The sequence below is a fragment of the Wolbachia sp. wLmal genome, assembly GCF_049435495.1.
Lineage (GTDB): Bacteria > Pseudomonadota > Alphaproteobacteria > Rickettsiales > Anaplasmataceae > Wolbachia > Wolbachia pipientis.
The window spans coordinates 922,747-1,038,089 of record NZ_CP185405.1; the positions used below are offsets into that span (position 1 = coordinate 922,747).

Here is a 115,343-nt window from a genome sequence, read left to right on the forward strand (position 1 = left end):
AACACTTTTTGAGCAAAACCTGTGCTTGGTCTGATTAATTCAACTGTACAACCAAGTTCTATTAAGCGTGAAACTATACTGATTTTTACGCCAAAATCAACGATTACAACCCTATATTTTGCATTAAGGTCTCTTTTAAAATTACTATGCAAGCTAACTTTATTGGTTATTTCTATCCCATTTACAGGTTTGTATTTCTTCAATTCATCCAACACATGCGTCTCGCTTGACGGGTATATCATTCCATTTTGAGATCCATGTTCTCTCAAATGTCTCGTTAAAGCTCTAGTATCAATTCCTGATATCCCAATCACGTTATTTTCCTCTAACCAATCATTTAAACTGATACATGAAGAAGGGTGGGACATAGAAGAAAGTTCACGCATAACCACACCACTTGCAAAAATTTTCTTTCCTTCATTATCTTTATGGTTTATTCCAACGTTACCAATATGAGGAAAAGTGAACGTTATAATTTGATCGGCAAAAGAAGGATCAGTTATAGCATGCTGATACCCGGTCATACCAGTGGTAAAACAGACCTCACCTATGCACTTGCCTTTTTTACCTATTGATTTTCCCCAAAAGCATTTACCATCTTGTAAAATTAAAACTGCGTCCTGCACTTCATTATCTATTTAATTGATTCAAAACAGTATACAAGAATTTCAAATAATACGTAACTCTTTCTAAAATTCCCAACCTAACCACGAGGCGGCGAAGAACAATATGAAAAAATTTTTAATGTGCCCTTTCATAAAATATGTTGACTATCTCCGTATTTTATGTTAGATACAACTTAGTATTAGAAAATAGAGGGGTTATTATGTTTACAAGTGAGATCCAACCTAAAAACAAGTTACTAATTGCAGGAGCTGGCTTACTATTCTTTGCAGTGATGTTACCATCATTTTTTCTCTTAGCAAAAATAGCCATAGGATTAGCCATGATCGCAGTTGCAACAATCGCGGTAAAAATTTCCTCAAAAACAATATCAAATGCTCTTGAAAAAGAAAAAGCAGGTCAAAATCAGGCAGCACAACAAACAACAAAAAGTAGAATTATAAACCTAGCTATTGGATTAACATCTATACTTGTGGGAGGATTATCACTATTCATTATAGCACAAACTGGCTTGATTGCAGCATGTGCAGCTATAACTGCTTTAGCTCTACACGAATATGTTAAAAATGAAGAAATAGGAAAAGATATAAACAATAAATTCGATGAGGTAGCTGACAGTATAACTGATTTTATTGTTAGCAGTGTTGAAAAACTTATTCCAACAAAGCCGCCAGGTATAACAGCCTAAACTATCTCCGTTTAGGGTATAAGTGTTGAAAGTACCACAAGTAGCATCATACAAGGGGCGTGACGGTTCCTCTTCTCTGTGTGTCTTTAATATCACTATTTTGATATTTATAAAGACTTGTTCTTAACATATAAGGGGCATCGCAAATATTGAAGCAAAAGTGGTCAGTGCTTACTATACGAATATTGTGATTTGAATCCACTAGGGAGGATATCATCGCAGTGCCCAGACACTGGGATCCAGGAATTTTGATTAGAGATTAAATTGGTGAGTATAAAAGTAGCTAATCCTACGTTAAAATACAACGTTTTTAATGGGACTGCGTAAAAGGGCTGGATTCCAGTGTCAAGCACTGGAATGACACCTTTGTGTTTGAGGCAAAACCTGCTATAACATTTCTTCGTAAACAAACGTTCGTACAGTTATGTATCAGCTACTTTCATGGCACCATTTGTTGTAAACTCACATTTCTCTATGATTATCTTTATTTGCCGCTTTCCCGAACGGATGCTCTACAGTTATTTCCTCATTAATAGAGCGAGGTGCACCGGAACCAGGTACAACGATATTCTCGTGCGATTGCATATTCTTCTTTTCCTCACATGGTGTTTGCTTAATGAAATGTGCTGCTAAAACTTCATGTAAAGCTTTACCTTTTATAAGCACAGCCTCGTTTTGCTTAGCTAACTCTAAAATTTTCTTTGGTTCAACATCTTTACCGTCAATAGTTGATTTTTTAATACTAACTTGACCTAAATTTATATTTAGAACAACAGTACAGTTAAGGTCTTTTCCAGATTCATCTTTTGCACCCCAACTAATTTCGATGTCACATATTGCAAATTTTGTAAAGGAGTAGTTCCTCTGTTGTTTCTCATTCTTCTCAATTGTTACTATTCTTTCACCATTGCTGTATATTTTTGCTCTTTTTACCTCACTTTTCTCTTCTTCCATTCTTTTAGTTTCTTCAGTGAAAAGACGACTGGTTTCTAAACTTTGTTCAGGTTTAGTAATGTTGATATTAAGATGGTCATAATGATTAAGAAGACGGTTTGCATATGGACATGGCACATAACACCCATCAAAGAAAATTGCACTACCAGTTTTTAGAAATTCTTGTCCATCGCTCATTCCTTCACCAATTCGAATAAGATATCTACCCAACCTCTTTTTAAAATTTTCTTTTAACTCCTCCTGATCTTTAGAAGTAAGCTTCTTATCCAATATACCCATTATTTCTTTTCGCTTACCCAATACCACATAATTGAAAAGGAAAATATCATCCTCTCGATAATAATTTGCTATCTTGTCAAATGGATCTGCCGGCCAACCGTTATTATAATTTACGAAATCAGAAGAATCTTCACACTTATTATCCTTAAAATCAAAATTCAATCTTTCAAAATCTGATAATACTTTTTCTGCCCTATCTTCAAAAGACCGAAGTCCATCTTGAAGTTCTTTTCCATAACTCATTCCTTTGTCAATTTGAAGAACATATTGACCATATTTCTTTCTAAACTCCTCCTGTTCTTCGAGGAGAGGAAGATTCCTATCTAATATATCGATTATTTCTTTCCGCTTATTCAATATTACATAGTTAAAAAGGGCACTCTCCCCCTTCTTTTCATAATCGTCTGCTATTTTGTCAAAACACTTATTATCCTTAAACTCCAATTCCTCAAAATCTGAGAGCACACTTTGTACCTGAGTCTCATCGAATTGAAGATTTGCTTGAGGAGATAGAAGAGTCAACTTTTCTTCACTTTCCTCGGTACTCGAATTTTTGTACAAACCATTAAATAGATTTATAATACTAGAAAACATTTCACACCTCTATTGTTATAAGCAAACTTGATTATATCTTAATGCTAAATGTTGTAAAGCTAAAATTAGAAACTAAAAAAGCTAACATAAGTTCTGCATTGTTTGCAGCTTTATCAGCCTATTAGGCAGAATTATTAAAGAATTAGTTGAATAGGTATTATGATTCAATTTAACTCCATCCACAAGTTCTCCGCTTGTTACTCCAGTTGCAATGAACACTGATTCACCTCTTGCCATATCTTTTACGGCGTAGACTTTTTCTGGGTCATCAATATTTAAATTTTTTGCTCTTTCTCTTAACTGATCCGTATCAAGTACTAATCTTCCCTCCATCTGTCCGTCGATAGAGCTTAGCGCTGCAGCCGCAAGCACTCCCTCTGGTGCTCCTCCTATACCGATATACATATCATGATTGCCATTTACTAGTGAAACTATGGCCGCAACATCACCATCATCTATTAGTTTAATTTTTGATCCTAATTTCCTGATTTTCTCTATTAATTCACCATGCCTTTCACGTTTAAGTACAGTTACCACGAGATCATTCACTTTGCACTTTTTTGCCTTGGCTAAATTGTCTAGATTCTTTTCAATGCTATTTTTTAGTGAGACTACACCCTCTGGAAGATTTTTTCCTACCGCTATTTTTTCCATATAAACATCAGGTGCATGTAAAAAATTACCTTTTTTCGTTGCAGCAAGAACAGACATTGCCCCTGGTTTGTAATGAGCACAAATCGTAGTGCCCTCAAGTGGGTCAACGGCAATGTCGATTTCAGGACCATTTCCAGTGCCAACCTTCTCGCCAATATATAGCATCGGCGCTTCATCTCTCTCACCTTCACCAATTACGATAGTACCATTTATTTCCATTGAATTTAATACTGTACGCATTGCATCAACTGCAACCTGATCAGCCCTTTTTTCATCACCAAAGCCTGCCAATTTATACGCAGCAAGTGCTGCAGCTTCGGTCACTTTAACTAATTTATAGGCTAAATCTTCCATCATTTACTTTAAGAACTATATTCAATATGTATCATGATATATCATGCTGCTTGAAACTGCAATATGTCTTGACTGATTATTAGGGAGTTGATATGATATAAGCATTATAGTAGTGGGATTATAGTGATGATAATGTTAGAAATTTCTATCTAGATATAGATAGAATTACAGGACGTGATAACACAGTTACTAGTTTGGAAGAACTAAAAAAGAGGTTAAGGAAAGAAGTTAATTTTCAAGATGAATGTGAAGGAGGCAATTCATCAGGGAACCTACTTCTAAAACATGCAACCGAAAATAACAACCCACGCGTTAAGGATTTTCTCCTCCAAAATGGGTGTGAACCCCTTCAACAAGAGCAAATAACCGCAGCAATAAACAAGGAAGAAGAGGCACCTAATGTGGAAGAGAATAGAGCAGACAGTAATGAAGTAGATTCTAGTAACTTCATAAACCCTGGTATGACTGCTGAAGTACTTTATGAGCAACTAATACAAGGGAAAGAAACAAATCTGGCAATTTTTGACTCGTTTGCAAATGCTGTAAGAGAGTCCAATATTACCGGCGATCGTGGCATATTTCTAGATGTTGTAAAATTGTTTACAGATTTAGATGCTGTAATCCATCTTACAGATACTGCTTCCAGAACTATATTGGGCATAGCTACAATAACAAAACAAGCTGACGTTGTTAAGGTACTTTTGGATAGTGGCAAATTTTATGAAGAAGAAAAATTTAACGCTCTGTGTCTTGCTATTACTCAGGATAATGCCCAAGAAGCTGAGCTAATTTTGGGTTACGTGAGTCCTGCAAGCAGGAAAGAGGCTTTACAAGTGGCCATACAGGTAGGTAAAACTGAAATTGTTAATGCGTTCTTGAATAGAGGTAAGCTTAATGAAGAAAATAGAGCAGAACCCAGCAGCAGTAATGGAAACATTGGTAGTAGACCTGTAGCAACAGTGCCTCCAGTTAGTACTAATGTTGATAATCGCAATCACGACAATGAAATACCTGTAGTAACAGAGACTAACCAAACTACCACGCCAAATAGTGATAATGTTAATGGCCAATCAAATCATAATAACAAAAATAAAACGCCTGTAATACCAGAGGCTAAGCAAACTGCCACACCAAATAATGATAATAAAGCTAACGGCTTTGTAGATGCTCAATTTTCTGTGCCAAATGAAAAAGAAGCTAAATATAAAAAAAGCAAGGAAAATTTTTACACCTCATTAACAAAAGATGTTGTTGGAGTTGTTATCACAGGATTATTCATTACTGCTGCTGTGATGGTTCCATTTGTAACTGGTGCAGTGATTTGTGGTGTTATAGCTGCTTTGGTTGCAATAGCTACCGGGTTGCATGTAAAAATTCTACATTACCAAGTTATAGGGAGATGAGAGAGAATGAAGTTGAACGTGTGACAGGATGTCATCCCAGTGCCCAGACACTGGGATCCAGAAGGTCATAATAAAAACTAGATTCCAGCGTCACGCGCTGGAATGACACCCTCTGGTGGGCTCAAACCATATGAGTAGCCAACACTGCCACTATACTTACCTAGCAAATTTAGATCTAACACTAGACTGTGCTGCCACTAACTTTGCAATCGGTACTCTATAGGGTGAGCATGAAACATAATCTACCCCTGATTCGATGAGAAACTCTATAGATTTTGGATCTGCTCCATGCTCTCCACATATACCCAGTTTTATTTCTTTTCGGGTTTTTTTGCCTCTTTCAATGGCTATCTTGATTAACTCCCCTACCCCTTCGATGTCCAGCACTTCAAATGGATCATTGTCAAATATGTTGCTTTCCTTATAAGAATCGAGGAAATTAACTGAATCATCTCTTGAAAGTCCCATGGTTGTTTGCGTTAAATCATTAGTGCCAAAACTAAAAAACTCTGCATGTTTTGCTAACTTATCAGCAATCAGTGCTGCTCTTGGTAGTTCTATCATCGTTCCAATTGAGTACGCCTTGTCTGATGTCATTCCAGCGCGTGACGCTGGAATCTGCATCTGGATCCTAGCTGAGATGACAGAGGATTCTTTCTTTGCTAGCTCGCATATCAGAACAAACTCTTTCTCACTCATGATAAGAGGAATCATGATTTCAGGTTCCACTTCTATCTTCTTTTCTTTCTTTAATTCACTTGCAGCACTAAGTATTGCCCTAATCTGCATGCTATATATTTCAGGATGAGAAATAGCAAGTCTACAACCTCGATGGCCAAGCATTGGGTTCTTTTCTGATAACTGTGCTATTTTATTTTTTACTGACTCAACTGACTTACTAAGTGATTTGGCAATTTTTTCTATAGTAGACTGATCATTGGGTAAAAATTCATGCAAAGGTGGATCAAGCAACCGTATAGTGACTTCCCTGCCCTCCATAATAGAAAATATTTCTTTGAAATCAGACTTTTGCATTTCTTCTAGTTTAATGAGCGCATTTGCCCTTTCATTTTCATCGTCAGCTATTATCAATTTTTGAATGAATTCGATTCTATCACTAGCGAAAAACATATGTTCTGTGCGACATAAGCCTATACCTTCTGCACCGAATTCTTTTGCAATTTTTGCATCTTTTGGAGTATCAGCGTTCGCTCTCACTTTGATCGTTTTGATTTCATCTATCCAGTTGATTATCGTTTTGAATTCTTGCGATAATTCAGGCGAAATTGTAGGAAGAATGCCAAGCATAACCTCCCCTGTTCCTCCGTTGATGGTAATTGGTTCACCTTTATTTACTTTTGTATCCCCTACAGAAAAGAAAATTCCATCTTTATCGATATAAAGTCCACTTACACTGCAAATGCATGGCTTACCCATTCCACGGGTTACAACAGCAGCATGCGAGGTCATCCCTCCCCGTGCTGTTACTATGCCGCTTGCAGCATTCATTCCATTAATATCTTCAGGACTCGTTTCTGACCTTACTAAAATCACTTTTTTACCCTGCTCTGCAGCTTTTTCAGCATCACTTGCACTAAACACTACATATCCAGAAGCAACACCTGGAGAAGCAGGTAGCCCCTTCCCTATTACTTTTTGGTCACTCTCAACGTCAAGAACTGGATGCAATAAATTGTCAAAGGTTTTTGGATCAATTCTCAATACTCCTTCTTCTTTTGTAATCGTTCCTTCGTTTACCATATCAACTATTATGCGAATAGCAGCTTCAGCCGTGCGCTTGCCAGACCTAGTCTGCAAAATCCATAATTTACCGTCCTGTACAGTAAATTCGATATCCTGCATGTCTTTATAGTGCCTTTCAAGTTTTTCACATACCACACATAATTCTCGGTAGACACTTGGCAGCAACTTCTCCATGGTGTTTTTTTGCTCTCCGTCAATTGGCATAGGAGTATAAACACCAGAAACCACATCCTCACCCTGAGCATTAATCAGAAATTCACCAAAGTATTTTTTTTCTCCAGTTGAAGGATTTCGTGTAAATATCACACCAGTTGCAGAATTATCATTTAAATTACCAAAAACCATTGCTTGCACGTTGACCGCTGTTCCAAGGTTTTCAGGAATATTATGTATTCTTCTATAGGAAACAGCCCTATCATTTTTCCAAGAGGCAAATACTGCATTAACTGAGTTTAACAATTGCTCTTCAACGTTCTGCGGGAAATGTTTTCCTGTTTTTTCATGTACTATCCTTTTGAAATTGTTAACAATTTCTTTTAAAACATCAACATCAAGATCAGCTAAGCTTTTTGCTCCACTCTTTTGCTGCTTATTATCAATAACATCTTGAAATAGGTGATGATCAAGCTGTAGTACAACATTGGAGTACATCATGATGAAACGGCAGTAGCTATCGTAAGCAAAACGTTCGCCACTTTTTTTTGCAAGCCCAACAACGGTTTCATCATTTAGGCCAACATTTAAAATAGTATCAAGCATGCCCGGCATTGAACTAACACTACCAGAGCGTATTGAAACTAATAAGGGGTTATTTAAATCCCCAAACTTACAACCGATGTCATTTTCGAGCATCGCCATGTAGTTTTTGATTTCACTACATATGTCATTCCAGTGCGTGACCACATTTTTTTCTGGATCCGAGTAGTCAGCTACTTGGATGACAGAAGATCTATTGTCTTGATAATAGACTTTGCAAGCAGAGGTGGAAATTGTGAAACCAGGTGGAACAGGAATGCCAACATTGCACATTTCTGCTAAATTTGCCCCCTTTCCTCCCAGCAGATTTTTCATTTCTGCATTGCCTTCGCACTTGTTCTGGCTGAAGTAATGTATTAATTTTTCTCCCATCATTTTCTCCGGATTTTCACTGATAAACACATTGTACATATAGTTCCAATAAACCTGTGAAGACTTGAAACCTTAGGATAATAAATTTTACAAAATTTGGCAACAACGTCCCTTACAACAACATCAGTAAAGTTAACAAAAAAGACGACAAATTATTGAATTATTATTAATAAGAATATATAATATAAAGATACATTTAAAAATTTTTACTATGGCTCTTTCAAAATTTCTCGATCCTCGCAATGATTTGTGTTTCAAAAAAATCTTTGGCACTGAAAAAAAAATAAGAATATTCTTATCCATTTTTTAAACGATATTTTAGGATGTACTGAAGTCAACACTATACAAGAAGTAGAATTCTTAAGCACTATTCAAGATGCTGAAATTGCCTCTGATAAGCAAAGTATAGTTGATGTTCTTTGCAGGGATTCTAGTGGGAACAGGTATATAATTGAGATGGTGCGACCTGAAAGTCTTCGGTCATATTGTTTAAAAGGAGAGGAATTCATTCAGAAAGAAACTGAAAGGATTCTAAAACTTATTAAACCAGATGTTTTGCCATCTGAGTCTACGCATCAGTGCGAATCGGGCAACCGGTTGGTGCCAAGCGATGCGGACAATGAACCTCCTCTTGAAAAAGAAGATGCTCAATCGTGAGAGGAGCATAAACTACAAGCATCATGTGGTTGGAGAGCTAGGCTAGTGGTATGGTGAACGTAAGTGAAACTTCAAAGTATCGTAATTATGAAGGAGCTAAAGATGCTGATAAGCTCTAACCAAAAAGGTAATGTGACATTTCTCATTTCTAGATGTACGCAAATCACCGGTATAGAGAAGTCACCTAACCCACTGTTGTATGACAGAAGGAACAGGGTAAGCCTGTATTTTCGCCTACATGGCAAGCAAACCGCAAGGAATGCTGACGGAAGTGCAGGTAAAGGAGAATGGAGAAAGCGAATGCCATTTTGTAACGAAATGGATAGAATTTGTAACATTAATTCGCGTGAAAACGAGCAGACTTCCGTTTGGTCCCTCGTGACAAGAAACTTTGTTAACCACTTAAGGTAGGAAAGCAGATGATTACAAGTAAACCTGTAAGTGCATCTACCGAAAGCTTTGAAGCATGGAAGCAGTTGCCATGGAAGAAATGCCAGAAAGTTATTGTGAGGCTACAAAGACGTATTGTTAAGGCTGTCCAAGAAGGAAGATGGGGTAAGGTAAAAACTTTACAACATCTTCTCACACGCTCTTTTAGCGGAAAAGCTTTGGCTGTTAAGAGAGTAACTGAAAACCAAGGAAAAAACACAGCGGGTGTAGATCGTCAACTATGGTCAACTTGCAATGCTAAATTTCAAGGAATAAAGCAGTTAAAGCAAAGAGGATATAAACCTTCTCCGCTAAAACGGATTTATATCAGTAAATCTAATGGCAAAAGAAGACCTCTTGGAATACCATCGATAAAAGATAGAGCCATGCAAGCATTATATCTGTTTGCTCTGGAACCGATAGCTGAAACAATCAGTGATCGTCACTCCTATGGCTTTAGGCCTAAAAGATCCTGTGCAGATGCTACAGTAGCTTGTCATTTGTTACTGGCAAGTCGTAATCAACTACAATGGATACTTGAAGGTGATATCAAAGGATGCTTTGACAACATTAATCATGAATGGCTTATGAAGCATATTCCTATGGAGAAGAAAATTCTGCATAGTTGGTTAAAAGCTGGCTTCCTAGAATCGAAACTCTGTATCCCACAACTGCAGGTACCCCGCAAGGTGGTATAATTTCTCCAATACTAGCCAATTTAGCCTTAAACGGACTTGAAAAGTTATTGGAAAGTCGATTTGGTAAACTCGGCAGTAGAAGAAGAAACAAAATCAGAAGTGGAGTGAACGTAATCAGATACGCAGACGACTTTATTATTTCAGGTTTCACACATGAAGTACTGGAAAATGAAGTTAAGCCTTTAGTATCATCTTTTCTTCATGAGCGAGGTTTAATTCTTTCAGAAGAAAAGACAAAGATTACATCTATCACAACAGGGTTTGACTTTCTTGGTTGTAATGTACGTAGATATAATAAGAAGTTAATTATTAAACCTTCGAAAGAAAGTATTAAAAGACTTCTTAATAAAGCACGTACATTGATAAAAGCAAATATAGCGAACACTCAGGCTATAGTAATTAAGTCACTCAACTCTCTACTGAGAGGATGGGGAAATTACTATCACCATGTGTGTGCTAAAAAAGCGTTTAGAAAGGTCGACAATGAAATTTGGCATAGTTTATGGAAATGGGCAAAGAAAAGACATCCTCGTAAAGGATTACGTTGGATAAAGAATCGTTACTTCAAAGTAATGGGTCAACGCCGATGGGTCTTTGCTGCACCCATATGCAAGAACAAACCAAAAGAGATACGGTATTTAAGACTGCTTAAGCTGATTGATATACCTATCAGACGACATGTTAAAATCAGAGCGGATGCAAATCCCCTTGACTTAAAATGGAAAAAGTATTTTGATGAGAGAGTGAAACGAACAAGAATGTTAGCAAGCTCTTTCTCAAGAGAAGGTTCTCTACTGTTGGTGTCACCATTAAGAATGATGTTTCCTGAGGAATCATGAAGGACAAGCCGGTTCTAGAAAAGAAGAACTTAGATAAGGGGCTCAAGCGTAGTGTGGGGAAACCTGCACGCTGCGTTTCTAAGGGAGGGGGTAGTAGTAATACTGCTCCCTTACCTGACCAGTTTACTAAGACTAAAGGCTTCGAAAAACGTGCTCAATATTATGCTGCCAAAGCCTACTCAAGTCAAGCTGATCAAGGTGATGATTATCATAACCTCAAAGAAATTATCTTTATTGCTGTTGCTGATTGTATTATTTTTCCAGATAAGGCTGAGTACAAATCTAATCATGTCATCTTAGATCAAAATAGCTTTGAACATGACTTAAAGGATTTTTACTTTGTATTCATAGAACTACCTAAATTTACAAAGACAAAAGAAGACCAATTGGAGAGTATAGTTGAAAAATGGTGTTACTTTTTTCGATATGCAGCAGAAACAAACGAAGAAGACCTAGATAAAATAGTTGGTAGTGACGTAATAATAAAACGAGCTTATGAAGAACTAAATAAATTCAACTGGTCAAAGAAAGAATTTATTGCCTACGAACAGGAAATAAAACGTATTCGTGATGAACGGGCTGTTCTTGAACAAAAACTTGATGATGCTAAAAAGGAAGGAAAAATTGAAGTTGCAAAAACAATGCTGGCTAATAATGTTGATGTCACCACTATTGTTAAGTTTACTGGCCTCTCCATGAGTGAGATTGAAGAATTAAGTGTGAACGGTACAGAGTAATTTCAAAGTGCATTTGCAGTTGGAACGGATACATTTAATGAGAGTCCCATTTCACGGTGTTCAAATCTACTCCTTCTTGTACCATCTCCCAAAGTGGGCTCATTTCTCTCAGTCGGCCAACATTTTTAGCAACAAGATCTGCTGCATACAAAACTTCTTCTCTAGTTGTAAATCGGCCTAGGCCAAATCTAATTGATGAATGCTCAAGGTCATGGCCATTATTTAGCGACCGTACTACATAGGAAGGTTCAAGAGACGCAGACGTGCACGCAGAACCAGAACTTACTGCTAAATCCTTGATTGCCATGATGAGAGACTCACCCTCAACATAGGGAAAGCTCAAGTTTAGGTTGCCAGGAATTCTATTTTCATAATCACCATTTAAAACGATATCAGGAAACGCTTCTTTTATCTTGTTATACAAAATATCCCTTAATTCTTCCACTCTAGTTGTTTCTTTTTTCATTTCTTCTCTAGCAATACGTGCCGCTTCACCAAAACCAACTGCAAGAGGTGTTGGAACTGTTCCAGAACGCATGCCTCTTTCCTGTCCACCACCACTAATTAGTGGTATCAGCCTAACACGAGGATTCTTTCTACGTACATATAATGCGCCTATTCCCATAGGTCCATAAATTTTGTGGCTAGAGAGACTCATAAGATCAATGCACATCTCATTAACATCAATTGGAACTTTTCCAAAGCTTTGAGCTGCATCTGTGTGGAAAAATATATTATGCTTTCTACATATTACACCAATTTCTTTGACAGGCTGAATTACTCCGATTTCATTATTTACCATCATCACTGAAACCAGGATTGTTTGATCAGTAATTGCTTCCTCAAGCTTTGATAAATCTATAATTCCGTTTTGCTTAACAGGCAAATATGTAACTTTAAAGCCTTCATTTTCCAGATGCCGACAAGAATCCAGAACACACTTATGCTCCGTGCAGACAGTGATTATATGATTTCCTTTATTTTTATAAAAGTGAGCAACGCCCTTGATTGCTGTATTATTTGACTCAGTTGCACCTGAGGTAAAGATAATTTCTTTGCTATCTGCGTTCACCAGATCAGCGATGTGTTTCCTTGCTTTTTCCACTGCTTCTTCAGCAGTCCAACCAAATGAATGGCTGCGAGAGTGTGCATTGCTGAACTCACCAAAGTAAGGTATCATCACCTCTAAAACACGGGGATCTACTTTAGTAGTAGATTGATAATCAAGAAATATTGGTAATTTTATTTTAGCATCGTGTATTTTTTTACTTTCAACATTCATAAAGCTACCACGGAGACAAAATTTACAATTATTTTATAGCATTAAAACTTAATTTTTTCAAGATATAATCTTGCATCAAGTACAAAAGTGTCATCCAAGTAGCTGACACATAACTGTACGAACATTTATTTGCGAAAGCAGTGTGTTAAATGTTATAGCCAGTTTTGCCTCAAACACAAAGGCAGTGCCCAGACACTGGGATGACACCCTATTGGTGGCAATTGCTTCCAAATCATAATGTTTGTACAGCTGTGCGCCGTGCGCTGGAATCCGTTTTAGCCCTTATCTATATCTCAGTTCCACCAACAGTTATTGCGTCGACTTTGAGTGTCGGCTGACCAACTCCAACGGGCACATTTTGTCCATCTTTCGAGCATGTGCCAACACCAGGATCTAACTTTAAGTCATTACCAACCATAGATACTTTTTTCAACACTGTTGGACCGTCACCAATTAGTGTTGCTCCTTTTACTGGCTGTGTAATTTTGCCATTTTCTATTAGGTAAGCTTCCGAAGATGAAAAAACAAATTTTCCTGACGTTATATCAACCTGCCCACCACCGAAATTTACTGCATATAGACCTTTCTTTACGCTAGATATTATTTCCTTCGGTGTATACTTTCCGGGCAACATATAGGTGTTTGTCATGCGCGGCATAATAACTTCTTTATAACTTTCTCTTCTACCATTACCAGTTGGGCTTACACCCATGAGTTTAGCGTTCATATGATCCTGCATGTATCCTTTTAGGATCCCATCCTCTATCAATATATTATAACTGGGTGGAGTGCCTTCATCGTCTACGCTGATAGAGCCGCGCAAATTGGGCAGAGTTCCGTCATCAACTACTGTGATGTCACTAGCTGCTACTTGTTTACCTACAGAATTTGAAAATGCTGAGACTTTTTTGCGATTGAAGTCGCCCTCAAGTCCATGACCCACGGCTTCGTGTAACAATATTCCTGGCCAGCCTGGACCTAAAACGACTGTCATTTCTCCGGCTGGAGTTGGAATTGCTTCAAGATTTACCAGTGCTTGTTCTAACGCTTGGTTTGCAACTTCTTTCCACTTTTTCTCAGAAATAAACTTACTATAAGAGTCCCTTCCACCATGCCCTGCAGAACCTCTTTCGGTACGGCCATCTTTTTCTACAATGACTAGCACATTAAAACGTACCAGAGGCCTGATATCGCTTAATCTGTGATCACCCTTTATTATTTGTACAACTTGCCATTCTCCACTTAGAGTTATTTTTACTTGCTTCACGCAGTTATTTTTGGACCTTAAATACTCATTAACCTCATTGAGTAGCTTAATCTTTGAATTCAGATCCATTTCATTTATAGGGTTAATCCTCGAATATAGGCTTTTTGTCTCTTCGTTTAAATTTATTGAATTTGTCTTGTTTAAAGACACTGAGCTTTTTACCATAGAAGCAGCATTACTAATTTCTTTTTCGCTGATCTCAGAAGAACAAACGAAAGATGTACTATCTTCACAAAAAGACCTTAAACCAAATCCCCTTCTAGTATTCAAGTCCATGTGTTTTAATATGTTATCCTCAAAAACCAGGGACTCCGACTGGCAAAATTCTAGAAACAGCTCACCACCATCGCTATTGCTCAAAGCGTTATTGACTATTTTATATACGTTATTAATATTAACATTGTTTTGAGCAAAAAATATTTGATCTAGATTTGGCATTACCTTTGAACTAAAAATTGTTTAAGTATATTATTTAACTTTAATATAGTAAATTATAAAAAGCCCGGGTGGCGGAATTGGTAGACGCGCTAGCTTCAGGTGCTAGTAACTTTTTAAGTTGTGGAAGTTCAAGTCTTCTCTCGGGCACTCTTAGCTTCCATATTGCTTATTGAATTAATTAATGTTATAATATAACATATTAGGTAATATTTATGCTATGTATGGTGAAAAAGATAAGTTAGCCTACAGAAAGAAGGTACGAACTTACTCGAAACGCTTAGTTACTACACTATCTACTATCTCTTTCATTGGATACATAGCGGCATTGGTCTTGAATATTCCTGTCTTAAGTCTGTATTTTAGTATTGCCGGCACTATATTCAGTGCACTTTTGTTTGCTTTAAATATATGGTCACTAAATGATCATTCCCGACAACAGAATCTTAATAAGAAATCTGGCATAAAAAACACTCCAGGACAAAAAAAGTTAACAAAGATCTATCTTGATATAGCATCCAGTGCTTCATTTCTAATAGGAGGTATTGCATCTATGTCGCTTTTTGAGTCTTCTGTTATTTATTTTGTTTCTACGCCTTTTTTTATTCTAGGCTGTGTTATTATGGCAGCTAATATCGTTCAAACTATGATTAGTGAACCACAGACAAAAAACGTCCTTGAGAATCTCTCTTCAAATACTGCAAGAGTACAAGCTTAAGTATTAACTTATTTAACTTATACAGGAATATTAGCTATATAATTCCACTGAAGGAAGCCATTCAAAAGAGTTCGATGTAATTAGCGTCAAAAAAGTGTAAGCAGAAATTGCGGGCTTATTGGGGTAGGAGCGCTTAGTACTCCTACTTCCACATCAATTACTTGAATAATTGCTCAAGCTATCAAAATAAAAGTTTTTATTCAGTAATTTGTGTATAAAGGGTACTATTTTACTAGTAGTGAAATAAATCAGAATGAAGTCTATTTTATTAACGAGGCCTTTATTGGACTCGTTCAATACAAGAAATATATTGAGAAAGTATGGATACAAAGTTTTTATAGAACCAGTATTCACAATAAAGTACTTAAATCCTGATATATCTGCGTACGAATTTGACGTTGTGATATCTACAAGTAAAAACAGTGTAAAGGCTCTTAGTCAAATATGCAAAGAGGATGACTTTCCGATTATTACAGTTGGTAATTCAACCATGCAGGCTGCAAAAAATTTGGGATTTTCTGATATAATCTCAGCAGACAGCAACGTTGATGGTCTGATATCATTCATAAAAGCTCATTATTCAAACGCAATAAAGTTCTTGTATATAAGGGGACAAGAAGTATCATGTGACCTAAAAAAGAGATTATCTGAAGAAGATTTTAACGTAAGAGAAGTTGTACTCTATAAAACAATTATAAAAAGGAATCTAACTAATAGGTGTAAAAATTTACTATTGGATGGTAAAATTGATAGTGTTGCTTTTTTTTCCTCACAGACAGCAAGGATATTTTGTTCATTGGTTCTAAAAAGTGGGCTATCTCATGTGATGAATAATACAGTTGCATATACCATGAGTAAAAACATTGCTGATAGTTTAAAGTTAATCAAGTGGAAAAAAGTTATAACATCGAGGTTGCCTACTGGGGAGAGTTTAATTGATATAATTAATAAGGATTGCTGATGCTAAAGATTGCAACTTGGAATGTAAACTCCATACGTAAAAGAGTTAACCAACTTTGTAGTTTTATAGTTGATAGTCAGATAGATATAGTTTTGCTGCAAGAGATAAAATGTATGGAAGAGCAATTTCCTTATGCGGAGATAGAAAAGTTAGGATATGAATATGCTATCTATGGACAAGTTGCAAGAAATGGCGTTTGTGTTTTATCTAAATATCCGATACTGGAGAAGTTTAAAATTGACATTGTGGAAAGTCATCAAGAAGCACGTTATGTAGAGTGCGTGATAAAGTATACCAATAGTAAGATAAGGGTAGGAAGTGTATACGTGCCAAACGGTCAAAGCCCGGACTCTCACGCATTTGAATATAAACTCAAGTTTTTTGATAACCTATATGAAAGGATGAGCACTTTGTTGAAGAATGAAGAGTTAACTATTATAGCTGGCGATTATAATGTTGCACTGGATGAAATTGATGTTTTTGATTCAAATTTATTGAATGGCCAAGTGTGCTTTCATATAAAAGAACGTGAGAAGTTAAGAGCAGTCTTGAATCTTGGGTTTAAAGACGCGTTTAGAGTATCTCACCCAGATTTGCAACAATTCACTTGGTGGCATTATCAAGGCAATTCACTCAGAAACAACCAAGGAATGCGAATAGATTATATGCTATTATCGCCACAAGCTGTAGATAAATTGGAAACATGCTACATAGATGATAGATTGCGTAAGCTAGAAAATCCGTCTGACCATACTCCTGTTGTATGTGCTATAGAATAATAGTAGACCTCTTACACAACTCACTTTTTGGCAAACTTAGGTAGTCCCTGCTTGTTTGTTGCTTGTGTTTTCTTCCCTTCGTTTGTTTTCCTTTCTTGTCCAAGGTTGATCTTGCTGTTTGCTTTCTTCGTTTTCCCTGTTGTTTTCCTGGGAAATTTGCTCAGGAACAGGTTGTTGTTCACTCTTTTCTTTTCCTTGGGAAATTTGTTCAGAAACAGAGGTGCCTTTCTCAGCTCCTTTGACTGGAGTTTTTAAAATTGTATTGATACCATCGCAAATTTTTTTATTCAATTTTGCTCTCTTTTCTGTATCACCTTTATCTTGTGAGCTAGGGCCATACAAAGTACCTTTTTTGTTATTTGAAAAAAGAACTCCCACTCCTCCTTTTATGGCGAATATTGCACCAATAGCAGCAACAACTACTCCGAGTGTAGTAGGACCAAAAATTAACATTGGAATAGTGGAAAGAAGGACAGGAAAAAAGATCTTGCTTAAGAACGTTGTTACCATCTCTTCATCACTAAGTGGTGGTTCATCTTCCTCTTTTTTGTCTTTACCTAAGAATGGTATTTTTTCTTTCACCCCATCCATAAAGGAGCCAGAAATATTTTTCGGGTCTATTTTGATCCCTCCAATTAGCAGCAGCGGCATTTCCAATACGAACTTTATGGATGAATCTTTAGCTTCTGTACCGCGTATATCAGCTACACAGTCATCTACTACTTCTTTTATTTTACCATTCTTGAGATTCTCCTCATTAGCTAATTTTTTCTCTCTAATTTTCTCAAATACGGAAAGTAAAAACTGAGAAAAATTCTCTTCACTGAGTGATTTTATATCTTCTGGATTGACATTGTTGAATATCTTTCCACTATTCTCAAATACAAAAGTAAAAATTTTCTTTTCATTTTCATCCTGTAATCGAGGTAACCGTTCCTTTAATGACTTCAGATCACTCTGTAATTTTTGTTTTTCTTTCAATTTCTGTTCCTTCTTTTCTATTTCCTGTTTCGTTTGCTCTTCTAGTTTTTCTGGATTTTTAAAAATATCTAGGAAAGTACGATAGATTAACTGATGTTTCTCTTTTTCAAATTTAAAAACTTTCTCATCTTTGTTAGTTACCTGAGTAGGTAACTTTGGAGGTTTTGAACTTTTTACTTGTGGGCCTATCATAGCTGACCTATTTGCATTTGCTATGTTCTGTTCTAACATATTTTTCGTATTAGTTCAAATGATTTATACTCCTAGAATTCACGATGTTTAAGTCATAATTAAGGGAATTTAGACCCCAGTTGTCGCCAACTTTTATTTCTACTTCAAGTGGTACAGAAATTTCTATTGCATTTTCCATTATATCTTTCATAGGTTTTGCTGTTTCTTGTACCTTTTCGTCCTCTACTTCAACCAGTAGTTCATCGTGAACCTGGAGGATTATTTTACCTACTTTCAATTGGTCAAAAAGCTGAATTGTCGCACGTTTTATTATATCAGCAGCGGTTCCTTGCAGTGGTGCGTTTATTGCTGCCCTTTCTGCAAATTGTCTTATATAAGGAATTGTATTGTTTATGTCTCTTACAAAGCATCTCCTGCCAAACAAAGTTTCTACATAACCATGCAATCTTGCGATAGACACTGCTTTTTCCATATAGGCCTTTATTTCTGGGTAACAGGAAAAATAGTAATTAATGTATTCAGCAGCTTCCGCAATGGTAATTCCAAGCCGCTTTGCAAGACCAAATGGGCTAATGCCATATATAATTCCAAAATTGATGGATTTTGCTTTGCGTCTTAATTGCTCATCTATTTCTTGCACTCCAAAAACTTGCCTAGCGGTGATCTCATGAATATCTTGTCCGTTTGCAAAAGCTTCTTTAAATGCTGCAACGTTTGCAACGTGTGCCAGGAGTCTTAACTCTATTTGTGAATAGTCAGCAGAAATTATCTTATGCCCTTTTGGCGCAATAAATGCTTGTCTGATAAGATTTCCCTCTTCGCTTCTGATAGGAATATTCTGTAAATTAGGATTGCTGGAGCTCAGCCTTCCAGTTGCAGTTGCAGTCGTTGAAAAGCTTGTGTGTATTCTACCATCAAGTGGATCAACTTGCTTTATTAATGCATCAGTGTAGGTGCCTTTTAATTTACTTAAATGTCGCCAATTTAAGATTTTACTTGCGATTTCTACCCCTTCTTCTTCGAGTGCCTCTAGAACTTCATAATTGGTGCTATACGATCCAGATTTTTTTGACTTTTTCTTTTTATTAAGCCCCATTTTGTTAAACAAAACATCACTTAATTGTTTTGGCGAAGCAATATTAAATCTTTCTCCTGCCAAATTATATATCTCATCTTCAAGCACGGCAATTACCTGCTGAAATTTATCGGACAGCTCCTGTAATTTTTGTATGTTCAGTAATATCCCATTTTTCTCCATATCAAATATTACTTTCATAAGTGGCTTATCGAAGCGCTCGTAAATTGTGAGCAATTTTTCCTGAAATAACCTTTGCTTTAGCTTTTCATGAATTGCTATTAAAGTTTTTGCCGAGAAAATTTCTGCATTTTCACTCAAATTATGCGCAACTATGTTTGGAATACTGTGATCATGCTTTCCTGTATCCAAGCTATACGACATTATCATCAAATCATCAACTGAATCTAGCATCTTCTCTACTGTAGGGAAGATTTTCCTGATTTCTTTAATGTTATGTATTATTTTAAGCGCCCCATTTGAGAGTAAAGTTGAGTTAATTATAATGAGTGCATCTTGTATGCTGTCTTGCTCTATATAAAAAATATTACTTTCGCTATAAGATAAGGAAATTTTATTTAATAAGTTGTCTTCAAAGTGGCAATGAATTGCAATTCTGCCTTCATATCTACAATGCTCCAAAAATTTCTCTAACTCTTCACTACTATATTCTATTTTCTCTTTTGTGCTAGACCCATTATAGGAAAAAAGCTTTTCCACTTTCCCTATTAAGGAATTGAATTCATACTTCTTTAAAAAGGATAATAGTTTTTCCATATTTGGAGAATGGACTTCATATTTTGCAATATCATGTTGAAGGTCTACTTTTTCGCATAGTGATAAAAGTTCTCTTGAAATTAGAGCTTTTTCCTTATGTTCGGTAAGAATATTACGAATCCTCGTTTGCTCGATATTATCAATGTTCTCTATAATATTATTCAATGAATCAAATTCATCCAGTAATTTAGCTGCAGTCTTCGGACCTATTCCTGGAACGCCTGGAATGTTGTCAGATGCATCACCAGTTAGAGAAAATAAATCAAGAAGCTTGTGTGAGTTTACACCAAATTTTTCTATTACTTGTTTTTCATCTATGTATATATTTTTAATAGGATCAAATATTAGAATGTTGTAATTCAAAAGCTGGAACAAATCTTTATCTGATGAAACGACTACCACTTTAAAGTCTTGGTGGTTGGCGTATTTTGCAGCTAGTGTTGCGATTATATCATCTGCTTCATAACCTTCAATCTCTTCATAGCTGAGGTTAAAAGCTTCTACCGCTTCCCTCAGTATGGTGAACTGTGGAGTTAGATCCTCAGGAGGCGTTACTCTGTTCGCTTTGTACTCAGGATATAAATTGTGCCTAAAATTCTTTTTCCCTGCATCAAGTGCTATAGTTAAGTAGTCCGAATGGGCAATGTACTTAAGAATCATATTCAGAAAGCCATATACACCACCTATTGGCATTCCTGTTGTGGTAATTAAGTGAGGTAGTACATAGTAAGCTCTGAAAAGAAAACCATAGCCATCGATGATTGTGAAAGTTTTTTCTTTCATTGTAGATATTTATGCGTGCTTTTGATGGTCCACTATTTAGCTGAGAAAATCAAGTTTTTGTTTTTCTGCTTTTGAGCGTTGTAAGAGATTTTACCGAAAATAGCATTCATGATAGGGATGTACACATATGACCTTACCCAGAAAAAGTGGAGAGAAAGTGTGGAATGTTTTTTACAAAAAGAATGATGCATCAAATTGTGCAGGAATGCAATAGTTAATAGTGACGTTGTTTGTTATAAAAAATTTCTATGTATTCAAATATTGCAGTTCTAGTGTGTTGAGCAGAGTGTTGTGAAGTATCAATAAGTATTTCTCTTTTCAATGAGCTAAAGAAGCTTTCTGCAACAGAATTGTCGTAACAACAGCCTTTATTACTCATCTATATTCTTTACAGCTAAGAGATATTGATACCCTTGCGCAGTATATTGTGAACCTTGGTCACTGTGCAGCAGTAGATTTTTAACAGGTTTACGCCTATTAATGGCCATTAATAAAGAGTTCATAACCAATTGTTTATTTATTGCACTACTCATTAACTACCATACGTGAGAATTATTGCTGCCAAATATAGCCATCCCTCCTTGGTTTTGATGTAAGTAATCCCATACTTTATTTGGTTGATCAACAATAAAGTTTTGGTCTAATATATTGGGAGCTACAGCTCTATTATCTGTTTGTTGTTTTTTAATTTTAAACTTTCTTCTCAGTATAGCCCTGATGTCATTTTTCTGCATAATACTTTGCACCGTTTTCAAATTGCAACTTTTACCCAAAGCCTTCAATTCAGCATGAATTTTAGGAGCTCCATATCTACATTTAGAAACTTGATATATTTTTTGAATAGCTTCGAGTAGCTCTTTATTTGCTGATTCTCTACTGCTTATTTTTCTTGTAGTCCACTTATAGTAGCCACTAGCAGAAAATCCTACATAATTCCTGTACTTTATAGCAGTTACTATATAAAAAATATTTTACTCTTTTTGACTGGCCAGGGCTTTTTTTTAAATGTCTCTTTCCCTTGTTACTCTTGCTTTGTAAATCAAACCTCTCTTTGTCATAAGGTGCTACATCTGGAAATGCATTTGCCGCTGACTTTTTTTCGTTATATTTCTTCATCCATTTTCCTAATACACTATCCCTTATTCCTAGATCTCTTGCTACTTTTGCAACTGGTTGACCTACCTTTCTTTGTTCATTTGCCAGTTTAACAGCTTCCAATTTGAATTCTGCTGTATATTCTCTTACCATTTCTAATCCTCCAAAATTTTATTTTACCCAAAAAAACTCCTTTCTTTCTCTCCACTTTTTCTGGGTAAGGTCAGTCTATTTATAGTACAGATGAAGAGAATTGGATTTATATACCAGTGCCGAAAATAGTTGACAAAGATTGTGTATGCTTATTACAATTGTCTGGGTACCAGAAGTTTTTACGGCAATAAAGTATGCACTAACTATAAGTAAGGAAGACTTTAAGCAGGCAATAAAAAAAATGAAGGAACGTTTAAAAGAGATTAAAGGAGAGAAGAAAAAGGTAAAAGGGAATACGGCAGAAAATGAATCTTATTACAAATAGCATAGAGGGCTTTTATTCTAGTGTTAAATCGGACCTAGATTGGCAAGCCAAACGTAGTCTTATTAGAACATTAGTAAAAGAAGTCAACATTGATCTTGATAAAGTAGATGTAGTATTTAAGATCAAAGAACTTGAAAACCCCGCCCAGAATGGACAAAATCAAAAGATGGTACATTGTCTAAGGGGTCTGGGCGCTGGGATGACATCTTTTTTCTTGGTACAAATTACTCTTATATCTCAATATTTGTACAGTTGTGTTATCGGCTGTTTGATGTTTACAACGCAGGAAGTTCATACGGTTGTAAGTCAAGCGGTAGGATGACAAGATTTTGCAAGGGTATTTTTTTATAGGAGATTAATATGGAAATTTTTCTTGATAGCGTTGATTTAAATGAAATTAAAGGACTAAAGGAGTTCATTGACGGCATAACAACTAATCCTTCTTTAATAGCAAAGTCCGGGCGTAAAGATAAATACGAGGATTTAGTGCGTGAAATATGCTCTATTATAAAAGGGCCTGTTAGTGTTGAAGTTGTTGCAGATAGCCATGAAGAGATGATCACAGAAGGTCTGAATTTAGCAAAAATTGCTGATAATGTTGTGATCAAATTACCTCTTACACATGAAGGATTAATTTCTTGTAAAAAGTTATGGACAGAGCATAAAATACCTGTTAACGTCACGTTATGTTTTTCTCCCGGACAAGCACTGCTTGCCGCTAAGGTCGGTGCTTGTTTTATTTCCCCCTTTGTTGGTCGCCTTGATGATATAAGCTATGATGGCTTATCGCTAATAGAAGATATATGTACTATATATTCTAATTACGGTTTTGATACTAAAGTTCTTGTTGCATCAGTGAGAAGCCCAGCGCATGTAATAGAAGCTGCAAGGCTTGGTGCTGATTCAATTACTGTGCCAGCAAAAGTACTTAGACAATTAATTAATCACCCACTTACTGACCAAGGACTAGCAATATTTGAAAAAGACTGGGGTGTAAAATAATAAACGGTTACAAATGAACATAAAAATTGGCGTATCCGTTCAGGCAATGGCGTCAACTTAAGAGCCTTCATTAGCAAACTCTCCTAAAGACATGATGGCGTTTGCTGCCTTATTGCGGCTGCCCTGGTCGAATTTTAACTTTATAGCTAACCTAAGAAAGGTTTCCCTACATCATACCGCCGAGGCGCTAACGAGTAGCGGAATGACGAATTTGTTGTTTTTCAAATTGTAGGTAAACCTAAAGCTATAGAAAAAAAGAAGAACCAGTTTCTTAGTTTCTCATTGACATAATCCACTCCATATGCTATAATGAGATTTTATATCTTGGAGAAGGAAATGACATTAAGGTTAGTACTACAAGAAGTCAGCAGTAGTTCAGATCTGAGTAAGGAAAATCTAATTGATAGAATTAAAGATAAGCTGCAGCAGGAAGATCAACCTATATATGATGAGTGGAAAAAAACGAATTTGATATAAATTACACGTTTGCAGCGTTCAAGTGCAGTTTATTACTTATGGCAGCTGAAAGTAGCTATGAAAAAGTAGTAAGATACTTAACAGAAAACGGAGCTAATGTTAATGCACAAGATGAATTTGGAGGAACCTCCTTACATTGGGCTGCTGAGAATGGATGCAGACAAGTAGTAGAAGTTTTGCTAGAAAAGGGAGCAGACGTTAATGCACAAGATGAAGACGGAAGAACTCCTTTGTATTATGCTATTTATTACATTTGTGATGAACATCCAAGACTAGATTATCAACATCCAAAAATAGCGAAACTTCTGCTAAATTATGGTGCAGATGCATCATTTATTCATAGACCTAAAGCTATAGCAGCAGGAATTACTGTAGGTATATTAGCTGCCATTGTTGCTCAATTAGCACTCATTTATGCTACTGCATTACCTGCACTAGCAATAGTTGTAATTACTGTGGCATCTGCACTGATCGTTGGTGGAATTTCCTATGGGGTTGTATATAAGTCATCAGAGCATTCATTAAACAGTAGGCTAAGTGAGGTTAGCTGCAGTAATGTTGATGGAAATAAACAAACTGTACAACCATAATTATTAATTCACCACAGTAGCCGCGCCGTGGCAGTGTTTGTACTTCTTTCCGGAATTACAAGGGCACTTGTCGTTTCTTGAGACTTTGGGAAGTCTGCTATTTCTAGCAGAATGTAACCTATTGCCTATCTCTTGGTTATCTGCCAACTTAAAGTGCGCTAGGCGGTGAATGGTGAGTTCTTTCCATTTTTCAAGCATTGACTCAAACATCAAGAAAGCTTCGCGTTTAAATTCATTCAGTGGATCTTTCTGCCCCATGGCACGTAGGCTTATGCTTTGTCTTAGGCTCTCTAGAACTGAAAGGTGTTCCCTCCATAAATGATCAAGTGTCATTATCATCATTTGCTTCACGATCGTATTCCACAAATCTGTAGTGTGCTGACTGTTGAAATATTTTTCTTTCTCAGTAAAAAATTCTTGTATCTTATCATTTATATAATCCAAAGCTTCTTGTTTGTTTAAAAACTTTGCTAAATCTTCTTTATCAAGCGTTATTCCATACCTTGTATGGAATTCTTTGACTATATCTTCAATATAATCCTCATAATAGCCACTTTGGACTATACCTTCTATTACGCTCTCATTTACTTCGCTATATACTTCAAGTAAATCATTAATTTCGTTGCCTAAGATATTGTTTCTCTGCTTAAAAATAACTTTACGTTGGTTATTGATTACGTCATCAAACTTAAGTAGAGATTTCCGCACGTCATAGTTTCTAGCTTCAACTTTCTTTTGCGCTTTCTCAAGTGCCTTATTGATCCATGGATGATGAATAGCTTCGTTATTCTTTAACCCTACTTTTTGTAAAAAGCTTCTCATTCTATCAGAACCAAATATTCTCATTAGGTCATCTTCGAGCGATAAAAAGAACTTAGAAAGTCCAGGATCACCCTGACGGCCAGAACGGCCACGTAATTGATCATCTATTCTCCTACTTTCATGTCTTTCGGTTCCAACCACACATAAACCACCAGCTTTTATAGCAATTTCCTTATCTTTTTTTACTCTTTCAACTATTTCTTGATATTTTTTTTCTCTTTCATCAGCATTTTTTATCTTCTTTAGCTCCACCTTTGCGATCATTTCAGCATTTCCACCAAGCTGAATATCAGTTCCACGTCCTGCCATGTTAGTTGCTATAGTGACACTACCTGGCACCCCAGCTTGCGCTATTATGTACGCCTCTTGTTCATGATAACGAGCATTCAATACTGAATGCTTAAGAGAATGGCTTTGCAAAAGCGCAGAAAGCTTCTCAGAGTTTTCGATGCTCACCGTGCCAACAAGGACCGGTTGAAGGCGTTTGTGGCATTCTTCTATAAACTTCAATACAGCATTAAATTTTTCCTTTTCTGTACCGTAAATTTCATCATCAATATCAACTCTTTTTACAGATACATTGGTTGGAATTTTTACTACATTTAATCTGTATATATCACGAAACTCTTCTGCCTCTGTTGCTGCTGTTCCAGTCATTCCGGAAAGTTTATTGTACATACGAAAGTAATTCTGAAATGTGACCGATGCTAAAGTTTGGTTTTCATGCTGAATTTCAAGATTCTCCTTCGCTTCAAGTGCCTGATGAAGACCATCGGAATATCTCCTGCCCTCCATCATACGCCCAGTAAATTCATCAATAATCACTACCTTTCCATCTTTCACTATATAATCTTTATCAGCAGTGAACAGCTTATGTGCACGTAATGCTTGGTCCATATAATGAGTCATTATCATGCTGTCAGTATCATAGAGCGAGGAATTTTCAGGAATGAGATTGTATGATCTTAGTAGTTCCTCCACTCGTGAAATACCATCTTCAGTCAAGAATACCGTTCTACCTTTTTCATCTACTTCATAATCAGAGTCAACTAATTTGGTTACTATTTTATTGATATGCTTATATATCTGATTGTTTTCCTCAACCGGGCCAGAAATAATAAGCGGAGTGCGAGCTTCATCAATGAGTATTGAGTCCACTTCATCAACTATTCCGTAGTGAAAGCCTCTCTGAACCATGTCTTCTTGAGAAAATTTCATATTGTCTCGCAGGTAATCAAAGGCAAGCTCGTTATTTGTGGAATACACGATATCTGCACTGTAAGCCTCTTTCCTCTCTTCGTCTGTCAAGTTATTCGTAATAAACGCAACAGAAACCCCAAGAGAATTATATAATTTGCTCATCCACTCTGTGTCTCGTTTTGCAAGGTAGTCATTAACAGTTACGACGTGTACGCCTTTCCCTTCTAAGGAATTTAGATATGCTGCTAAAGTTGCAACGAGTGTCTTTCCCTCTCCTGTTTTCATTTCTGATATCATACCATTGTGGAGCACCATTCCACCAATCAGTTGAACATCAAAGTGCCTCATGTTAAGAAACCTTCGAGAGGCTTCACGCACAACTGCAAATGCAGGTACGAGAAGATCATTTAACGTTTTCCCATTTTTCAATTCTTGTTTGAATTCTTCAGTTTTACCAGCAAGCTCCTCATCAGATAAACTCTGCATTTCTGTTTCTAATGCATTTATTTGCTGAACAATTTTCCTAAAGGATTTTATTATCTTCTTGTTTGTGGAACCAAATATCTTTCTTATAAAAAAGAATGACAACGTAAAAATGAAAAATATAAGAATGGCTGTCAAAATTAGCGGAGAATCTAGCATAAACTTAAGTAACGTCTTATTTAATATGAGATTATATTACTAAATGCAGCCTACGGCAATTACATATTAGATTCGGGGAATCCTTATTCATATACTAAGGTAATAAACAAAGGAACACTTCCAACCCTGTTCTTGCAGGCACTGTTATTGAAACCATACGCGTCAAGTTAAGGAAATAAAGGTATGAAAGAGATAGAATAATAAGGTATAAGTTCTCCCAGATATACTTTTAGTGAGAGAACCAATGAATAAAATAACTTGCTTATCAAAAAAGCTCAAAGAATTTTTTAATGAAAAAGCAGAGAAAATCTCAATTACAACAAGGTTTATAAAAAGAAAGAGAAAGCTAAAAGGTTCATCATTCGTAAAAGCCATGGTCTTGGGTAATATAGGAGTTGATAATTGTAGCGTAGAAACAATGTTTCAATTACTAAACGAGGACTCGATAGATATAACAAAACAAGTTTAGATTTACTGAAGAAGCAGTGGAATTTATGAAAAGGATGTATAATGAATCTGTGATTCTCTTTAAAAATATCTTGCAAGTTGGTTGCAAAATCTTACAGCAATTTAATAGTGTTAAATTATTGGACAGTAGCTATACCTAACAGTATGGAAGAGATGTATAAAGGTTATGGTACTAGCTACAGTGGCTATGAAAGCAATACTAAGTCTGGAATAAAGTTACAATTAGTTTTCGACTACATGAATCAGATAATAGACCAACTTAATTTAACGGAGGGGGTAAGATCAGACCAGGGATATAGGAAACATTTAAGTAATATATTAAGCAATGATTTGCTAATATCTGATCTCGGTTATTTTGTGCCAAGTTCTTTTAAACAAATCAATGAAATAGGAGCTTATTTCATAAGTCGTTGATACCGACATATATGATGTAGAAACAAATCAAAAAATGGAGTTATTAGAATGTTTAGAGGATAAGTTATTTTTAGAAAACGAGGTATTGTTAGGAAAAGAAGCAAAAATTAGAGTAAGAATTATATGTCAGAAACTAACTGAATATGGCCAGAAGAAGGAAAGCTAATAGATTAGCAAGATCGCAGGGATATACATCCTCTAAAAGAAATCAAAAATTGTTGAACTGGTCAATATTTATAACTAATGTTCCAGAAAATAAAATTAGTGCTGAGCAAGTATTAACGATTTACAGAGTAAGGTGGCAAATTGAGTTATTATTTAAATTGTATAAAAGCCATACCAGGCTTGATAAGCTAAAAGGAAAGCCATGCAGAGTATTATGTGAACTATATGCTAAATTGTGCGCAATTCTTATATTTCACGGCATAGTTGGTTGCACAGAAGTGAAAAAGAATACAGAACTTAGCTTAACAAAGGCATTTATTGAGCTAAAAAGGCGGGTTAGAGAGTTATTTTTAGTATTAACCAAAATTAATAGTTTAAAAGCATTTCTTAAAAAACTCACTATAACTTGGTCGCGATTTTCATTAAAAGACAAACGTAGAAGGGCTAGAGTATCCACTTTAACCTCTCTAAATTTGCTCACAATCTCTTAACTTGACGCGTATGGTAAATGAAACAAAGTGGAATAAAACATTAGGTTTAGACAAAGATGGTGCTAAAGAGGTTAACACTTATTTAGGCTCACCTATTGTTGAACAAGCTGCTAAAGGAAAAGTACCAGACTAGACAGCTAAGTATAAAAGAGGTAGATTAAGTCTGCCTCTTTGTTTTTTTTGATTTTCAGTGTTACGCGCATAACTGCATGGATGTTGCGATTCTCAAGGCAACGTATCTGTTTAGATGCATGGCTAATGCTGAAACAAAAATTCCAGTGTTCCCTTTCTTGTCATCCCAGTGCTTGACACTGGGATGGCTTTGTTGCATCGCTCTTCGGATAGTAGGTAACGCACAATAAATTTATGAAGCTATCTCAAATTTAGCCATACCAATATCAGTGAATTTATTAAGCAAATAGCATTTGATTAGCAGTTCTTTTTCTCGATTTATCTCAGATTTATTCCTAAAACTAAATCCGAATGTTTGTTTCAGTCGCGAGAAAAAACTTTCTATATAAGATCTTTTTCCATAACTCATCTCTTTTTTCCACTTCTTTATACCATCTTCATCATATGACTTTATGAGCTTGACTGCAGAATTTCTCTCAGCCATACTTTGGATGCTCTGCTGCGTTGTTTTTCGGAGGAATTTTCGTTTTTATACCATATTGATTACACAGCTTATAGAGCTTTTCTCTGTCATATGCCCTATCTGCATATAGTACTTTTATGACATACTGAAAATCGACTTCTTTTAGCAAATCACAAGCTCCATAGTGATCAGCCATTACTGTATTTTACAGCTATGGCTTTTTTGCTGTTTGTATTCAACATTACATGCAATTTTCTTGTCTGTTCATAGCTGCGATACTTTCTATCTTCGCTATTTTCTTTGCTATGACCAGGAGTGTTGTTGTATATACTAATTCCTGTACTATCTATAGCAATTTCGATATCTTCCATATTATTTTCTGCAATCATTTATCTTAATATTAAGTTTCTTAAACCTTCTTGATGATTGTGAATAGCTGATAACTTGCAAATTTTTCCCAATTTGCTCAAGGTATCCTGCTATAAACCCAACTGTTTGCCTCAGGCCTATTCTAAATAAACAAGTTATTATGTGCACCAAAATTACAACTTTATCACTATAAATATTGTTGCCACCTGGTATTTTTGGACCATTCTCGTACCACTTTTCTATGGCGTCATTGATATAACAAAAAATGCTTCCTCTTTCTTGGAGAAATTTGTTATATTCATGGCAGTTACTGACTCTCATTTTTTGTGGCATATTTTTTCTTCAACAGTTAAATGGCTATTTATAATGAATTTTGTCAGTAACTGCCAGTTCTTTTCACTTGAGCGATGCAACAAAGCCATCCCAGTGTCAAGCACTGGGATGACAAGAAGAGGGCACTGCCCTCTTGGATGGAAGCCAGTGTTAGCTACTTTCATGACACCCTGACAACCGTCATCCCGCTACTTGTTAGCGGGATCTAGAGATACCGTGATGGTATGACGTAGGGGTTGCCGAGAACTTGTCATCCCAGTGCTTGACACTGGGATCCAGTTTTTCGTATAATTTTGTCAAAATCTATTGTGCTAGCAAGTTCACTAGCGTCACGCGCTGGTCTGTTAGACATTTACGTGTAGGGTGAAGAAATTTTGAAAAAGACATACCAAATATGAAAGGCCTATATATTAAAACTTACGGCTGTCAGATGAACGTTTATGACTCCGTTTTAATGGAAAATGTAATTAAACCTTTGGGGTTCAACGTTGTTAGTGATGCAGGGAAAGCCGATTTAGTGATACTGAATACTTGTCACATTAGAGAGAAGGCAGCAGAAAAACTTTACTCAGAGCTTGGGAAGATTCATTCGTTACGAAAAGAAATGACTATAGTGGTGGCTGGGTGTGTAGCGCAAGCAGAGGGAGAAGAAGTGTTCAGAAGGGCTCCTTTTGTTGATATTGTTGTTGGTCCGCAGAGTATCGCTACCTTACCGGAGCTGATAGTCAAAGCAAGCAGAAGTAAAGGTCATGTAATAAACACTGATTTTCCTGAAGTTGCAAAGTTTGATAAATTGCCAGATGAATGCTATGGCAATAGCCAGGGGTCTTCTGCGTTTCTTGCCATACAAGAGGGTTGTGATAAATTTTGTACGTTTTGTGTAGTGCCCTATACTCGTGGAGCTGAGTATTCACGGCCAGTGAATGAAATATTTCGTGAAGCATTGAAATTAGTTGCAAATGGAGCAAATGAGATCAATTTGCTTGGTCAGAACGTCAATGCTTACCATGGGGAGTGCGAAGGGGAAGTGTGGGATTTAGGAAAATTAATTAGTCATATTGCTAAAATTGAAAAGCTAGAGAGGATTCGTTATACAACTTCTCATCCAAGAGATATGCATGAATCTCTCTACTTGGCACATGCGGAAGAGCCAAAGCTCATGCCGTTTGTTCACCTGCCTGTGCAGTCTGGTTCGAATAAAATATTGCACGCGATGAATAGGAAACACACTGCAGAGGAGTATTTGGAAATAATAGACAGATTTCGCAAATTGAAACCTGAAATCGAATTTTCTTCTGATTTTATTGTTGGTTTTCCTGGAGAAACCGAAAAAGATTTTGAAGAAACTATGAAATTAGTAGAAAAAGTTAGATATGCTCAGGCTTATAGTTTTAAATACAGCCCAAGACCAGGCACACCGGGAGCGGAAAGAAAAGATCAAGTACCAGAAGAGGTTAAAACAGAGCGCCTTCTTCGTTCACAGAAATTAATTAGTAAGCAACAACTTGAGTTTAACCAGAGTATGGTAGGTAAAACTATACCTGTTCTATTTAGCGATAAAAAAGGTAAACACCAAAACCAAATTATTGGTAAAAGCCCATATATGCAATCAGTGTGCATTGATGATTCTGAAGATAAATACAGGGACAAAATAGTAAATGTGAAAGTGTTGGAAGCTCGGCAGAGTAGTTTGCTGGGGTGTGCATTTCACTGATTTTAAGCAGCGTTAAATATAAATCTTAAGCAAAGAGTATTGAAAAAATGCAATCATAATCTTTTTCAAAAGTTACAAAGTTTAATTGCTACCTCTGCTGAACGGGTACCTTAAACCTACAAATTTGAGCTTACCTATATCAATTTTTTGTACAAGATGAGTTAGTAACAACTTTATGTATAAAATTGAAGAAGAATAAAAATACAATAACGAGCATTAAATTAAATATTCCCACCTTTAAAAAACCCTCTTTATACATTTCTAAAGATTCTAAATAATTTATTTTACCATTCACTGAAGGAACTGACATAAATTTTGATATTGCAACTCCGGCTAGGTTAGAAAACGCTAATGACAGCATTACTATACCCATCACTACTCCTCTAAGGTTTTTGGGGGCTAGTGTAGTTGCTTGTTCTTGGACTAATGGAGCAATACATAATTCTCCCAGTCCCATAAAGGAGATAGCAATTATTAAATATAAGTATTCTACTTTACCTTCAATGTTAGAGTTTAAACATCCTATGTACAGTGTGAAAAAACACATAGCCATTGTCAGAAGGCCAAGGGTAAACATGGAAGTTGCATATTTTTGCTTAAACTTCATGTATGTTCCAAAAAGAAAGCCAAATATTATAATTGACAAAGGATTTATGGCTTGAGAAACTGAAGCTGGGATTGTTATACCTAATACATTGTTAATAACGTTTCTTTCGGTGAATAAGTTAACCAAAGAGCCAAGCTGCATTTCTAAAGCAAAAAAACACAAGAAAAATACCACAAGAATAGATAATGCCACTAATTTTCGTTTTTGTTCTGCTGATAATTTAGATATTATATAAATAAATATGCCCAGAGCTGTTATTCCAATAAATATGAGCATATTAGTAAAAAATTCACTATGTATAAGCATTTTAGCAATTATTGATGATGACAGAAAGCTTCCTATCAATACTATACCAAAAATTTTAATCCCTAATATGCGCTTATTCATAAGCTCTGGATAAGGAGAAAGGCCTCTATCTCCTAAAAGATTCTGAAATTTGAGAAGAAAGATTAGCCCTATAGACATCCCAATACCAGCTAAACCAAAGCCGTAGTGCCAGCCAAACAAGTGGGCTACATAACCACATGAAATAGAAGCCAATATTGCTCCAATATTCACACCTACGTAAAATAAAGTAAAGCCTCTGCTACGTTCAGGATCGTCTTTGCCATAGCATGAACTAAGTAAGTTAGTTACGTTCCCTTTAAACATACCAGTACCTATGGCTATTAGAGATAAACCTAAATATAATAAACCTGGTTCAAACTTAACCAATGACATGCAAGCATGACCTGCTATCATCACTATCCCTCCAAGCAACACCATGTTGCGGAATCCCATCAACTTATCAGCTAAAAAACCTCCAAGTATTGGTATAGCATAACCTGTTGCAGCAAATAATGAGTAAATAGTAAAGGCCCTCTCATCAGTGAAACCTAAGTGAGAAGTCAAAAATAGGACCAAAAGTGCCCTCATTCCGTAGTAAGAGAAACGTTCCCACATTTCAACAAAGCACAACATTTTTAAAAATTGTGGAAACTTATCTGTCTTCTGATCCATAAAATACCCCTAAAGCTTGGGTTAATGTTAAGTAAAACAATAAAAACTGCAAGTAAAACTTAAAAAAAGGTATTGGAAGCTCGGCAGAATAGTTTGTTGGGGTGTGAGCTACGGAAATATTTTTGAATTTGTAATTTTTCAGAAAGCCCTATATTCTTTAGTTTTACATAGCGAACATGAAGTCAAAGCATTATCCTGATACAGTAAGTAGTCCTGATTTTTCATCGTTAGAAAAGGAAATCATAAAATTTTGGCAGGAAAACAAAGTTTTTGAGCGGTCAGTTGAAGAACGTTCCAAGGATAATTGTTTTGTCTTTTACGATGGGCCTCCGTTTGCAAATGGACTTCCGCATTATGGACATTTACTCACTGGTTTCATCAAAGACGCATTTGCAAGATATCAAACTATGCTTCAAAAAAGGGTTGAACGTAGATTTGGCTGGGATTGCCATGGATTGCCGGCTGAGATGGGTGCAGAAAAAGAACTTGGAATATCTGGTAGAACTGAGATAGAGAAGTTTGGTATAGATAAATTTAACGATCATTGCCGTACTTCTGTGATGAAATTTTCATCAGAGTGGGAGAAGTATGTAAATAGGCAAGCAAGGTGGGTAGACTTTCACAATGACTATAAGACTATGGATAAATCATTCATGGAGTCGGTCATGTGGGCATTCAAGCAGCTTTATGATAAGGGTCTGGTGTATGAATCAGTGCGCGTTGTACCATATAGCTGGGCATGCGAAACTCCATTATCTAATTTCGAAACAAGGCTTGATAACGCGTATAGAGAAAAAGTTAGCAAAGCTGTAACTGTTGCATTTGAGCTTTTAGAAAACCCACAGCAATTTAAAAGTGTTAAACGAAAGTGTAAATTACTTGCTTGGACTACAACTCCTTGGACGTTGCCGAGCAACTTGGCTTTAGCAATAGGAAAAGATATTAAGTATTGTGCAGTGTCAGTCCACCCTTTGATGTCATTCCAGCGCGTGACGCTGGAATCTATTTCTGGATCCCAGTGTCTGGGCACTGGGATGACAGGGAGTAGTGAAGGAAGTTCAATGAATGGTGAAATATACATTTTTGCTGAAAGCTACTTAGAGAAATTTATCAGCCACTCTGAACAAAACAATATTCCATATGAAAACTGCAATATAAAACTTAAAGCGAATGATCTTGCAGGTCTTTCTTACAAACCACTGTTTGACTATTTTAAAGACACAAAAAATGCATTTCGCGTTTTTATTGCTGATTATGTGACGGAAGAAGACGGTACTGGCGTTGTGCATACTGCTCCTGGATTTGGTGAGGGAGATTTTTACCTTTGCCAAAGCCATGATATTCCAGTTATTTGTCCAATTGATAACAGTGGAAAATTTACTGCTGAAATTTCAGATTTGGCAGGGGTTCATGTTTTTGATACCAATGATACAGTAATAAAAAAATTAAAAGAGCAAGGGAATTGGTTTAAAACTGAACAATATATTCACAATTATCCACACTGCTGGAGAACTGACACTCCTTTGATCTATCGCACTATGCCTTCTTGGTATGTTGCTGTTACAAAATTCAAAAGCAGAATGGTAGAGCTAAATAAGAGAGTTAATTGGATACCAAACCACATTAGAGATGGTCAATTTGGAAAATGGCTTGAAGGGGCACACGACTGGTCAATTTCACGCAATCGATTCTGGGGTACGCCAATCCCTGTATGGAAATCAGACGATGCGAGATATCCAAGAGTAGATGTATATGGTTCAATAGAAGAACTGGAGAGAGATTTTAATGTTAAAATAGACGACTTGCACAGACCATTTATCGATACTTTAACAAGACCAAATCCTGATGATCCAACAGGAAAATCAGTTATGCGCCGTGTACCTGACGTGTTTGACTGCTGGTTTGAATCTGGCTCGATGCCATTTGCGCAAATCCACTATCCGTTTGAAAATAAGGAGTGGTTTGAATCTGCGGATTTTATCACTGAATACATAGCACAAACCAGGGGGTGGTTTTATACGCTCTTTGTATTGTCCACTGCTTTGTTTGATAGGGAACCATTTAAGAACTGCATATGCCACGGTGTTGTTTTGGATGTAAAAGGGCAAAAATTGTCCAAACGTTTGAATAACTATGCAGATCCAATGGAGGTTTTTGATAGATACGGTTCTGATGCACTGCGTTTTCTCATGCTTTCTGGATCTATTGTTTGTGGTGGTAATTTGCTACTTGATAAAGAAGGAAACTCAATACGAGATGTTCTGAAAAACGTAATAAAACCTATTTGGAACAGTTATCACTTTTTTACTATGTATGCAAATGCAGATGGAATTAAAGCTGAAGTTTGTAAGGATTATCAAAGTACTATTGATCGCTACATGATTTCCAAATGTTTTGAAGCTGTGGAAAGTATCCAAGCTTCTATGAACAGCTATAACTCCCAAGAGGCTTGCAAAATTTTAATGAACTTTTTTGAAGTGCTAAATAATTGGTATATTCGTCGCAGTCGCGAGCGTTTTTGGAAAAGTGATTTGGATCAGGATAAAACTGATGCTTATAATGTTCTATATACGGTTTTTTATTACATACTAAGAGCTGCAGCTCCTTTGTTGCCACTTATAACAGAGAATATATGGCAAGGGCTTAAGTATGAAGAAACATCTGTTCATTTGGCCAATTTTCCACAATTAGAGAAGTTTGATAGTCAGCTCATTGCCAAGATGGATCTAGTGAGAGAGGTGTGCAACTCTGCACTTTCGATCAGAAACACTTTTAATATACGTATCAGACAGCCGCTTGGCAGTATGATCATTTATCATCAGTCTTCCTGTAGTTTTCTTGAAGGTGAACCGCTTTCTGTCATCCCAGAGTTCTCTCCTGTCATCCGAGTAGCTGACACTGGGATCCAGAAAGAAAAAAGTGCTGGAATGACACCAAGCATGAATGAATATCAAGAGATGATAAAAGATGAGGTAAATGTAAAAAAACTGGAGTTAGTAAACAGACTTGAAGATATTGCATCACTAGAGTTAAAGCTAAGTTTTCCCCTGCTTGGAAAGAGAATACCAGATAAAATTAAGAAACTAGTTCAATATGTCAAAGAGGGAAAATGGAAGCAAGTTGAAAATGAGCAAGTTTTTTTAGGTAATGAGTCAGAAAATTACATCATAGAAAAAGGCGAATATGAACTATTGTTAAAAGCAAATAGTGGATATTCTGCTGTGTTTGATAACAACAAAGGAGTTGTCATTCTAAATACTGAACTAAATGATGAATTAATTCTAGAAGGGTTAGCGAGAGATGTCGTGAGGCTCATTCAAGAAACCAGAAAACAAGCTGATTTTCATATATCAGATAGAATCAGAGTAATAATCAAAACAGAAGAAGAGAAAATTAAGGAAGCAATAAATACGTGGTTTGAATATATAAAAGAGCAGACCCTTGCCTTATCTTTGGACATTAATACAGAAATTGGAACTAACTTCTATTCTAAGGAATATCAGGATTTAAGTGTTAGTATTGAGCGTTAAATTTTTAATAAAGTTGCAAGATTGTCAGTATTTATGCTATACTTAAGGTAATTGGATAAGGTTATAATATGAATAAAGCTGTTGCAGATGATTATGAAGAAGTTGTTAACAATAGTGGTGGTTTAGGTAAAGCAGAATCTGTTGTTACTTTGGAGGAGGAAGAAGAGTTTTTTGATGCTATGGAAGCTGTTTCTAATGTAGAAGAAGGGAATAATTTAGGTCTTGCTACTTCAGAAGAGGAAGAAGAATTTTTTGATGCTGTGGAAGAACAAGAGCCGTTAGCTAATTTTAACGTTCCACTCAGTATATTTCATTATAAAGATTATAACTCTGATTTTTTACTTCCTGGTATAATATATCAAGCGAAATATTTAAGGAAATAAATAGAACTTGCCCAGAAAAGAAAATATTAAATTTAGCTCTGTCAGTTTTAATGCTTCCTTATATTGCTTTTACTGCACTGGGATTAGTCGTATGCAGTAGATTTCAAGCAAACAGCAACAGTGTAGGGGAAGATAAGACAAAAAAGAGTGAAACTGGCATGCCAAAAAGATTGGCATATGGTGTTCTTGCTGCAATAGCAATTTTTGTTAATATGGCTGTACTTGTAGCCTTAGTTGTTCCTGCAACAATTGCTTTGGCTACTTTTTATCTTTTAAATAGAGATTTATCTCACTCTTTAGTTACTGCTCTTAAAATAAGTATGGGGCGGTATTCTAATAAGCATCAAAATATTGAGGTATCTTTTCATGAAAAGGAAGTTACTGGACCAAATATTGCGTGGATATGGAAACAGAATTTCCACCGCAATTTAAACGATTGCTTAGAGATTTGTATGAAAATGAAAATAACAAGTGGTTTGATGTGACGCGGAATTCAGAGCATAGCATCGTACTGAAATTATCAACTAACATCAATTTAAAAAATGGTCTTAAGCCCTTACGCAATGAAATCAAGGATGTGCTTGCAACTTCTATTCAGGAATTTGCGAAGACTATGGAAGAACTGATAAAGCTAGAAAAGAAAGAGATTACATATGATAAATTGAAGGAATTATTGAACGAATTCAAGTCGAAAGTGGTAGATAGTATAGGTCCTAATTTGACAAGTCACTTAATACAAAGTGCTTATCAAGTTGCCTTTATACAAGCAATTAAGTTTCAGCGAGATAGACGGGGAGAAGATTTTTCGCTGGAAGATGAGATAAAAAATTCTTTAGTGAGACAGGAATTAGAGAGTTTAAGAGGAATAGGTCAAACAAGGTGTAACAATATATATAGGAAATTAAAAGAAATACATGAAAACAGTAGCTTAACAAATGACACCTTAAAAAGGGGGTTAGAAGACCTTTTTAAATTCGAATATGATGATCAAGAGATTGAGCGCAGGCTGATAAAATCAGTAATGAAAAAAGTTCAAGGTAAGTTAAGTCAATCAGATATACCGGATAAGGAGAAGCAAAGCCTAAGGAAGCAGCTTGAAGATTTAGAAAAAAAAGTAAAGGTTCCATCGGATAAGGAAGCTTCAGCTAAAATAAATGACTTTATAGAAAAGATGTATTTAGAAATAAAAAAATATAAAGTGCAAAGGTTACTTCGAGAACAAAAAAAGGGTGTTTTACGTTTATGCAAGAAATTAAGAAAATATGGTGAATCAGGTCTAGCAGAAATAATTGAAGCTTTTCGCGTGCAAGATGAAGGACATTTAGAAAAATCTACATTAGAACAAACACTCAAAAATCAAAATAAGCGTTTACAAGCTGAACAAAATAACAGGGAAAAAGGGCATCCGGGTACAAGATCAATAGAAGTGCTCTTAAAAAGGAATGAAGAAATTCTGAAAGCATTAAAACAGTTAGAATTAGGCAAAAAAGAATTATTGATAAATGAAGAAACAAAAAATGATTATAAAGAAGAACTAACGTCTCGTGAAAAAATAAAATTTGCAGTAATAGAAGATGATTTACTGAAGGTATTCAAGCTTGAAACTTTTGATGAAAAAGAAATCAAGAAGTTATTAGAAAGAGCAGAACTGGAGTACTGTTTAGCAGAAAAACGCATCAAATATCCTGTAATTAAAACAAAAGATAATATCAAATATTTTAGTCAAAATTTATTGTCTCCTTTGATAGACAATTTGACAAAAAATATAATAAATAATATACCAGGAAATAGTGAAGGTTGTATACAGAAAGTTAAGAACTGGAGTAAAGTTATGTTTGGTGCAATAAAGATTGGAGCATCAAATGCTTATAAAGAGACTACAGAGAGAAAAGCGTTAGATGTGGCACATAATACTTATAAAGAAGGAGAGACATTTCTTCAATGTTTTCAGTCAAATTATGAAGGTATTGGAGCCTTTTTAGGTAATTTATTTTCTGATGATGGGGTAACATTTAAAAATGATGTGTGGCCTAAAATAGAAGAGCATTTGCATGGAATGTTGGATAGATTTTTCAAGGATATTGAATTCAATATTGGAAATAAATTGGATGAAGCAAGTGTGACACAGCAACGGCAGGAAACTATGATTGTGACTCAACGATAAGTTCTCAAAGTTCCTCCGGTATTTTCACATACTAAATTAACTATAGCACTTGATTCTTTTTGGATCTCTTTTTCAGTTAAAGTGTGGATTGGAGAGCAAAAAGTAACTGACAACGCTATAGACATCTTATTCGGTTCTATATTATTTCCATGGTATACATCGAATATCAAAACTTCTGTGATGAGCTCTGAGCTTTTTTTTATCACATTGATTATGTTACCTACTTCCACATCCTTATTTACTATAAATGCAAAATCACGTTTTACACTTTGGTATTTATAATCGATAAATTTCTTTCTACTTACAGGTAAATTTTCAATATTTTCTAGTATTACCTCAAAACCTACAACTTTTTGCTTGATATCAAAAAGATCTAATATATTAGGATGCAACTCTCCAAAATAACCTGCTACTTTATTCTTAAAAGAGAGAGTGCCTGACTTTCCTGGGTGGTAATGTTCTTTTTCTGCTTTCTCTATCGTTAAATTATCACAATTAACGTTAAAAAACTCCAAAGCTGCTATGCAATCAGCCTTTGCGTCAAAAACATCTACTTTCCTATCAGTATTATAATGGTTTCGCGGTAAATTATTTCCTGACCTAATTCCACTTAAAACATACTTAGACTGAGCTTCACCATCGTAAATCGGCCCGATTTCGAAGATTGCAAGATCAGATATTCCATGGGCAATATTATCAGCAGTAACTTGCAATAAATTTGGCATAATACTTGGTCTCATTATATTAAAGCTATTGTTAAACGGATTATCGATGATAAATAACTTATTCGAGTAACCAAATTTTTCAGCTGTTGATTCACTCATAAACGACCAGGTTAGCACTTCATGAAACCCTCTGTTTGTCATCAAAATACGCAAATTGTCGTATGTACTATCTACTTCTTCAACATTATTTGGTAGTGGTTCTTCTTTTATTTTGTCATAGCCGTATATCCTTGTTACTTCTTCGATTAGGTCAGCCGGTATTGTCACGTCCGGTCTCCAGCTTGGTACTTGTACATTCCAATTGCCTTCGGTTTTTTTATCAATACTAAACCCTAGTTTCGTTAAGATATCAAGCACCTCATCAGGCGATACAGACACACTTCCAAACTTGTTCACATCCTGATAATCAAAGCTCACCTTGGTGTCAGCACTATCTAAACTGCCAGCAGACACTACGCTTGAGGTTTCTCCACCACATAAGTCCAGAATCATTTTAGCTGCAAGGTTGAGTCCATCAAAAGTAAATTCAGGATCAACTGAACGTGCAAATCTGTAACTAGCGTCTGTGGAGATGCCGAGCTGCCTTGAAGATTTAGTAATAGAGATGGGATCGAACCAAGCAGACTCTAAAAAGATATCAGTAGTTTCAAGAGTACATTCACTGCACTTACCACCTATAATTCCAGCAATTCCATGAATATTTTTATCACCTGCAATGACGCTTATGTCTTTGTTTAATAAGTATTCTTTACCGTTCAAACCAGCAAATTTTTCTCCGTCGTTTGCTTTGCGTACTGTGAGCTCTCCCTCTATTTTTTTTGCATCATACGCGTGCATTGGGCGGCTGAAAGATATCATAATATAGTTCGTGATATCAACTATTGCAGAAATGGAGCGCATTCCTATCGATTCCATCCTATCTTTTAACCATTTTGGGCTTTCTTGATTTTTTACATTGGCGATGTATATTCCACTAATAAAACTTTCCCCGTCAGTAACTTCAACATCGATTGGTGAATTTATGGAGCTGGTAAGTTGTGGAATGCTTAAAGTCTTTAATGTCCCAATTCCAGTTGCAGCAAGGTCGCGAGCTATTCCATAAATGCCTAAGCAATCTCCACGGTTTGGAGTAACATTTATATCAATTACAGGGTCACAATTGAAAAATTTATCCCCTACTTTATAATCATCGGAAAGCTCGATTATTCCTTCACTTTCCTCTTGAACCAGCACAAGTTCAGAAGCAGAGCAGAGCATCCCTTCACTTAGCATTCCTCGTATTTTTGTGGACTTAATTGTGAGATCACTTTCTGGCAACGTGCTACCAAGAGATGCAAGTACAGTTTTCATACCTTCTCTAACATTGTTTGCTCCACAGACTATTTGTAGAATTTTACTTCCATCATTTACTTTACATAATTTTAATTTATCAGCATTTGGATGAGGTACGACTTCTAATACCTCTGCAACAATAAACCCAGTCAATCTGGAATTATCGATCACATTTTCTACTTCTAACCCTATGTGAGTTAATTTATCGGTAATTTCTTCTAAACTAGCATTGGTTTCTAAGTGTTCTAATAACCAAGATAATGTGAATTTCATGGACCTAAAAAGAAGTGAAAAAGTTATTGTAATATAAAATGTAGTGCCTTTAAAGCTTGTTGTAGTGGAATACTTCTACATCATTGTTTATGATGTAGAAGCTTTTGTAACTTTATATCTTCTTGCGAAGAGAAAGAATTTTTTCTATATCACCTTTTAAATCTATCTCCAGAAAGAATTTAAGACTTTCATAATCCCAGGCATCCTCATCAATGTTACCATCAAAAAAGAAGTGTATTATTGCATTGTTGAGTCCTATGTAATAATCGCGAGTATCTTTGTCAAGGAAACCATACGCGTCAAGTTAAGAGATTGTGAGCAAATTTAGAGAGGTTAAAGTGGATACTCTAGCCCTTCTACGTTTGTCTTTTAATGAAAATCGCGACCAAGTTATAGTGAGTTTTTTAAGAAATGCTTTTAAACTATTAATTTTGGTTAATACTAAAAATAACTCTCTAACCCGCCTTTTTAGCTCAATAAATGCCTTTGTTAAGCTAAGTTCTGTATTCTTTTTCACTTCTGTGCAACCAACTATGCCGTGAAATATAAGAATTGCGCACAATTTAGCATATAGTTCACATAATACTCTGCATGGCTTTCCTTTTAGCTTATCAAGCCTGGTATGGCTTTTATACAATTTAAATAATAACTCAATTTGCCACCTTACTCTGTAAATCGTTAATACTTGCTCAGCACTAATTTTATTTTCTGGAACATTAGTTATAAATATTGACCAGTTCAACAATTTTTGATTTCTTTTAGAGGATGTATATCCCTGCGATCTTGCTAATCTATTAGCTTTCCTTCTTCTGGCCATATTCAGTTAGTTTCTGACATATAATTCTTACTCTAATTTTTGCTTCTTTTCCTAACAATACCTCGTTTTCTAAAAATAACTTATCCTCTAAACATTCTAATAACTCCATTTTTTGATTTGTTTCTACATCATATATGTCGGTATCAACGACTTATGAAATAAGCTCCTATTTCATTGATTTGTTTAAAAGAACTTGGCACAAAATAACCGAGATCAGATATTAGCAAATCATTGCTTAATATATTACTTAAATGTTTCCTATATCCCTGGTCTGATCTTACCCCCTCCGTTAAATTAAGTTGGTCTATTATCTGATTCATGTAGTCGAAAACTAATTGTAACTTTATTCCAGACTTAGTATTGCTTTCATAGCCACTGTAGCTAGTACCATAACCTTTATACATCTCTTCCATACTGTTAGGTATAGCTACTGTCCAATAATTTAACACTATTAAATTGCTGTAAGATTTTGCAACCAACTTGCAAGATATTTTTAAAGAGAATCACAGATTCATTATACATCCTTTTCATAAATTCCACTGCTTCTTCAGTAAATCTAAACTTGTTTTGTTATATCTATCGAGTCCTCGTTTAGTAATTGAAACATTGTTTCTACGCTACAATTATCAACTCCTATATTACCCAAGACCATGGCTTTTACGAATGATGAACCTTTTAGCTTTCTCTTTCTTTTTATAAACCTTGTTGTAATTGAGATTTTCTCTGCTTTTTCATTAAAAAATTCTTTGAGCTTTTTTGATAAGCAAGTTATTTTATTCATTGGTTCTCTCACTAAAAGTATATCTGGGAGAACTTATACCTTATTATTCTATCTCTTTCATACCTTTATTTCCTTAACTTGACGCGTATGGTTTTACTGATTGGCAGTAGTCGTCTTTTGTGATTTTGTTTATGCATGGTGCTGAGCAGCGCTTAATTTGATACTCAATACATGGTCTTTTTGTTGATGAAAAGTATTGATCTGAACATACTCTCAAGAGAAAAGCTCTTTGCAATGATAATATAGTTTGCTTCACAGCAGCGGCAGATGTAAAGGGACCATAATAATGAAACTCATTTTTCTTAAATTTGCCTCTATATTTTGCTATTCTTGGATAATCGTGCTTGGAAATTGTCATATAAGGATAAAATTTTCCATCCTTGAGCACAATATTATAAAGTGGTTTCAATGATTTTATTAGCTGTGCTTCAAGAAGCAGTGCTTCGATTTCATTCCCAGTGATGAATATTTCAACCTTAATAACCTGTAAGAGCATAACTCTAATTCGTTCAGAAAGGTTTTCGAATTGAAGGTAGTCGGATAACCTTGACTTTAAGTTTTTTGCTTTTCCAACATATAAAACTTTATTCTTATCTCCAACCATCTTATACACGCCACAGGATTGTGGAGATGATTTGATTTGTTCTTTATATTGCCTGAGCATTTATCCATTGTTTAACCTGTATGGGGTTAAAATCTGCTACTAAATGAAAGATGGAAACTACATTTTCAAGCAAAGACAATCTGTTTCTTCTCAGCTTATCAGAATCACAGTTAATCTTTATACTGTCCATAAACTGATTGATAAACGGAGCAAAACCAGCAAGTTCATCAAGTGCTACATTAAAGTGGTTATTTTTTATCGCTTGTTTTATGTTTTTACAAGCAGTTATAGCACAATTTGATAGCGCAATTTCTTCACTTTCAATCAAAAACCTCTTACCGTAAGATGCACTATAAGTAGTGCCATCACTTTTCCTTGCTTTGCTCATCATGTTACTGACTCTTTTGTAAGTGCTTAGAATTTGTTCACCTTCTGGAGTACTAAGATAACGATCCAATATAACAGTTTGCTTTTCTGCTGTCAGCAGATCATTAATATCGATTTTATATAGTATTGAATCTACAACATCTTGCCTTATATCTCTATTTTTTAAAATAACCTTGAATCTTTCTAAGCAAAATCTAAATACTAGTTCTGAAATTTGTTTTCTATTCGGCTTATCAACTGACGCTGTATTTTTATTAAATAGAAGCCTTGAATATAAAGATACTGACTTGTCTATCATTAGCCTAATTGGAACATGCAAATTATTTTCAAGTATTGTCCTAATTATACCAATTGTCATTCTCCGCAAACCAAATTGATCATACGAACCAGAGATTTTCTCACCTGCTGCAATTAAACCAACTAAGCTATCCACTTTGTCTGCAATTGACACAGCAATTGCAGAAGGAGATTTAGGACACTCCTGCTCTGGCCCGATTGGCTTATAATGCTCAGTTATAGCTTCCACTATTTCTCTATCTTCTTGAAAATAAGAAGCATAATATCCACCCATTACTCCTTGTAATTCTGGAAACTCTCTTACTATCGATGTTGCCAAATCAGCTTTTGCCAAATATGCAGCACGTTCAACTTTTATCAGCGAAGCATGTGGAATAAATATAGCTATATACTTTGACAAAGCCGTAATACGCTTCACCTTTTCCCCCACGCTGCCAAGTGAAGCATGAAATAATATTGAACCTAATCTTTTGACATAATAATCTAGATTTTCCTTTTTATCTTGAGATATTAAAAATTGGGCATCAGCAAGACGTGCTTCTAATATTCTTTCGTGTCCTTTAACAACTTCACCATTGTTGACGTTGACAACAGTGACAAAGTGTGAAATTCTCTTTCCATTACTTAAAGCAAGGTATTTTTGTTGTGTATTAACTATACTAAGTATTACTTCCTTCGGTAATCCAAGTGACTTTTCTTGATTCACTTCACCAAACAGTACGATTGGCCACTCTATAAGCCCTGTCAATTCATTTAGTAAATAATCATTTTTCTCAAGTTGTAAATTCTGCTCTTTTGTGAATTTATTAATCTGATCTAGTATAAATTGCTTTCTTTTGTCCATTTGGAGAATTACACTGTTTTTTTCTAGCAATTCAAAATAGTCTTTAGGTGTTTTAACAGTAAGCGCCGTACCACTTGAGAGAAATCGATGGCCATATGTTGTGTTAGATGCTGTAATCCCTGCAAAAGATACAGGTATTATTTCATCATTTAAAATGCATAAAATGTTTTTAATTGGCCTAACCCACCTTTCTTTTCCTTTGCCCCATCTCATACTTTTTGGCCAAGAGAAATTTTTTAATATTTCTCCTAGTTGATTTTTAAGAAACTCTTGAATGTTAAATGAGCAGCTTTCTCTTTTAATGAAGTAAAAATCCTCATTATTTACTTTTCGAACGAGCAAATCTTCTTCATTTTTCTGATATTTTCTTAAAAAACCTTCGATAGCACTTTTTGGTGCGTTAATGTTTGGTCCCTTAACTTCGTTATTGGAATCCTTTAGCTCCAAAGCATTTATGTTGTCAACAAATAGGGTAATGCGACGTGCCGTTACAAAAACCTCCATTGATGTAAACTTTACATTATTTTTGTTAAAAACATTGGCAATACAGCTCTTAACTTGAACTGTAGCTGAATTCTGCATTCTCGGTGGTATTTCTTCTGAAAGGCACTCAAATAATAACTGCAACGACATACGCTATTTACTCATGTACAATTCACAACATTTTTTTGTCAGCTCTCTAACTCTACCAATATAAGCTGTACGTTCATTCACACCAAGCACACCTCTTGCATCAAGCAGATTAAGTAGGTGACTAGTTTTAATACATTGGTCATAAGCTGCCATTGGTAGCTCCTTTTCAATAAGGAACTTGCACAATTTTTCCGTATCTTCGAATTGCTGCTGTACCACTTTAGTATCATAATAATCTAATGCTAGATAAGAAAATTCATATTCTCTTTGTTTAAAAATATTTCCGTAAGTTACACCGTTATCGTTCCAAATTATATCGTAAACATTATCTACACCTTGTATGCACATTGCTAAACGTTCCAACCCATATGCCACCTCACCAGGAATCATCTTGCAGTCAATCCCTCCAACTTGCTGTATATAAGTAAGCTGTGTTACTTCCATTCCATTGCATGTAACTTCCCATCCAAGTCCTGATGCACCAACACTTGGATTTTCCCAATCATCTTCAACAAACTTAATATCATATTTTTCTGTAGATATGCCAAGAACTTTTAAGCTATCTAAATAGACGTCTTGTAAATTATTACCAGATGGCTTTATTATAACTTGATATTGGTGATGTTGATACAGGCGATTAGGATTATCACTATGGCGTCCATCTGCTGGCCTAATTACTGGTTGTAGATATGCAATTTTTGTCGGTTTTGTATCAATTGCAGACATAATTGTTGCAGGATGTAATGTGCCAGCACCAACTTCAGATGTGTATGGGTGAAGTATAACACATCCTTCACTAGCCCAAAAATCTTGTAACTCTTTTATTATACTTTGTAAGTTCACACAAATTACACACTTTTTATACTAAATATATAAATAAATAAGTACTATTCAATACCTATTTTTTTAACAGTATCATGTAAATAATCACCTAAGACTGCTGAACTTTCTCTCACATACTGAATTATGCTTTTATTCAGGACAATTGCATCATGCATAGTTAAATCGCAGAATATAAATGCTATTAAATACAGTAAAATCACCGCATAAAATGTGTGAAAAATCCCCTCAAATGTAATTGACATTGCATTATTATAGCTGAGCTGTATTGAACTTATTGGCCATGGTTTTATCACTTCTACGACATTAAAAAATACGTAAGGTATCATAAGAAAAAAGAAAAAGTGCATAAAATCATTAAACCAAAATGGGCATTGAAACATCTGCTTACATATATTCCCATAGAGTTTACTTACAGCATAATAAATTGACATTATTGCTGGCATTGAAAGTGCTACAGTCAGTACTTGCCCTGACGCTATTTGTATTACTATTTCTTCACCACTGTTTGCTGAAGGGTCTTGAGCATGAAAAATAAATATTCCAATTAATTGCATTACTAACATAACTATTGCCAATTTTGTAAAAACAGCAGCTACGACTATTCCTGAGTCTGGCATTTTATATAGTAAGTATTCGCCTCCATATGTAAGAATTAATATAACATCGACAATAAATAATGTTAAAAAAGAAGACCAATAGTTCTGCCAACTTGGTAAATATCCTATTCCTAAAAGAGAGCTTACTGTTTTAGCAGGAAAAACCTTGCCTAGCATCTTCCCCAAAAATTTAAAAAAAATCCCCATGTTCTAAGTAACACTTGGTTTATATTATTTATAATACTGTATTGTAACGGACTTATCAATAACTTAAAACATGTATTGGAAGATTTTAGGTAATATGCAGCAACAGTAGAAGAACGTGCGCCAAAAATTTAATAATTTTATAGGGCTTATGCACTTAAATTTTTTGCAATATCAAGTGCAGCGTAAGTGAATATTGCACTTGCACCCGCACGTTTGAAACCAATCAAAGACTCATAAATCACCTTGTCATAATCTAGCCAGCTATTATTTGCAGCAGCTTTTATCATTGCGTACTCACCGCTTACTTGGTAAGCAAAAATCGGAAAATTAAACTTATCACTTGCTGTTTTGATAATATCCAAATATGGCATACCTGGTTTAATCATAATAAAATCTGCACCTTCATTTATATCCATTTCAATTTCGCACATTGCTTCGTGCGCATTTTTATAATCCATTTGATAACCACTTTTGTCTATAGAATGTGATAGCCCACATGAACCAACGACTTGCCTGAATGGAGCATAGAAGCTAGAGCAATATTTCACTGCATAAGATAATATTAATACGTCTTGAAAGTTGTTATCATCTAATGATTTTCTGATTCTTCCTACTCTACCATCCATCATATCAGAAGGAGCAACTATATCACATCCTGCCTTCGCTAAAGCAAGTGCTTGCTTACACAGTACTGATATAGTTTCATCGTTTTCTACATCCATCTGATTATCTTTTAAAATGCCGTCATGGCCATGAATAGTGTATGGGTCCAATGCAACGTCTGCAATAATACCAATTTCAGGTACCTTTAATTTTACAGCACAAATTGCTCTGCAGATTAAGTTGTCAGAATTATATGCTTCCTCAGCGTTTTCAGATTTTAGTTTACTATCAACTACAGGAAAAATTGCAACAGCATTAATTCCTAAATCTTTAGCTTCCTTAACTATAGACACTAATCCATCTATTGAATAACACTTTACGCCTGGTAAGCCAGAAATTGGTTTAGTTGTTTCTTCTCTGTCGTGAACAAACAGAGGAAGAACCAGATCATTTACTGATAAACTATTTTCACTTGTTAAATTGCGAACCCATTTGCTCGAGCGCCTGCGTCTTAATCTTGTATTTGGGAAATTAAACATTGGATCCAGGCAAATTCCCAGTAAAGAGCAACACCCCTGAAATGAGTATCACCCAAAACACTGATATTGGTAAAAATACTTTCCAACCAAGGCGCATTAGCTGATCATATCGATAACGAGGTATTGTTGCTCTAATCCAAATAAATATGAACAATAGTAGAACTATCTTCAAAACGAACCAAATTAAACCTGGAATTTTATAAAGCAAACCAAGTTCTAACGGAGGATACCACCCTCCTAGAAAGAATATTGTCATCATAGCACTTGCTAAAATCATGTTTGCATATTCTCCCAAGAAAAAGAGAGCGAAAGGCATGGATGAATATTCAACGTTATACCCAGAGACTAGCTCTGCTTCAGCTTCTGGTAAATCAAACGGGTGACGATTAGTTTCTGCAAGCAAAGAAATAAAAAATATTATTCCTATAGGCATTAGTAGCAAATCAACCCAAAATGGCATATTGTGTTTCGCTACCACCATCTCTCCAAGATTTAATGTTCCAGTGGTAATAACGACTGCAGCAACTATTAAGCCTATTGAAACTTCATATGAAATCATCTGAGCAGCCGACCGTATAGCGCCAAGGAATGCATAATTGGAGTTGCTTGACCAGCCTGCAATAATCACGCCGTATACTCCCAGCGACGATATAGCTAGCACATAAAGCACTCCAACATTAATATTTGCTATAACCTTAGGAATAACTACTTGCTGGCCATTTTCTACAATTACTTCAGCACCAAACGGTATAACTGCCCAGGCAATTAATGCCAAGATAAAGGTAAGCATTGGAGCCATAATGAACAGTATGGTGCTCGCTCTAAATGGTATTATCGGCTCTTTAATCAGTAGCTTAATAGCATCTGCAAATGGCTGCAATAGCCCAAAAGGTCCAACTACACTCGGGCCGTGCCTCAGTTGAATTGCAGCAAGGACCTTACGCTCAAAGTATGTCAAATATGCAACTGAAAGTAGTAGCGGTACTAAAATAAATAAAATATTAACTAGCGTGTTCATAAAAAGCTTTAGTACAATCTGCCATTATTTTTGAAGCGCGACTTATTGAATCCGTCATATAAAAATTACACTCCTTTGAAGTAAAAGGTGTATTACTTAAATTTATTTTACCATTGCTGATTGGTACCCATGTGTTTTTTACCACTTGATCAGCATTTCTAAACTGTGGACCGATAGTATCTAATTTTTTTCTTACGTCAAATAAACTATCATATGGTAAGGAAAGATCCAAATATTGCGAGAGATTTTTAATAATTAACCAATCCTCCTTTGCTTCACCTGGAGGAAATACAGCTAAATTTGTTTTTTGCACTCGACCTTCAGTGTTTACATAAGTTGCATATTTTTCTGTATACGCAGCACCAGGCAAGATAACATCTGCCACATGTGCACCCTTATCACCGTGATGACCTTGATAAATTACAAATGTGTTTTCTAACTTTGATGTGTCAATTTCATCTGCACCAAGAAGATAAACAACTTCTATTTCACCACTTTCTGCATGTTCCAATATTTGATTAATATCCCTTTCGCCTTTTTTAGGAACAAACCCAATATCTAGCCCACCAACTCTTGCTGCAGCTTTATGCAGCACATTAAAGCCATTCCAGTCATCTCTTACCATATTAAATTTTTCTGCAATTTTGCCAGCTAGAGCTAAAACTGATTCAGAATCATCTCTTATTAATGCATCTTGACCGATAATCAGCATAGGGTTTTGAGCAGCTACCAGCAGCTCACAGAACTTATGATTTCCATTTGCTATTTCACTCAAAATACCAGAATTATTGCCCAATTTCTCAACATGATATAAATATTCAATGTTAGGACCAACACTTGCAATAGGAAAGTTGCCCTGTAAATATCTCTTTCTCAATCTTACGTTAATGACCGGTGCTTCTATCCTTGGGTTTGTATTTATAAGCAGACACAAATCCGCATTCTCTATACCTTCAATAGTGGTATTGAACACATACGATCCACGATTATTTGGTATAAGTTTTGCACCATCCTGCCTGCAATCTATACTTCCCGAGCCGAGCTTCTGCATCATTTCTTTAAGTAGAAGCATAGACTCACAATCTGCTAAATCACCTGCAATTGCAGCTATTTTATTTGATTTTGTATTCTTTAATTTCTTTGCAGCAACAGTTAATGCTTCATTCCAATCAACTGGGGCTAATTTACCATCTTTTTTTACATAAGGTCGATCAAGACGCTGAACTTTTAGTCCATCATAGGCAAAGCGGGTTTTATCTGATATCCATTCTTCATTTACCTCTTCGCTCAGCCTTGGCAATATTCGCATAACTTCCGGGCCACGATAATCAACTCTAATACTACTTCCCACAGCATCTAGTACATCTATAGTTTCGCAATGTGATAGCTCCCATGGACGCGCTGTAAAGGAGTAAGGCTTTGAAGTTAAAGCTCCTACCGGGCAGAGATCTATGATATTTCCGGATAATTCAGAACTAATATGCCTTTTTATGTAAGTGCTAATCTCTACATTTTCTCCCTTTCCGATTCCTCCAAGTTCATTTGTACCTGCAACATCAGACAAAAATCTAACACACCGAGTGCAATGAATGCATCGATTCATCGCGGTCTCAATCAGTGGTCCGAAGTGTTTTTTTGGCACAGCCCTCTTATGCTCATCAAGTCTGCTGGTTCCTTTCCCATAAGCCATCGTGATATCTTGCAAATCGCATTCACCACCCTGATCGCAAATTGGGCAATCAAGCGGGTGGTTAATTAGCAAAAACTCAAGCACACCTTCACGTGCTTTTTTAACCTTAGGGGTATCAGTGTGAATAACCATCCCTTCTGCAACTGGCATTGCACAAGAGGCTACTGGTTTTGGAGGTCCACCCTCCACTTCAACCAAACACATTCTGCAGTTACCAGCAATTGCTAAACGCTCATGATAACAAAAACGTGGAATTTCAACGCCCACGACTTCACAAGCTTGAATTATAGTGAGCCCATGCTCTACTTCACATTCCTTAGAATTAATAGTAACTTTAACCACAACTATTATACAGCTTCCCACTTTATAGGATTGCCGCTTACCTCATCTTCAACCAGATTGCCGTTGTCATATTGAGCAGACATATAATTCATGCGCGAATCACGATCTATATATCTAACAGGTTTTACCGGTTTATCTTTATACATTTTTTGCTCAGCTTTCTTACGCTGAGTAGGGTTATTTTTACTAGCTGTCTTTGCTTTCCCACCTGCTGCCATATAAACTCCTAAAAACTTTTCATTCTATTTTAACACTTAAGTATATAGCGTCAATATTTAATAACTTTAAAATTTCAATAGATCTCTTATTATAATCATTTTACAATCATTGTTTAAATAAAAAGTTACCCCTTGATGCCATTCCAGCGCATGACGCACAGCTGTACGAACATTGCAATTTGCAGGCAATTTGCGTGGCAGATTCAAGTAGCTGACACTGGTTTCCATCCAAGACAGCAGTAGCCCTTTCGGTGTTATTTCAGTGCTTGACACTGAAATCCAGGATTTTGATTGGATACTGAGTTGGTAAGCATAAAAGTGTAGCTAACGCGAGCTCTACGTCATACCGCGATTTATTCGCGGTATCTCAAAGCATAGATCCCGCTAACACGTAGCGGGATGACGGTTGTTGTTTAGCTATAAATATTAAGAAATTTACCGAATAAAAAAAAGGCAAAAGAAGCCCTGGGGTTATTATCTGCTTTAAAATATTGGCGTTTTTTATGTTTTAAACGCTTGACAAGCAAGATTTAGCTGCTTTTAATTGCAACTAACCTACGCTGCAAATGTTTAAGAAATTTACTAAGCAGAAAAAAAGACAAAGAATCCCCGAGTTAGCTAGTCTTTTACCATCTCTGTCGAGTATTGGCATTTTTTGATGTCTTGTAACGCTTTATAAGCGCGTTCAGCTTATTTAGATAAAAATCTAGATGTAGATGAAGTTTTGTAAAGACATACAGCATCTATATACTGCAAAAAATTGAACATAAGACGCCGATACATTAAGTAATCCTTACCTTTTAATCTGCAGATTGGCGAAAGCAAATACAATAGCTTCACTATCATGATAAGGGCGCTGGCGGAGGGTGTCAAGGAAGTTTTTCGTTTCTGTGAACCACCTGCTAACCGACAGCTAACATTAACTACCGATATCGTATCTGAAGAAGCCCCCTGGCCATTCTAAAAAATTTAATGCTGAGTACACCTTACTTTTGGCTTCCTCTATAGTGCTCCCTTCTGCTACTATATTTAGCACTCTTCCGCCATCGGAAACTAAGTTACCACTTTCATCGAATTTAGTACCAGCATGAAACACCAACACACCAGGAATGCTTTCAATCTTATCTAATCCTTTAATTACTTCTCCCTTTTGATAATCACCCGGATAGCCTTTACTTGCAACAACTACACAAACTGTAGATTTGTTGTTAAGTTCCACCATTTTGACATTTAACTTTCCTTCTGCAACTGACAACATCAATTTTAACAAATCGCAATTTGAATCAAATCTAGGTAATATAGATTGCGTTTCTGGATCACCGAATCTAACGTTATACTCGAGAAGTTTTGGGCTATCTTTGCAAATCATTAAACCAGCAAAGAGTACTCCTTTATAAGACGTACCCATGTTAACCAATGCTTGAGCTGTAGGGTACATTATTTTTTGGATAATTTTTTGCTCCATGTCCTTACTTATAATTGAAGGTGATGAGTACGACCCCATACCTCCAGTATTTTGGCTTTCATTACTTTCATCAACTCTCTTATAATCTTTTGCACACCCAAGAGTTACTACTTTCAACCCATCAATAAGAGCAAAAAAACTTACTTCTTCTCCAACTAAAAACTCTTCTATGATTATTTCTTCACCTGATTCACCAAATTTTTTCTCCACTAGCATTGAATTTATTGCTGAAAAAGCTTCGCTTTCTGTATTACATATAACCACCCCTTTTCCTGCTGCAATTCCATTTGCTTTCACTACAAGTGGAAACTTTATTTTATTGCTACGTACAAAATCTTTAGCTAACCCTTCATCGACAAAACACTCGTACTTGGCAGTTGGTATACCATATCGTTTACATAGTCCCTTGGTGAAAGACTTCGATCCCTCAAGTTTTGCAGTTGCTTGACTTGGAGCAAAAACATTTATTCCCTCTGCAACTAAATCATCAGCAAGCCCATCAATTATTGGTTGTTCTGGACCAATAACAACCAACTCTATATTTTCTCTCTTGCAAAATTGTGTAACATCCACTGAATTTTGAATATTTACATCCACAAGAGCCCCAAGATCTTTCATAGCTTGGCGACCAGGAGTTACATATAACTCAGTCAAGATAGGAGATTTTTTTAGAGCCCAAAGTAGAGCGTGCTCACGCCCACCAGAACCTATAACCAGAACCTTCATCTTTATTTCCTCGCTTTTCTATATGTCAAAATTATTATTTGCTTATAACAGTATCATTACTCATGTATTTTTGCAACACGTTTGGTATTGCAATCGACCCGTCAGAATTTTGATAATTCTCCATTATGGCAATAATCGTTCTTCCTATAGCTAAAGCTGAGCCGTTTAAAGTGTGAACATATTTTTTTATCTTTTTATCAGTTTCTGAAGAGTATTTAGCGTTCATCCTTCTTGCTTGAAATGCACCACAATTTGAGCAGCTTGATATTTCTCTATATTTATTTTGCCCAGGTAACCATACCTCTATGTCATAAGTCCTTTGTGCAGCAAAACCCATATCGCCACTGCAAAGCAGCATTACTCTGTATGGCAATTCTAATTTTTTTAATATCTCTTCAGCAACACTCGTCATACGCTCAAGCTCATCATTTGATTGGTCTTCAGTTGTGATGCTTACCAACTCCACTTTACCAAATTGGTGTTGCCTTATCATGCCCCTGGTATCGCGACCTGCACTACCTGCTTCTTTGCGAAAGCACTCCGAATATGCAGTAAAGCGAATAGGCAGTTCTTTTTCTTCCATTATTTTGTCAGCAACTAAATTTGTTAAAAACACTTCACTTGTGGGAATTAACCTCAATTCGTCGGTAGTTAAATACGAATCGTCAGAAAATTTCGGTAGCTGACCAACATTATACATAGCCTCGTTTTTCACCAAAGTCGGGTGGTACACCTCAGTATAGCCAAATTCATTAACATGCATTTCAAGCATAAAATTTATTAGCGCTCGTCCAAGCTTAGCTAACTGTCCTTTTAATATCGTAAATCTTGATCCGGAAATTCTCGCCGCTTGTTCGAAGTCCATTAAACCTAATTTTTCTCCGAGTTCATAATGAGATTCTGGTACAAAATCAAACTGTCTTTTTCCTCCATATCTTCTCACCTCTAAATTAGAGTTCTCATCTGCGCCTATTGGCACATCTTGCGCAGGAATATTCGGCAAGTTAGATAAAACATTCACTAACTTATCCTTTTCCGCTTGTTCTTTTAAGCTGATTGCCTCTATCTCATTTGTGATGCTTTTTGACAACTCTATTTGCTCTTCACAGGGGCTCTTGCTCATTTTAAGCTTTTTTATTTCCTCTGTGATTTCATTGCGCTGCCTATTCAAATCCTGCAGTTTAGTGGTTAATGATCTTTTTTCGTAATCGATTTCCAATATCTCTTTCGCAGTAAATTCTCTAATTCCCCTGCTTTTTATTACCTTCTCAAATTCTTCAAAGTTCTTACGTATATATTCTATATCGTGCATATATTGTGCTATTACTAACATTGTTACTGTACTCAAAAAGCTCTTAATATTCAATATATTCTCATACTACTAAAATTATTATGGTTGATTTTTTTGTTAGAATTTGTTAAAATTTAATTAACTTAGTGTTCATAGGGTGTAGTATGCTGGGCATTACAAAAAATAATCAGAAAGAGAGCACTTACTTTGCTGGTGAGGAATTCGTTATCTACGCTACTTGTGTATGCCTAGCAGCCACATTCGCTGCTGGCTGTTTAGGGGCGGTAATAGGATCCCCTCTATTGACCTTTCCACTTGCTATGCTAATTTCTCATCCTGTGATCTGGATTATAATGGGAGTAGTTCTTACAACAGCATACAAATTAGCGAAGAACTATATTAATGGAAAAAGAGCAAGCCAAGGTGAGCAAAAAACTCAAGATGGAGATAGTGGTATTGTACCAGGAAGTGAACCCAATTCAAGGAACAGTAGTCGTAGAAGCTCTTTGGATAGTGGTTTGGGTGGTAAAGAGTTTCACGAAGATTTGGACACTCTTGTGCATCAGACAAACAGAAAAAACTATAGTTACTGGTTAGATGATAATGACATTACACATATTGCAAGAGTTGTATATGGGTACTCACAAAGTGAATATAGTAATAATAATGTCTATTTTCTTGCCCCTAGCTATTCTAATGGTTGGGACGAACTCACAAAAGAATTTCTTCAGAATTATAGAGGTGAATTCAAACAAAATTCTAAATTGATATTTACTTCGGTTCTTCATATTAACAATAATCATTGGGTAACTTTGGTTATTAAACCTGATGCAGGTGATAAAAAATTTAGAGCTTATTACTGTGACTCATTTGGTAATCAATTGCCAGATAATGTGCTAAATATTGTTAAAAGAGAACTGCAAAAAGAGGAATGGGTATTAGACATAAGAATTTCCCCAACTAAGCAGCAAAGTGACGGGTATAACTGTGGAATATTTGCGTTAGAAAATGCTCATAAAATTACACAAATGCTTAACGAAGACAAATCATTTGACGAAATTGATAAAAAGTTATCAGAATATAAATTTGATTTGAATGAGAAAAGAGAAGAATTTACAAGAGCGCTTATGGAAGATGAGAAATGTAAGGAAGATCTAAGAAATCGTAAGCGTCCGCCAAGGACGAAAACATCTCAGTCTTCTATTTCAAGGGAGAATGCAAGTTTGTGTTGCATTATGTAATCAATGAAAAATTACCATTGACCTTATGCCCCTCCAAATAGGAAATTTGACAATTGATTCTCCAGTTATTTTAGCTCCAATGTCTGGAGTGACTGATTATCCGTTTAGAAGTATTGTGAAGAAACTTGGTGCAAGTTTGTTAGTTTCAGAGATGATTGCAAGCAGAGCTATGATTATGCAAACTCGCCAGAGTTTGCAAAAAGCAAAAGTCGATGCATTAACTGCTGTTCAGCTTGCTGGATGCGAACCGAATGTTATGGCAGAAGCTGCAAAATTGAATGAGGATATGGGAGCTAAAATTATAGATATAAATTTTGGTTGCCCTGTTAAGAAAGTTGTAAACGGTTATGCAGGATCAGCACTAATGCGTGATGAAAAAAAGGCTGCTGAAATAATTGAAGCTGTAGTCAAGGCAGTGAATGTGCCAGTTACAGTAAAAATGCGCACTGGATGGAACGATGAAAATCGCAATGCCCCGAGACTTGCGAAAATTGCCGAAGACTTAGGAGCAAAAATGATCACTGTGCATGGAAGAACAAGAGCGCAGCTTTATAATGGTCAAGCAGATTGGAAATTCGTTAGAAATGTTAAAGAGCAAGTGAAAATTCCAGTTATAGTAAATGGCGATATTAAAAATTTAAATGATATTCAGAATGCTCTCAAAGAATCTGGAGCAGACGGAGTGATGATAGGTCGTGGTGCCTACGGTAAACCTTGGCTGGTTAATCAAGCAATGAACTTTCTCAGTGGAAGTGAAACTTCTGAGCCAACAGCTTCAGAGAGATTAAGCATCATACTCGAGCATTACGACAATATTCTTGAGTACTATGGAAATGACACAGGAATAAAGATGGCCCGCAAACACATAGGTTGGTACAGTAGCGGGCTTCAAGGCTCATCTGAATTTCGTGTGAGAGTAAATAACATGACAGATAGCACAGAAGTGAAAGAAAATATTATTGGCTTTTTTGGTCAAGAGACACACTAGCTGTACTCAATTCGACTGATCGTATGCCACTACGCTCTCTTCCTCACCAGAGTGTAAATGACAACCATTATCCATCAACCATTCCTCGTCATAAGTTTCAATATCAAAATATTTTTCATATTTATCCACATTATCACAAAGTGAAAGTGCTCTGATCTTATTCATAATCAAACCTGTACCAGCAGGAATTAATCTTCCTACTATAACATTTTCTTTTAATCCACTTAAAGGATCACTCTTCCCGCAGAATGCTGCTTCTGTAAGTACTTTTGTTGTCTCTTGGAAAGAGGCAGCAGAAATAAAGGAGCTAGTTTCAAGACTTGCCCTAGTAATCCCCTGCAGAATAGGAAGATAATGAGTAGACCGTTTGCCAGAGTTACTCATAGCATCATTTTCCCTATCAACTTCCAGCTTGTCAATGCTTTCGCCAACCAAGTACATAGTATCACCAGGATCAGTAATTTCCACTTTTTGTAGCATTTGTTTTAAGATCACCTCTAAATGCTTATTGTCTATACGAACACCCTGCAATCTATAAACTTGCTGTATTTCAGAAATCATATAGTGCGCTAAAGCTTCTAACCCAAGCACACGTAAAATATCATGGAGATCAGGGTCACCATCCATCAATAGATCACCTTTACGTACAAAATCACCTTCATTGACTATTACATGCTTACTTCTTGATACCAAATATTCAACTGGAGAAATTTGTTCATCTACAGGTTTAATTAATATACTGCGTTTTCCTCTACGGTCTTTTTCAGAAAACGCTACATAGCCATCTATCTCACTAACAATAGCATGCTCTTTAGGACGACGTGCTTCAAATAACTCTATAACCCTCGGTAAACCACCAGTAATATCACGAGTTTTAACTGACTCTCTTGGTGTTCTTGTAATAACATCACCTGCATGAACCTTCTGGCCATCTTGTACATTGAGCACTGCACCGATTGGTATAAAATAACATGCTTCAACGCCACTTGCGAGTGTCATTACTTTACCATTATCGTCAAGCAGCACAATACGAGGACGTAAATTAGCTCCACCAGAATGCAATTTCCAGTCTTTTACTACTTTGCTTGATATTCCTGTAGATTCATCCATCACTTCAGTGATCGAAATTCCATCTTTTAAGTCCTGATAAGACACTGTACCAGTCTTCTCCGTGATAATAGGCAATGTATAAGGATCCCATTCCGCAACTTTATCGCCAATTTTTACTGACCCACTCTCATCTACATAAAGCTTAGCGCCGTAAGGTACACTGTGCTTCAACTTCTCACTACCAAGGCTATCAATCAACACGACTTCACAGGAACGGCTTATCACAATTTTATTTCCGTTTCTATCTATAATTATATTACTATTGTTTAACTTTATTTTAGCATTAATAGAAGCTATAATATTCGAGGATTCAACGCCTCTAGTCATTACTCCACCTATATGAAAAGTACGCATCGTTAACTGAGTACCTGGCTCTCCAACAGATTGAGCAGCTATAACACCAACTGCTTCACCTATTGAAACAATTTTACCAGTTGCAAGGTCTCTTCCATAACATAAAGAACATACACCAGGACTTATTTCACAAGTTAAAGGCGATCTAATTTTTACAACATCAAGACCTGCAATGCTGATTTGCTTTACTTTATCCTCATCAATTAATTCCCCTGCTTTTACTAATAATTCTTTTGTCACTGGGTTATATATATCATTTGCAGCTGTTCTACCCAGCACAACACTCTCTAGAGATGCAACTATAGTACCTCCTTCAACTGTAGCTCTCACAACAAGACCATTTTTTGTTTTACAGTCATGCTTTGTAACTATGCAATTTTGAGATACATCAACTAAACGACGAGTTAAGTATCCAGAGTTTGCAGTTTTAAGTGCAGTGTCAGCTAAACCTTTACGCGCACCGTGAGTAGAATTAAAGTATTCAAATACGTTCAATCCTTCACGGAAATTAGAAATTATAGGTGTTTCTATAATCTCACCAGAAGGTTTGGTCATGAGCCCTCGCATTCCTGCTAGCTGTTTCATCTGTGAAGTAGAACCCCTTGCACCAGAGTTAACCATCATATACACTGAGTTGTACTTACTATTTCCATCATATATAGATATTGCTTTTAACATATCATTAGCTATCATATCCGTACACTTAGACCATTCATCTATAACCTTGTTATACCTCTCACTTCTAGTTATTAGCCCATCTTGATATTGCATAGAGAATTTCTTAATTTCACCCCTCGCGTGATCAACATGTGTAGCTTTAGTTTCAGGTATAACCATATCACAACGACCAAAAGAGACACCAGAAAATGTGGCATACTCAAAGCCAAGTACCATTAATTTATCAGAAAATGCCACTGTAGCACTTTGACCACAGTTACGATATACCAAATCAACTATACCAGTTATTTCCTTGACTGTTAATATCTGATTTATTAGATCGAAGCCTAGATTCTCATGCTTAGGAAAAATTTGCCATAATATTAAACGGCCAGGAGTTGTACAAACAGTTTTATAGTGAGTTTCACCGCTGCTATTAATATACTCCATCCTATACTTTATACTAGAATGAATATGTAAAGTACCATCGCTCAAGGAATGCTCAACTTCACAAAAAGCACCAAAAGATGGTAAATTATCTTCCTTAGGTTCTTGTAAAGTCAGATAATATATACCAAGTACTATATCTTTACTAGGAACTATAATCGGTCTGCCATTGGAAGGACTTAAAACGTTATTAGTGGACATCATCAACACCCTAGCTTCAAGCTGAGCTTCCAATGAAATTGGCACATGCACTGCCATTTGATCACCATCAAAATCAGCATTAAACGCCGTACAGACAAGCGGATGAAGCTGTATTGCTTTGCCTTCAATAAGGATTGGCTCAAAAGCCTGAATACCAAGTCTATGTAGCGTAGGCGCTCTATTCAACAAAACAGGATGCTCTTTTATTACCTCTTCAAGCATATCCCAAACTTCTGGTTTTTCTGCTCTTATCAACTTACTAGCAAACTTAATAGTTGGAGCCATACCATACATCTTAAGCTTTGAGTAAACAAAAGGTTTGAATAGTTCAAGAGCCATTCTTTTTGGTAATCCACACTGATTTAGTTTCAAAGTTGGACCAACAACTATTACAGAACGTCCAGAGTAGTCTACCCTTTTTCCTAAGAGGTTCTGGCGAAAACGACCCTGTTTTCCTTTTAACATATCACTAATGGACTTTTTATATCCAACAGCACCAGCTTTATTTACCAAAGTATTACGACGACTATTATCAAAAAGAGAATCAACTGCTTCTTGTAACATCCTTTTTTCATTACGAATCATAATCTCAGGAGGATTTAAGCTCAACAATTTCCTCAACCTGTTATTTCTATTAATAACAGTCCTATAATGATGATTCAGATCAGAAACTGCAGGACGACCACTCTCAAGCGATACCAAAGGACGCAAATCAGGTGGTAAAATAGGTATAGTTGTAAGTATCATCCACTCAGGCCTATTTCCAGATTTAATGAAGTTTTCAACAATACGCAATCTCTTTATAATTTTCTTTCTTCTTATCTCAGAAGCAACAGATTCTAATTCTAGTCTTAAATCCTTCCTAATTTCATGTAAATCAAGGCGCGTTAGCAACTCTCTTATAGCTTCAACACCTTGCATAGCTACAAAACTATCGATCCCATAGCTATCTTTAGCTTCATTATAAGCTTTTTCACTAATAATCTCACCTTTTTCAAAAGGCGAAACAAGAGGATCTATTACGATATAATTATCGCTATATAAAATATTCTCAATATCTCTGAGAGACATATCCAATAATGCTCCAATTCTTGAAGGAAGCGATTTCAAAAACCATATATGAGCAACAGGAGATGCAAGCTCTATATGACCCATCCTTTCTCTTCTTACTTTAGAAGATGTAACTTCTACTCCGCATTTTTCGCATATGCGACCTCTGTGTCTTCTTTTTTTGTATTTTCCACATAAACATTCATCGTCATTGACAGGGCCAAAAACCTTAGGGCAAAATAATCCACCTTTCTCAACTTTGAACGTACGATAATTTGCAGTTGAAACATCTTCTATCTCACCACAAGATATACGCTTAATACTTTCAGGGCTAGCAATCGATATGCTAACCTCATTAAAAGGTTGTGCAATGTTAGTGTGAGATATATCTTCAATCACTACATCATTTTGCTTTAAATCTACATTTAAACATAAAGAACGTAGTTCTTTTATCATCACATTAAAGGATTCAGGAATTCCACATTCAAAATTACTGTCACCTTTTATTATCGATTCATAAATCTTAACTCTACCATTAATATCATCAGACTTCACAGTTAACATTTCCTGCAAAGTATAAGCAGCACCATAGGCTTGTAATGCCCAACATTCCATTTCACCAAAACGCTGACCACCAAAATGAGATTTTCCTCCAAGAGGTTGTTGAGTAACCAAACTATAAGGCCCTACTGAACGCGCATGAATTTTACCATCAACCAAGTGGTGCAACTTAAGCATGTACATGTAACCAACTGTAACCTTGCGGTCGAATTTTTCACCACTGCAACCGTCATATAATACAGCTTGTCCAGAGTTATCTAAACCAGCAAGTTCAAATAATTTTGCTATTTGTTCATCTTTTGGACCCTCAAATACAGGTGCAGCAACAGGAACGCCATCACGTAATTTGCGTGCAAATTCAATGAGATTATTATCACTAATATTACGAATATCATTACAGATAGATACGTTACTGCCATAGCTATAAACCTCAATCAGGAAGTTACGTAAATTGCTGTATGAACTTTTACAAGAGTTCAAATAGTTCTCTACTAACTCATTCAACTCGTCATTTAGTGCATTCTTATTAGGTGTATTTAAAACAGAAGCCGTTATTTCATCATCAATATTTTCAATTTTTTTATTATCAAGGTATGCTACTGCAAATTGTGTAAAATTATCATCGTTAAGGGACCTAATTCCCTTGCAAAAAGCACTTTTGATCTTATTGATCTCATCGAGAATATTACTTACCTTTTCCCCTAATTTTCTACAAGCCCAACCTACATGCGTTTCCAGTATTTGCCCTACATTCATTCGTGAAGGAACACCAAGAGGGTTAAGAATAATATCAACAGGAGTACCATCTTCCAAATAAGGCATATCTTCCACTGGCACAACTCGAGAAATCACACCTTTGTTTCCATGTCTACCAGCCATTTTATCCCCTGGTTGCAGACTATGTTTCACAGCAATGAAAACTTTTACTGACATCGACACACCTTGAGGCAGGTCATAACCTTCATGTAATTTTTCTACTTTTCGCTTAAACTGTGCTATTGCATGTGATACTTTTTCATCAAAATCTTTTTTTAAGCTCTTAACTTGCTCAGAAATGGATTGGTTTTTTAATCCTATACCCCACCATTGCTCACGTTCAATAGAGTCAAATTTTTCTCGATCTTGAGAACCAGAATTAATAAGAAGTTTCTTCAGCTCATCATAGAAATATTCACTAGTAACATTGATTATATAATCTCGCTCTTCCTCAAAGTCATTTATCTCTTTTTGTTTGATGAGTAATGCCCTTTCATTTTCTTCAACCCCCCTGCGTGTAAAGACTTGTACATCAATTACTGTCCCTTCAACATCTGGAGATGTATATAAAGAGGAATCCGCACAATCGAATGACTTTTCACCAAAAATTGTCATTAATAACTTCGTTTCAGGAGGCAATGAAAGAGAAGGTTTAGGTGTAACTTTACCTACCAGAATATAGCCTGGACCAACTCTTGTACCAATTTTCACTATACCACTATCATCCAAGTGATATAGATTTTCTTCATTAACACCAGGTATAGCACGAGTTATTTTTTCTGATCCTAAAGGGGTATCATGTACAACACAGTCAAATTCTTCTATATGAATAGAAGTAAAGAGATCTTTTTTAACAACTTCACTAGAAATAATAATAGAGTCTTCAAAATTATAACCTTGCCAAGACATAAAAGCGACTAGCAAATTTTTACCAAGCGCCAACTCACCACTGTTAATTGCAGGACCATCAGCTATTACATCACCCTTTTTAACATAATCACCTACGCACACTAGCGGTTTTTGATTAATACAAGTATTATGGTTAGAACGCTGAAATTTCCTTAGATGATAAATATCTACGTCCAAGTAGTTAACCCTTTCTTTATCAAAAGCACGTATAACTATAGAGTTACTATCAGAACTATCAACTATGCCATCGCGTTTTGCTAAAACTACAGCACCAGAGCCAGAAGCTACAAAAGACTCCATACCAGTAGCAACCAGAGGAGCGGTAGGCTTCAATAAAGGTACGGCCTGACGTTGCATATTTGAGCCCATTAATGCTCTATTAGCATCATCATTTTCTAAAAATGGAATCAAGGAAGCTGCAACTGATATTACCTGCTTAGGAGATACGTCAATGTAACTAACTTGGTCGCTACTTACCATGACGAAGCTACCAGCATATCTACAGTATAGCATGTCATCAACAAAGCAATTATTTTCATCAAGCTTTACGCTAGTGTCAGCTATATGATGTGAGCCTTCGTCTATAGCAGAAAGATACTCAATTTGATCAGTAACAACCCTATTGACTACTTTTCTATAAGGGCTTTCAATGAAACCATATTTATTAATACGCGCGTATATAGCTAAGCTGTTGATTAACCCTATATTTTGCCCTTCAGGAGTCTCAATAGGGCAAATTCTTCCATAATGAGTTGGATGAACATCACGCACCTCAAATCCTGCCCGTTCTCTTGTTAAACCGCCAGGACCTAACGCGGATAACCTTCTTTTATGTGTTATTTCAGATAACGGATTAGTCTGATCCATAAATTGAGATAATTGAGAAGAATTGAAGAAATCTCTTAAGACATTAGTTAACACTTTTGGATTAATAAAATCAGATGGAGAAACTTTATCTAAACTAGAAGTGGACATAGAATCAACTATTGCGCGTTCCAATTTCAACAACCCAGTTCTAAATTGATTTTCTATAAACTCTCCAACTGATCTTACTCTTCTGTTTCCTAAATGATCAATATCATCTACAGATCCTTGACCGTCACGTAACAATACTATTTTTTTCACAATTTCAATAATATCTTCATGCGTTAAAACAGTTAAATCCTCATCATAATTTAATCCAAGGTAAGAGTTAAGCTTCAACCTACCAATGTTAGACAAATCATAATATTCCGGACTGAAGAAAAGATTACGGAAAAACTCTTCTACTATCTCTAAAACAGGAACTTCACCAGGACGCAAAACTCTATATATTTCATATAGTGCATCCTGATAAGACATGTTTTCATCTAAGAAAAGCGTATTTAATATATAAGGTCCAACAAACAAATTATCTATGTTCAACACTGATATTTCATCTACAGATAATAACTCAAGCTTCTTTATGTCTTCCAGCTTTATAGATTCACCAGCAGATAAAATTTTCGTAGAGCTAGCACTATCCATTAAATCTTCTGCGAGGAATAAACCACATATAGAATTAAAAGGAACCAGATACTCTTTCAATTCATTATCATATAGCTTTTTAGCTAGTCTTGAGGTAATACGAACGTTGGCTTTAAGCAGCACATTACCTTCAATATCCATTAAGTCGAAAGGCAGCCTCACTCCTTTAAATTTATCAGGAACAAAAGGCACTTTCCAACCATCTTTATGTTTTACATACTTTATTTTCTCATAAAATCTATCGAGTATATCATTATTTGATAGACCCAACGCCTTTAATAAAACTGAAATTGGCAATTTTCTTTTTCTATCAACACGAAAATACAAATGGTCTTTAACATCAAATTCAATATCAAGCCAAGAACCCCTATAAGGAATAATTCTAGCAGAATAGATCAATTTACCAGAATTGTAAGTTTTTCCCTTATCGCTATCAAAAAATGCACCAGGAGACCTATGCATTTGTGAGACGATAACTTTTTCCACACCATTAATGATGAAAGTGCCCTTATCAGTCATCATAGGCAACTCACAAAAGTGGACTTTCTGCTCTTCTATAGATTTTACAACGGTTGCAAGTTTAGAATGATCTCCACTCTCTTTAATCGATTTATATTCATCAAGAGAAATACCATCCTGCATAACAACAAGACGTATAGAAGCAATAACCTGAGCAGAAAAAGTTACACCACGCTTTATACACTCAGATTCATCATACTTAGGATCATCTACCCTACAACTTATAAACTCAATAGTAGCCCTACGCAAAGGATCATTTATTGGAAAGATTGTATGAAAGATAACTTCAAGTCTTTCATTACCCTTATTCTTAGGAGTAAAAGAATCATATGATTCTTTTTGAACCTTAACCAAATCCAATAAAGAATCTTTTAAATCAATCGACCTAGAATAAGAAACTCTAGGAACAAAAGCACCAGAAGCGTACATATAAGAAGAACCAACCATTAAAATACCCCAAACTAATTAAAAGAGCTATATCAATATAAAATTAATACATTAAATATTATTCAAGCTCCACTTTAGTTGCTCCTGCTTCAATAAGTTTTTGCTTGATTTTTTCTGCTTCGTCTTTAGGAACATTAGCAGTCAAATCTTTAGGTAAAGATTCAACCAACTCTTTTGCTTCTTTTAAACCCAATGTAGAATTAACCTCTCTCACAGCTTTAATAACTCCTATTTTTTTACTCGCATCAATTTCTTTAATCACAACTTTATACTCAGCTTTTTCTTGAGCAGCAGGAGCAGCAGCATTATCACCAATAGGCGCCCCAGCACCAACAGCTCCACCAAGAAAAGAACCAGCAGGCAACCCTATTTTCTCTTCTAAAACTTTTACAAGTTCAGAAGCCTCTAATAGGTTTAAAGATAATATTTTATCAACCAAATCACTTGTTACATTACTCATAATTACCACCTTACTTAACAACAAATTTATTTTTTAGAACTATAATAATCCAAAACTCTCATAAGCCTCATAGAAGATGAATTAATAGACAACGCTAACCGAGCAGGAATATCATAAGATATTAAACGCATAATTTTAACGCGCAATTCATCCAGAGAAGGCAACTTAGCCAGTTTATTAACATCTTCCACTGTTAACAATTCATTTAAATGAGCTGCGCAAATCACAGACATTTTTTCTTTGTCAGCATTAGTAAAATCAACTATTAATTTTGCAGCTTCTACTATGCCACTAGAGTATATAATAGCAACAGGACCGGAAAATTTGCCTGATAAATAAGAGAATTTACCAGTCCTTTCCAAAGCCAAGCGCGCTAGAGTGTTTTTAACTACTAATACCCCACCTGCTATAGACTTCAGACTATTCCTCAGAGTTAATGAATCATTAGCATTTATAGATTTAAAATTTACTAATATCAAGAAATCATTATTTACAAATACGTTTATTGTGCTCTGTATAAATTCATCCTTATCTTTACGCTTCACGGTATCACTCCCTTAAATTATATCTTCCACTTTGCCTATCTTATAAGCTTTACCCATAGTTGAATTTAAAAAAACACCCTTAAAGTAAATTCCTTTCGCAGAAATAGGTTTATTATCTTTAATTACTTTAAGAAAGGCTTTTAAATTTTCTAGCAAGTCATCAATATCAAATTTAATATTTCCTAATTTACCATGAATAACACCATTTTTATCTGTTCTAAATTTTACCTGACCAGACTTAATGATTTTAATAGCTTCTGCAATGTTAGAAGTCACAGTACCAAATTTAGGGTTAGGCATCAGCCCTTTAGCACCCAATACTTTTGCAATAAGAGTGATTTTTGCCATAAAATCAGGAGTAGTAATGCACCAATCAACATCTAACTTTCTACCTTTTTTTATTTCTTCAACTAAATCCTCTCCTCCTGCAATATCAGCACCAGCTTTTTCAGCTTCTAATAAATGTTTATCTTGAGCGAAAACAGCTACTTTAATATTCTTCCCGATACCTTTAGGCAAAACTACTGTACCACGCACCTGCTCTTCAGATTTACGTGAATCTACGCCTAAATTAACCGCAATATCAACTGATTCATTAAATTTTGCTGAAGCAGACTCAACAATCTTCTTCAAACACTGCTTAGGATTATCATTATATGTATTCATTTACCTAACCTTCCACAACTTCTATACCCATAGATTTTGCAGTGCCTACAACCATTTTCACTGCTGAATCTTCATTATCCACTTTCATATCAACCATCTTGCACCTTGCTACTTTAATTATAGCAGACATAGGTAATTTAGCCACTAATTCTTTACCAGGATTACCAGAACTTTTACTTAATTTAGCCTCCTGCTTAAGTAAATAAGCCACAGGCGGACCGCTGACAGTAAAATCATGAGAGCGATCATCCTTTATGGAAATTCGCACTGTTACTAAATCGCCTACTTTATAATTAGCGTTAGCAGCACTAGTAACTTTATTAAAAGCTTCACAAAACTTAGGAACAGGTATACCACGTGGACCAAGTACTGAAGCAATTTTCGGTCCTGGAACTGCTTTCCCAGCTTCCATAAGTAAGTTAATCTTAGCAACTATAACACTCATAATTAATCCTCTATTTTCTCTACTTGAGCCAGATCAAGCTCTATTATTGTCGGCTTACCTAAAATCGATACTTCCACATTAATAATTTTTTTCTCATCGTTTACCATATTTACCTTACCAGTAAAATTTTGAAAAAGACCATCATTAATTTTCACTTTTTCACCTTTTTCATAACCATAACCTAACTTCTTTGTCTCTTGAGCATTATAAAGTGCATTACACATTGAGTGAATCTCATCATCCAAAATCACCTTTGGAATATTACCGTTTTTCAAAAATCCATAAACCTTAAGAGATTTTGGTATATTATTGATAAAATTCAATACTTCATCGCATAAATTCACGTATAAAAAGACATAACCAGGAAAGCATTTCCTTCGTGTAGCAATTTTCTTAGATTTCAACTCTACTTCACTTAGCTCTTCATATAGAATAAAAACTTCCTTAAAGTAATCATTAACACCCAATCTCATAGAATTTTCCAATATATGTTGGCGCACTTTCTCTTCACAATTGGAAGCAACTCTCAAGATATACCATTTATATCTATTAAATTCTTTACACTTTAAACTTATCTCATCATCTGAAATCATCTCAAAATCACCAGATTCGCCACTGCAGAATCCAGGCGTTTGATTCAAAATATTTTTGCTTTCATCACACAGATGCATATATACATACACTTCACATGATTCTTTTATATCAGACTTTGAATTACATACCGTTTGATAAGGAATAAACACTTCCTTAAAATAAACGGCATTACTTACCAATTCGCATATGTTTTGCTCATATCCATAATCAACTTTAATGATATACCATTTATATTCACATTCCATAAATAATTCCAAATAAAGCCTTAATTAAGTAAAGAGACATAAAATCCACAAAACAGAAGAAAATCGAAAAGCATAATATAACAATCATTACAACAAATAGAGATGACAACACCTCCTGTTTCTTTACCCAAGCAATTCTTCGTATTTCTTGCTTTATATCACAGAAAAAACCACACAAACTTTTTAACATTTCCACCACAACATTAATGCAGGAGCGATAGGAATTGAACCTACAACCTCTGGTTTTGGAGACCAGCGCTCTACCAATTGAGCTACACTCCTATAACTCAAACTCTCACTCCAAAATTTCAGAAACAACACCAGAACCAACAGTTCTACCGCCTTCTCTTATCGCAAAACGCAATCCCTTATCCATTGCTATCGGTACTTGCAATTCTACTTCTACACTCACATTATCTCCTGGCATTACCATCTCCTTCCCATCTAGCAATTTTATGCTCCCAGTTACATCCGTTGTCCTTAAATAAAACTGTGGCTGGTAATTCGCAAAAAATGGTGTATGCCTTCCTCCTTCCTCTTTCTTTAATATATAAACCTCCGCCTTAAACTTTCTATGCGGCGTTATCGTCCCCGGTTTTGCCAATACTTGCCCTCTCTCTACTTCTTCTCTTTTTATTCCTCTTAACAATATTCCTACATTGAGTCCTGCACTTCCCTTATCCAGCAATTTCTTAAACATTTCTACACCTGTGCATATCGTCTTTTGCGTCGCTTTCAGACCTATTATCTCTATCTCCTCTCCCGTCTTTATCTCTCCCTTCTCTATTCTTCCTGTTACCACTGTTCCTCGCCCCGATATCGAAAATACATCTTCGATTGGCAATAAAAATGGTAAATCCACAGGCCTTGGTGGAACCGCTACATATTCATCTAACTTTTCCATCAATTTGTCTATTGATTTCTTTCCATATTCGCTGCTGTCATCCTCCAGCGCCTTGAGTGCTGAACCAACCACCACAGGCACTTCATCCCCTGGAAATCCGTATTTACTCAGTAATTCCCTCACTTCCATTTCTACTAAATCTATCATATCAGCATCAGCAACATCAGCTTTATTTATATACACCACGATATATCCAACACCTACCTGCTTCGCCAGCAATATATGCTCTCTCGTTTGTGGCATTGGCCCATCAACCCCCGACACTACCAATATCGCCGCATCCATCTGTGCTGCACCTACTATCATGTTCTTTACATAGTCAGCGTGTCCAGGACAATCAACGTGTGCATAATGCCTTTTTTCCGTCTGATACTCAACATGCGCTGTTGCTATCGTTATCCCCCTCTTCCTTTCTTCTGGCGCTTTATCTATCTGATCGTACGCTACAAAATTTCCATAATGCTTCGTTATCGCCGCTGTTAACGTTGTCTTCCCATGATCCACATGTCCTATTGTTCCCACATTTACATGCGGCTTTCCAAATGCTTCCACTATTGCTGTCATAATCATTACCCTTAATTATACTCTAACTTTAACTCATCAACCACATATTGTGGCACTTGCTCATAACAAGAAAAATGCATACTATACTGCGCCCTTCCCTGAGACATAGAACGCAAAACGTTGATATAACCAAACATATTTGCAAGAGGTACCGAAGCAGTAATTATTTTACTATTATTACCTAAATCGAGCATATCAGCAACATTTCCTCTTCTACTATTTATATCACCCATAACATCACCCATATATTCTTCAGGAGTAATGATTTCAACTTTCATTATAGGCTCCAGCATTTTTGGACCAGCTTTATTTGCCATCTCTTTAAAAGCACCTTTAGCAGCAAGTTCAAAAGCTAAAGGACTAGAATCAACCTCATGAAAAGCACCATCAAGAAGGGTAGCCTTAAAATCAATCAACGGAAATCCCGAAATTATACCACCTTCTTTTATCAACTCCAAGCCATTTTCTACCCCAGGAATATACTCTTTTGGAATAGCACCACCTACAATTTTACTTTCAAATTGAAACCCAGAACCAGGCTCAAGAGGTTCAAATTTTATTTTAACCTTAGCAAACTGACCAGCTCCACCAGATTGTTTTTTATGAGTGTAATCAATTTCAACAGATTTAGTGATAGTTTCACGATATGCAACCTGAGGAGCACCGACGTTAGCCTCAACGTTAAATTCGCGCTTCATTCTATCAACAATAATCTCAAGATGGAGCTCACCCATGCCTTTCAATATAGTCTGGCCACTTTCCGCATTTACTGACATTCTCAAAGAAGGATCTTCTGCAACCAACCTATTTAGAGCAATACCTAATTTTTCCTGATCTGAAGTGGTTTTAGGTTCCACAGCAATTTCAATAACAGGCTCAGGAAATTCCATACGCTCCAATAATATAGGAAAATCAACAGAACATAAAGTATCTCCGGTGGTTGTTTTCTTTAGCCCAACTAAAGCAACTATATCTCCAGCCCTAGCCTCAGTTATATCTTCTCGGTTATTTGCATGCATAAGTAACATTCTGCCAATCCCTTCAGTTTCGTTTTTTAACGCATTTAAAACGGTAGATTTAGACTTTAATTTACCAGAATAAATACGGATAAACGTCAAGCTGCCTACAAATTTATCCGTCATCACTTTAAATGCAAGAGCAACAAATTTCTCTTTTTCTGAAGGTTTGACCTCAATTTTCTTTTCTGAATCTTTAGGATCAATTCCAACAATTACATCAACATCAATAGGAGAAGGTAAAAAGTCAACCACACCATCTAAAAGTGGTTGTACGCCTTTATTTTTAAAAGCTGATCCACATAACACAGGAACAAATTTTCCTTTAACGGTCCCATTTCTCACGCATTTTTTCAGTAAATCCACTGGCAGATCATTAGACTCAAAGTAAGTATTCATCGCTTCATCATCCATCTCAGCTGCAGCATCTAATAAAAGATTTCGATATTCTTGAGCCTTATCAAGCAAATCAGAAGGAATATCTTCATAAGAAAATTTAGCGCCCAACGTTTCTTCTTGCCATATAATGGCTTTCATAGAAATAAGGTCAATTATACCTTTGAAATCTTTCTCACTCCCTATTGGTAAATGAATAACTAAAGGTGCTGCACCAAGCTTCGTCTTTATCATATCAACACATCGATAAAAATTTGTCCCTATTCTATCCATCTTATTAACAAAGCAGATACGAGGAACGCTATATTTATCAGCTTGACGCCACACTGTCTCAGATTGAGGTTCAACTCCAGCAACTCCATCAAATACAGCAACTGCACCATCCAAAACCCTTAAAGATCTCTCAACTTCAATAGTGAAATCAACGTGACCAGGAGTGTCTATTATATTGACCCTATGATCATTCCAAAAACATGTTGTTGCAGCAGATGTGATTGTAATACCACGCTCCTTTTCCTGCTCCATCCAATCCATAGAAGCTGCACCATCGTGCACTTCACCAATTCTATTTTGCTTACCAGTATAAAATAAAATACGCTCTGTTGTGGTAGTCTTACCAGCATCTATGTGAGCCATTATCCCTATATTTCTGTATTTAGATATTCCAACCTCCATATCACAATTAATTAGCTAACATTAAAAACGGAGATGAGAAAATGCCTTATTAGCTTCAGCCATTTTATATTTTTCTTCGCACATCTTAAACGCACCACCGCGTTTATTATAAGCATCCAGTATTTCAGATTGCAAACAATCAACAGTGGTTTTTCCACTCTTTTTTCGAGCAGCAGAAGTTGCTTTAGCAATCCACCTTAACGCTAAAGAAACCGCTCTATCTTGTCGAACTTCAACAGGTACTTGATAAGTTGCACCACCAATGCGTCGAGAACGCACTTCTATAGAAGGAGTAACATTTCCTACTGCTGTCTCAAAAATTGATAACCCACCTTCGCCTATTTTCTTTTCAGCTAAAGACAAAGCGTCATAGATAATCTTTTCTGCAGTAGATTTTTTACCACATTTCATGATTGTATTAATGAAACGCATCAGCAAAACACTGCCGTAACGCGAATCAGGACTTATTTCTCTTTTTTTTGCTTTATTCCGACGAGCCATAAACTTTAACCAGATTTCTTTACACCATATTTTGAACGAGCTTTCTTTCGATTTTGCACACCACGCAGATCAAGGGCACCTCTTATTATGTGATAACGCACACCTGGCAAATCTTTAACTCGCCCACCACGTATCAAAACAACAGAGTGTTCTTGTAAATTATGACCTTCACCAGGTATATAAGCCGTCACTTCACCATACCCACTAATTTTTACTCTGGCTACTTTACGGAGTGCTGAGTTAGGCTTTCTAGGAGTTGTAGTATACACCTTAGTGCAAACACCTCTCCTTTGAGGGTTGCTTTCTCCCAAAGCTGGTACCTTTTTCTTATGGGTCAATCCTAATCTACCCTTACGTATTAATTGATTTATCGTAGGCATATGTTATGAACTCAAGCTCATTAAAATAACTAAGTTTCTAGTTATAAAATAATAAACCTCAATAGTCAATATAAAAATAAACATTACTACTCTAATAATTAAGCTCAACTGCCTTGAAAGCCATCAGTAGACTTCTTGCACTACCTCCCAAGCCACAACTGTCATTCAGTAGAAACGAAAAAACTTACTTGACACCCTTCGCCAGCCCCATTATCATGGTACTGAAGGTATTCATTTATCTTCAATCTGTGCAGATTAAATGGCAACAGTATTACGTAATTGGCGTCTTATTTTTAATTTTTTGCACTATGCACACTTTACGTCTTCACAACATTTCTGGGTTTTTACCTATATAAGCTGAAACGCGCTTATAAAGCGTTTAAGACAGTATAGTACGCCAATTTGCAGGATTAGAGAGTGACAACTAGCTAATACGGGATATCTTTTGCCTTTTTTTTACTTGGTAAATTTCTTAATATTTATGGCAACATGAACTGAGCAGGAAGGTGTCATTCCAGTGCTTGACACTGGAATCCAGTTTTCCATATAATCTCATCGAAAATGTTGTAACCACTTTCTGTGCTAGTCTGCTTGCTTATACCAATTCCCATTACACGGCAAACAGATGGACAAAGATGGAAGAAAAGCGATAATGAAGTAAGTAAAATAGTTGAGGTATAAATGGCATTAAGATCAAAATTATTGGATGAAAAAGTAGTAGAATCAGCAAAAGAAATGCTGAAGAAAGTAAGGAATAATGCATATGTTTCAAAAAAACTAAATGCTGTAATTGCAGCAAAAAAGTACAGTATAACGGCTGTAGCAAAAATATATTGCATTTCAAGAAAGGCACTTACTGCATGACCTAAAATTTGGCAGAGAAGAAAAACTGTTTGCTCCTCCACAACGCCGTAGAAAAACTAAATTAAATCAGGTTCAACTACAGCAAATTGAAGAGTGGATAGAAGAAAATCCTAATATTACCATTAAAGAAATGAGAATAAGAATCCAGGAAAAGTTCAGATTAAATATCAGCAAATCTACAGTACACCGCTATATGCAAAAGATGAAATTCTCATATATTACACCAAGACCAGTTCATAATGGACAAGATAAAAGCAAACAAGAGGAATTCAAAAAAAAATCTCAATGAAGCTATTTTTCTTTGATGAATCACGGTTTGGCACACATTCAAAGGTTGGACATGGGTGGTTTAAAAAGGGGATTAGAACACAGGTTAAAACAAAATTAGGTAGGCAAAATTTCTATCTCTATAGTGCGGTTAATCCTAGAAATGGAGAGAGTTCTAGCTCAAATGTCAACACTGATTGCATAGACATATTTCTTGAGCAGATGTCGCAATATCTAGAAACACGAGAGGCTTTTCTTGTTATGGATTGTGCTAGTTGGAAAAAATTTAAAGGTACCTAAAAATATCGACATTATATGCCTACCTCCATACTCACCTGAGCTCAATCCTGTTGAGAGGCTTTGGTTATATATAAAACAGAACATTTTGCGCAATAAAATATACGATACAATTGCTCTGCTTGAGGGTGCTTTGTGCAAATTTATTACTTCTCTTGCCAGCTCCACAATTAAACAACTCTGCAATGTCTCCTATTTGACTGGCCAACAATGAGAGTTGGTATGAGAAGTATATAAAAAGCCGAGAAGGTTGGGTAGCATTGGCAAGAAGGTACGATGATGGCGGATATTCAGGGAAAAATTTAGAAAGACCAGCGATAAAGGAATTATTTGCAGATGTTAAAGGAGGAGAAGTAGATTGTGTAGTAGTGTACACACTAGATAGACTATCAAGGGAAACAAAAGACAGCATCGAAGTAACATCATTTTTTAGAAGACATAGAGTAAATTTTGTAGCAGTAACGCAGATATTTGACAATAATACGCCAATGGGAAAGTTTGTACAAACGGTATTATCAGGAGCAGCACAACTAGAAAGAGAAATGATCGTAGAAAGGGTAAAAAATAAAATAGCAACATCAAAGGAGCAGGGATTGTGGATGGGGGCACTTTGCCGCTTGGATATGATGTAAAAGATAAAGAATTAATAATAAATGAAAAAGAAGCAAAGACGGTGAAGCATATATTTGAAAGGTATTTGGAGCTGAAGTCAATGGCAGAACTGGCAAGGGAATTGAATAGTCAAGGTTACAGAACGAAAGCAGATATCTTTAAAAAAGCGACGGTGAGAAGAATAATAACAAATCCAATATATATGGGAAAGATAAGACATTATGAAAAAGAGTATAAAGGAAAGCATGAAGCAATAATAGAGGAAGAAAAATGGCAAAAAGCACAAGAATTGATAAGGAATCAACCATATAGAAAGGTGAAATACGAGGAAGCACTGTTAAAGGGAATAATTAAGTGCAAGGGCTGTGATGTAAACATGACTCTGACATACTCAAAAAAAGAGAATAAAAGGTATCGATATTATGTATGCAACAATCATTTAAGGGGAAAAGGTTGTGAATCAGAAAACCGAAATGTAATAGCAGGAGAAGTAGAAAAAGAAGTAATGAGAAAGACAGAGCAGCTATATGAAAATGGGAAAGAAAAGACCGAAGAAAAATGGAAAAATTTAAGTTTTGGAAAGCAGAAAGAAGTAGTGAAAAAATTAATAAAGGGAGTAATGGTAAAAGAAGATGGAATAGAGGTGAGTTTAGAGGATAAGGTGGAATTTACACCAATAAAAAAGAAAGGAAATAAATGCACAGTAGTAGAGCCAGAAGGGAAAACAAATAATGCGCTACTGAAAGCAGTGGTGAGAGCACATCTCTGGAAACGGCAACTAGAGGAAGGAAAATATAGAAGTGTAAAGGAGCTGAGTGCTAAAATTAATATAGGTACAAGACGTATACAGCAAATTTTGAGATTAAATTATTTAGCACCAAAAATTAAAGAAGACATAATAAATGGGAAGCAGCCAAGAAGTTTGAAGCTAGCTGATTTAAGAGAAATACCGATGTTGTGGAGTGAGCAGATGGATAAGTTTTACAAATTGGTGCCTTAATTAAGCAACTAATGAGTTATTAATGTAACCAATTTATAAAATTAAATATTGTAGAGAAAGAAATATGATGCCAAAGTTCAAAAAGATCAAGAACAAAAAAAATATAATCTATAAGCTTGCAGGTGATCAGGACAATTTTACAAATAAAGATAAAAAAAAGCTTTTCAAGCTATTAAAGAAGATAGAAAACGGTGAAAATATTAGTGAAAAATTTAATAAATCTAATTACAACACAAAGAAACTTCTTACAAAAAAAATAATTTACAAGGATGAGGAAAAGGAAGGGACTCTAACGCTACTGTGCCAATCTATGTTCTATAAAAATAATCAAGCTTTTGAGGAGCTTTTACAAGAAGGAATAAATCAAGGAATCTTACAGGATGTTCTTAGTGAGGAATTGATCCAAAATTTGCCAAATGGTCTAACAATAACTGACACAGCGCTGTTATCCTGCATATTAGAGGAAAATATTAAAGCTGTTAGAGCAGTTCTAGAAGCTTCTCAAAAGAATGGTATTTTGAAAAAAATTCTCAACCAAAAAGTGAAAGTAAAGAAAGCAGAAGGTAAAGAGATAAGCCATACATTGATTGATTATGCTAATAAACAAAATTGTAAAGAAATTGTATTGATTATGAAGGAGTTTGAGGAAATTCTGAATATAGAAGTTGAAGCTGCAAGTAGTAATGTTGAAACTAGATGTGAGGGTATCAATAAAGACTGTGGAAATCTTAAAATACACAAACCTATGTTTGCAAATATTGAAGAAACCAAAAATATTTCAACAGGAAGCAAAGATCCTAAGCTCACATGTGAAACCAGTGTAAAAGAGGAAAACAAAGACGAAGAAAATCCTTTAAATTTTATTACTGATGAACAAGAAGAAATCGTTAATATATTTGAGGAAGATACAGAAAACAACACTGAGTGGCACAGAGAAAATCGTCATACAAATCAACCCATCTGTAAAATCAATAAGAAAGACCAAAATACTTTTACGCAAACTAATATGCAAGAACCAAATAGGTCATTTCAAGCTGAACCATATTTTCATATTAGATCTAGTATTACCAAAGATAAAAAATCATCAAATCAACCGATTTTAGATGGAGTTATTGGTGTAGTGTTATTGGTAAGAGGTATTATTTTGTATTATGGAAATGCATATACTAGGGATAGTTATTGGAATTGCTGGGTTAGCTTGTGTAAGTTTTGCATTGTGCAGTAATTTAGAACCTAATACCAGGCTTGAAAAAGTAGAGCGTCCTACTATCCATTCTTCAAACCCAAATTATGGATTAGATTTAAGGTAAATTATTGAAAATCTTGATTTTTTAGCTAAGTGTAATCGAATTTAAAAAGTGCCCATTAATTTTTCTATCTTAAATTTCGTAATTATAAGTTATCGGTATTCTTCCTCTTTTTAATTATTAATACATAATTCAGGTTTCAGGAGTTATTAATAATTCCACAATAATGTCTGCATGAAGTATGCAATAAACTAAGATTTTTAAATTTGATGAGATTTAATAAAAAGAGTAAGGATTTTTAACAATTTATCTAAAATATAATCCAAAATCTGTATTATAAATATGAATGTAGAAAATAAAAGGACATTACTGAATAAGTAACATCCTTTTGAAGAAGGTGAGCTGTTTTGTTTATATTGATGTTTGCAAAGATTGTGTCACCTGAATAGGCTCTTGACCAGACATAAATGTAGAAGGCTGTTGTTCACCTACTTTTTCCTGATAATTTACTTTTTTCAATTGTGACCCAGTTTTAATTAAGTCGTCCGAAGAAATAATCATCCTCTCTGGTGTAGAAGGAATAGATGCACCTCTTCCACTATCAGAATCACTAAGGTCACTGAAAGAACTGCTTTTAGACGCAATACTGTCATCGATATCACTGAACGTACTAATGGCACTAAAATAGCTACTAACAGAATTACTACGAGTTGCAGTTCTACTAGATAAAGCATCGAGATTTCGTCTGACAGTAGGATGATTGAAAACATCTTCACTCAGAGAATTTTGTGGTAATGAATTTATAACCTGATTCAAATTAGTCAGTGAAGCACTTATATTTGGTACTTTTGGAGTTAATACCTTAGTAAGGTTACCAGTGCTATTACGTCGCGTTGTTCCTATTTTACATCCTATTGTTGCAGTTGGTGTTTCACCTCGATACTTCACATTACTTACTTTTTTGCTTTTACCACACTTGCTTGCTATCTTATTAAGGTTCTCTATAGAATTAGAAAGTTTATGCTCTATTGTACATTCTCTAATAATCCTCTTGATTTCATCATGATGTTCAGAGAAAATTTCATAGAGATTGTTATCATCTTGAGCCAATAAATTTTGCAACTTCTTATCATACAATTCTTTGACAAAATCTGCTTGTTGTTTCAATTGATTGATTAACTGGTCCTTTTTGAAACCTTGTGGACCATCAATAGAATCAGCCTTTTCCAATATTTTTCTGTTTAATTCAGAGAATACTTCCTTAATTAAAGCAGATTTATTGACAGTCTTGTCTTGCAAAATTTCATTAACAAGCATCTCCTTCACACTATTGAAGTTTTTCGTTTTTTCTTCTGTTTTTAAAACAACAGTTTGATTCTGCAAGTCTATTGAATATGGGATGCTATCCAAATTAGATATACTTGAACCCAAATTACCCAATTTACTTCCCACTTTTTTAAGTGTATCACTGGTGCATTCTCTTGTTTTCTGTACTACAGAACTTCCAGCTTCTTTTAACGAATCTTTAGCGTTTATAAAGCCTTTTTTTATTTTGCCTGCAGTATATTGTGTTCCTTCAACAGTTTTTTCAGCTGACCATTTGAGTCCTTTATATCCAGATTGAACTGATTTTACAGTTACTTTTACAGCGAAATATAAAGTAAGACCAACTGTAGCACCTAGTATAGCAAATGCTGCACCAACTGCCAAAAGTGTTAATAATGCTGTAAATAACCCACTTGCCGTACCTACTATAAGAGCCTGATCTCCTCGTTTCATGCGAGAGAATTCTGTATCTCCTTTTAACAGGTCAGTGATTCTTTCCTTGAGCTTTTTGTGATTATTAACACTTTCTATATTTGATGGATCTTCAGTAAATTTCTTTAAATCAAGATCATTTTCTTGTTGAGTTAGAAGATGATCTGAATTTGTTTCATTAGGTAACATTTTTAACCTCACTATTAATTCAATATATTACATTTTATATATATCATCATTAAGTTAGTGTTAACTTGATTGCTAATATTGGCACAGCTTAAAATAATTTAGCTGGACATAATTTTATAGAGACTCAGATGCACAATTCTAGGGTGTGGTAAGATAAATAACTCAAGAAACTTTGTTCAGCTAAAATAAGATGAGGAACTTCATCGCATTTCATCTATAATGATTTAAAACAGCAAGCCTAAAATTAGAAGCCTGCTATTACTTACTGGTTACTTTACATCAATTTTCTTGATGTGTTTCCCCGACTTAGGTATGGTCACGTGCAATACTCCATCTGAAAAATTAGCAGATACCTTATCTTGCTCTACATTTACTGGGAGCTGAATAGACCTATAGAAAGAGCCACAGTATATTTCTCGATGATAAAACTGCTTATCTTTTGACTCTTTATCACACGTCTTTTCACCCTTCACTATTAAGTTATTGCCAGATATGCTGATATCTATGTTTTCTTTCGAAATACCAGGTAACTCTAGTGACAGACAATAGCTTTTTTTGTTTCATAAAAGTCGCAAGCTGGTAATAGACTACTACCCCTTCTAGAAAGCTCTGAGCCCCACCCTGTGAAGAAGCTATCAAATATTTCATCAACAGCTCTTTGCAATCCTCTTACACTAAAATTATCACGATTATTGTTTTTATTTGAATGAACTATATTACTCATGTTGTACCTCCTTTTATTATATAAGCATTACATAATCATTCCACTTACTAATTTCAATCCTAAATCTAGAATTAGAAGTTTTATTAGATGTGAAAAGTTGTTCGAATTGACTATAACTTGATTATAAGAAAAAATCTTATTTAGATTATCGTGGGTAGTAATGAATCTCGATTTAACACTTTCTACCTAGAAATTTCTTCCCTAGAGTGAGAAATCCTTCTTAAATCTTCACGTCCTACCGATGAAACCTTCTTCTTTAATATAGACTAACTTGTGCAATACAATAGCCTACTAATGCACATATCAAGGATTATGAACAGTTTTTAGAAACGTTCCTTCTCTATTCGGCTCACCAAACAGAACAATGCCTAGGACAGCAAAAAAATAGAAAACTGTTAGTAGCAACGAAAAACTTACAGACTGGAAAAAGGCAACCCCAACAATAGGTGTGAGAGAAAAAGGAAAAGCATAAAACAAGCTATGTGCTATAACCACCGACCAAATTGAACCGTTTTTTTCAAACAGCCAAGTATAGATTATAGATGTTAAGAGAAGATGAGCAAAAGAAATTCAGATCATGGGAAGTGACATATGTTCTGTATGACCAGCAACTATAATTGTAGAAAATATTCCATAAAGTAAACCAATCAACAACACCCTAGCATAAAAATTTGATATTTGGGCTCTTATGTTCTTTAAAAAATAACCTTGCCAACCAACCATAATTGAAATACTAGAAATAGCACTACCTACGAAACTACCAATAAACGCAATCGGAAGCGCAAAGTAAACAATGCCAACAGGTTCTAATTTTGGTTCATATTTTATCAATGAGAATAGCAGACCTAGTCCAAAAACGCTAGGAAACGTCACTAATGGGATCATCAGTCCACATAGAAGATTTTTTACTGAATCCTTCTTAAAAAGGCTACTTATTTTCTTCCTATTATAAATCGTTAATAGAATAGCAATGACGCCAGGTACAAAAGAAGCAAGAAAAAGAGTATTAGGTACAACATGGACCAGGAGAAACGTCAGCAGATAGGTAACCAAAATAAACACCATACACTCTTTACTCATGTACATAACTCCTACATCTTACAATTCTGTTAAAAAAAGTATCAATACAGTACAACAATTTAGCTTATCTACTCTAAGATTTACAATAAAAGTTGTCAATGAATAACACCTAAATTTGAGTAAAAAAACTTCACTGCTGTTCCCTAATTCATTAAAAATCTAAGAATTTCAATAATTTACCCATTCTACATACAATCAGATTCATGTAATATAGTAATAAATTATCATTTTTTAGCTTTACTCAGTTTATCACAATGGGGAAGATTTTCAGCGTGTTATCTATATCTTAATCTGTAGATAGCATAAGAAGTATTTTTGAGAAGAATATTACATTGATTAGCATGACAAAAATCTTAATTATTTACTTTCCCCAAAAACACAAAAATAGTACGTATATTTACGAGAACGCGTTGCGTAAAAATAGGGTTGTAAAAATAAAAGCTTGAAATTGTTACAACAAAATTAGGCAAACCAGTTCGTACGTAGATTTAGCGAAAGTGATCCAATATAGATGGTTTTAGCGTACAGTGAAATTACCATATAAAAAAGTTCGTATGGATCACGTGGTAGCACAAGCCATCTCAAAACAAACTCTTCTCACAACAGTTGGTCCTGAGCGCTGGAAATGATTGCACTATTTAAATTTGTTAGCATTATATACTGCTGAATTAATAGCTACTTACTTAAGAGCTCCTTTCTACTTTATTCAACTTGCCCGTATGCCTTTTTAAATATTGACGTAAGTACAAAAAAACTTGGTATTCACCTTAACTCTCCTAAATTTGCTCACAATCTCTTAATTTAGCACGTACGTTTTTTTTAACACTTCCTTCATCAACGTATTACCTCTATCTACCGTCCTTACCCTTGCTACGGTCAGAAACACTACTAGCCTGAGGATCTTTTAAGATGGATTGCGTACCACCAAAATTACCAGAACCACCAAGTTGTAATATCTCTTTTTCTGTATTAGTGGAAATAAAACTATGAACGTTACCTCTGGGGAGTTTTCTCAGCATAGGTGGTGATACATTTGGACTCCTAGCCCTTTTCTTTGACAAAGTAGTACCATTGTAAACTGGATTTTGAGCAACATCACTAATACTTGAAAGCAAATTTTCATTAGCAGCACGAGCATGTTCAGCTGGGGAATGAATAGAGTTACTTGATGAAGTATCGTTATTTATTCGTATATTATCAATACCTGTACTTGCATCTTCTTTACTACTGCCAGCAGCATTTGCTAGAACCACTGAAGCAACATCTTTAGGAGTAGGAGGATAGGTTGAATCATCATTATAAGCGAAAGAAACATGCTTCTCAGTTAATCCAGCTGGCAAAGAATCTAGATTAGGTGAACTTGTACGTAAATTAGTCAACTGTAGGTTAAAAATTGAATCATTTGACCATTCATAGAATGAACCACAAGATGAATTACGAGATGAATTACGAGATGAATTACGAGATGAATTACGAGATGAATTACGAGATGAATTATGAGATGAATTATGAGATCCATCGTATTCCAGAACAAAAAAGACATTAACCGCGCAAGAATCCTTTATTTGAATTTTGTGATCTTCATCAATATTTTTGTTATTAAATAGGTAAACTTTTACAGTACTTTTCCAACAACAATTAGGAAGAGCTTTCAATGCACCCTCACCACTAATAGAATTATTAGATAAATTAATCTCTTTAATTCTCATAAAACTAATACTACTTAACTTTTCTAAACTTTCATCATTAATATTAGTATTTTGTAATATGAGAATATCAAGTTGTTCCATGTTTGCAGTAGCAAAGGCACAAATATCATCTTTGGAAAGAGTATTTCCTGATAAGTCAAGTTGAACAATTCCTCTACAATCAATCTTACCATACAAGAAATATTTTGCAAAACTTCCACCAGGCATACACGTGTCTACACACACAAACTTCGAATTTGAAGAAAAAGTTATTTCTTTACCATCATCCAGAGGCTTAGAATTTTCATAAGTTTCCATATCAGCTGGATATTTAGTAACAACTTTAATACTAAGAATCTCGAAGCTAGATCTGAATAAACTCCCTATACATTCGGGAGGGACATGAGGTACAACACCTATGGAAAACGCTCCAAGCTTTTGCAAACTTCTACCAGCAAAAGCTGATACACCTGAATAACCAATAGAGTTACCATCTAAAGTCAATTTAACAAGCCTTGGCCACATTTTATTAGCTAAACTTATTGCACCTATACTACTAATATTATTAGAATTTAAACCAGCTAAGGTAAGTAATGGAAAACTATTTTCTGTCAAATATTTCACACCTCCATCACCAAGAACAGCATTACTTAAATAAAGCTTTTCAAGCCTCGGGTATTCATGAGAAGCTATGAATTTTGCACCCGTAGAACCAATTAAGTTCCCGGATAAATTAAGGTATTGAAGGTTTCGAAAAGCAAGACTTTTTGAATTTTTCCAACCTTTATGATCAAATTTGTTATTGTTCATACGAAGTACAGCAAGCTTTTCAAAAAAATCAGCTTCAAGCAAAGATTGTAAACCACTATTACCAATATTATTATCTCCCAAATTAAGTTCCATAGAGTCCGGAAACGAACAATTCTTTAAAGCTATTGCACAGTCATCATTAAGATTATTACTAGTTAAATCTAATTTCGAAAGATTACTGACATCTTTCTGAGACAAAGCAGAAAGATCATCTGCGTTGATGGAGTTTTTTTCTAAATTAAGCTGAATAACTCCATAAAAATTAATGTTGCCAGACAAGAAATACTTCTTGAACTCTCCCCCAGTTATGAGCATATTTTTAAAAATAAACTTCGAACCAATAGGAAAAGTTACATTTTTAGATGAGGGAGGCAAAGGATTGTGCTGAGTAGAAGTATCAAAAGTAGAAGTTTGACTACAGTATGATGCATCAATATATGAGAGACCACTCTTAAATAAATATGATATGCCAATATAAGTTACGTCGCTGTATTTTATACTAATTGTAGTAAGCGAAGGCGGGAGATTTTCGGCCAAAAACTTTGCACCTTCATCACCTATTTGACATTGAAATAAAATAATCTCCACAAGAGAACCAAGGTTTTTATTAGTGAACAACTTTAAACAATTTACATCGAGAACAGAAGATAATAATCCAAACGCTGTTGTATTTTCTTTAAGGGGAACATCAGAGGGAAAAGTTTTACAAGATAATTGCATCCACTCTGATAACTTTACATCGTCATCGATACCATTGGTAAAAAACTGATATTCTGCGGTGGTTCTTTTATTAATAAAAGTTACCGGTGCGTTTAGAGAAGAGTAATGTTTCTTCAATTGGCTTGTATTTCTTACTTGAAGATGGAGACCTGTTTGCGGCGTTTGAGAAGCTGCTCTCAAACCATCATTAGGAGATATATCTCGGCATTGATCGATGACAATATGAGGTACATTAGTAGCATTTTTCGAATGATGACCAAGGTCGGTTAAGGCTGATTCATCAGTATTTGTCACATTTGAAGGATTATCTGGATTAAAAGAGCGATCATTTTCCTGTTGCGCTTTAGAATCATTATCGGGTGATCTACCTCTAGATCCAGGAACTATAATCCTAAATTTAGTGGCATTTTCTTTTGCAGTAGAATTGGTAAAGGTAACGGTTAACCTTTCAGTGACAACTTCACTTAAAGAATCAACATCTCTCTGCATTGCTTCAGTTTTATCATTCTCAAAGGATAAGCCTAATGAGAGAAGACTTTTAAAATGGGATTTAATTAAATCTTTTATGCATAAAAAAGAAACACGAGTATTTGTTAAATCAATAAAAATAAGCCCTTTAAGGTTAAGGACATCAACTAAAGTTTTCAAAAGAGCATCATCAATTTCGGAATCTGCTAAAACAAGGGAGGTAACGTTTCCAATGTTACCTTGAGTGAGAATATTTCCTGTCGAATTAAGTCTGATATTACTCAAATCAAGAAAGGTAAGACCCTTAAAACCTTGGCATTGAATAAATGTATTCAAAGCTAATGTAGTAAGTCGATTATCAGCTAATGTGAGATGGCTCACATTCTTAATCCAGTTGCTATTACCTAATATAGCTAAATCTTTATTAGTAATTGAACATTGATTTAAATGAAGATGCTTAAGTTTCTCAATCATAGAATCAGCTAAAGCTTCCATAATTTTATCTTGAATGCTGTTACCACTTAGATCAAGAAAATCAAGGTTTTCTAACTTATTTTGATGAAATAAACCTTGTATAACATTAGCAGTAATAAGAAACGAAAAAGCTAAATTAAGAGAGGTAATATTTCTGTAATCAACACTGAGTAGAGTAGGGACAAGTGAACCTCTTCCACCTTTTGAGTTATGGCTCAGATTAATACAGACAAGAGATTTGAGGTTATTGTTGTATAAAGAATTTATATCTGAAAATTCAATAGCATTATTGCTTAAATCGAGATTAGTAAGTTTTGTCAGGTGGTTGCTCTGGGCTAAAAGTCTTAGACCTTTATCATCAATGTCGTTCTCATTTAAGTAAAGATGAGTGAGTTTTTTGACATGATCGCTATTAATCAAAGTCATTAGATCTTGATTACTAATACCGTTTTTGCTTAAATCAAGACAAGTGAGTTGCTTGATACAACCGCTATCAATTAAAGCCTTAAAACTTCCTTGCTTAGTTAGGCTGCCTACTAAATAAAGACTAGAAAGACTTTTAAGAGAACAGAGAGAAGCGCAAATCTTATCACCTGAGAAATTGATACCGCTTATATCAAGAGAAGTCAGCCCTAAAGCACCTTTAAACGCAAGTAGTCTTACTAACGCATTCACGGTAATACATGAGTTACCTCTTATGTTGATAGAATAAATATTCTTCCATTGTCTAAGGGAGGAACGAAGTTCACCAAAGTCCGAATCAGAGACACTCCTCTCTCCGCCTTCTTTTGTTACTAAGTTAATCGACTCAAGGTAATCCACATTAAGGGTAGAGAAAATAGCACCAAGATCACCATCACCATGATTGATTAGCCCCGGACTTAAAGAAATAATACGTACCGTTCTACTCGCTTCTTCACTTTTTAAGAACTCTTGCAATTTTTCAGGATCGAGTTGTCGTACCCCTGTTAAATCAAGATGATTGACTACAACATAGAGAGAAAAATCCACAAAATCCCTAATAAAACTCGATTTCTGAACATTAAAACACAAAAGCCAAACAGAATCAACAATGAATCGAACAAAGTTATAGACCAAGTACTAGCTGCTGAAGCAAGGCTAAATGCATGTAATGATGGGAAGTGGAGCTTTGCAGAATATACAATACTGGACACGCATTTTCACAAATTAGATAAGGGTAGTTGAAAAAAGATAATGCGGAAGCTAATGCTAAGCGGTGGAAAGTTTTATGATACTTTATTGCAGAATGACCTTACCCAAAAAAAGTAGAGAGGAAGTTAAGACGTTTTTGAAGTAAAATGAACGTTTTTTCAAAGAGGTATAATATGGGAAAGAGAAGGGAATATACAATAGAGTTTAAATTGGAAGCAATAAAACTAGTAAGAGAAACAGGTCAATCATCAGCAAAAATAGCAAGAGATTTAGGTATGAGTGGAGATTTATTAAGCAGATAGGTAAGAAAATATAATGAAAAATGTCTGGAGTAGATGCATTTCCAAGCAAAGGAAAGTTAGCTCCTTATGACAAAGAAAGGTTTGACTTAAAGAAAGAGTTAGCAAGAATAACTAGGGAAAGAGACATTAAAAAAAAGCCCTGGGATATTTTGCTGGCCAAAAAGAGTGAAATATTCTTTTATAAAAGAGCATAGAAGCAGCTATAAAATACAGGAGTTATGTAGGTTTTTAAATGTATCTGCTTGTGGTTATTATAAATGGGTTGCTCAGGAGAAAAGCAATAAAGAATTAGCAAGAGAGGAGCTTCTAGCAGATATTCAAAAAATATATCAAGCATCACAATGCAGGTACGTAGCTCCTAAAATCCATGCTGAACTAAAAGCTTTAGGCAAAAATTGTAACATCAAAACAGTGCAAGATATAATGCAAAAAATGGCATTCAAGCTAAGCTTAGAAGAAGATTAGACTTCTTTCAAAATTCATGTAGGGAGCTCAAAATTGTGAATTGCAGCAATCAAATTAAACCTTAAACCAAAACGTTTTCGTCGGTTTCTATACCTGTCCGAGATGATTTTAAACCTTTTTAATAAGCCAATTACGTTTTCAAACAATTGCCCTTTGGCTCATAAGTGCCCTGTTCTCTTTTTTTTGTTCTTTGCTTAACGGATTCTTTTTCGTTTTCTTGTGCGGTAATACAACATTTTTGTGTATCTTCTGCATTCCCCTGTAGCCGGCATCAGCTAAGATTTTAGTTTGCGGCAATACTGCTACCTTTGATTCTCTAAACATCCGAAAATCTTGTTTTCTACCATTCGAGAAAGATGTGCATATGACTTTTCTACTCTTCTTCTCTGTTACTATTTGTGTTTTTATAGTATGCCTTTTTTTCTTTCCAGAGTAGAAGGGCTTTTGCTTTTTTTTGATCTCTCTACTGGCGTTTCAGTTCCGTCTATTACTAAAACTTCATATTCTACATCACTCTTTAATAGCTCTTTTTTTTCCTGGTAATGCAAAATCTGGATGTTTTATTAATATGTCTTCTACCCATCTTATTATTTTAAAACTGTTACTTTCACTCATGCCATAGCTTTGCCCAATATGAAAATATGTACGATATTCTCTTATATATTCCAGTGCCATAAGTAGCCTGTCTTCTATGCAAAGTTTACTTTTTCTTCCACTTCTAGCTTTTTTTTTCTTTTATCCTCCACTTCTAGAATTTCTACCATTCGCTCAAATGTTGCTTTTTTTACCCCTGTTAAACGTCGAAACTTTTCTCCTTCTAACTTTTCTATTCCCTTATATTTCATGCTTTCAAATACTTCATCTTATACTCCCTCTAACAATTTTGAAAGAAGTCTAATAAATTCATTGAGATTTTTTTTTGAATTCCTCTTGTTTACTTTTATCTTGTACGTTGTTTACTGGTCTTGTTGTAATATATAAAAATTTCATCTTTTGCATATGGCAGTGTACTGTAGATTTGCTGATATTTAATCCGAACTTTTCCTGGATTCTTATTCTCATTTCTTTAATGGTAATATTAGGATTTTCTTCTATACATGCTTCAATTTACTGTAGTTGAGCCTGATTTAATTTAGTTTTTCTACAGCGTGATGGAGGAGCAAACAGTTTTTCTTCTCTGCCAAATTTTAGGTCATGCAGTAAGTGCCTTTCTTGAAATGCAATATATTTTTGCTACAGCCGTTATACTGTACTTTTTTGCTGCAATTACAGCATTTAGTTTTTTTGAAACATATGCATTATTCCTTACTTTCTTCAGCATTTCTTTTGCTGATTCTACTACTTTTTCATCCAATAATTTTGATCTTAATGCCATTTAAACCTCACTACTTCACTTGCTTTAGTATGGCTTTTTCCATTATTGTCTATCCGTTCTTTGTATAGCGGAAATTGGTACAAGAGGTGGAAATGGAAGGAATTTACAAGGCAAATTCGAAAACAGGCATGCCGATATCAGTAAATTTAAATTAACTGCGTAAGTTTACTCTCATTTGCATGCCTATCAGCGCTATGCAACAAAGCCATCCGGAACTATATATTTAAGAGAATGCGTACTGCTTATAGAGAGAAACAGGGTTCAGAAGGTAGATCATCTTCCTACGGGGCGGCTGATAGGTCAATCCATCTCCAAAAACTTGCTCTCACATTTGCTAGTCTTGAGCACTAAAAATAGTTATATTGCTGAGTTAATACTGAATTGTTTTAAGATGGGAAGCGAAGCCAAGTGAATTGATGATAAAAACGTAATTAAAAGTAAGCAAAGGATCCTGTATTGAGCTTATTAAAAAACTTTTGTCACAATTGACTCCAAGCTTAAAAGGTCTTCGGATTGAGCTTGACATGGTTTTAAGGTAGAATATAATCCACCATGGGTTCTTAGTTTATGCTGATAGGAGCTTGGTAGTCGGTTTGTGTAGGTATGCCATAGTACGTGTTAGGTAAGTTAGTGTGTTGTTCTCAGTTGTTTAGCTTTGCTGTAGAAAGCAGTGGGGGTAGAAGTTATAATAAGTAGATGTATGGGTTGCAAGATTAATTACATAACTACTCCTTTACATTTAGCTTCTGGAGGTGGTTGTTTTGAAGAGGTAAAAGCCATGATAGACGAAGGGGCAGAGCTTGGTGCAAGAGATAGATATAAAAATACTCCTTTACATTTAGCTTCTAAAAATGGTCATTTAGAAGTGGTAAGAGTTCTAATGTGTGGCGAGGTGGATTTTTGTGCACAAAATAACCATGGGAGTACTCCTTTACATTTAGCTTCCCAAAATGGTCATTTAGAAGTGGTAAGAGTTCTAATAGATAAGAAGGTAAAGCTTAATGTAAGAGATAAATGTGGAAGTACTGCTTTAATTTTGGCTGCTAGAGGTGGTCATTTAGAGGTAGTGCAAGCTTTGATGGGTAGGAAGGCGTGGCTTAATGCAGGGAATAAATGTGGAAGTACTGCTTTAATTTTGGCTGCTAGAGGTGGTCATTTAGAGGTAGTACAAGCTCTAATGCAAGGAGGAGCGAAGGTTAATCTGATGGATCAAGATGGCTGGAATCCTTTGCATTTTGCTGCTGCCAAGCGCCGTACAGAAGTGGTACGAGCTTTAATAGATGGTGGAGCGAGTGTCAATGCAGTAAATCGAGGGTGCTGGACTGCTTTACACTTGGCTGCCGAAAGGGGTTGTATAGACATAGTGGAGGCTTTGCTAATGTGTGTCGGAATAGAGGTTGATGCGGTTGATGCAGGTGATTGGACTACTTTACATTGGGCTGCTGAAAGGGGCCATATAGATATAGTAGAGGCTCTAATACGTCGGGGAGCAAGTGTTAATAAAGTTGGTAAAGACGGAAGTACCGCTTTACATTGGGCTGCTATAAAGGATCATATGGAAGTAGCAGAAGTTCTAATACGTTGGGGAGCAGATGTTGCCAAAGTTGATGAAGACGGAAGTACCGCTTTACATTGGGCTGCTGACAATAGCAGTTTAAAAACCTTTTTTATGCTTTTGGTTTTTGGTGCTAATTCAGGTCAACAACATATAATAGACGATAATTCTAGTCCTGGGCTATGTTTGCGAGCTTTTGAAAAGATTGGGTTGATGTGTTATTTGGGTCCGATTATAAGTGAATATCGCAAAGGGAATTCGGAGGCAATTTTAAGTTGCTTGTGCAATCTCGGTCTGTTAACCTCGGGACTAACCATAGAGTTTGTAGAGATTAAAGAGCTTAGCGATTGTGATGAATGCTTATCTTTTTTACCTAAGGTTCTGTTGGGGATTGTAAAGCACATATGTCAGCGATTTAGTAGGGAGGCGTTCAAGAGGGGAGCTTTCGAAGGTTTAATTTCTGAAGTGTTTCGCTCGCCTTTTAAAATTACGTTAGAGGAATTTATCTCGTTCAATTTATCCTCAATATTAGATAGCAGAACAGTAGCAAGCCTTAGCCTAGTCTGTAGATCTATTAATAAAGATGCTAATAGAAGTTTAGAGTCCTATATGGGTGCCGTGACAACACTCCTAGATTCAATAGAGCAGGTGATGCCTCTATTTCCAGAGCCAGATCTTCTAAAGTTATTTAAGTAATACCTCTACTGAAAGTCATGTAACTCAGGCTAGAAGCTTCTAGGCTATCTTAACTTTTCGATCTCATTAAAAGGAAGGCCAGTGATTTTAGAGATAACATCAATAAAGCTCTGGCCAGTTGGAGTATCGATATTAAAGTCTGAGTTTTTTCAATTACTTAATATTTTAAAAGATGGTGAAGAAACACCGCCAGGATATTGTCATTTTCCCGAGTATGCACCTGAATATTTTAAGCAGCTAACAGCAGAGCAATTAGTCAGCAAAGTGGTAAAAGGATACACCAAACAAGAATGGCAAAAGGTAAAAGAAAGAAATGAAGTGCTAGATTGCAGGATTTATGCGAGAGCAGCATCGATAGCATTTGGGATTGATAGATGGCCAGAGAGTAAATGGAATAGTTTTAGTGAAAAACCAGAAAGCAAAAAACCTAAAAAAGTGAGGCAAAGTAAATGGTTGAATGAGAAGTAAAATGTACAATCAAGAATATTTAAGTCAAGTCGAAGAAACGATAAAAAAACTGCAAAGCGGAGAGCGAGTAGTATCAATTGCATATGGTGACCATAGACCTGATGCAAAACAAGAGAAAAGAGGATGAAAGTATGGTATCAAGAAGAATAGTACAAACAAAAATGAGGCAAAATGGGGTTAAACTACCATAACCTAAAGAAACATCGAAGAAACTTCCGCGATATAACAGGGCTAAAAGTAGAGGAATTTGAAAAAATTGTAGAAAAAGTGCGTCCAGAAGGGGAGAAAATTAAAAAACAAAAAAATGTCATGGAAGAAAGTCGCAGCTACCAATCTTGAAAGATAAAATATTCTGCGTAATTTTGTATTAGGGAATGTTCAAAAAAGTGTATCAAACCGCATTTTTAGTTCAACTCAATTTTCAATCTATCTGGAAAGAAAATATCAAGTTGAGACATAGTTAAAGCCCAATTAGGGAGAGCCATAATCCACTTTTGCTCTACCTTTTTTATAGCACAATATATCTGTTTGTACAAGGCATTTGTATTAGTAAATGAACCCTTAATTTTAGTAAATTTCCTGATTTGTCTATGCAACCCCTCAATTGGATTGGTGGTGTAAATCAGCTTCCTAACTGGCCCAGAATACTTAAAATAACTGGATAAGTTTTCCCAATTGTTCTGCCAGGATTTTATAACTAGAGGATACTTCTCTCCCCATTTTTCTTCCGGCTCAAGCAGATAATTCTCAGCAATTTCTTTACTTGAAGCACGATATATTTTTTTCAGATCATTCATGAAAACTTTCACATCTTTACTGGATACATATTTCAGAGAATTTCTTATTTGGTGTACTATACATAGCTGCACTTCTGCACTGGGAAATACACTGTTGATGGCTGTAGGAAAGCTTTTTAGCCCATCTACACAGGCAATCAGAATATCTTCTACTCCTTTTTCTTTGAGGTCATTTAGCACTCCTAACCAGAAATTAGCTCCTTTACTTTCAGCCAAATAAAAACCTAGTACTTCTTTTCTGCCATTTTGATTTATGCCTAATATATTATACATGCATTTACTCACACAATGCCCATCCTCCTTGACCTTAAAAAACATGCCATCCATGAATACTATTGGATATACAGATTGCAGTGGACGGCTCCGCCATTCATTTATTACAGGCAGTAATTTGTTAGTAATACTTGATATCTCTGCTGCCGATATTTTATGGTCATAAATTTCTTCAACATGTGACGCTATATCTCTATAGCTCATACCACTGGCAAATGTGCTTAAATCTTCGTTTCAAGTTCTGGATGTAGGCTTGTTTGCCTTTTTTTGACTATTTGCGGCTCAAAACTTCCCTCCCTATCTCTTGGTGTTAGTAGCTCAAATGAGCCTCCACTCGTGCGTAAAGTTTTTGCATTTCTCCCATTTCTTCGGTTGTTTTCTTCACTTTTAGCTAACATGTGGCTTTCTATTTCACCTTCCAGACTTGCCTCTAGCAGCCTTTTTATAAATGGTGTTAATGCTCCATCTCTTCCTGTTAGCGGCTTACCTTCTCTGATAGATGATAAAATATTTGTTTCTAGTTCTTTATAGTCTACCAAACCTGTAGTTCTGTTTGCTTGACTCATGTCAAACCTCCATTTTTTATATCATCAATTTATTAGACTTCTTTCAAAATTGTTAGAGGGAGTATAAGATGAAGTATTTGAAAGCATGAAATATAAGGGAATAGAAAAGTTAGAAGGAGAAAAGTTTCGACGTTTAACAGGGGTAAAAAAAGCAACATTTGAGCGAATGGTAGAAATTCTAGAAGTGGAGGATAAAAGAAAAAAAAGCTAGAAGTGGAAGAAAAAGTAAACTTTGCATAGAAGACAGGCTACTTATGGCACTGGAATATATAAGAGAATATCGTACATATTTTCATATTGGGCAAAGCTATGGCATGAGTGAAAGTAACAGTTTTAAAATAATAAGATGGGTAGAAGACATATTAATAAAACATCCAGATTTTGCATTACCAGGAAAAAAAGAGCTATTAAAGAGTGATGTAGAATATGAAGTTTTAGTAATAGACGGAACTGAAACGCCAGTAGAGAGATCAAAAAAAAGCAAAAGCCCTTCTACTCTGGAAAGAAAAAAAGGCATACTATAAAAACACAAATAGTAACAGAGAAGAAGAGTAGAAAAGTCATATGCACATCTTTCTCGAATGGTAGAAAACAAGATTTTCGGATGTTTAGAGAATCAAAGGTAGCAGTATTGCCGCAAACTAAAATCTTAGCTGATGCCGGCTACAGGGGAATGCAGAAGATACACAAAAATGTTGTATTACCGCACAAGAAAACGAAAAAGAATCCGTTAAGCAAAGAACAAAAAAAAGAGAACAGGGCACTTATGAGCCAAAGGGCAATTGTTTGAAAACGTAATTGGCTTATTAAAAAGGTTTAAAATCATCTCGGACAGGTATAGAAACCGACGAAAACGTTTTGGTTTAAGGTTTAATTTGATTGCTGCAATTCACAATTTTGAGCTCCCTACATGAATTTTGAAAGAAGTCTAATCTTCTTCTAAGCTTAGCTTGAATGCCATTTTTTGCATTATATCTTGCACTGTTTTGATGTTACAATTTTTGCCTAAAGCTTTTAGTTCAGCATGGATTTTAGGAGCTACGTACCTGCATTGTGATGCTTGATATATTTTTTGAATATCTGCTAGAAGCTCCTCTCTTGCTAATTCTTTATTGCTTTTCTCCTGAGCAACCCATTTATAATAACCACAAGCAGATACATTTAAAAACCTACATAACTCCTGTATTTTATAGCTGCTTCTATGCTCTTTTATAAAAGAATATTTCACTCTTTTTGGCCAGCAAAATATCCCAGGGCTTTTTTTTAATGTCTCTTTCCCTAGTTATTCTTGCTAACTCTTTCTTTAAGTCAAACCTTTCTTTGTCATAAGGAGCTAACTTTCCTTTGCTTGGAAATGCATCTACTCCAGACATTTTTCATTATATTTTCTTACCTATCTGCTTAATAAATCTCCACTCATACCTAAATCTCTTGCTATTTTTGCTGATGATTGACCTGTTTCTCTTACTAGTTTTATTGCTTCCAATTTAAACTCTATTGTATATTCCCTTCTCTTTCCCATATTATACCTCTTTGAAAAAACGTTCATTTTACTTCAAAAACGTCTTAACTTCCTCTCTACTTTTTTGGGTAAGGTCATTCTGCAATAAAGTATCATAAAACTTTCCACCGCTTAGCATTAGCTTCCGCATTATCTTTTTTCAACTACCCTTATCTAATTTGTGAAAATGCGTGTCCAGTATTGTATATTCTGCAAAGCTCCACTTCCCATCATTACATGCATTTAGCCTTGCTTCAGCAGCTAGTACTTGGTCTATAACTTTGTTCGATTCATTGTTGATTCTGTTTGGCTTTTGTGTTTTAATGTTCAGAAATCGAGTTTTATTAGGGATTTTGTGGATTTTTCTCTCTATGTTGTAGTCAATCATCTTGATTTAACAGGGGTACGACAACTCGATCCTGAAAAATTGCAAGAGTTCTTAAAAAGTGAAGAAGCGAGTAGAACGGTACGTATTATTTCTTTAAGTCCGGGGCTAATCAATCATGGTGATGGTGATCTTGGTGCTATTTTCTCTACCCTTAATGTGGATTACCTTGAGTCGATTAACTTAGTAACAAAAGAAGGCGGAGAGAGGAGTGTCTCTGATTCGGACTTTGGTGAACTTCGTTCCTCCCTTAGACAATGGAAGAATATTTATTCTATCAACATAAGAGGTAACTCATGTATTACCGTGAATGCGTTAGTAAGACTACTTGCGTTTAAAGGTGCTTTAGGGCTGACTTCTCTTGATATAAGCGGTATCAATTTCTCAGGTGATAAGATTTGCGCTTCTCTCTGTTCTCTTAAAAGTCTTTCTAGTCTTTATTTAGTAGGCAGCCTAACTAAGCAAGGAAGTTTTAAGGCTTTAATTGATAGCGGTTGTATCAAGCAACTCACTTGTCTTGATTTAAGCAAAAACGGTATTAGTAATCAAGATCTAATGACTTTGATTAATAGCGATCATGTCAAAAAACTCACTCATCTTTACTTAAATGAGAACGACATTGATGATAAAGGTCTAAGACTTTTAGCCCAGAGCAACCACCTGACAAAACTTACTAATCTCGATTTAAGCAATAATGCTATTGAATTTTCAGATATAAATTCTTTATACAACAATAACCTCAAATCTCTTGTCTGTATTAATCTGAGCCATAACTCAAAAGGTGGAAGAGGTTCACTTGTCCCTACTCTACTCAGTGTTGATTACAGAAATATTACCTCTCTTAATTTAGCTTTTTCGTTTCTTATTACTGCTAATGTTATACAAGGTTTATTTCATCAAAATAAGTTAGAAAACCTTGATTTTCTTGATCTAAGTGGTAACAGCATTCAAGATAAAATTATGGAAGCTTTAGCTGATTCTATGATTGAGAAACTTAAGCATCTTCATTTAAATCAATGTTCAATTACTAATAAAGATTTAGCTATATTAGGTAATAGCAACTGGATTAAGAATGTGAGCCATCTCACATTAGCTGATAATCGACTTACTACATTAGCTTTGAATACATTTATTCAATGCCAAGGTTTTAAGGGTCTTACCTTTCTTGATTTGAGTAATATCAGACTTAATTCGACAGGAAATATTCTCACTCAAGGTAACATTGGAAACGTTACCTCCCTTGTTTTAGCAGATTCCGAAATTGATGATGCTCTTTTGAAAACTTTAGTTGATGTCCTTAACCTTAAAGGGCTTATTTTTATTGATTTAACAAATACTCGTGTTTCTTTTTTATGCATAAAAGATTTAATTAAATCCCATTTTAAAAGTCTTCTCTCATTAGGCTTATCCTTTGAGAATGATAAAACTGAAGCAATGCAGAGAGATGTTGATTCTTTAAGTGAAGTTGTCACTGAAAGGTTAACCGTTACCTTTACCAATTCTACTGCAAAAGAAAATGCCACTAAATTTAGGATTATAGTTCCTGGATCTAGAGGTAGATCACCCGATAATGATTCTAAAGCGCAACAGGAAAATGATCGCTCTTTTAATCCAGATAATCCTTCAAATGTGACAAATACTGATGAATCAGCCTTAACCGACCTTGGTCATCATTCGAAAAATGCTACTAATGTACCTCATATTGTCATCGATCAATGCCGAGATATATCTCCTAATGATGGTTTGAGAGCAGCTTCTCAAACGCCGCAAACAGGTCTCCATCTTCAAGTAAGAAATACAAGCCAATTGAAGAAACATTACTCTTCTCTAAACGCACCGGTAACTTTTATTAATAAAAGAACCACCGCAGAATATCAGTTTTTTACCAATGGTATCGATGACGATGTAAAGTTATCAGAGTGGATGCAATTATCTTGTAAAACTTTTCCCTCTGATGTTCCCCTTAAAGAAAATACAACAGCGTTTGGATTATTATCTTCTGTTCTCGATGTAAATTGTTTAAAGTTGTTCACTAATAAAAACCTTGGTTCTCTTGTGGAGATTATTTTATTTCAATGTCAAATAGGTGATGAAGGTGCAAAGTTTTTGGCCGAAAATCTCCCGCCTTCGCTTACTACAATTAGTATAAAATACAGCGACGTAACTTATATTGGCATATCATATTTATTTAAGAGTGGTCTCTCATATATTGATGCATCATACTGTAGTCAAACTTCTACTTTTGATACTTCTACTCAGCACAATCCTTTGCCTCCCTCATCTAAAAATGTAACTTTTCCTATTGGTTCGAAGTTTATTTTTAAAAATATGCTCATAACTGGGGGAGAGTTCAAGAAGTATTTCTTGTCTGGCAACATTAATTTTTATGGAGTTATTCAGCTTAATTTAGAAAAAAACTCCATCAACGCAGATGATCTTTCTGCTTTGTCTCAGAAAGATGTCAGTAATCTTTCGAAATTAGATTTAACTAGTAATAATCTTAATGATGACTGTGCAATAGCTTTAAAGAATTGTTCGTTTCCGGACTCTATGGAACTTAATTTGGGAGATAATAATATTGGTAATAGTGGTTTACAATCTTTGCTTGAAGCTGATTTTTTTGAAAAGCTTGCTGTACTTCGTATGAACAATAACAAATTTGATCATAAAGGTTGGAAAAATTCAAAAAGTCTTGCTTTTCGAAACCTTCAATACCTTAATTTATCCGGGAACTTAATTGGTTCTACGGGTGCAAAATTCATAGCTTCTCATGAATACCCGAGGCTTGAAAAGCTTTATTTAAGTAATGCTGTTCTTGGTGATGGAGGTGTGAAATATTTGACAGAAAATAGTTTTCCATTACTTACCTTAGCTGGTTTAAATTCTAATAATATTAGTAGTATAGGTGCAATAAGTTTAGCTAATAAAATGTGGCCAAGGCTTGTTAAATTGACTTTAGATGGTAACTCTATTGGTTATTCAGGTGTATCAGCTTTTGCTGGTAGAAGTTTGCAAAAGCTTGGAGCGTTTTCCATAGGTGTTGTACCTCATGTCCCTCCCGAATGTATAGGGAGTTTATTCAGATCTAGCTTCGAGATTCTTAGTATTAAAGTTGTTACTAAATATCCAGCTGATATGGAAACTTATGAAAATTCTAAGCCTCTGGATGATGGTAAAGAAATAACTTTTTCTTCAAATTCGAAGTTTGTGTGTGTAGACACGTGTATGCCTGGTGGAAGTTTTGCAAAATATTTCTTGTATGGTAAGATTGATTGTAGAGGAATTGTTCAACTTGACTTATCAGGAAATACTCTTTCCAAAGATGATATTTGTGCCTTTGCTACTGCAAACATGGAACAACTTGATATTCTCATATTACAAAATACTAATATTAATGATGAAAGTTTAGAAAAGTTAAGTAGTATTAGTTTTATGAGAATTAAAGAGATTAATTTATCTAATAATTCTATTAGTGGTGAGGGTGCATTGAAAGCTCTTCCTAATTGTTGTTGGAAAAGTACTGTAAAAGTTTACCTATTTAATAACAAAAATATTGATGAAGATCACAAAATTCAAATAAAGGATTCTTGCGCGGTTAATGTCTTTTTTGTTCTGGAATACGATGGATCTCATAATTCATCTCATAATTCATCTCGTAATTCATCTCGTAATTCATCTCGTAATTCATCTCGTAATTCATCTCGTAATTCATCTTGTGGTTCATTCTATGAATGGTCAAATGATTCAATTTTTAACCTACAGTTGACTAATTTACGTACAAGTTCACCTAATCTAGATTCTTTGCCAGCTGGATTAACTGAGAAGCATGTTTCTTTCGCTTATAATGATGATTCAACCTATCCTCCTACTCCTAAAGATGTTGCTTCAGTGGTTCTAGCAAATGCTGCTGGCAGTAGTAAAGAAGATGCAAGTACAGGTATTGATAATATACGAATAAATAACGATACTTCATCAAGTAACTCTATTCATTCCCCAGCTGAACATGCTCGTGCTGCTAATGAAAATTTGCTTTCAAGTATTAGTGATGTTGCTCAAAATCCAGTTTACAATGGTACTACTTTGTCAAAGAAAAGGGCTAGGAGTCCAAATGTATCACCACCTATGCTGAGAAAACTCCCCAGAGGTAACGTTCATAGTTTTATTTCCACTAATACAGAAAAAGAGATATTACAACTTGGTGGTTCTGGTAATTTTGGTGGTACGCAATCCATCTTAAAAGATCCTCAGGCTAGTAGTGTTTCTGACCGTAGCAAGGGTAAGGACGGTAGATAGAGGTAATACGTTGATGAAGGAAGTGTTAAAAAAAACGTACGTGCTAAATTAAGAGATTGTGAGCAAATTTAGGAGAGTTAAGGTGAATACCAAGTTTTTTTGTACTTACGTCAATATTTAAAAAGGCATACGGGCAAGTTGAATAAAGTAGAAAGGAGCTCTTAAGTAAGTAGCTATTAATTCAGCAGTATATAATGCTAACAAATTTAAATAGTGCAATCATTTCCAGCGCTCAGGACCAACTGTTGTGAGAAGAGTTTGTTTTGAGATGGCTTGTGCTACCACGTGATCCATACGAACTTTTTTATATGGTAATTTCACTGTACGCTAAAACCATCTATATTGGATCACTTTCGCTAAATCTACGTACGAACTGGTTTGCCTAATTTTGTTGTAACAATTTCAAGCTTTTATTTTTACAACCCTATTTTTACGCAACGCGTTCTCGTAAATATACGTACTATTTTTGTGTTTTTGGGGAAAGTAAATAATTAAATCCTTTACGACGCTAATTCGCAGTATGTTTCTAATGCTATTTTCACTGCTTCAAATATAATTGACATTATATTTAAAACATATTAGACTTAGTTATATAATAATAGAATTTATATATATGATATCTGTAGAAATTAATAATTTAAATCAAGGATGGCGTTGGCGTAAATAATTTTACATCAATTTTAGGCTTTGTTTGAATTGTAGTTTTTATAGGTATCACGATATTGTTTTCCGTCATTTTTAAGGCTTTCTATTATAAGAAGTATCTTTTAGCGTTTCTATCTGTCCTGTTTTTTACTGTTGCAGTTTATGCTAATCATAAAAATATTGGTATTATTGTACCTCTTGAACATGAAGCAATGACTCAGATTGTTAATGGAATTAAAGAATCATTGCAAGACCAGAGTGTTAAAATTACAGTTAAAAATGCTCATGGGGATCCTAATGTTTTACTCACAATAATTAAGCAAATGCAGCAGCAAGACATACTCATGCCTATTGGTTCTTCTACCTCTCTAATGACTATTTCTCATATAAAAAATAAACCTATCGTTTGTGTAGCTGCAGCAATAAATAACAAAAATCATCCCTTGGTGACCGGGGTTAATGATGAAATATCGATAATAAAGTTAGTTGATAAACTACCATCGTTGTATGATATAACATTATTATATAGTAGTAGTGAAAAAGTAGCACCTGCAGTAAAAGAATTAAAATTATATGCAGAAAAAAATAATATTGTTCTCCATAAAATGATGATAAATAACTTGACTGATCTCCCGCTAGCGGTAAAAAATAGCCCTAAAAATACGCAAGCTTTTCTAATCTTAAAGGATCATTTACTAGCAAGTGGCATAAATATCTTAAAACAAGAAGCGGATAATAGATCAATTCCTATAATTGCTTCAGATGAAGGGTCAGTAATTGACGGTGCAACTATAGCAATAGGGGTACGAGAAAAGGAAATTGGAGTTAATAGTGGATTAATTGCCAAAGATGTTTTAAACGGCATTCTCCCTAAAAATATTCCTTTTAAGCTTATGGATAGTTTAATGCTCTTTATTAATTCTAAATCATTTTCTAGACAAAAGATTCTAACTAAACTTGAAATATCTTCTTTACCATTTCAGCGTATAGAAATTGAGTAACAAATAATGGACATACTATTTATAGCGTTAGAACAGTCCTTTTTAATACTACCTCTTATTTTGGGGATGTATATAAGTTATGAAATTATGAAAATTACAGATTTAACTGTTGATGGTACTTATGTTTTAGGGGCCGGTATATTTGCCCGTACCATTGATTTTGGGCTATTTCCAGCATTAATATTTAGTATGCTTGCAGGTATGATAGTTGGAAGCATAGTTAGTTTTATGCAAAAAAATGACCGTATTGATAGTTTAATAGCCGGAATACTTGCAAGCTTTATGCTATATTCGGTTAATCTGCGAATACTTAGACGCCATAATATATCAATATTAGGAACGCCAACGATCTTATCATTATTTAATTTAGAAAATTGGTTGATTCCACTAACTATAATCAATTGTATTATCATTATATCACTAGTATTTTTACTAAATGGAAGGTTAGGATTATTACTTCGAGCATTTGGCTATAATAAAAATTTATTGGGTATTTTAGGGAAAAGACCGGAAGTTTATCGAACTATAGGTCTTGCATTAAGTAATGGATTCGCGGCTCTAACAGGTGCGCTTGCTGCTCAAGTAAATGGATTTGCGGATATTAATATGGGAATAGGACTTGCGCTTACTAGTGTTGGAGCTATTGTCATCGGATTACATATTTTTAGAGGTAATCCTCAGTATTTTCATATTTTTATGCAAGTAATTGCATGTTTTGTCGGAATATTTTTTTACTTTGTAAGCCTTAGCAGCATATTGCATATAGGAATTGATCCTGCAAATTTGAAGCTTGTTTTAGGGGTAATATTATTTATATCCTTGCAACGCAATAGGAATTATGGATAAAGAAAAAATATGGAATCTTATTTATATGCTAAAGAAATTGAGTTTAAAGTAACGAACCGTGATAAACCAATAATTTATGATACTACCCTTAATATTGACAAAGGTGAATTTGTAGTGTTACTTGGGGCCAATGGAAGCGGTAAATCTACCTTAGCTAAAATACTAGCCGGCTATCTTGCACCAACGAAAGGAGAAGTATTTTTAAATCAATTACCTATTGATAAAATCTTACCTATCCAAAAGGCTTTTATGGTTGTTACTTTAACCCAAAAAGCTGAAGATAGATTATTTACTGAATTAACTCTGGAAGAAAATATTCTTCTATGGGAAAGTAGGTTCCCAAAGAATGAGCGTTTTACAAGTAAAGAAGTAATTTCTAAAACCTATGCCCCTAAAAAATTTTTATCTCTTTTAAATCAACCGATAAATAATTTTTCTGGAGGAGAGAAACAAGCTATTTTATTAGCCCTTGCAATTAGTCATCCACCTCAAATTTTATTTCTGGATGAACATACAGCAAGTTTAGATCCGAAAGCTTCTAAAGAAATTATTGCGATAACAGCTAAAGTAATAGAAGAACATAACATCACTTCAGTAATGATAACTCATAATTTAGAGGATGCTGTAAATTATGGCAAAAGGATTATAGTATTGGATAATGGGCGAATAGTAATAGATAAAGTAAAATCTTTTAATTTTTACTTAAAAGAGTTAAAAGAAATTTTGAACTCTCTATAACAAAATTGATTTATTAGTAAGTATGGTTGTAGCTTTACTTTTGGAATATTCAAAAAAGCATACGCGTCAAGTTAAGGAAAAGTAGCTGATAAAAAGGGGCAAATGCTTTTAAGTAGAGTATCATCTCTTTGCATTTGATGGCGGTAAATAGGCACAATGTTGTTACTGGCAGGTGTAGCTAATTAAAAGTAGAAGCATCAATGTCAGTGAAGTTTAAAAAATACAAAAGTTAGAAAAATTATGCTTGCATTGGTTTTCTATCTACTATACATAATGTTTCTATAAGCTGGGGAAAGCGTATTAAGTGAAGGTATTTTAAAACTTGAGCGTGGTTATGGTAAGGCAGAAGTAAACAATCAAAAAAGCCAGAGAAGAGTAATAGTTTTAATGCGGTGGGCTAAGAATGGGGCTTTGTTATGGTGTTTGTCTATATAATATTTGGTGTACTTTTTATTGTTATCTTCTCTAATTTGTTAGACTCTTAATAAATGGAGTAGAATGTTAAAGGCTCCATAAGCTCAAATTAAGAAAAAATGACAGTGGGGCCAAGGTAAGTGATATTAGGTTAATAATTTAAGAGATTTTTTAGAGAAGTTATCTTGGCACTTATGGTTTTTGAGTATACGCTGGATTTAAAGAAGACTGAATATCTTCCACTTTCTCGAGCTGGGTATTGGGCTTTATAGCATTATACAGGGCAAAACCCATACAAACCAACCCAATAATCCTGCCAATTACCGCTATAACGTGTACTTTGGAATATTCAATCAGTAGGAAAACCTATTGGAGAAAATTGGGTGGAGAGAACTCATGTGCTATCAAATTTTAACGCCAATGAGACAAGGATAAAATTGGTTTTAAGTGGAACGGTTGTTTATCGGCCAAAGGTAAAAAACTTGCGGATTGTTATAACATAAGAAAAATGCCAAATGAGAAAACAAGGCGTGGATATCCTTTACCGCATCCAGAAAATATTGCTGTGCAGGATGTTGTTCGTATCCGTACCACAACTGAGAAAATAGATGAAGATATTACCGAAAGAGAAGATGAGCATAATCAACTTAAGAGTAATTTTGAGCGGTTTAATTTTGAGACTTTTTTAAATTTTTGGAAATGAAAGAAGCAATATACCAAAGGATAAAGGATTTAGCAGCAAACAGCACACCTGATCAATTGGCATATCTTGCAAAATCGCTGGAATTGATAGCAGATAAAAAAGCTATTTCCAACGTTGTGCAGATGACTGAAGTAAAAGGAATAATTGATGCACTACAAAAAAGACTTAAGGATTTAGCAGAAAACAGTACTCCAGATCAATTAGCATATCTTGCTAAAGCATTGGAATCAATAGTCGACAAAAGTGCAGTTTCTGAAATTGTACAGATGACCGATGGTAAGCTAAAAGAGCTTCTTGATAGTGCAAAAAAACACTTAACTGATCTGGATAATAAAAAAGCTAGTTCTTTAGCAGTGATCTCTGAATCAGAGAAGCAGTTATTAAAGAGAATTGATGAAAAAGGAACAACAAATTTATCGCTACTTGATACGAGAAAGAATGCCAATATTGCAGCAATAAATAGCATTAGTAACAGTCATAAAGATGGTCTTAAAGGTTTAGTAGAAGATTTTCGTGCTGTTAATAATGTACCACCTGGCTCATCAATTATTGGGGAAATAGAAACTCGTGATAACCAATTAAAAACATCCCTGATAAATGAGGTAAAAACTCGGGATGAACAGTTAAAAGTGTCTCTTATAAATGAAATAAGAAAGCGCAACATGGTTGAACCAAGGTCATTACCTTTCTTATTTGGTGTACTTGGCAGAAAAAATAATTATTTTGGCCACGGAACTTTTACGACAGAGCTTGGAAAGTGGAGTAGTGATATAACAAAAACTGACTATATGTTACAACTACTAGCAGGTAGCCATACGTACAATACAGATTACGTTAGTTTTTATCGGCCAAGACAACTAAGTTTTATAGAGGGAAGTAAAGGAACATTTATTTACGGAGAGTTATGCACAAAAAGTTTTTCGGGTAGTTATGATGAGATATACTATTACCCGTATGCTGCACTTGGAGTAGTATTTGTAAAAAATACAACCAATGTGAACATAAATAAGACAATGGAATTTGTTGGATCATCGTATTCGAGTACGGAGTATGGGGGAGCAGGATTATTTGTGGGAACTCCTGATAACACTAATTCTAATAAATCAAGTATTTCAAAAATAGTATGGAAAAATGTTTACCAATACACGAGTTCTGATAGCAAGTTAGCCGGATCTGGTAATGTGGAGATTCCAGCAGGAAAAACAGTTGCAATATTACTTTACACATCATCTTATCTGTATTCCAGAACACAAGTTAGTCAAGGTATACTTGCATCAAATTATGTACACAACTATGGTCAATTTATTCAGTGGGGGATTTATAACATACGTAGCAATGTTCTAACTACAGGGCTTGAGGTGGACGTAGAGAGAACGCTAAAAGCTTGGCAATGTCCAGGATTAGAACGAACTGATCAAATATGGCAATGAGGAGGAATTTGTGACTATTTATATACGTTTTGAAAACCACAAGCAGATTGAAACAACAACACTTGAAAACAAGCCAACTGGAAATGATTGGTATGAAGCACCAGAAGATTTTGATTGGCAAAAAAGCTATTGTTTAACAGAAGGAGGCAAAATTGCTCAGCGAAATCAAGAAGACATTGAATTGGAGTTACTGCAAAATGCGAAGTTTTCTGCACTTTCTAATCTTCGTGCTTATTATGATAACTATACTCACCAATACGCAGGACATTCTCACCAAAAAGCTAAATCTTATGAGATTCAAGCGAAAGCCGCAGAGAACATTTTAGCAGCGCCAGAATCTATGAATGAAAAGGATGCAGAAATTATAGAGCCATTAGCAAAAGTCCTTGGTATTACAGTTATTGAAATGGCAAGAATAATTGAGGAAAAAGTGAAAAAAGCAGTAAAAGAAATAATGAAATGTGAAGAGCTTGAAGATTTAGTCAAGAGAAAGATTGAAGAAGCCAAGAGTGAAAATGAGCTACAGACTTTGCTCGATGATTTCAGGAAAAAAATACAAAGAAATGGCTGAAGAATTTTTACATGGCGTAAATGTTATTGAGGTAACCTCAGGGGCAAAAACAGTACGTACAGCTAAATCATCAGTAATAGGAGTAATTGGTACTGCACCTGAAGCCGATGAGCAAAATTTCCGCTAAATAAACCAGTGTTAGTTGCAGGAAGCTTAAAGGAAGCAGCAAAGCTCGGAAAGAGTGGCAGTTTACCTTCTGCAATAAATGGAATATTTTCCCAGATTGGTGCAACAGTAGTAGTTATTCGAGTTAAAGAAAGTGAAAACAGCGATCCAAAGCTCAAAGAAAGTGAAACTATTCAAAGTATAATCGGTGGAGTTGATAAAGAGACTGGAGAATATCAAGGGATAGAGGCATTCCTCAGTAGTGAAAGTATAGTTCATGTTGCTCCAAGAATATTAATTGCACCTCAGTTTACTCATCAGTTACCTAAAATAGATGGAGTAAATCCAGTAGTGAGTGCTTTAATTTCCATAGCAGAAAAATTAAGAGCAATTATTGTTGCAGACGGACCAAATACTAATGATGAAGAAGCAATAAAATGGAGAAAAAGTGTAGGCAGCTCAAGAGTTTACGTAGTTGACCCATGGATTAAGTTATTTATTGAAGGAAAAGAAAAAATCTTGCCATCGAGTCCATTTGTAGCTGGTTTAATAGCTAAAATAGACAGCGAACAAGGCTTCTGGCATTCACCTTCAAATAAAGAGATAAATGGTATTGTTGGCACAAGCAGGCCTATTGATTTTAGCTTAGGTTATGCAAATTGCAGAGCAAACCACTTAAATGAAAATGAAGTAACAACGATAATTCATCAAAACGGCTATAGGCTTTGGGGCAATAGAACATGTTCAGATGATTCAAAATGGGCTTTTCTGTCAGTGAGAAGGACTGCAGATTTAATCAACGATAGTTTACTTCGAGCTCATCTATGGGCAGTTGATCGCAATATCACCAAAACTTATATAGATGATGTGATTGAGGGGGTGAATTCTTATTTGGCCAATTTAAAAGCGCAAGGAGCGATTATCAGCGGAAAATGTTACGCAACTCCAGAGCTCAATACACCAACAAATATTGCAAGCGGGAAAGTATATTTTGATTTCGAATTTACACCACCATATCCGGCTGAACAGATTACTTTTAGGTCAAGATTAGTTAATAATAAAATACTGTAAAGAGGAAAAAGTGTTACCAAAAATACTGAGAAATTTTAACGTATTTGTTGATGGTAGAGGCTATGCAGGGAAAATAGATGAAATAACGCTACCAAAGCTTACCATAAAAACAGAGGAGTACCGTGCTGGTGGTATGGATATTCCAATAAATATTGATATGGGCATGGAAAAGCTTGAAGCAGATTTCACTTTTTCTGAATACGATACAGAACTCTTTAGGCTATTTGGTCTAATAAATGGGAATTCAGTAGCTTTGACGCTCCGTGGTGGAATGCAAGGGAGTGGTAGTAACGATATTGAAGGAGTAATAATCAACCTTAGGGGCATATTCAGAGAATTTGATTTTGGTAGCTGGAAACCTGCTGAAAAAGCCACTCTAAAATGCACTGTAGCTGCTCATTACTATAAACTTACTATAGGTGGTAATGAACTGATAGAGATCGATGCTGAAAATATGATAAGAAAGATAAATGGTGTTGATCAAATGGCCTTGCTGCAAACGGTTTTAGGCATATGAAAAGATTCGAAATTTTATTTTAAGGAGGCAATAATGCACACTATAACACTTAATAACCCAATTACAGTTGATAGTATTTCTGTTTCAGAGTTATCAATGCGTGAACCTAAAGTAAGAGATTTACTTGCTATAGAACGCATAGAAGGCGAAGCTTTGAAAGAAGTAGCTTTGATTGCTAATCTAGCGTCTGTGCCAAAAGAAGTAGTTGAAGATTTATGTATTAAAGATTATGTAGAAATACAGAAGGTGCTAAAAGATTTTTTGTCGCCGCTGGAACAGAGGAGTTAAGATTCAATATTTTAAAACTTAGCTCAACAACAGGAAGTGGAATTGAGCAAATTATTAATATGAGTATAAAAGAGTTTCTAAAGTGGTTAGAAGTAAGTGAAGGAGTAACAAAAAAATGTCAATGCTTTCAATAAAAATAGGTGCGACGTTAGATGGTAGTTTTAACAATGCAATGACAGGTAGTGCAGCAAAGCTTTCTAAGTTGGGCGATAGTATAAGGCAACTTGATTCGTCAATGAAATCTGTTTCTAAATTTAAGCAATTAAATCATGATGCCCTTGAAGCCATGAAAAATTGGAAGAAAGCAGAGAAAAAAGCAAAAAAATCAGCCGCAGCAATTGCTAAAGAGAAGAAGGAAAAAAAAGAACCAAGCAAAGCACTGAGAAATGAATTCGAAAAATTGAAAGCATCGGCATCAAAGGCAAAAGAGGCTTATATCAAAAAGAGAGATGCACTTCACACATTAAATGAAGAAATAAGGAAAAGTGGAAAGGATATTAAATCTTTAGTGAGGGATCAAACTAAACTTGGTTCATCTGTTGAAGTACTCAAAGGGAAATACAGTAAATTAGGATCTGTAATACAAAAACAGCAAAGTGCTTTGGCAAAAAAAGCGCATTATAGGTCACAAGTAATGGAGACTATAGGACTAGGTCTTTCACTTGCAGCACCAATTAAAGTTGCGATTGACTTTGAAAGTGCTATGGCTGATGTTAAAAAGGCAGTAAATTTCAAGGATGGAACAAATGAAGCCGAAGAATTTGCTCAAAAATTGAAGAAATTATCCCGTGAAATACCATTATCAGCTGCAGAGTTAGCACAAATAGCTGCAAGTGGTGGTCAGCTTGGTATCGACAAAGATAAGCTACTTGAATTTACCACAACAGTAGCTAAAATGGCCACAGCATTTGACATGTCTGCTGAACAAGCTGGTGATTCTATTGCCAAACTCGCTAACATTTATGGAATCGCAGTAGAGAAGATGGAAGAAGTTGGTGGTGTTATAAATTACCTATCAGATAATACTGCAGCTAAGGCGAACGATATGATTGAAGCACTCGCTAGAGTGGGTGGTAATGCAAAACAATTTGGTTTAGATATTAATCAGACAAGTAGTTTAGTAAATGCCTTCGTTAGTTTAGGTAAACAACCTGAAAAAGCAGCAACTGCAATAAACGCTCTACTTAGTAAACTTCAGACTGCTGAAGGACAGGGAAAAGAGTTCAGAGCAGCATTGGAATCCATAGGTATCACTGCAGAGGAAATGTCACAAAAGGTTGCTGAAAACGGGCAAAACGCTCTACTTCATTTTTTTGAAATTTTAGAAAAAGTAGATAGACAGGAACGTTCTCAAATTCTTCTCAACCTCTTCGGTCAAGAATATCAAGATGATATTGCATTACTGGTTGGAAGCTTAAAGAATTATAAAGACGCCATAAATCATTTAGCTGACGAGAAAAAATTCGAAAAGTCCATGCAAGAAGAGTTTAACAATCGTGCAGCAACTACAGCAAATAATTTACGATTACTGAGAAATGCAATAGCAGAAGTAGGAATGAATTTGGGCTCAGTAATGCTGCCTCCTTTAAAATCGATAAGTAGTCTTTTAAGAGAGATAACTAACCCCATAGCTCGATTTGCAGAAAAATTTCCAGTTATTACTACAGGAATAATGAGTACCATAGCAGCATTAATAGGTCTTAAAGTTCTAGCAGTAAGCGGTGGTTATGCATGGAATTTAATTAGAGGTGGAGTACTTGCTTTCTCGGTTTTTTTGCATGGAATACTGAAGCCAGCATTAATATCATTATCAACGTATGCTATTCCAGCAGTAATTACCGGACTAAGTTTTTTAAAAGCTGCAACTCTGAGCTTAGCAACGAAAGCTTTTCCTCTACTGTCATCAGCTCTACCAGCAGTAATCACAGGACTAAGAGCAATAACACTTGCTGTAATGAGTAACCCAATTGGATTTTTGATAGCAGGTCTTGTTACTGGTGCAGCTCTTGTTATAACTAACTGGCAAAAGGTGAAAGACTTTTTCTCTAGCTTGTGGAAATCACTCATTGAACCTATAGGAAAAGCTTTTTCATGGATAGGGGAAAGTGTATTTGGAAAAGTATTGGAAAATAGCCCACTGAAAGAATTTGAAAAAAGAAAAACTGAAATAAAAGCAGTACATACTCCCCTAAAGAGTAATATTCTCAACAGTGGAAATCCTTTGCTAGGTAACAGTATAATTAAAGAATTTTCCAAGAGAAATCAGAATAGCTTCAGAATCAAAAGCCTTATTGAGGAAAAAAATCCACAGAAAATGATAAGATATTTGCAGATTTTGCAACGAGTAAATTTGAAAACAAAGAACAGAAAACAAAGAACAGAAAACTATGAATCAAACTCGGAACATCACTAATAATTACACTATCAGCATTAAAGCAGAGCCAAATCAAGATATTCGTAATCTTGCAGATGAAGTAATAAAAAGAATAAGAGAAAAATCACGTGATGTTATGTTCGATACGGTAGATCCCATTTACTGATGCTATCCCTTGGTCCATATAAATTTACTCCGATAAGTTTGAAATATAGCAAAGAAAATCGTTGGAGTGTAATTGAATGTATTGAAAATATGCCATTATTACAAATATTGGTCAAGGTGTAGAAAATATAGATTTAGAAGGAGTAATTTATCTTCATAATGGATTAGATCAGTTAAAGAATATAAAAGAGGCAGAAGAACCTCACACTTTAGTTGATAGTATGGGAAATGTTTTGGGGCAATTTGTAATTACTCGCTTTGAAGAAAAGCAAACATCATTTTTCTCTTGTGGATTGCCAAAAAAAGTTGAATTCAGTTTAAGTTTAAAGCGTTATTCATGACTATACATTACTTAGCAAAAGAAAATGATATGTTAGACTATATTTGCTGGAAGCACTATGGATTTACTTCAGGAGCAGTAGAAATAGTATTAGAAGAAAACCCTGGACTTGCGGAATATGGAAGTTTTTTACCGGCAGGACTGAAAATTAAGCTGCCTATAATTGAGAAACATCTACAGAAATCAACCTTGAAGATTTGGGGGTAAGATGCAACCAGAGTTTATCATTGAAGGGTATGAATTAGCAAAAGACCGCTTGGTGTCAATGCATGTTACTGATGAATCAGGGACTATAGAAGATATAGCTGAAATACGTGTCGATTACAGGGATGATAACATAAAAGTTCCAAAAGAGCTAAAGATTGCTTTGGGATATAGAGAAACAGAGGTACTACCCATAGGTATATATAGAGTCAATGAAATTACAGTACAAAGTCCACCAAAAACCTTAATAATCAAAGCTCATGCAACAAATTTGATGATATCGCTAAAGGAAAAAGTATCCAGAGAATGGCACCAGATTACGTTAGGTAATTTAGTCAAGGAAATAGCAAATAAACATGGATATGGATACAAAGTTGCTGAGGAATTTAAAGACATATTAATACTACATATTGACCAAACTGAAGAGAGCGATATAAGTTTGTTGACTAGAATAGCTATAGAGCGCGAAGCCATGGCAAAACTGGCAGGAGGGTATATATTGTTTATTCCAAAAGGTACAGCAAAGTCAGCAACGGGAAAAGCTTTAGGAACAACGACTATTAGACCTCAAGATACAATCAATTGGAAAGTGCATTTTACTGTGCGTAATAAGTACAACTCAGTGATAGCGAAATGGCATAGCTATGAAAAGGGAGAGACCATATCGGAAAGAGTAGGTAGCGGTGAACCAAGTTACGCTATACAAACAATTTATCCAAATGCAGAGTCAGCACTGAGTGCAGCAAATGCCAAGTTGAAACAATTGAAGCGTAATAATGAGACTTTAGAAATGACAATACCAGGTAATCCAGAATTATGTGCAGAAGCAAAACTCAGTCTGTTAGGATTTCATCAAGACATAGATCGTGAATGGGTAATTGATAGAGCAGAACATACTTTAAATAGTTCAGGATATCGTACTGCATTATCGGCATCTTTTAGTAATTACGTTTAAGAGAAAATAAGTAAATTGCTGATTTAATGCAAAAAAAAATGCTGAACATGAGCAAGAAACAAGCTACATTGTGGTTTATACTGGTAATAATATGTGTTGTTATTACATATTATAGCTCTTTTTACAATAATCCGAACAGACCGTAATATGCTACTGGCCTGCTATAGCCATAAACACATATCTTATCGCATTCGGACTATTATAAGAAAGGCTATACTATCAAAAATCCAAGGCCGCTGAAGAGTATCAGAAAATGTTAGAAATGTCAGCTAAGAACTGTGACTTAGAAACTGTGAAATCATTAGTAAAAAAAAGTAGAGATGATTCAAGTATTAGCAAAAAGGCATTATATTATGCTTCAGAGAAAGGATGCTTAGAAATTGTTACATTTTTGTTAGACGAAGGGATGGATATAAATACTATTAGTTTAGCATTACTTGATGCTGCTGAAGGTGGTCAGTTAGGGATTGTAAAACTTTTGTTGGAGAGAGGAGCTAACCCTCATGTTGTAGAATGGAAAGGAAAAACTGCAAAAACTATAGCAATGAAGAGGTCATCTTATAGTGGAAATAGGAAGTCTTATAGAGAAATCGTAGACCTACTTACTGAGGCAGAAAAAAATTATAAAACAGAAAAGTAACGACTAATTCATTTCTACAGTTTGAAACAAAAGCTTTCAATAGTTATTCATAATAAATTAAATCGTTATGCAGAACCAAAAAATCCCAATTACAGTAGTTATCACGTTATTAATACAAACAGTAGCATTTATATGGTGGTTATCCAAGCTAGACTCAAGGGTACAATTTCACGATAAACTTATTGAATATGGTTTAATGGAGAAGGTTCTTGTACTTGAGGAAAGGGTAAAAAATCTCTCTGAAGAATTAGATGAGTTTAAATTGCAGGTTTTAAGCGGAAAAATTAAATCTTAATATCCTTACCTAAATTTACAATTGATTAAATACATTTTATCCGTTGACGGCGGAGGCATAAGAGGCATCATACCAGCGATAATATTAGCAGAAATAGAAAAAAGAGCAAGGAAACCGATAGCTGAAATCTTTGATTTGATGGCAGGAACCTCAACCGGTGGAATTGTTGTAGCAGGATTATGTAAAAAAGATGAACGGGGAAATCCCAAATATTCAGCCAACGACCTAGTTGAGCTTTACCAAAAGTACGGAGCATATATTTTTAAGTCTTCATTTTTTAGGCGATCAATATTATCTTGGTTTAACTGTGCACAATATCCACACAAAAACATCGAATCGATATTAGAAAAATATTTTGGTGATGATACTCTACAAAACACTTTAAATAATGTACTACTTACCAGTTACGACATTCAGAATAATTGCCCATTTTTCTTCAAAAGCTGGAAAGAAGGTAATATTAAGCTAAAAGATGCACTCAGAGCTGCAACGGCTGCACCTACTTATTTCATACCAAAACATCTAAAAATTAACCAGATAAACAGAGTATTAGTGGATGGCGGGGTGTTTGCCAATAATCCAGCGGCTTGTGCATATGCAAGTGGTAAGAGGTTATTTCCAAATGATGATATTCTACTGTTATCGATAGGTACTGGCAGAACAGATAGAAGCATAGAGTATGCCAATTCAAAGAGATTTGGAAAAATAGGCTGGATAAAACCACTATTACATGTGATGTTTGCTTCAAGTTTAGATGCAGTGAACTACCAGCTCGATCAAGTTATAGGTAGTCAGTATTTAAGAATACAGTCACAGCTAAAAATAGCATCATCTTACATGGATAATATTACATCAAAAAATATCAAATCTCTTCAGCAAGAGGCAAAGGCAATGATAGAGGAAAATCAAAAAGTGATAAACAAATTCTGTATAGAAGCATTAAATATATAACTATCTTTACTTATATCTTAATATAATATTTAACACTACCAACTGTCTTTAACACAATTCAATTTTCACCCAACTCATCGGCAGTTAGGCCACTTGCTCGCACAATAATATCATTAGCTATACCTGCCTTAACTAGATCTTTTGCAATCTTGATTTTCTCTGCTTTTTTAACCTTTTCTTTACCAGTTTGCATTCCTTTAGATAAAGATCTGGCTACCGTATCCAGTAATTCTTGATCCTCTATTTTTTCGCATTTACCTATAAACCGCAAAACTGGCTCATTTTCATATTCTGTTAGTCCAAGAGCTTTAATGTTAACTGATAATGTCTTTGCTATCTTATATAATATTTCAATTGGAATGTCTGTATATCCTCGTTCATAGTCGTGTATTTCTTTAGGTGTTGAACCGATTTTATTTGCCAAGTCCTCCTGAGTGTATTTCCGTATTAATCTCTGCTCTTTTATCCTTTTCCCCACTTTGTAGAGTATAGAATCAGTACAAATTTCTTTCTCTATATCATCATATTCGTAAGTAGATAAGCGAGTCACTTGGGAAATAATATCAACTGAAACTCCTTCTTTCACTAGATTCTTTGCTACTTCTATTTTCACCGCTTTTCCGCTTCTTTCCTCACTAATACGGATGAATTTGGTTAATAAGTAAAACGTTTCGCGTAATTCTTGATCCTTAATCTCTTTATGTCTTCTTACTAGATTTACTATCTCTTCTCCCTCATACCTTCCTCATTTGATACTTCTTGTCCGCAAGCTAGGCCTCTAGCAGTTGTTGATAATGCTTCTGCTAATTCATATAACTTCTTAATTGAAATTCTGCGTGTTCCTTTTTCATATTGCAGTATTACCTGATATGTTGTTCCGATTTTTTTTTGCTAAATCTTTTTGAGTATATCCTCGCTTTAACCTCCAGCTCCTTACTTTTTGTGCTATCTGATACCTTATGGAAACGGTAGTATACTTTGCCATACAGAAATAGATATTATACAGGTTAATACTATCAAATAAAGATACACAAAAACTTCTATGTTTGAATTTTAGTTGAATATTTCTTCAGAATTGTGTATAA

78 protein-coding genes, 2 tRNA genes and 21 pseudogenes (1 of these 101 running past the window's edge) are annotated in these 115,343 nt (G+C 35.2%); 51 read left to right on the top strand and 50 right to left on the bottom strand.

Features of this window, described 5'->3' with window-relative positions:
* A protein-coding gene (carA, locus tag ACEL90_RS04720) for a glutamine-hydrolyzing carbamoyl-phosphate synthase small subunit (RefSeq protein ID WP_423348793.1) crosses the window boundary here: on the bottom strand, positions 1 to 626 show its 5' portion. Its footprint begins 466 nt before the window's first position; only the first 626 of its 1,092 coding nucleotides appear in the window; its start codon is at positions 624 to 626; its stop codon lies off the left edge, out of view.
* Between the two features lie 200 nt (positions 627 to 826).
* Here carA and ACEL90_RS04725 point away from each other — a divergent pair, with 200 nt between their 5' ends.
* The gene (locus ACEL90_RS04725) at positions 827 to 1,312 is read left to right on the top strand and encodes a hypothetical protein (RefSeq protein WP_423348794.1); all 486 of its coding nucleotides are present in this window, start codon (positions 827 to 829) and stop codon (positions 1,310 to 1,312) included.
* A gap of 462 nt (positions 1,313 to 1,774) precedes the next feature.
* Here ACEL90_RS04725 and ACEL90_RS04730 read toward each other — a convergent pair whose 3' ends face one another.
* Both ACEL90_RS04730 and glpX read right to left on the bottom strand, forming a co-directional pair.
* Positions 1,775 to 3,139, bottom strand: a complete 1,365-nt coding sequence (locus tag ACEL90_RS04730) for a hypothetical protein (RefSeq protein WP_423348795.1) — start codon at positions 3,137 to 3,139, stop codon at positions 1,775 to 1,777.
* Positions 3,140 to 3,220: 81 nt separating this feature from the next.
* Positions 3,221 to 4,147 (bottom strand): class II fructose-bisphosphatase, encoded by a 927-nt coding sequence (glpX, locus tag ACEL90_RS04735; RefSeq protein WP_265024331.1) that lies wholly within the window; start codon positions 4,145 to 4,147, stop codon positions 3,221 to 3,223.
* Between the two features lie 194 nt (positions 4,148 to 4,341).
* Here glpX and ACEL90_RS04740 point away from each other — a divergent pair, with 194 nt between their 5' ends.
* The gene (locus tag ACEL90_RS04740; protein ID WP_423348796.1) at positions 4,342 to 5,550 is read left to right on the top strand and encodes an ankyrin repeat domain-containing protein; all 1,209 of its coding nucleotides are present in this window, start codon (positions 4,342 to 4,344) and stop codon (positions 5,548 to 5,550) included.
* A 156-nt stretch (positions 5,551 to 5,706) separates the two neighbouring features.
* On the opposite strand, the gene ppdK is transcribed toward ACEL90_RS04740, so the two are convergent.
* On the bottom strand, positions 5,707 to 8,442 hold the full coding sequence (gene ppdK / locus ACEL90_RS04745; RefSeq protein WP_423349299.1) for a pyruvate, phosphate dikinase: 2,736 nt from the start codon (positions 8,440 to 8,442) through the stop codon (positions 5,707 to 5,709).
* A gap of 211 nt (positions 8,443 to 8,653) precedes the next feature.
* Here ppdK and ACEL90_RS04750 point away from each other — a divergent pair.
* The 6 genes and pseudogenes from ACEL90_RS04750 to ACEL90_RS04775 all read left to right on the top strand — a co-directional run.
* Positions 8,654 to 8,901 (top strand): annotated as a pseudogene (locus tag ACEL90_RS04750) (PD-(D/E)XK nuclease family transposase); the annotation flags it as partial.
* On the top strand, positions 8,899 to 9,099 hold the full coding sequence (locus ACEL90_RS04755) for a hypothetical protein (protein ID WP_012481961.1): 201 nt from the start codon (positions 8,899 to 8,901) through the stop codon (positions 9,097 to 9,099). The pseudogene ACEL90_RS04750 and the gene ACEL90_RS04755, both read left to right, overlap by 3 nt.
* An 87-nt stretch (positions 9,100 to 9,186) precedes the next feature.
* Positions 9,187 to 9,510, top strand: coding sequence for a hypothetical protein (locus ACEL90_RS04760; RefSeq protein ID WP_423348614.1), 324 nt, complete (start codon positions 9,187 to 9,189; stop codon positions 9,508 to 9,510).
* Positions 9,511 to 9,518: 8 nt separating this feature from the next.
* Positions 9,519 to 10,226 (top strand): reverse transcriptase N-terminal domain-containing protein, encoded by a 708-nt coding sequence (locus ACEL90_RS04765; protein ID WP_423348613.1) that lies wholly within the window; start codon positions 9,519 to 9,521, stop codon positions 10,224 to 10,226.
* Positions 10,154 to 11,065, top strand: coding sequence for a group II intron maturase-specific domain-containing protein (locus ACEL90_RS04770; protein ID WP_423348612.1), 912 nt, complete (start codon positions 10,154 to 10,156; stop codon positions 11,063 to 11,065). The genes ACEL90_RS04765 and ACEL90_RS04770 overlap by 73 nt, the downstream gene beginning before the upstream one ends.
* Positions 11,062 to 11,802 (top strand): Rpn family recombination-promoting nuclease/putative transposase, encoded by a 741-nt coding sequence (locus ACEL90_RS04775; RefSeq protein ID WP_423348797.1) that lies wholly within the window; start codon positions 11,062 to 11,064, stop codon positions 11,800 to 11,802. Before ACEL90_RS04770 ends, ACEL90_RS04775 begins: the two co-directional genes overlap by 4 nt.
* A gap of 34 nt (positions 11,803 to 11,836) precedes the next feature.
* Here ACEL90_RS04775 and ACEL90_RS04780 read toward each other — a convergent pair whose 3' ends face one another.
* The 3 genes from ACEL90_RS04780 to tldD form a co-directional block, all read right to left on the bottom strand.
* Positions 11,837 to 13,084 (bottom strand): IscS subfamily cysteine desulfurase, encoded by a 1,248-nt coding sequence (locus ACEL90_RS04780; RefSeq protein ID WP_423348798.1) that lies wholly within the window; start codon positions 13,082 to 13,084, stop codon positions 11,837 to 11,839.
* A gap of 90 nt (positions 13,085 to 13,174) precedes the next feature.
* Positions 13,175 to 13,315, bottom strand: a complete 141-nt coding sequence (locus tag ACEL90_RS04785; protein ID WP_153296798.1) for a hypothetical protein — start codon at positions 13,313 to 13,315, stop codon at positions 13,175 to 13,177.
* A gap of 55 nt (positions 13,316 to 13,370) precedes the next feature.
* Positions 13,371 to 14,789, bottom strand: a complete 1,419-nt coding sequence (gene tldD, locus ACEL90_RS04790) for a metalloprotease TldD (RefSeq protein WP_423348799.1) — start codon at positions 14,787 to 14,789, stop codon at positions 13,371 to 13,373.
* 62 nt (positions 14,790 to 14,851) lie between these two features.
* Here tldD and ACEL90_RS04795 point away from each other — a divergent pair.
* The 4 genes from ACEL90_RS04795 to ACEL90_RS04810 all read left to right on the top strand — a co-directional run bounded on the left by ACEL90_RS04795 (position 14,852) and on the right by ACEL90_RS04810 (position 17,244).
* Positions 14,852 to 14,936: transfer RNA gene (locus ACEL90_RS04795), tRNA-Leu, on the top strand.
* Positions 14,937 to 15,006: 70 nt separating this feature from the next.
* Positions 15,007 to 15,504, top strand: coding sequence for a hypothetical protein (locus tag ACEL90_RS04800; RefSeq protein WP_423348800.1), 498 nt, complete (start codon positions 15,007 to 15,009; stop codon positions 15,502 to 15,504).
* A 253-nt stretch (positions 15,505 to 15,757) separates the two neighbouring features.
* The gene (locus tag ACEL90_RS04805) at positions 15,758 to 16,465 is read left to right on the top strand and encodes a uroporphyrinogen-III synthase (protein ID WP_423348801.1); all 708 of its coding nucleotides are present in this window, start codon (positions 15,758 to 15,760) and stop codon (positions 16,463 to 16,465) included.
* On the top strand, positions 16,465 to 17,244 hold the full coding sequence (locus tag ACEL90_RS04810) for an exodeoxyribonuclease III (RefSeq protein ID WP_423348802.1): 780 nt from the start codon (positions 16,465 to 16,467) through the stop codon (positions 17,242 to 17,244). The genes ACEL90_RS04805 and ACEL90_RS04810 overlap by 1 nt, the downstream gene beginning before the upstream one ends.
* 36 nt (positions 17,245 to 17,280) lie before the next feature.
* On the opposite strand, the gene ACEL90_RS04815 is transcribed toward ACEL90_RS04810, so the two are convergent.
* From ACEL90_RS04815 to ACEL90_RS04825, 3 genes and pseudogenes are all read right to left on the bottom strand, one after another.
* Positions 17,281 to 18,417, bottom strand: coding sequence for a hypothetical protein (locus tag ACEL90_RS04815; protein WP_423349300.1), 1,137 nt, complete (start codon positions 18,415 to 18,417; stop codon positions 17,281 to 17,283).
* A gap of 49 nt (positions 18,418 to 18,466) precedes the next feature.
* Complete coding sequence (polA, locus tag ACEL90_RS04820) at positions 18,467 to 21,052, bottom strand: DNA polymerase I (RefSeq protein ID WP_423348803.1); 2,586 nt, start codon at positions 21,050 to 21,052, stop codon at positions 18,467 to 18,469.
* Positions 21,053 to 21,223: 171 nt separating this feature from the next.
* A pseudogene (locus ACEL90_RS04825) lies at positions 21,224 to 22,300 on the bottom strand (IS3 family transposase).
* A 145-nt stretch (positions 22,301 to 22,445) separates the two neighbouring features.
* On the opposite strand from ACEL90_RS04825, the gene ACEL90_RS04830 reads away from it, so the two are divergent.
* From ACEL90_RS04830 to ACEL90_RS04845, 4 genes are all read left to right on the top strand, one after another.
* Positions 22,446 to 22,625 carry a hypothetical protein gene (locus ACEL90_RS04830; RefSeq protein ID WP_423348804.1) on the top strand — a complete coding sequence of 60 codons (180 nt, stop codon included), beginning with the start codon at positions 22,446 to 22,448 and terminating at the stop codon, positions 22,623 to 22,625.
* A gap of 360 nt (positions 22,626 to 22,985) precedes the next feature.
* On the top strand, positions 22,986 to 23,627 hold the full coding sequence (gene fsa, locus ACEL90_RS04835) for a fructose-6-phosphate aldolase (protein ID WP_423348805.1): 642 nt from the start codon (positions 22,986 to 22,988) through the stop codon (positions 23,625 to 23,627).
* 336 nt (positions 23,628 to 23,963) lie between these two features.
* Positions 23,964 to 24,104, top strand: a complete 141-nt coding sequence (locus ACEL90_RS04840) for a hypothetical protein (RefSeq protein WP_423348806.1) — start codon at positions 23,964 to 23,966, stop codon at positions 24,102 to 24,104.
* A 38-nt stretch (positions 24,105 to 24,142) separates the two neighbouring features.
* Positions 24,143 to 24,694: an ankyrin repeat domain-containing protein gene (locus ACEL90_RS04845; RefSeq protein ID WP_423348807.1), complete on the top strand. Its 552-nt coding sequence runs from the start codon at positions 24,143 to 24,145 to the stop codon at positions 24,692 to 24,694.
* 3 nt (positions 24,695 to 24,697) lie between these two features.
* Here the strand turns inward: ACEL90_RS04845 and secA are convergent, their stop codons facing one another.
* On the bottom strand, positions 24,698 to 27,358 hold the full coding sequence (gene secA, locus ACEL90_RS04850) for a preprotein translocase subunit SecA (protein WP_423348808.1): 2,661 nt from the start codon (positions 27,356 to 27,358) through the stop codon (positions 24,698 to 24,700).
* A 244-nt stretch (positions 27,359 to 27,602) separates the two neighbouring features.
* On the opposite strand from secA, the pseudogene ACEL90_RS04855 reads away from it, so the two are divergent.
* Positions 27,603 to 28,896, top strand: a pseudogene (locus ACEL90_RS04855) (IS4 family transposase).
* 10 nt (positions 28,897 to 28,906) lie between these two features.
* Positions 28,907 to 29,029 carry a hypothetical protein gene (locus ACEL90_RS04860; RefSeq protein ID WP_423348809.1) on the top strand — a complete coding sequence of 41 codons (123 nt, stop codon included), beginning with the start codon at positions 28,907 to 28,909 and terminating at the stop codon, positions 29,027 to 29,029.
* Positions 29,030 to 29,260: 231 nt separating this feature from the next.
* On the opposite strand, the pseudogene ACEL90_RS04865 reads toward ACEL90_RS04860, so the two are convergent.
* A pseudogene (locus tag ACEL90_RS04865) lies at positions 29,261 to 30,193 on the bottom strand (IS5 family transposase).
* The gene (locus ACEL90_RS04870; RefSeq protein ID WP_423348810.1) at positions 30,178 to 30,357 is read right to left on the bottom strand and encodes a hypothetical protein; all 180 of its coding nucleotides are present in this window, start codon (positions 30,355 to 30,357) and stop codon (positions 30,178 to 30,180) included. Before ACEL90_RS04870 ends, ACEL90_RS04865 begins: the two are co-directional and overlap by 16 nt.
* A gap of 230 nt (positions 30,358 to 30,587) precedes the next feature.
* Here ACEL90_RS04870 and miaB point away from each other — a divergent pair, with 230 nt between their 5' ends.
* Positions 30,588 to 31,907, top strand: coding sequence for a tRNA (N6-isopentenyl adenosine(37)-C2)-methylthiotransferase MiaB (gene miaB / locus ACEL90_RS04875; RefSeq protein WP_423348811.1), 1,320 nt, complete (start codon positions 30,588 to 30,590; stop codon positions 31,905 to 31,907).
* Positions 31,908 to 32,046: 139 nt separating this feature from the next.
* On the opposite strand, the gene ACEL90_RS04880 is transcribed toward miaB, so the two are convergent.
* On the bottom strand, positions 32,047 to 33,513 hold the full coding sequence (locus ACEL90_RS04880; protein WP_423348812.1) for a peptide MFS transporter: 1,467 nt from the start codon (positions 33,511 to 33,513) through the stop codon (positions 32,047 to 32,049).
* A 176-nt stretch (positions 33,514 to 33,689) separates the two neighbouring features.
* Between ACEL90_RS04880 and ACEL90_RS04885 the strand changes: the two genes are divergently transcribed.
* Positions 33,690 to 37,043, top strand: coding sequence for a class I tRNA ligase family protein (locus tag ACEL90_RS04885; protein WP_423348813.1), 3,354 nt, complete (start codon positions 33,690 to 33,692; stop codon positions 37,041 to 37,043).
* Between the two features lie 68 nt (positions 37,044 to 37,111).
* Positions 37,112 to 39,590, top strand: a pseudogene (locus ACEL90_RS04890) (hypothetical protein).
* Here ACEL90_RS04890 and pheT read toward each other — a convergent pair.
* The 12 genes and pseudogenes from pheT to serS all read right to left on the bottom strand — a co-directional run bounded on the left by pheT (position 39,581) and on the right by serS (position 55,842).
* Positions 39,581 to 41,920 carry a phenylalanine--tRNA ligase subunit beta gene (gene pheT, locus ACEL90_RS04895; RefSeq protein ID WP_423348814.1) on the bottom strand — a complete coding sequence of 780 codons (2,340 nt, stop codon included), beginning with the start codon at positions 41,918 to 41,920 and terminating at the stop codon, positions 39,581 to 39,583. The pseudogene ACEL90_RS04890 and the gene pheT overlap by 10 nt on opposite strands.
* Before the next feature lie 304 nt (positions 41,921 to 42,224).
* Positions 42,225 to 43,518, bottom strand: a pseudogene (locus ACEL90_RS04900) (IS4 family transposase).
* A 91-nt stretch (positions 43,519 to 43,609) separates the two neighbouring features.
* Positions 43,610 to 44,182: pseudogene (locus ACEL90_RS04905) on the bottom strand (GIY-YIG nuclease family protein); the annotation flags it as partial.
* On the bottom strand, positions 44,166 to 46,283 hold the full coding sequence (gene glyS, locus ACEL90_RS04910; RefSeq protein WP_423348815.1) for a glycine--tRNA ligase subunit beta: 2,118 nt from the start codon (positions 46,281 to 46,283) through the stop codon (positions 44,166 to 44,168). The pseudogene ACEL90_RS04905 and the gene glyS, both read right to left, overlap by 17 nt.
* A 3-nt stretch (positions 46,284 to 46,286) precedes the next feature.
* A complete protein-coding gene (locus ACEL90_RS04915; RefSeq protein ID WP_423348816.1) occupies positions 46,287 to 47,126 on the bottom strand; it encodes a glycine--tRNA ligase subunit alpha in 840 nt (279 codons plus the stop codon).
* A gap of 44 nt (positions 47,127 to 47,170) precedes the next feature.
* Positions 47,171 to 47,929 (bottom strand): phosphatidylglycerophosphatase, encoded by a 759-nt coding sequence (locus ACEL90_RS04920; protein WP_423348817.1) that lies wholly within the window; start codon positions 47,927 to 47,929, stop codon positions 47,171 to 47,173.
* 146 nt (positions 47,930 to 48,075) lie between these two features.
* Positions 48,076 to 49,071, bottom strand: a complete 996-nt coding sequence (hemB, locus tag ACEL90_RS04925; RefSeq protein WP_423348818.1) for a porphobilinogen synthase — start codon at positions 49,069 to 49,071, stop codon at positions 48,076 to 48,078.
* A complete protein-coding gene (nuoH, locus tag ACEL90_RS04930) occupies positions 49,064 to 50,089 on the bottom strand; it encodes an NADH-quinone oxidoreductase subunit NuoH (RefSeq protein ID WP_423348819.1) in 1,026 nt (341 codons plus the stop codon). Before nuoH ends, hemB begins: the two co-directional genes overlap by 8 nt.
* Positions 50,073 to 52,121, bottom strand: coding sequence for an NADH-quinone oxidoreductase subunit NuoG (nuoG, locus tag ACEL90_RS04935; RefSeq protein WP_423348820.1), 2,049 nt, complete (start codon positions 52,119 to 52,121; stop codon positions 50,073 to 50,075). The genes nuoH and nuoG overlap by 17 nt, the downstream gene beginning before the upstream one ends.
* A gap of 5 nt (positions 52,122 to 52,126) precedes the next feature.
* Positions 52,127 to 52,339, bottom strand: a complete 213-nt coding sequence (locus ACEL90_RS04940) for a hypothetical protein (RefSeq protein ID WP_006279675.1) — start codon at positions 52,337 to 52,339, stop codon at positions 52,127 to 52,129.
* A gap of 919 nt (positions 52,340 to 53,258) precedes the next feature.
* The gene (purD, locus tag ACEL90_RS04945) at positions 53,259 to 54,530 is read right to left on the bottom strand and encodes a phosphoribosylamine--glycine ligase (RefSeq protein ID WP_341811236.1); all 1,272 of its coding nucleotides are present in this window, start codon (positions 54,528 to 54,530) and stop codon (positions 53,259 to 53,261) included.
* A 34-nt stretch (positions 54,531 to 54,564) separates the two neighbouring features.
* The gene (gene serS, locus ACEL90_RS04950) at positions 54,565 to 55,842 is read right to left on the bottom strand and encodes a serine--tRNA ligase (RefSeq protein ID WP_265027500.1); all 1,278 of its coding nucleotides are present in this window, start codon (positions 55,840 to 55,842) and stop codon (positions 54,565 to 54,567) included.
* 143 nt (positions 55,843 to 55,985) lie between these two features.
* Between serS and ACEL90_RS04955 the strand changes: the two genes are divergently transcribed.
* Positions 55,986 to 57,062 (top strand): C48 family peptidase, encoded by a 1,077-nt coding sequence (locus ACEL90_RS04955; RefSeq protein ID WP_265023476.1) that lies wholly within the window; start codon positions 55,986 to 55,988, stop codon positions 57,060 to 57,062.
* Between the two features lie 25 nt (positions 57,063 to 57,087).
* Positions 57,088 to 58,050 carry a tRNA dihydrouridine synthase DusB gene (dusB, locus tag ACEL90_RS04960; protein WP_423348821.1) on the top strand — a complete coding sequence of 321 codons (963 nt, stop codon included), beginning with the start codon at positions 57,088 to 57,090 and terminating at the stop codon, positions 58,048 to 58,050.
* Between the two features lie 6 nt (positions 58,051 to 58,056).
* Here the strand turns inward: dusB and ACEL90_RS04965 are convergent, their stop codons facing one another.
* The 12 genes from ACEL90_RS04965 to rpsL all read right to left on the bottom strand — a co-directional run bounded on the left by ACEL90_RS04965 (position 58,057) and on the right by rpsL (position 73,958).
* On the bottom strand, positions 58,057 to 66,567 hold the full coding sequence (locus ACEL90_RS04965; RefSeq protein WP_423348822.1) for a DNA-directed RNA polymerase subunit beta/beta': 8,511 nt from the start codon (positions 66,565 to 66,567) through the stop codon (positions 58,057 to 58,059).
* Positions 66,568 to 66,625: 58 nt separating this feature from the next.
* Positions 66,626 to 67,027: a 50S ribosomal protein L7/L12 gene (rplL, locus tag ACEL90_RS04970; protein WP_007551887.1), complete on the bottom strand. Its 402-nt coding sequence runs from the start codon at positions 67,025 to 67,027 to the stop codon at positions 66,626 to 66,628.
* Between the two features lie 26 nt (positions 67,028 to 67,053).
* Complete coding sequence (rplJ, locus tag ACEL90_RS04975) at positions 67,054 to 67,572, bottom strand: 50S ribosomal protein L10 (RefSeq protein WP_264703190.1); 519 nt, start codon at positions 67,570 to 67,572, stop codon at positions 67,054 to 67,056.
* 12 nt (positions 67,573 to 67,584) lie between these two features.
* Entirely contained in the window at positions 67,585 to 68,238 is a 654-nt protein-coding gene (rplA, locus tag ACEL90_RS04980) for a 50S ribosomal protein L1 (protein ID WP_423348823.1), read from the bottom strand.
* Between the two features lie 4 nt (positions 68,239 to 68,242).
* Entirely contained in the window at positions 68,243 to 68,683 is a 441-nt protein-coding gene (locus tag ACEL90_RS04985) for a 50S ribosomal protein L11 (RefSeq protein ID WP_423348824.1), read from the bottom strand.
* A 2-nt stretch (positions 68,684 to 68,685) separates the two neighbouring features.
* The gene (gene nusG / locus ACEL90_RS04990) at positions 68,686 to 69,522 is read right to left on the bottom strand and encodes a transcription termination/antitermination protein NusG (protein WP_423348825.1); all 837 of its coding nucleotides are present in this window, start codon (positions 69,520 to 69,522) and stop codon (positions 68,686 to 68,688) included.
* The gene (secE, locus tag ACEL90_RS04995) at positions 69,512 to 69,712 is read right to left on the bottom strand and encodes a preprotein translocase subunit SecE (RefSeq protein ID WP_423348826.1); all 201 of its coding nucleotides are present in this window, start codon (positions 69,710 to 69,712) and stop codon (positions 69,512 to 69,514) included. Before secE ends, nusG begins: the two co-directional genes overlap by 11 nt.
* Before the next feature lie 19 nt (positions 69,713 to 69,731).
* Positions 69,732 to 69,804: transfer RNA gene (locus ACEL90_RS05000), tRNA-Trp, on the bottom strand.
* 13 nt (positions 69,805 to 69,817) lie between these two features.
* The gene (gene tuf / locus ACEL90_RS05005) at positions 69,818 to 70,990 is read right to left on the bottom strand and encodes an elongation factor Tu (RefSeq protein ID WP_423348792.1); all 1,173 of its coding nucleotides are present in this window, start codon (positions 70,988 to 70,990) and stop codon (positions 69,818 to 69,820) included.
* A gap of 11 nt (positions 70,991 to 71,001) precedes the next feature.
* Positions 71,002 to 73,077, bottom strand: a complete 2,076-nt coding sequence (gene fusA / locus ACEL90_RS05010; protein WP_423348827.1) for an elongation factor G — start codon at positions 73,075 to 73,077, stop codon at positions 71,002 to 71,004.
* A gap of 21 nt (positions 73,078 to 73,098) precedes the next feature.
* Positions 73,099 to 73,578 (bottom strand): 30S ribosomal protein S7, encoded by a 480-nt coding sequence (gene rpsG, locus ACEL90_RS05015; RefSeq protein WP_007549313.1) that lies wholly within the window; start codon positions 73,576 to 73,578, stop codon positions 73,099 to 73,101.
* A gap of 5 nt (positions 73,579 to 73,583) precedes the next feature.
* Complete coding sequence (rpsL, locus tag ACEL90_RS05020; RefSeq protein ID WP_006279787.1) at positions 73,584 to 73,958, bottom strand: 30S ribosomal protein S12; 375 nt, start codon at positions 73,956 to 73,958, stop codon at positions 73,584 to 73,586.
* Positions 73,959 to 74,639: 681 nt separating this feature from the next.
* On the opposite strand from rpsL, the pseudogene ACEL90_RS05025 reads away from it, so the two are divergent.
* The 3 genes and pseudogenes from ACEL90_RS05025 to ACEL90_RS05035 all read left to right on the top strand — a co-directional run bounded on the left by ACEL90_RS05025 (position 74,640) and on the right by ACEL90_RS05035 (position 78,223).
* Positions 74,640 to 75,600 (top strand): annotated as a pseudogene (locus ACEL90_RS05025) (IS630 family transposase).
* A gap of 10 nt (positions 75,601 to 75,610) precedes the next feature.
* Positions 75,611 to 76,998 (top strand): annotated as a pseudogene (locus ACEL90_RS05030) (recombinase family protein); the annotation flags it as partial.
* A gap of 64 nt (positions 76,999 to 77,062) precedes the next feature.
* Positions 77,063 to 78,223, top strand: a complete 1,161-nt coding sequence (locus ACEL90_RS05035) for a WD_0033/WD_0034 family tandem repeat-containing protein (protein WP_423348828.1) — start codon at positions 77,063 to 77,065, stop codon at positions 78,221 to 78,223.
* Between the two features lie 433 nt (positions 78,224 to 78,656).
* Here ACEL90_RS05035 and ACEL90_RS05040 read toward each other — a convergent pair whose 3' ends face one another.
* The 6 genes from ACEL90_RS05040 to ACEL90_RS05065 all read right to left on the bottom strand — a co-directional run bounded on the left by ACEL90_RS05040 (position 78,657) and on the right by ACEL90_RS05065 (position 87,167).
* Complete coding sequence (locus ACEL90_RS05040) at positions 78,657 to 80,192, bottom strand: actin-bundling T4SS effector WalE1 family protein (RefSeq protein ID WP_423348829.1); 1,536 nt, start codon at positions 80,190 to 80,192, stop codon at positions 78,657 to 78,659.
* A gap of 269 nt (positions 80,193 to 80,461) precedes the next feature.
* Positions 80,462 to 80,734 carry an Hsp20/alpha crystallin family protein gene (locus ACEL90_RS05045; RefSeq protein ID WP_423349301.1) on the bottom strand — a complete coding sequence of 91 codons (273 nt, stop codon included), beginning with the start codon at positions 80,732 to 80,734 and terminating at the stop codon, positions 80,462 to 80,464.
* Positions 80,725 to 80,916 carry a hypothetical protein gene (locus tag ACEL90_RS05050; RefSeq protein ID WP_423348830.1) on the bottom strand — a complete coding sequence of 64 codons (192 nt, stop codon included), beginning with the start codon at positions 80,914 to 80,916 and terminating at the stop codon, positions 80,725 to 80,727. Before ACEL90_RS05050 ends, ACEL90_RS05045 begins: the two co-directional genes overlap by 10 nt.
* Positions 80,917 to 81,219: 303 nt before the next feature.
* A complete protein-coding gene (locus ACEL90_RS05055) occupies positions 81,220 to 81,486 on the bottom strand; it encodes a CPBP family glutamic-type intramembrane protease (protein WP_423349302.1) in 267 nt (88 codons plus the stop codon).
* Positions 81,487 to 81,996 (bottom strand): hypothetical protein, encoded by a 510-nt coding sequence (locus ACEL90_RS05060; RefSeq protein WP_423348831.1) that lies wholly within the window; start codon positions 81,994 to 81,996, stop codon positions 81,487 to 81,489.
* Positions 81,997 to 82,844: 848 nt separating this feature from the next.
* Positions 82,845 to 87,167, bottom strand: a complete 4,323-nt coding sequence (locus tag ACEL90_RS05065) for a hypothetical protein (RefSeq protein WP_423348832.1) — start codon at positions 87,165 to 87,167, stop codon at positions 82,845 to 82,847.
* A 60-nt stretch (positions 87,168 to 87,227) separates the two neighbouring features.
* Between ACEL90_RS05065 and ACEL90_RS05070 the strand changes: the two are divergent.
* A pseudogene (locus tag ACEL90_RS05070) lies at positions 87,228 to 87,431 on the top strand (hypothetical protein); the annotation flags it as partial.
* Positions 87,432 to 87,502: 71 nt separating this feature from the next.
* A pseudogene (locus ACEL90_RS05075) lies at positions 87,503 to 88,092 on the top strand (transposase); the annotation flags it as partial.
* A gap of 18 nt (positions 88,093 to 88,110) precedes the next feature.
* Here ACEL90_RS05075 and ACEL90_RS05080 read toward each other — a convergent pair.
* Both ACEL90_RS05080 and ACEL90_RS05085 read right to left on the bottom strand, forming a co-directional pair.
* Positions 88,111 to 88,941 (bottom strand): annotated as a pseudogene (locus ACEL90_RS05080) (IS5 family transposase).
* A gap of 70 nt (positions 88,942 to 89,011) precedes the next feature.
* Positions 89,012 to 89,471, bottom strand: a pseudogene (locus ACEL90_RS05085) (helix-turn-helix domain-containing protein); the annotation flags it as partial.
* A gap of 670 nt (positions 89,472 to 90,141) precedes the next feature.
* Between ACEL90_RS05085 and ACEL90_RS05090 the strand changes: the two are divergent.
* The 4 genes and pseudogenes from ACEL90_RS05090 (at position 90,142) to ACEL90_RS05105 (ending at position 92,529) form a co-directional block, all read left to right on the top strand.
* Positions 90,142 to 91,722: an ankyrin repeat domain-containing protein gene (locus ACEL90_RS05090; protein WP_423348833.1), complete on the top strand. Its 1,581-nt coding sequence runs from the start codon at positions 90,142 to 90,144 to the stop codon at positions 91,720 to 91,722.
* 102 nt (positions 91,723 to 91,824) lie between these two features.
* A pseudogene (locus ACEL90_RS05095) lies at positions 91,825 to 92,190 on the top strand (terminase gpA endonuclease subunit); the annotation flags it as partial.
* Between the two features lies 1 nt (position 92,191).
* Complete coding sequence (locus tag ACEL90_RS05100; RefSeq protein WP_423349313.1) at positions 92,192 to 92,317, top strand: hypothetical protein; 126 nt, start codon at positions 92,192 to 92,194, stop codon at positions 92,315 to 92,317.
* A 44-nt stretch (positions 92,318 to 92,361) separates the two neighbouring features.
* Positions 92,362 to 92,529, top strand: coding sequence for a hypothetical protein (locus ACEL90_RS05105; protein WP_423348834.1), 168 nt, complete (start codon positions 92,362 to 92,364; stop codon positions 92,527 to 92,529).
* A gap of 65 nt (positions 92,530 to 92,594) precedes the next feature.
* Here the strand turns inward: ACEL90_RS05105 and ACEL90_RS05110 are convergent.
* Positions 92,595 to 93,826 (bottom strand): annotated as a pseudogene (locus tag ACEL90_RS05110) (IS256 family transposase).
* 85 nt (positions 93,827 to 93,911) lie between these two features.
* Between ACEL90_RS05110 and ACEL90_RS05115 the strand changes: the two are divergent.
* Positions 93,912 to 94,740 (top strand): annotated as a pseudogene (locus ACEL90_RS05115) (IS5 family transposase).
* An 18-nt stretch (positions 94,741 to 94,758) separates the two neighbouring features.
* Here ACEL90_RS05115 and ACEL90_RS05120 read toward each other — a convergent pair.
* Positions 94,759 to 95,348 (bottom strand): annotated as a pseudogene (locus tag ACEL90_RS05120) (transposase); the annotation flags it as partial.
* A gap of 43 nt (positions 95,349 to 95,391) precedes the next feature.
* A pseudogene (locus ACEL90_RS05125) lies at positions 95,392 to 95,622 on the bottom strand (hypothetical protein); the annotation flags it as partial.
* Positions 95,623 to 95,682: 60 nt separating this feature from the next.
* On the opposite strand from ACEL90_RS05125, the gene ACEL90_RS05130 reads away from it, so the two are divergent.
* The 18 genes and pseudogenes from ACEL90_RS05130 (at position 95,683) to ACEL90_RS05215 (ending at position 114,258) form a co-directional block, all read left to right on the top strand.
* Positions 95,683 to 100,005: a hypothetical protein gene (locus tag ACEL90_RS05130; protein ID WP_423348832.1), complete on the top strand. Its 4,323-nt coding sequence runs from the start codon at positions 95,683 to 95,685 to the stop codon at positions 100,003 to 100,005.
* Between the two features lie 719 nt (positions 100,006 to 100,724).
* Positions 100,725 to 101,651 (top strand): ABC transporter substrate binding protein, encoded by a 927-nt coding sequence (locus ACEL90_RS05135; protein WP_208571533.1) that lies wholly within the window; start codon positions 100,725 to 100,727, stop codon positions 101,649 to 101,651.
* A gap of 6 nt (positions 101,652 to 101,657) precedes the next feature.
* Positions 101,658 to 102,497 carry an ABC transporter permease gene (locus ACEL90_RS05140; protein ID WP_423348835.1) on the top strand — a complete coding sequence of 280 codons (840 nt, stop codon included), beginning with the start codon at positions 101,658 to 101,660 and terminating at the stop codon, positions 102,495 to 102,497.
* Positions 102,498 to 102,506: 9 nt separating this feature from the next.
* On the top strand, positions 102,507 to 103,235 hold the full coding sequence (locus tag ACEL90_RS05145) for an ATP-binding cassette domain-containing protein (RefSeq protein WP_208571703.1): 729 nt from the start codon (positions 102,507 to 102,509) through the stop codon (positions 103,233 to 103,235).
* A 922-nt stretch (positions 103,236 to 104,157) separates the two neighbouring features.
* Entirely contained in the window at positions 104,158 to 104,352 is a 195-nt protein-coding gene (locus ACEL90_RS05150) for a hypothetical protein (RefSeq protein ID WP_423348836.1), read from the top strand.
* Positions 104,349 to 105,782, top strand: a complete 1,434-nt coding sequence (locus ACEL90_RS05155) for a hypothetical protein (protein ID WP_423348837.1) — start codon at positions 104,349 to 104,351, stop codon at positions 105,780 to 105,782. The genes ACEL90_RS05150 and ACEL90_RS05155 overlap by 4 nt, the downstream gene beginning before the upstream one ends.
* Positions 105,783 to 105,792: 10 nt before the next feature.
* The gene (locus ACEL90_RS05160; RefSeq protein WP_423348838.1) at positions 105,793 to 106,353 is read left to right on the top strand and encodes a hypothetical protein; all 561 of its coding nucleotides are present in this window, start codon (positions 105,793 to 105,795) and stop codon (positions 106,351 to 106,353) included.
* Positions 106,346 to 107,529, top strand: a pseudogene (locus ACEL90_RS05165) (phage tail sheath subtilisin-like domain-containing protein). The gene ACEL90_RS05160 and the pseudogene ACEL90_RS05165 overlap by 8 nt, the downstream one beginning before the upstream one ends.
* Before the next feature lie 10 nt (positions 107,530 to 107,539).
* On the top strand, positions 107,540 to 108,046 hold the full coding sequence (locus tag ACEL90_RS05170) for a phage major tail tube protein (protein ID WP_423348839.1): 507 nt from the start codon (positions 107,540 to 107,542) through the stop codon (positions 108,044 to 108,046).
* A 33-nt stretch (positions 108,047 to 108,079) separates the two neighbouring features.
* Positions 108,080 to 108,334 carry a phage tail assembly protein gene (locus ACEL90_RS05175; protein WP_423348840.1) on the top strand — a complete coding sequence of 85 codons (255 nt, stop codon included), beginning with the start codon at positions 108,080 to 108,082 and terminating at the stop codon, positions 108,332 to 108,334.
* A gap of 115 nt (positions 108,335 to 108,449) precedes the next feature.
* Positions 108,450 to 110,747: a phage tail tape measure protein gene (locus ACEL90_RS05180; RefSeq protein ID WP_423348841.1), complete on the top strand. Its 2,298-nt coding sequence runs from the start codon at positions 108,450 to 108,452 to the stop codon at positions 110,745 to 110,747.
* Positions 110,722 to 110,874, top strand: coding sequence for a hypothetical protein (locus tag ACEL90_RS05185; protein WP_423348842.1), 153 nt, complete (start codon positions 110,722 to 110,724; stop codon positions 110,872 to 110,874). Before ACEL90_RS05180 ends, ACEL90_RS05185 begins: the two co-directional genes overlap by 26 nt.
* Positions 110,874 to 111,214 (top strand): annotated as a pseudogene (locus ACEL90_RS05190) (phage tail protein). Before ACEL90_RS05185 ends, ACEL90_RS05190 begins: the two are co-directional and overlap by 1 nt.
* Complete coding sequence (locus ACEL90_RS05195; protein ID WP_423348843.1) at positions 111,211 to 111,420, top strand: tail protein X; 210 nt, start codon at positions 111,211 to 111,213, stop codon at positions 111,418 to 111,420. Before ACEL90_RS05190 ends, ACEL90_RS05195 begins: the two are co-directional and overlap by 4 nt.
* Before the next feature lies 1 nt (position 111,421).
* Positions 111,422 to 112,372 (top strand): phage tail protein, encoded by a 951-nt coding sequence (locus ACEL90_RS05200; protein WP_423348844.1) that lies wholly within the window; start codon positions 111,422 to 111,424, stop codon positions 112,370 to 112,372.
* Between the two features lie 253 nt (positions 112,373 to 112,625).
* A complete protein-coding gene (locus ACEL90_RS05205; RefSeq protein ID WP_423348845.1) occupies positions 112,626 to 113,012 on the top strand; it encodes an ankyrin repeat domain-containing protein in 387 nt (128 codons plus the stop codon).
* A gap of 67 nt (positions 113,013 to 113,079) precedes the next feature.
* Entirely contained in the window at positions 113,080 to 113,307 is a 228-nt protein-coding gene (locus tag ACEL90_RS05210; RefSeq protein WP_423348846.1) for a hypothetical protein, read from the top strand.
* A 21-nt stretch (positions 113,308 to 113,328) separates the two neighbouring features.
* On the top strand, positions 113,329 to 114,258 hold the full coding sequence (locus ACEL90_RS05215; protein WP_423348847.1) for a patatin-like phospholipase family protein: 930 nt from the start codon (positions 113,329 to 113,331) through the stop codon (positions 114,256 to 114,258).
* Positions 114,259 to 114,316: 58 nt separating this feature from the next.
* Here ACEL90_RS05215 and wmk read toward each other — a convergent pair.
* Positions 114,317 to 115,243: pseudogene (gene wmk / locus ACEL90_RS05220) on the bottom strand (WO male-killing family protein Wmk).
* Between the last annotated feature and the right edge of the window lie 100 nt (positions 115,244 to 115,343).

Coding starts and splice junctions, on each gene's coding strand:
- ACEL90_RS04725 (WP_423348794.1), top strand. CDS start 827: ATGTTTACAAGTGAGATCCAACCTAAAAACAAGTTACTAATTGCAGGA.
- ACEL90_RS04730 (WP_423348795.1), bottom strand. CDS start 3,139: ATGTTTTCTAGTATTATAAATCTATTTAATGGTTTGTACAAAAATTCG.
- glpX (WP_265024331.1), bottom strand. CDS start 4,147: ATGGAAGATTTAGCCTATAAATTAGTTAAAGTGACCGAAGCTGCAGCA.
- ppdK (WP_423349299.1), bottom strand. CDS start 8,442: ATGGGAGAAAAATTAATACATTACTTCAGCCAGAACAAGTGCGAAGGC.
- ACEL90_RS04755 (WP_012481961.1), top strand. CDS start 8,899: ATGGTGCGACCTGAAAGTCTTCGGTCATATTGTTTAAAAGGAGAGGAA.
- ACEL90_RS04760 (WP_423348614.1), top strand. CDS start 9,187: ATGAAGGAGCTAAAGATGCTGATAAGCTCTAACCAAAAAGGTAATGTG.
- ACEL90_RS04765 (WP_423348613.1), top strand. CDS start 9,519: ATGATTACAAGTAAACCTGTAAGTGCATCTACCGAAAGCTTTGAAGCA.
- ACEL90_RS04775 (WP_423348797.1), top strand. CDS start 11,062: ATGAAGGACAAGCCGGTTCTAGAAAAGAAGAACTTAGATAAGGGGCTC.
- ACEL90_RS04780 (WP_423348798.1), bottom strand. CDS start 13,084: ATGAATGTTGAAAGTAAAAAAATACACGATGCTAAAATAAAATTACCA.
- tldD (WP_423348799.1), bottom strand. CDS start 14,789: ATGCCAAATCTAGATCAAATATTTTTTGCTCAAAACAATGTTAATATT.
- ACEL90_RS04800 (WP_423348800.1), top strand. CDS start 15,007: ATGTATGGTGAAAAAGATAAGTTAGCCTACAGAAAGAAGGTACGAACT.
- ACEL90_RS04805 (WP_423348801.1), top strand. CDS start 15,758: ATGAAGTCTATTTTATTAACGAGGCCTTTATTGGACTCGTTCAATACA.
- ACEL90_RS04810 (WP_423348802.1), top strand. CDS start 16,465: ATGCTAAAGATTGCAACTTGGAATGTAAACTCCATACGTAAAAGAGTT.
- ACEL90_RS04815 (WP_423349300.1), bottom strand. CDS start 18,417: ATGATAGGCCCACAAGTAAAAAGTTCAAAACCTCCAAAGTTACCTACT.
- polA (WP_423348803.1), bottom strand. CDS start 21,052: ATGAAAGAAAAAACTTTCACAATCATCGATGGCTATGGTTTTCTTTTC.
- ACEL90_RS04830 (WP_423348804.1), top strand. CDS start 22,446: ATGCTTATTACAATTGTCTGGGTACCAGAAGTTTTTACGGCAATAAAG.
- fsa (WP_423348805.1), top strand. CDS start 22,986: ATGGAAATTTTTCTTGATAGCGTTGATTTAAATGAAATTAAAGGACTA.
- ACEL90_RS04840 (WP_423348806.1), top strand. CDS start 23,964: ATGACATTAAGGTTAGTACTACAAGAAGTCAGCAGTAGTTCAGATCTG.
- ACEL90_RS04845 (WP_423348807.1), top strand. CDS start 24,143: ATGGCAGCTGAAAGTAGCTATGAAAAAGTAGTAAGATACTTAACAGAA.
- secA (WP_423348808.1), bottom strand. CDS start 27,358: ATGCTAGATTCTCCGCTAATTTTGACAGCCATTCTTATATTTTTCATT.
- ACEL90_RS04860 (WP_423348809.1), top strand. CDS start 28,907: ATGGTAAATGAAACAAAGTGGAATAAAACATTAGGTTTAGACAAAGAT.
- ACEL90_RS04870 (WP_423348810.1), bottom strand. CDS start 30,357: ATGAAAGTAGCTAACACTGGCTTCCATCCAAGAGGGCAGTGCCCTCTT.
- miaB (WP_423348811.1), top strand. CDS start 30,588: ATGAAAGGCCTATATATTAAAACTTACGGCTGTCAGATGAACGTTTAT.
- ACEL90_RS04880 (WP_423348812.1), bottom strand. CDS start 33,513: ATGGATCAGAAGACAGATAAGTTTCCACAATTTTTAAAAATGTTGTGC.
- ACEL90_RS04885 (WP_423348813.1), top strand. CDS start 33,690: ATGAAGTCAAAGCATTATCCTGATACAGTAAGTAGTCCTGATTTTTCA.
- pheT (WP_423348814.1), bottom strand. CDS start 41,920: ATGAAATTCACATTATCTTGGTTATTAGAACACTTAGAAACCAATGCT.
- glyS (WP_423348815.1), bottom strand. CDS start 46,283: ATGTCGTTGCAGTTATTATTTGAGTGCCTTTCAGAAGAAATACCACCG.
- ACEL90_RS04920 (WP_423348817.1), bottom strand. CDS start 47,929: ATGGGGATTTTTTTTAAATTTTTGGGGAAGATGCTAGGCAAGGTTTTT.
- hemB (WP_423348818.1), bottom strand. CDS start 49,071: ATGTTTAATTTCCCAAATACAAGATTAAGACGCAGGCGCTCGAGCAAA.
- nuoH (WP_423348819.1), bottom strand. CDS start 50,089: ATGAACACGCTAGTTAATATTTTATTTATTTTAGTACCGCTACTACTT.
- ACEL90_RS04940 (WP_006279675.1), bottom strand. CDS start 52,339: ATGGCAGCAGGTGGGAAAGCAAAGACAGCTAGTAAAAATAACCCTACT.
- purD (WP_341811236.1), bottom strand. CDS start 54,530: ATGAAGGTTCTGGTTATAGGTTCTGGTGGGCGTGAGCACGCTCTACTT.
- serS (WP_265027500.1), bottom strand. CDS start 55,842: ATGCACGATATAGAATATATACGTAAGAACTTTGAAGAATTTGAGAAG.
- ACEL90_RS04955 (WP_265023476.1), top strand. CDS start 55,986: ATGCTGGGCATTACAAAAAATAATCAGAAAGAGAGCACTTACTTTGCT.
- dusB (WP_423348821.1), top strand. CDS start 57,088: ATGCCCCTCCAAATAGGAAATTTGACAATTGATTCTCCAGTTATTTTA.
- ACEL90_RS04965 (WP_423348822.1), bottom strand. CDS start 66,567: ATGGTTGGTTCTTCTTATATGTACGCTTCTGGTGCTTTTGTTCCTAGA.
- rplL (WP_007551887.1), bottom strand. CDS start 67,027: ATGAGTAATGTAACAAGTGATTTGGTTGATAAAATATTATCTTTAAAC.
- rplA (WP_423348823.1), bottom strand. CDS start 68,238: ATGAATACATATAATGATAATCCTAAGCAGTGTTTGAAGAAGATTGTT.
- ACEL90_RS04985 (WP_423348824.1), bottom strand. CDS start 68,683: ATGAGTGTTATAGTTGCTAAGATTAACTTACTTATGGAAGCTGGGAAA.
- nusG (WP_423348825.1), bottom strand. CDS start 69,522: ATGGAATGTGAATATAAATGGTATATCATTAAAGTTGATTATGGATAT.
- secE (WP_423348826.1), bottom strand. CDS start 69,712: ATGTTAAAAAGTTTGTGTGGTTTTTTCTGTGATATAAAGCAAGAAATA.
- tuf (WP_423348792.1), bottom strand. CDS start 70,990: ATGACAGCAATAGTGGAAGCATTTGGAAAGCCGCATGTAAATGTGGGA.
- fusA (WP_423348827.1), bottom strand. CDS start 73,077: ATGGAGGTTGGAATATCTAAATACAGAAATATAGGGATAATGGCTCAC.
- rpsG (WP_007549313.1), bottom strand. CDS start 73,578: ATGGCTCGTCGGAATAAAGCAAAAAAAAGAGAAATAAGTCCTGATTCG.
- rpsL (WP_006279787.1), bottom strand. CDS start 73,958: ATGCCTACGATAAATCAATTAATACGTAAGGGTAGATTAGGATTGACC.
- ACEL90_RS05035 (WP_423348828.1), top strand. CDS start 77,063: ATGATGCCAAAGTTCAAAAAGATCAAGAACAAAAAAAATATAATCTAT.
- ACEL90_RS05040 (WP_423348829.1), bottom strand. CDS start 80,192: ATGTTACCTAATGAAACAAATTCAGATCATCTTCTAACTCAACAAGAA.
- ACEL90_RS05050 (WP_423348830.1), bottom strand. CDS start 80,916: ATGAGTAATATAGTTCATTCAAATAAAAACAATAATCGTGATAATTTT.
- ACEL90_RS05060 (WP_423348831.1), bottom strand. CDS start 81,996: ATGAGTAAAGAGTGTATGGTGTTTATTTTGGTTACCTATCTGCTGACG.
- ACEL90_RS05100 (WP_423349313.1), top strand. CDS start 92,192: ATGTACAATCAAGAATATTTAAGTCAAGTCGAAGAAACGATAAAAAAA.
- ACEL90_RS05105 (WP_423348834.1), top strand. CDS start 92,362: ATGGGGTTAAACTACCATAACCTAAAGAAACATCGAAGAAACTTCCGC.
- ACEL90_RS05140 (WP_423348835.1), top strand. CDS start 101,658: ATGGACATACTATTTATAGCGTTAGAACAGTCCTTTTTAATACTACCT.
- ACEL90_RS05145 (WP_208571703.1), top strand. CDS start 102,507: ATGGAATCTTATTTATATGCTAAAGAAATTGAGTTTAAAGTAACGAAC.
- ACEL90_RS05150 (WP_423348836.1), top strand. CDS start 104,158: ATGCCAAATGAGAAAACAAGGCGTGGATATCCTTTACCGCATCCAGAA.
- ACEL90_RS05155 (WP_423348837.1), top strand. CDS start 104,349: ATGAAAGAAGCAATATACCAAAGGATAAAGGATTTAGCAGCAAACAGC.
- ACEL90_RS05175 (WP_423348840.1), top strand. CDS start 108,080: ATGCACACTATAACACTTAATAACCCAATTACAGTTGATAGTATTTCT.
- ACEL90_RS05180 (WP_423348841.1), top strand. CDS start 108,450: ATGTCAATGCTTTCAATAAAAATAGGTGCGACGTTAGATGGTAGTTTT.
- ACEL90_RS05185 (WP_423348842.1), top strand. CDS start 110,722: ATGAATCAAACTCGGAACATCACTAATAATTACACTATCAGCATTAAA.
- ACEL90_RS05195 (WP_423348843.1), top strand. CDS start 111,211: ATGACTATACATTACTTAGCAAAAGAAAATGATATGTTAGACTATATT.
- ACEL90_RS05200 (WP_423348844.1), top strand. CDS start 111,422: ATGCAACCAGAGTTTATCATTGAAGGGTATGAATTAGCAAAAGACCGC.
- ACEL90_RS05205 (WP_423348845.1), top strand. CDS start 112,626: ATGTTAGAAATGTCAGCTAAGAACTGTGACTTAGAAACTGTGAAATCA.
- ACEL90_RS05210 (WP_423348846.1), top strand. CDS start 113,080: ATGCAGAACCAAAAAATCCCAATTACAGTAGTTATCACGTTATTAATA.